The organism is Haliscomenobacter sp., assembly GCF_040403615.1.
In the GTDB taxonomy this organism is placed as follows: Bacteria; Bacteroidota; Bacteroidia; order Chitinophagales; family Saprospiraceae; genus Haliscomenobacter.
This window is the reverse complement of the sequence record NZ_JBBAKG010000003.1, coordinates 51248-135321: the sequence shown is the minus strand read 5'-3', so window position 1 is coordinate 135321 and position 84074 is coordinate 51248. Positions and strand designations below refer to the sequence as shown.

Genomic DNA, 84074 nt, shown 5'->3' with positions numbered 1-84074 from the left:
TTGAGTTCTCCCCAAATTTCACTGGCTATTGTTTCACTCATCTGCTGTTTCCTCCGGATTACTTACCTCTGCCTTCTGATTTCCAAAGTCTTTCATTACTGTATCAAGGCAGCCATCAGTATTGGCTTCCCAGGCCTTACGGAACTTCTTGATAATTTCACCTTCGCTTGTGGTAAACACCAAGCTGTTACCTTCACGCTTGAGCAAGCCTTTCTTTTCGATCAAGTCTGTTAGGCCACTGTACGGACTCATACCTGTTGTGTAAGGAATCTTGACCTGAACCCCTTCGAAAGGTTTAGCATAACGTGTTTTCATAACTTTGCAACCTGCGCGGATACCATTGACTTCGCTTACTTTGTTACCGTCTTCGTCTTCTTTCAACTTCATCTTTTTCATGGCAACCACAATACTACTTGCGTAGATAAAACCCTGACCGCCGGAAATCTTGTCATCAGGATCAAACATATCTTGACTTGCGTATGTGTGATTTGTACAAACTAATCCAACACCGTATGCACCAAACATGTTTACACAATTGCGCACAAGTGAAGTAAGAGCTTTGGGCTTGCGACCCATGTCGCCTTTCATGTCGCCTGCATCAAACTGATTGACGTCTGTTGGTGTTAGCAACATGCCCAGACTGTCAATAACAAACAACACCTTGGGGCGATCACCGTCTGGTAGTGCTTTGTAGTCACTCATGAATGTTGAAATTGTTTTAGCCACATCATCAATCATGGCCATACTCAACTTGAGTAACTTGCTATCGCTAGTGTCGACACCGAGTGCTTTGAGCCAATTCTCGTCAAGAGCGTTTTCACTGTCGATTAGCACAACAAAGATACCTTGCTCTTGTGCGTTTTTCACAATGTTGCCTGAGCAGATGTAACTTTTGCCTGCGCCAGAGTCTCCAGCAAATACTGTGACCTTGCCCAGTGGAATACCACGATTCCAGTCCCCGGAGATCAAGTAGTTCAAGGCAAAGTTGCCTGTTGATATCCAATCTGTAGGATCGTTAAATCCAATACTAAGGCCATCAATGCTCTTAGTGATTTCCTTGCGGAACTTGCTTACGTCAAATGGTTTTCCCATGTGTTACTCCAATTTTATAGTTACTATTTTACCACTTTGTTTGATTTTGTCAAACGAAGTTTTGTCTGCAATTTTACCAAGTTGTATATGTCCCACTGCTGATGGTGGTATGTTAGTTATATTGTAGTCACAAAGCCATTTCTCGAACCCAGTGGGTTTGAGTTTGTTCATTTCTCCAAATTTCAAAACAAAGTTAGCACCATAATGGTGCTGTATCTTTAGCCCTGCATAGTCTGGGGGTAACCCATCTTCATAACATTCATACAACGATTTCCCAAGAGTAGAATAATCTAATAATACAACATGATCATTTTTTGTTCTGCTGAATAAGTTGTAATCTTCTTCGTGTAGGCATTCTCTCAAGTGAGTGTTGAACTCAATTCTCATTTCTGGTTCAACAGTGTAAGGTCGTTTTTCCAATCTGTGACAATAACGATTTATGTGTCTTATTGCTAATTTTACTACGTCGGGTGCAACAAGCATCAATCTAGTAGGCTGATCCCAATCTGAGCCTGCCAACTTTTCAAAATGTTGATGCAATCGATTATAGAAGTCAGGATTATCATAGTCTGAAGATCGGGGCATGGAAATGAATTCACGTCGCAAAAATTTATTGACAGTATCAATAGACTGCTCTAGACGTTGCCTTGCCAAAGATTCTGGAATGAAGTTCGAAAACGTGTCTTCTTGTAATAACGTGCCACGTTCTAATTCTTGACTTAATAGTCTACACCAGCGTTTGACAAAATCATTGTCAATCAAATCAACGGTCAGTTCATACCCTGTATCAAAAACTATTTTAATCTGCATAAGAAAAAACTGCCGCATTATACGGCAGTTTATACTGATTACTTCTGTTGACGTGCGCGGATCATGGCCAAAATGTCTTCGGCCTTTTGTCCACTACCAGCAGGTTTTGCCACTGGAGCAGTTGGTGCTGGTGCGTCGTCTTCATCAAAGTCACTGACCGGAGCTGCTACTTTGAGTGCTGGCTTTGCTACCGGAGCAGGGGTTTCTGCATCTGCTGAGGCTGCTGCTGGTGTTGTCGAGCCAGCAGGTGCTTGTACACCAGCAGGACGGAAGTATTGACCCCAACGCTCAGTGTCGTATGGCTGACCATCAACTGATGCTTCAAACATCTCTTTGATAACCTTCAACTCAACATCAGAGGGCTTCTTGGGCAAGAATGTGCTCAAGTCAAATAGGCCATGTGTGTCAACTGCGGCTTGTTCTGCCTCGGTCAGGGCTGACTCTTTACGGGCCCACTTTGATCCGTTGTAGTCAGCAAAACCGCCCTTGCTACCTTTGCTGATACGGAAGTCCAGGCCACGCAAGTAGTCTGTTGGCATTTCTTCCAGTTCGGGATCCATCAAGGCTCCTTTGATGGTTGTGAAGATTTGTGGACCAATGATGAATCGGCGAATTGGATTCTCTGGTGTCTTGTCATCGTTCAAGGGGTTCTCACGCACAAAGCCTTGAAAGATATAACTGCGTTTCTTCCAGTACTTACGACCCATGTCTTCAAGGCTCTTGTCCTTGAACCATGTGCGAACTTCTGCCAGGATTGGGCAGGCTTCGTTCCACATTTCCACGCAGGGTACCTGTACCATAACTTGCTTGGAGTCCATCTCTCCTTTGACGCCGTTGAAGGGCAAACGAATCATTGCTCGTTCTTGCCAGAAGAATGTGTTTTTTGTGTTACCGTCTGGGAGGAAGCGTAATGTGGCAGAACTGCCTTCTTCCATGTTCCAATGTGGGTAAATCGAATTGTCCCCACCGGTGGATTGTCCACCTTGTTTTGATTCTGCCGCTTGTAAACGTGCGCGAATATCTGCTAATGATGCCATATTGTGTTGCCTTTCTTGTGCGTTAATATGATTTTAAAATTTAAGTCTTGCTTAAATGCTGCCTACAAGGTTATTTTAACACAGCCTGTCTGTGTTTCCTACCAGTACGGTAGAGAATTTTGCCTAACTAGTTGTTTACGGAAGTGTGCGCTACTACGCACACTTCTTTTGCATGTTTATTTATGTTATTTGATCAAAGCCAGGGATTTTATTCTTGCCAGCACAGCATCACCTTCGCCGATGACAGGGGCCATACCGCCTGCCACTGTGCCCATTTCATACATGCCGCCGCATTCGGCTAGGCCGTGTTCCGGGCAGTATTCGCCTTCCATTGTGCTGTTGCAAGATCCTTCATGGACCGCAGGGGCGTCAAATCCGCTCATGACTTTAAATGTGTTGAGCACGTCGGCTTCGGGCATGATCATGCCGCTGTTGCTTTCCGTAACGCCAAGTTCATTTGCCAGGCGGTCGTTGATCCAGTTGTAAGGATCGCCAGTACGTGCTTTCATTGTGCCATAAGGCATTTCACCATTGTCACTGTAGTAGTCATACAAGGCATGATACAGGTCATCATCAAGGTCGCCGTTGGCTTCAAAGTTTTTGACTTCGTGTTTGAAACGACCCAGAATGTGTTGTAATGTTTCGCCAGATTCGTCAAGGATGGCCTCAGCAAGTCCTGCTGATCTGCGCATGGCGTTGAGTGATTCTCTTACCTGGGCGTCTGGAGCAGGATTAGGTGCTACTGATGCCGCCACAGGTGCTATTGCGCCTGTTTGTGGTTCAGCAGGATTACCCGGTGCCGAGGGTTCAGGCATCTCGATCCCCAGTTCGGCCATGCGTTGCATAACTTCCGTGTCATTGAAAGCATTGGCTCTGGGATCTTGATCTGCAAGAGCATGTAGTCTATCAAACAAGATGTCATCGCCTACCAAGTCATACAGTTGTTCTGTGGCATTGGTTGCATCAGGACCCACAATCAGTTCTTTGGTCATGAGTGTTTTGAGTTTATCCAGTTGCTCAGGAGTTTCTGGCAGGGTCCATGTGCCTTCTGCTAGATTGTTGATCCAGTTTTCAAAAATATCTGCTTCTTTCATATCTTGTCCTCTTTGCTGAATCTTGGCCAGCAGTGGTAATGCCGCTTCGATACGGCTGTCTATACTCTGTTCGATAAACAGAGTCTTGATGTTGTCAACAACACCTTCTTGTTCGTTAATGGTGGCTGGATGCCACGATTCGAAATACTTTGCGTAGCCGCGGCCCGTGGCCATGTGCTTGAGATTTTCACGTAAGGTTTGATAGTACTGTTGTGCTTCTGTTACCAACTCTTGTGTAACGCCTTCTAGGATGCGATTTGCTGACGCACGATTGAAACGGCTCAACACAGCAATTTCGTTTACTGTTTCTGAGATATGGCATCCACGAATGTCGTAGGGCTTGCCGCCTTGGCGCACATGTTCCAACATGGCTCTGGCACCTGACAGACTCTTGAAGCCCAGCTTGAACTTTTCACCTTCGGCAGTTTCGATAAACATCCGATCAATGTGGCGATAACGTGCATCACCTTCGCCTAGTGGCTGACTATGTACAATTTGCAGTCTTGCTTGAGTAGGCTCACCTGCGTAACTGACTTTCCGAGTACCGTAGTAGCCTTCGAACAGGCCCTCTTGTATGGCTGCCATGCCTTGCATGGTGTGTTTGAGTTGGCTGATGTCTTGTATGCTGTGTGTGTAACGGTTAGATCGGGCTTTCTGATTTAGGTGCTGCAAGAAGTCAAAAAACTCTGACTTGTCGTCACCCTCCATTGTACGTCCTAGATTGTCCCCGTACATGATCTTCATTTCGTTATCACTGTCTAACACAATAACCATTGTGCCGTAGTTCTTGCCTGCACCAGAAATGTAATCAAATGTAAATGTTTTGGCATCTTCTGCATTGGAAGGCTTGCCCATTCGGTCCAGCATTTCAGGATGAAAATTGCGTGTGGCCAGCAAATCCAGCAGTTGTTGTGATATAGTGTTTGTTGTTGCCATGGTAGTATATTTAGCGCATCATTGCAATGAATGGAAATGGCTCAATTATGTTGTCTGTATGGTCTTTCAGATATGCATTTAGGTCTGCATGATAGGTTTGTAGCAACATCAGCATGCGTGTGGCAAGTAGTCCAGCCATCACAAGATCGTCTGTTTCCCCGGGTTTGGCCGCATAACTAGAGCCTGCTGCCACAAAAGTTTTTAATTCAGATATTAAAGGTTTTGAATATACTTTCATACGCCCAGACTCCACTAACACTTTAAACTTGTTGCAGGCCACAATCTTGCTCTTGTTGGTAGTGGTAAATCCCTTGCGGATTCTGCGTCCGTTTGAACTTTGTACTGAATTGTCGCTGAGGAAATAGCCCGGGATATTTTCTTCTCCGTATTCTGCAATGGAGATCAATGCGGCTTCGCCCAGGGTATTGTTTTCCACTGAGTAGTAGATCTTCTTTTCATCTTTGACCACTGAGTGTATTTCTTTAATAATGTCTGCTAGAATTCGGATCTGTGTGGGCACATCAGTTTTGTTGTGGCGCCATTCGGCCACTTGCTCTGTGGTCTCTGCTTCGAACACTTGTATGGCTGCAGGATCACCACCTGTGCCTAAACTAGGATCCAAGGCCACAATATACATTTTGTCTCGGTCAATGGGGCGATACCAACGTACTTGTCCAGTCTTGTGTGTGGGTTCCGAACCTTCCAGTTCCAGTAGTTTGATAGGGGAGATCAACGTTTCGTCATTGATTACAAAGTCACAGTCCATCTCTCGACGGAAACGTTCGTCGCCCAGTTGACTACGCTGTTCATCTGCCCACTTGTCGTCACGATCTGGGTGCTCGCGCCAAAATGCACGAAATGCTCGAAAGCCGTTAATGCCCAGGCCGTCTGGTCGTGGGTTGCCAAACTCATCTTCAACTTTGTTGGCACCTTTCCAGATGTAAGCAAACTGATCTTCGTCTGAGTTAGGTGTACTTGTAATAATTGCTTTACCACCTGTTGACAGTGTGGGTGTGATTGAAGTCCAGAACTCTTTGGCAATTGTGGGTCTCACGAATGCAAACTCGTCTAGATACAACAAGGTAATACTCATACCACGACCGGTATTTTCAGTTGTTGTTTGACTTACAATACGACTACCGTTATCAAATTCCAAACTTCCTTTGTTGTAGCTGGTAGCGCCTGCTCTAATATGGTTAGGGCACAGTTCGTAAGCATAGCGAATACGTTGCATGATCTCTTGTGCGCCCAGATACTTGTGTGCGGCAATAAGAATAGTAGCATCGGGAATAAACATTGCATACCACAACAGGTATCCTGCGGCTGATGTTGACTTGCCTGTCTGTCGAGGCATTAATGAGATTGAGAAACGATTGTTATGATAGTTTGCAATCAGTCTCTTTTGATATTCAAAAGCATGATACAACATCTTGCCACGAACAGGATGTTGAATATGGAAAAAGTTGTCCATGAAGTACATGGGACCGGTCACAGGATCAGCGCACCGGGCAAAGTCTTCAAGTTCCGATTCAGTGAATGTTTCTTTGCGGTGTGGCGCTTTGACCAAGACCGTATCAAGAGTGTTTTTTGCACCTATCATATAACCAACTCCGGCCACAGTCTTGCAAACTCACCAGCCTTGTCTGGATGGAATACAGTTTCGTTGTCATGAATATGCTGGCGAAATTTTTGTTGTATCCCTGGATTGGACTGTGATTGGCTGTATTTTGTTAACACCAGGTCAAAGAATTGTCGCTCTGCTGGCGTTGTTACCATGTCCATGGAAGAGAAGCGTTCAATTTCTTGAGTGGCTAGGTCAGCCACTTCAGGTCCATGTTGAAACGGATCAAGATAGTCAGGATAGAACAAGTTTTGCCATAACACTGTGGTGTTGGTATCTTGAGCAAACTGTCTAAACTCACAAAGTCGTGTGGCACTATAAATGTTGTACACTGCGTGTATGCCTCCCCAATGGCCGTTGTTGTGCATGAGATATTTAACTGTTTGTAAATTGTCTTGCAACAACCGCCAGTCTGCGCCATGCCGCACATATTCGAATCTATCGCCAACGTTGTCAAAACTCATCGACCAACCCACATTACGGCGTTGAGCAAGTTTTTGGAATATTTTGTTTTTCTCTAGATCCACACTCATGTTTGTGATCAATGTAATAATAGTAGACTCAGGTATGACATCTAACAAGCGATCATTTTCCGGCAACAACAAAGGCTCGCCGCCTACCAAGGCCACTTCATGTATGTGTTCACCGTGTTGCTCAAGAAATTCACATACTTGTTCGTAGTAGGGTCTTGTGCCTGACTTAAATGGTACTCCGTTGATGCTGGCCCATTTGCTAGAACAAGATGGTCCGCAATAGTTACAACTTAAATTACAAGTTATGTTCCACCGCACATCAAAGATCACAGGATAATGATAACGGTCACCTGCGGCAGCATAATCAAAGTTGGGATTCACACGATTATGCCATTGACGTTCAGAGTCTGCCCCAAATCGTTCTGCTTGTACACAGTTGCTACAATACTCATGTGGCCGGCCTTGTGCCAAACTGGCACGTATCTTGGTCATGAGATCAGTATTTAAAATTTCCTCAATGGTGTTGGCATTGAGGTTGCCCAGCATGTTGGGGTTGCCGGCACAACAAGTTTTGACATTGCCTTGTGGATTGATATGTAGGCCACGCCATGGGGCCGCACAGTAAAAATTGCTCATGCAGTATTTACATGCCTAATTTTAACATACTACATTTACACAGGACTGTAGGGATTACGATATCGATCGTAGCCGTCGTCTTCGGGCAACACAGGATATGGGTTATTCCGCATTACGACCACATTTGGCACGTTTGGCATTTGTAAGTGCGCCAAAGTCCACTTTCCATTCTGTACCAGGTGTTAGTTCACGTGCACCTGGGGGTAGTGCGTATCTAACACCAGCATACTCTTGAATTTGAGCAACGGGCGCACGAAACTTGGTTAGATCGTTGCCCAGGTTAACATAGGGCTTGGTATGCGGAAACAACCAACCTGCTGTTTCGTTTGTGGCTTGATTCACAACAATTTTGTAGTAGCCACGTGGCACAATTACACCGTTGCCAATTGTGGGATCACCTGCACCGTAAATAGCACCCACGTAGATTGTGTAGGCTTGATTGCGTTGTACTGCCCAACCACGCACACTTGTTTCTAACAATTTCCAAATACCACGATTGAGTGATCCGTGTTGCGGATACATGTTGGTCATCAAGAATGATTCATACTCTACTTGCTGACTCCAGGATAGATCTCCATCCGGTGCCGCATGTCCTTTGTCGTAGCCTGTGCCTGCATAGTCATCGGGTCTAGCACCTGTGCCACCCAGGCTTTGATCAGCAACAAAGGCATTGGTACGGGGGAAACAGCCTAGGGCGTTCGGTGGCAACAAAGTATAGGCCACGTACACAGGAATCTTTACAGGTACGTCATAGGCCACAAAGTATGCTTCACGGCAAATTGGAACAGCTGGTCTGACAGTTTGTGCCCAACCCCAAGGTGAGTGTACTGCGCAGGCCTGTGGAGGCAGTGGGGCTCGTTGGTCCCATGCGTGTGCTAAGTTGACGGCTGTGATCAACAGCACAAAGATGAGTTTTTTCATATTGTTATTTGATATGTGCCAGAAAGATCAAAGTGTGCTCCAGACTGCCAATTACCGTTCCCCGGAGTGTTGAATTTCCAATTTAGATCGGTGACGGTACCTGAATAATACAAGGGCAGTAGAACGTTACTAACTGCAATATCGCAAATACCAGCAATGTGATACAAGGCCGGAGCACCAGCACCGGCTGTTTGATGCAGACTGCCACCGGCAAGTCTAAAAGTATTCACTGCTGGGACCGGCAGGGTAACTTGATACTGAGTGTTGCCAAAATTGGTGGCTCCGTTAAAATCAACATATACATGTATAAAGCACAGTGGACCCTGTATTATATAACTGGCTGTGGCCGTGCCGCCAGCAAAGGTGTTTGCAACGTCGCGAAACTGTGGGTCAAATGATACGGAATTAGTAACTCCAGCCCCGTATGCTACCAAAGTCAAATTGCCGTTGGTGTTGCCCACATAGATGTCTTGTGTGAGTTGATCAACCACAAGTTCGCTGGGTCTAGCAACGCCATTGTAATCACCAATGGTCTCTTGTGCGTTATCTTTCATCACAGCACGGCTTATGCCTGTGATGTTGTCGTATGGTGGGGGTGGATTGGCCATGATCTAATTATTCTTCGTCGATATTTAGTTGTTTAGTAACCTTTAAAGGGCTTTACAGGACTTTGACGGTTTACTAGACTAGGCTCTATGCTGTTGGGAGTGCTTATCTGTACTTTTTTAACAGGCAAACCGGCCATTTTTAATGCATGGTCAATGGCTGGTTCGACACCAGCGTTGAATCCAGCAATCACAGCATCTTCGCCGAATGCCGCGGCAGCCGACCACTCGGGCATGTTGGGTATGGGATCTTGTGTGCCAGCATCGCTTCGGGCACGGGCTATGGCAACACCTAAACGATATATTTGGTAAGGATCGCTGGACTTTACACCGGGCAAAGTAAACACATGATTCATGGGATCTGCTTGCTCGGGAGGCAAAGTTTTTTCTTCAGTGATGAATTCTCGGGCTCTCATCTGTAGCCTTTAAATGCTTCAATGGGACTGGTGGTGTTTACCGCAGGATGTTCTTCGCTGTCGAAATCGCCTTTGTTTAGATCTTCATAATCTGCCCCAGCTGCCTTGAATGCTTGTATGAGCATTTTCTGCTCAATTTCTGTGTACGGGCTTGCTGTGCGTTTTTTTCCTACCCAGCTTTTGCCATCCATGTCAATAGGTTTGCCGGATCCGTCAGCCATGGCCGCTGCCATCATCACACGGTTAAGAGTATAGTCACTGTTGGCTTTTTCACTGTCGCTAAACACATTCAAGCCCACCGTGGCACTTTGATTACGGGTGCTTAATTTTCCCTGACGCATTTCAGTAACAAACTCTTGTGCTCGCACGATCAACTCGAAGTTGAGCCGTACACACCACTTGTGCCGGATGTGGCAGTACCTAGTGCTGTGGCTGTGAACGCATTACCTGTAACAATGTTAAGGTAGTTGCCGGCTCCAATATAATACTGTTGCACAGTATTACCTGGTACCACAATGGCATTGGCATACAAGTTGCCTGTGGGCATGGCGGTGTTCACAGGAACACCATTGGCCTGTATATATTGAGTTTGTGTCTGACTTACCTGGAATGTAACATTAGACAATGTGGTAGCAATTTCTACTTTGTCCGTAGTCCAGGCCACATTAGATACAGCATTAACAACTTGAACAGCGGGCATTATTTTGCGTCCTTGGGTGGTTCACTCACAACTGGTTGAAACAAGTTGCGTGACTGATCCAACACACCGGGAATGTACACAGGTTGTTGTTTGTAACCACCAGTGGCTGGACTGTGTGGGTTGATAACAGGGGGTGTTGTCAATGCTGTGGTAAAAGGTTGTGTTGTCATATTATACTCCGTATTGTCCTTTGTATTGTTTCCATAGACTGGCAGTAGAAGCAAGGATACCTTCGTCAATATCTTTTTTCTTGACAGCATTTGTACCTGGAATTTTTTCTCCAACTTTGATGTCATCATCCGCAAGGCCTTTTGTAAACAAGTTGCCTTCTTCAGTTTTTTCTTCGTCAACTTCTTTTTTCTTGACGCCGGCCATTTCCATCATTCTACGAAGTTCTTGATCATCTTCGTATGTGTGTTGGCGGTCTTCTTGACTGGCCAATACTGGCACAGTTGATTGACCAGTTGATTTAGGACCGTTTAATCCACCCGAATATTCAAAATTATCTTGTGCAGTTTCGGTGTTGGTAGGATAGTCAGGTGAGTTTTGGCTCACAACGTCATCGCCGTAGGCTTCATCAACTGTTTCGCAGCCGCATTCTTGCTGACCACATGCATCGCACACTTCGTCGTCGTGACCATGATCGCCATCAACGGCTTGACGGATTTGATCAGCAATGCCTTCTGCACCGTGTACTTCTATTTCAGCACCAGGGACTTGGCCGCCCATGGCATGATCGCCGCCTAGGCCGGCATTTTTCAATAACACGCCTAGTTTCATTGCGTCATCGTCAGTGGCAGTAACAGTCACACTCTGACTTGGGCCGCCATTAGCATCTGTGTTCATGCTCATGCTGATGTTCATGCTTTCCGATAATTTCTTTTTGCAATCAGCTACCATTTTCTTTAGTTCTGCTTGGTCGCAATCAGGATGCATCTTGCAAATTTCTGCTGAACTCTTACCATCTTTACACATCTTTTTAACATGTGACATTGGTGGACATGGCTTTTTGTTTTCTTCATCAACAGCCTCAGAAATCATGCTTTCTAGTTCACGATTCATGGAGTCATAAATGCCTTGTCCAAAACCGAAGCCACTTGATGCTGTGGGAGTGTCAGTTCCGCCTTGCTCTTTGACTTTCTTTTTCTTTTCGTCGTGCTCAATGTCTTTGGCTACTTTTTTGCCGGCTTTTTCTGCCCGGTCATCTTCCGAGCCACGTTTCTTGCCGTGAATGCCATCTTTCTTTTTCTCATCATACTCAATGTCCTTGGCCACCTTGCGACCTGCACGTTCAGCACGGTTGTCACGAGTGGAAGTTTTTTCTTCGCCCATGGCCATTTCTTCGTCCTCTTGATTCTGCATGTAGTCATCCACCGCAGTCATCATGCCTTCAATCTTGGCCAACTTGGATTGTACCCATTCTGGTAGGTTGTCATTGTCGCCCAGGATCTTTTCCAAGGCTTGTGCATGACGTACCACAGTCTTGATGCTGTCTTTAGCCATGTCACCTTCTTGGTCGTACTCGCCACGATCTGTAATGTCAAGATCATTTTCGTTGGTTTTGCGGCCGCCTTTGTGTTTGGTAGCCCGGCCGGTCACACGCTCTGGACCTTTGTCAGCGCCTTTTGGACGACCACGTCCGCGCTTTTCACCATCAGCCGATGCGTCACTGTCGGCACCTACTGAATAACCTGTGTTGGGGTCAACACGGCGTGTTACTCTTCGACCACCTGGAATTTCTTGTGTGTCATGCTTGTCACCGTGTGTGACATCACCAACACGGCGAGCACTCATACGACTCTTGACATCTTTTTCCATGTCATCAAAACCTTCGTCGGCCACTTGCTTGTTGCCACCTTTGCGCAACATGGCAAAGTCGTTGGCATCTAGTTTGCCATTCTTGTTCATGTCAATTTTCTTTTGCTTGGGACTAAGTGCGCTTTTGATGGCTTCTGCGGCCACGTCACCCAACATCTCTTCAACTTCTTGTTTGGCGCCGGCAATCTTGTCAGCAAATGTTTTTTTCTTGGCAAGGTCATTGGCACCGCGACCATCAGCCGCAAATTTTGGAACTTTTTTGCCGTTGACTGTGGTCATGGGCAGGCCTGCTTCGTTTTTGAGTCCCAATGGATCTTTGGCATGCTTGACAAATGTTTTGGCCGCATATTTTAATGCACCGTCGGGCTTGTCACCAGTTGGAGTCATGCCCATCTTGCGTTGCAAGTCTTTGCGCATGTCTTTATCTGAACCATGACCTAATTTGTTTAATACAGCGCCGCCTGCTTTCTTAACTGCACTGCCAACTCGCTTGGCCACATCACCCATGCCCTCGTCCACAGGCTTGTCGTCATACTTGTCATACTTGGCACGAACTGGGTCAAGTGCTTTGCCGTCACGTCCGGCCTTGGCCAAGGCTTCCATGCCCTCTTTGCCATATTTTTCATAGCCCTTGGCTGCACGGCTCATGCCTTCTTCTTCTAGTTTACCAGATTTTTTCATTTTCTGGAACTGAGCACCTGCCACACGCTCACCAGCGGCCTTTGAACCATACTCTTTGCCGGCTTTCTTTGCCAAGGCATCAAACCCAGTGGTCTTGTTGTTGTGCTTACCCATGTCACGTTCATTTAACTGACCGTGTGTGGTTTCTGGCTTCTCGCGAATTGCGTTTAGTTTGTCGTTGAGATTGTAAAAAAATGTCATTGTATTATCCTCTTGGGTTTGCGCCAGTGGCTGGCTTGGGTTGACGCTTGATATTGGTCATGGGGCTCTTGTTACCCATTGGCAATTCATTTGTGGTTTTGGCAGGAGGTGTTTTGCCCCCGGCCACGGTAAAGTTACTGCGGTATGCATTTTTCAAGACTTCGTGATCGTAAGGACCAGTTGCATAGTCTTTGCATAAGGCTCGTTGTTCTGCATCAGGAGCAGGATAAGGTGAGTCCAACAAATCTTTATTTTGATCTGCAATCTTTTCACTTTCAATGTCGAGACTTTCTTCATACGGAGTGGCCATCATCACAATGCGATTGGGATCCAATCCAAGGATCTGCGCCAGTTGTTTGATCTGTGGCTCAATGGCTGGATACCGGAATTCCACATCCACAATCTTCATTGGCTGATTGGGAAACGCTGGAAAATCAGGGATCACCTTACGAACCGGTGTGCTCTTGGCATTTGACATATTGACAATGTCAAATTGAGCACATTTATCTCGGAGTTCTCGAAAAAAGCCATCGGGTACATCACCAACTACTTTGATACGGTAGTTGTATGTACGTTCGCTTTCGGCTAGGTATTTGGCAAATGGTTTCATATTCAGTATCCTGTTGTATATTTATTCTTTTTGTGCGTTTTGGCCTTTGCCAATAATACGTTCCAGCAAATCATTGCGGCTTAGAACCACCCCGTGTGCTGTTTGTGCGGCGGCCGTACCTTCGTTTTCTTTCGAATCTAGCACTTGTTGCTGTTGATCCAGGCGCATTTTCTTCATCTGCAGATCAATCATCTTGAGCTTTTTGTCTAGTTTGGCTGTTTTTGCTGTGATAGCATGCCCCAGCATGTTTGATGCTACTGAGAATATTTCACTGGCAAATCTTGAATCAACTTGCATACCTAGATCTGTCAGATCTTTATATCCAGCAACCGCAAGTGAGGCCAACTCATCCATTTCTTGATCGCTAGATTCTAATCCTCTAACCTGTGGTAATGCCGCTTCAACTTTATCAATTGCTTCGTCTAACGCTTGCATTTGCTCTCTGTTTTCTAATAGCGACGGAACTGATGTGTTAATATCATCTTCGGTAGGAGGTAGGTCAAACAATTCCGCTAATTTTTTTGTCATATCATATTTAGTGAGCAGTTTTGGTTGTGCCAACGTTCTAGGTTCGATTTACCGCCTACTATTTTACCGCATTATAACAAGTGAACTTTGGTTTAGATATTCCAATTTGTGCTTCGCTCTTCTTTTGATTCCACTCGGGCTTTTGTTCAACTCCAAAATTAGGATTTTTTGATCCTTGTTTAACTAACGATTGCTTTTGTATTGTATTTTCCGTGTGCTTCTTTCCTAACCAATGCTTAGTTACCTTGGGAATGCCTTTATAAGATTCTGATAATTGTTTTCGCAAAAACGCATAGGTGTGGGAACAAGGAGCATGTCTAGGACGTCCGTCAATATGAGTCATTTGCCAGGCAGCAAAGGCCATACTTCTTCGGTGTAGTCCCGTAGTCATCTTTGTTAATAACAAGTGACATACAAAATGTTCTCGTGCAGTCAACCGTACAATATTAGTCATTGAATTATCACCACCGAGAGATTGAGGAGTAATGTGATGTTTTTCTGTGTAGATATCTTGTGGCAAGATTCTCGATTGTGCTCGTTGTACAATATTATAATACCAACGAGTGTATTTGTTTTGTAAATACATTGCTGATGCTCCTTCAAAGCGTTAGAGTCAGTGGATGGTGGTACATCGCGACTGGCACCTTTATTTATGCTCGACCGTTGTGAAACATGTCCTGTTCAGTGATAACTCTAAAAACAAGCCCGTTACGTCGGGCCCATTTGGTTGCGGCGTCCCATTTGGCATAGTTGATAGCCACTATAGCCCGGTCCTTATTACTCATTTTCGACTCAATCACGCTTTGTTTTTTAGGTTTGATTTCGATTAATTCGGCTCGCATTTGATTGTTTCTAGTGCGATATGTCATAAGAAAGTCCGGAATGTACTGTGACATCTTGCCTGTCAAGGGATGACGATACGGAATCGCCACGCTTTCACTTGCCCATTGTAGTACACTATCGTTTGAGTCTAGGAATCGCATAAATGACAATTCCCAACCAGATCTGTAGCGGGGCTCACCGTTGCCCACATACTTGGCACGGTTGACCACAGTGTATGTGCCTTGTGCCCAGTGTGCCATTATTGCACTACGTTTCTAGCCGCGTAGTAGTTGGGTGCTACAGGTATGCCCACGCCCAACAAGGTAGCACGGCTTCTGATACTGTTGAGATAGTAGGCCATGTTGATGTTGAGATCCAATTGCTCACCGCTGGCCTGGAATGTTTGCAACAGGGTCAATGGTGGTATGTTGGTGTCTTGTGCTACTCTAAACAAACTAGCAGTAAAGTTATCTGCGGCTTGTTTTGTGGTCATCACACTCTTGAAGTAACTGTTGACTATGTCATAGTCACCCACAGGGATGTCAACATCATAGTCATAGAATGCATCAAACACTCGTACTGTTTGATCGATGTTGTAATTGGTATAGTTAATGCTGTCCATAATTAGTAATTACCTAAAAATTACTTTGGCGTGGGATAATACATACCACTGGCTCTTCCAGGAATCTGTCGCATGGCAGCAGGCACTGCTCCTTTGACTACATTTGTTCCCAGAGCCACTGCTTCGTTGACAGCAATACTCTTGAGATTTTTATTTTTAAATGTGTTGTAGGTTGTGCCGGCTTTTTGCACAGCACCAATAATGCCCAATGGTCCACCGCTTTGTAAATCTTCTATGATACCTCCAGCGGCATCCAACAGGCCACCTTGGCCCATGAAGTTGGCACGACTACCAGGTCTTGAAATTGGACTCAGTGTTTGATCATAGTGAGAGGGATCAGCAAAACCTTTGATGTTCTGGTCTGGTCTGCCCCGACCCACAGCACCTGCATAGTATTTCACAGTTTCATAAGCAATGGTCATGGTGTTCTGCATGGTGCCTGCGCCTTCTGCATAAGAATACTGATCATGTGAGTAATTGGTGATTAGTGGATTGACCAGCACATAAGTTGCTGTCTTGTGTTGATCCATGCCGGTAATCTGAATGTCGAGAAAGAACGGAGCCTTGCCCGAAGGACCAGAAGTTCCGTCATTGTATGCTTCACCAATGTATCCCCAATCATTCACGTTGCCCACACGTTGGTTGGCATAGATGTCGCGAATATTGTATCCAAATCCTGTGACCTTGTTGGCGCTCTCACCAAGGCTGCCGTTGTTGCCATTCTCTAACACTTCATTGTAACTTTGAGATGCATCTTTGTAGTAGTAGTTGTAGTAGGCATACCACATCTTACGCACATTGTCTCCGGCATCATCGTGAAATACCACAGTAACAGGATCATAGTTGATCTTGGTCTGTATCACACGCTTGCGATTGTATTGATTGAGAGTTTCGTTATTGATTGTGAACTTGGGTAGGTCCACAGTCTTGACCACATAACTCAATGATGCATTGCCGTTTACTCCAAGATAACTGGCCAAGCCAGGAACACCTGCAAAGTTAAGAGTGAAACTAACGTGAAAAAGGAACTTGTACCGAGGTTTAAGTTCAAATGAGTTGGGAGTAAAGACTTTGCTTGCGTGAGTATAATCACGCAAGGCGTTGACGTTTGTGAACCCTTGGTAGAATTGTTGACCAAATGTTGGCATTGCCCTGCCCTTAGGCGCCTAGGCCAACACCTGTTACTGAACCGCCGATGGTACGTCCAAGTCCTGTAGCAATACTACCGACACCACCTTCGTTAACCGATGTGGCTGTTTGTGCGGCATTGTCATAAGCAATAGTCAAGGCAATTGTGACACCTTCGTTGGTACCATAATTGAGTTCGCCGTAGTCGGCGCCCTTCAAGTAGCAACCATACAGTTCCCATTGTTCAAGCACAGTGGGTGTGTCTGCACCGTTACCGCCGTCAAGAATTTGAATTGTGGTCATGAACTTGTAGTCAATACCAGCCGCGGCTGATGCTTGTTCCAAGAAGTCCAGTTGTTTCTGCATTTGCTCGCCAACTAGAGTCATAACGCTGCCTGATGCGTCATCACGTACTGAGCATGCAATGTCAGCCCAGGTGTGACGTCCGGCCAACTTTAGCGTTGAGTTGTAAATTGGTAATGCGATTTCTTCAAATGTTAGATTGGGTCTTGCCACGCTGACAACTTGTTTGGTCATTTCTGTGGTTTCGTTAGTTACCCCAAAGTTTTGAAACAATACTCTAAATCTGTATTTGAGTTTGGGCATCAACAGGCCCTGTGCGCTTGCGGATTGATCGCTTGCTAGTGGTACTGTCATTCTGTTTAGTGATGCGCTTGCCATTTGTTATCTCCTATATGTTTATTTACCTGAAACGAGGCCTGAAAAATCAGGCCCCTATTTCAATTAACCTCCGGCAGCAATTGCACCAGTGTTCTTGATACGCAATGGAATGTAGATGAATTCCACCGCTTTCACTGGCTCAATAGCAACGTCTACCCACAATTCATTGCGGTCAATACGTGCAGGAGTGTTGTTGCTCAAGTCACAAACAACCAGGTAATCATACAAGGCACGCTTGGCAACCAAGTCAATCATCAGGCTGTTGACACTGTTGGTGATTTGATTGCGTGTGATTGTGTCATTGGGTTCGAACAGGTACAGTTTACCAATCTCTTCCAGGCGTCCACGCAAGAAAGCAACCAGACGTGCAACGTTGATGCGATCCAGTGCTGTGGTAGTGGTAGTGCTGGTCTTGTTACCAAAGTTAGTGATACCAATTCCAGGAATGAACGTGATTGGGTTGATATTGCGCTCATACAGGATGTCACGCACACTTTGGCTCACGCCAATTTGTGTAAACTCACCTGTGGTGGCTTCAATATAACCAATTGCCAATGCATTGTCCACAACACCACGACGTGTGCCTGCTGGCGCCAACCATGGATAACTTGCGGCATCACTGCGCAAGATAGTGCGTACCATCATGTGACTTGGTGGTTGAACAACTGTGTTTCCGCCAAGATCTGTGGTCTGGCAACTTGGATAGAACACACCGCAATAGTTGCTGGTCAAGATATTGCCATCGCCATTGGGTTGTCCCAGACCATTGTTGTTGGTGGCAAATGCCACCAGGCTATTGCCATCCGGACCCAGGCGCATTGGTGTATCGCCTACCACAAACAGGGTGTTGTTACGCTCGTTGCTGAGTGCAATCATGTTTGGTGTCAGCTCTGGGTAAGCAGGTGTGGCAATGATGTTGTATTGATTTTGTTCTTCACGTGCTGCCACGCTGGTGTCAATACCTGACTTCATTGCTTCAACAATGATTTGACGTTGTGCCAAGCGACCTGACCACATGCTTCCGTTGGATTTGTTGCCACTTGCTGTGAGCCATGTGCTGAGATCTATTAGATCCCAGTAAGCAGTATTGCTTGGAGCAATACCGGCTGTGGTAGCCACAGCACAAACGTAGATGCCATTGCTGTAACTCACAAAGTCATTTACAGCATAGGCTGTGGTTGTTGAATAAGCATCAATTGCATAGTCAGTGGCTGTGGTTGTAAAGTAGTCTTGTTGCCAAGTTTTGACATTGTAGCCAGAACGGCGTGTGTTGAACAACAGGGTACCTTGTGGATACAGTGCAGGATTAGGTGCATCTGGATCCAGGTAATTGCTAGTCAATAGACTCACAATGCTTGGCAATGGATCTGCTGAAGGGTCTGTGGTGCCGTTTGTGCTCCAACGTGCATCTGCAAACAGGATACCATTTTGTGTGGTTTGATCTGTGGTGTCAATTTCTACCCACTGTTGTACACCGCTGACTGCTTGCCAACGATACAGTTTAGGATAGTTTTCCAGATCACTAGTATCAATCCACAAATCTCCATTTACCAATGGGCTCAGTGATGTGTTGGTTTGTGTGGTAGGTGCTGTGGCGCTGATGATAGGACCAGTTGCATTACATTCAGTCAGGTCGTAACCACGAACATCGTTGGTCACATTTTGATAGCCCTGCCAGGCGCCATCATCTTGAATCATGATATCAGCCGCATCAACTGCACTGTAATACCACAACCGACCATCTGCTGGATATGAGTCTGGAGCAGTAGAACTGGCTGTGTATTCAAACAATGGTGTTGACACAAAGTTACTGAGCCTCAATGCCGATCCGCTGGCTGCATGACCCACTTGATCCGGGGCGCCAATAGCAAAACCAGCAGTAGTAACTGGTGTACCAGTTATATTTTGTAGGTATATAGTGCCGCCGGCACTGTGAGTAAACACAATGTTGCCTGCTGAGTTGACGCTGGCAGTCACATAAGGATTTCCAACTGCTGATACCGCAGTAATGAAATCACTTACAGTACCAGTTCCGCCAATGGTTGCTACACCTTGTGTGACAGTTGCAGTTCCTGGTGCGGTGGCATTTACACTAAAATTATTGCCAACTGTAAAAGGTGTAGTATCGCTGGCAGCAGGCACAGTGGTGCCAGTTATTATTGTTGCGCCTGCCGCATAGCGTTCATTAATTGTAAATGCCGCTGTGGGAATTACCGTATCATAATTAAACGAAGTATATTCCACGTAAGTTGTGCCAGCCGGAATGTTCTTTCCGCCGCCTGTGGGATCAATCCCATAAAGAGCGGCGCTGTCAGTGTCGTACGCTGGGCAAGATTGTGTAATAAAAGTTCCAAGGGCGGCACTGTATTGCTTGATTATCAACTGCAATCCGTTGTTGGCACTACTCATGTTTTGCCACACAGAACCCGTGGGTCTTGCATTTAATGGATCAATTCCTGCGCCTGAGATCCATTTTGGTTGTTGATAACTGTAACCTGCGAAATACTGCGGAGCAGGATACTGGCTTGCGGTAATACCTAATTGTGTCAACAATGCAGTTCCCAAGTTAGGACCAGCCAGGACTTCAATAAAACCATCACTGTTCAATGTGGAACCGTCTGTGCCCGCGGCGCTGGTAGCATACAGATACAGTTGATTGCTCACTGCCTGAGCAGTAACACCTGTGATAGAGGTGGCGTTAATAACCGCGGCAAAACCTGCCACAGTGTTTGTTGCGCCAACAGTGACAGTGACACCGTTGATAATCATATTTGCGCCCACAGTCAATGTGGTTGTAACTGCATTGGTTCCTGCCACTGTAGGCCAGGCCGTTTTCCAACCATCTGAACCAACTTGTACCCAGTCGGTTGTTGCAGGTATAGTAGGATAAGATCTTTTGTAATACACAAAAGCGTGTTCATTCACTGCTGACACAGCATATTCACCAATACTGCCAATGGTTGTTAGTGGGGTAGAATCTGCAATTTGATCTGAGCCGTCGCCGCCCACTGTGTCTGTTGTGTCTGTGATTATGATAGGAGTTTGTAGATCAAATGTTTCTGTAGTAGCGTTCCATTCAAACATACCCCATGTAGAAAGACCTGTGTCTAACCAGTAAGTTCCATTGGCTGGTGTGCCCAATGGACGAGTCAAACTTGCTGTAAGTGCGGTCAAATCAACATCGGCACGTTGGATATAAGCGCGGTTTGTCACACCCAAGGCAGAGTAAGCGGCAAGCAAGCCGTATTCGTTGAGTTCGTATCCGTTGATAGGAGTGCCAGTTGTGGTGTTGTAGAAGAACGGTACACCGAATGTCTGTGCCAAATCGCGCTGGCTGGTGATCAAATATGTTTTGTTTGCATTAGCGGCAAGAGTACCGGCTGCTACAGTGATGCCGTCACTGGATACTTTGTTTTGCGCTGTGGCAAACACAAAGTAAGGTACTGTGTTAACGGCTGAGGGTACGTATTGACTCTCGTCAATTACTGTTACTTCTACGCCTGGTGATGTTAAAGCCATAATGGTTTCCTTTTCAAGTTGTAGATATTTATTGGCAAATGCCAAAAACACCCAGTTTGAACAACCTACATGTAGGTTCGTGTGCTAAATACCCCATGAGACCGTTTTGTAAAGTATGCGGAGTGTTGCCTCGTGCGGTGGCCTACCACAAATATGACCGTGTGTACTACAGATCAATGTGTACTGCTTGTCAACGTCGAGGACGCAAACAAAAGGCGCCTGTACCTCGTTGGCAGTTGGATGGCTATAAGAAAAAACCCGCATGTGACAAATGCGGGTTCAAAGCACGATATCCCAGTCAGTTATTTGTTTTTCATATCGATGGTGATCTAAACAACAGCAATCAACGCAATCTACGAACTGTGTGCTTGAATTGTAGTGTGGAAGTAAAACGCAGTGATGTTACTTGGCGTCGGGGCGATCTTGAGCCGGACTTGTGACCAATGATTTGACTTGCTGGTAGAGATCGTCTAGGGTGCCGTTGTTGTCTAATACCACATCGAAGTCCGTGCCAACCCAGGCAGTTTCACTGGCATGGATACCAAATTTTTCTAATTTTCTGTGGCTAATTGACCAGGTTGAGTTGCCGTTGGCACCACGGTTTACGCTCAGTGCGGCATTGTACCACTCAGGTTCAGGACCACGAGTCACTCTAATAACCCGACCACCTGCGTTTTTAATAGCCAGGATTTCATTGGGAAAACGACAGTCTGAAATTACCACATCATCTTGGCTGTGGCGTAGTTTGTTTTCTAAACTGGCAATCCAGATATCATCGTGGAATCCTGCTCTGCAAACTTCTGTACCCCAGTATTGCAGGATCCAACGTGGTGTTAGTGTGGGCATGTGCAGGCGTTCGGCCCACCACGGATCCACTTGTTCGCGCCATTCACGGGCCTGTTTAGTACGCCCTTCCAGCATGGTTCGGTCCCAACCAAATACCTGTGCCACAGCATCTTTCAACGTGCTTGCAAAACTCTCTCTACGAAAATGATGTAAATTAACAAGATAGTCGGCAATGGTATCTTTGCCTGAACCAATAAATCCGCAAATGCCAATGATCATATTAATCCTTTTTAAAAATGTCTAAATGAGTTTTATCTGTACGCAGTCCCATGATATTGACACTGTATCTAGGATAGTGACTTGCGTTTGCTGTTGAGTGTGGAGTGTTTGCCCAGTCAAACCAATGCACATCTCCGGCTTGCCAATGTGTATGTGTACACGTTCCATAAATGTAAAATTGTCCAGGGCGCCAATCTTCCAGCATTACAACCAACTTCACAATGTCAGCAGGATCACTGTCGGGATATACCATGTCCAACTTGTCAATATGTTGATTAAACACCTGTCCGGTACGCTGTACATGCACTCGTGTTTTTTCTTGATCCAGGGCAAACTGTGCAGACAAACATTTGATGTTGGGCACACTATCCAGATCATCAAATATGTCTGTTAATTCCATTTCTGGATTGCCGCCACCTTGCACAATATCATATTCTTCTTGTTCTATGTGTGGGCTCAGGCTTGCAGGTCTTGGCGTTGCCACAGTACTTTTCCTGTTGCGCCAGGTCATGGGTCGAGTATGTGATTTGATATACTCAAGTTCTTGTGCCCAGGTATTTGGTAAGCGGCCCAGAGGCTTGAACCATTCACCAGGCATGTCGTACCTGGTGTCGTCAAAATGATATCTACTCCGACTTTTTGTATAGTCCCAATTGCTTTTCATTTGAGTTCCTTAACGTTGAGGTGTTGAAGTGTTGTTTGTAGCATGCCTATTTGTCTGCGGCAGTCTTCCAGAGCATGGTGGCTGGTGGGAGGAATAGGCAACTCGGGCCATAAACTAAACACAGTTCTTGAGTCTCGCACTTGGTAGTATTTCCACGGCAGGGCTTTGCCATAACTCTTGTAGGCATGTTCAAGAATATTCATATCATAAGTTGGACCTTGGGCCCAGATTAGTTTGGCATGCCAAATCAACCGACCTAGTTCGTCCAATGCCTGATCCAATGGGATTCGATCTTGTTCCCCAAATGCTTCTTCTCTGGCGTGAGCAGGTTGAGTTGCCCACCAGGCTATTGTGCCATCGTCAATAGAACGATTTTCCTGGCTTTCTAGTGTTACCCTGGCATAGTAATGTCGGTCGTAATGCCCTGATCCAAACGGATCAAATGCTTGAGCGGCTATGGTAAGGATAGTGGTGTCGGGGCCTGTTGCCAGGCCCTCAAGATCAATCATCAAGTGCATTCGATAATTGTAACACAACTGCAACAGTTTGTCTAGTGCGTGTTAACCAATTACCCAGGTAAGTGGCTGACTTGCATCCACATACATTTTGAGTTCTTCAATTTTGGCATCCATCATGGCTTGCCCTTCTGCCTTCATTGCGGCACCGTTCAGTTGGCCGCCACCTTGTGGTCCGGCGATGGTTGAAAACTTTTCACGTGCTTCACCAATGATCATTTTGCAAGCACCAACCATGTAGTCCCGAATCCACTGTTGGATTTGATAGTCGCTTAGTAATTGGATTTCTGGTTTGGTTTGATAAACCCAAAGCAAGACATTTTCACCAGTGCCTTTTGGATCACGAATTAACTGTAGTTTCTTTGTGACAGGATTCCAGGTATAGTTCATGTATGCACCGAACATACGTCCGGCCAGTTCCACATACTGACTGTAGAAATCGTAGGTGGCAAGACCGCCTGCCACGTTGAAGTTCATAAGGTAAACGTTGATACTTGCCTGTGCAAACGGATCAAAGTTTGATGCAAAGGGTCCTGTTGAGTCGCCAAATGTTCTGCGGAATATTTGTCGTACACTTTGCACTTCTTGTGGCAAAGTATAAATGTTGAGATCTCGAATCAACTCCATGAAGATGTAGGCTTCTTCATAGGCATTTTGAGCACGTTGGCGATACACGCCTAGAGTACGCTGATATGCCGCTTCGTAGTGTGCAGGGTCTAATTCAAGATCAATAATTTGATCACCCATGGTCAATTTGCAATACTCAATAAGGTTTTGCTTCAACTCGGGTAAGGTATTTTGTTCAGCCATTGGGGAACTCCGTTCCCCCTTATTTACCAGGACTTTAGTACTAACAAGTTCTCAGTGCCCCGAGCATTCCAAGGCGTTTCAGTAGTGGTCAGATCCTTGTAGATCTTTCTAGCGGCTGGCTTGCCTGCGGCCTGTATAGCCTTGATAACATCTGCTGGCTTACGCACAGTTTTTTGTAGTGTTTCTACAGTACTGTATCCAATTATGCTGTTGTTCTTGATGGTAAATGCCTGTGTATGGCTATCTGCTACCACATGGATCAACTTGCGTTTCTTGGTATCGTACAACCATGCTTCGGCCTTGTCTACTAGACTTGCGGCTGGTAATCCTTTGAGTTTGAGTTCCACAAACTCTGCTGTGTGTTTGAACTTGGCCGCACGTTTTTCTGGGGGTACTGTCTTGACCTTGCGTGGTTTGCGTTCCACTTTCTTGATCTGTACATAAGCACCGCAGTCGTTGATCACTGCTTCGCAAAACTTTACACAGTTACGTAATTGGATCTTGGTCAGGTAAGAGTATGCTTCAACCAACAACGCATCCTTGCCTTCTACCGCCTCTTCAAACTCTGCTAGTTTGCGTTTCCAACGATTGGAAATTTCACTGATCATCTGCGGTACCACATTCATACCACGGATCACCATGATGGGTTTGTAGTCTGCTGACATTTTGGCACCGGCCATCATGAACTCATCAAACATGCCGTCTAATTCAGCCGCACACTCGCCAACTTTCTCTCTCAAGCGATCTTGTATGTTGGGCCGGGCCGGGCCTTCTGCAACTGGCTCAGCATCCACTTGCTCTGTTTGTTTACTGGATAAAATTTCTTTCAGCAAGTTGTCCAGTTTGATCTGTTCTGTTTCGCTCAGTTCCAGGCCTACCATCTTCATGCGACACAACCAGCCTGTGGTCAGGCGTATGGCAGAATCTGGGATACTTTTTAGTACTCGCACATCTGCCTTGCGGTCTTGTGACTCCAAATAGTTCACAATCATGTCACGAGCATCTTTTTTGCCGTAAAAATAGTTGTACCAGGAGAATGCCTTGCTCAGGGCACTGATGCGATTTTCTGTGGGTTGTGTTCGCCACGGAGGCTCTCCACCCATAACATTGGTATCAGAACTACGGGGGTTCAGCAGTTTAACGGGTTTCATCAGGGCTCCTTTAGTGGTAATACAGTAATTATAGCACTTTGGGATTTATTGGTCAACCGCCCATAAATACTGCATGATCTTCAATGATAGCAAATATACACGCTGGTACAATCAAATCATCGAGCAAGCAAAGGTTCGAATTTTGCCACGAGATGTTTATACAGAGAAACATCATATTGTTCCCCAAAGCCTCGGAGGAAACAATAGCAAAGTCAATCTGGTTAGGCTTACTGCCCGCGAGCATTTTGTTTGCCATTGGTTGCTTACCAAGATGGTTACCGGAGTAAATCAAAAAAAAATGGCCTATGCTTGTAAGCGAATGATGCATAGCAAAAATTCTAGCCAACCCAGATATCAAATTACATCAAGAATATACGAGAACCTTAAGATTCAATTAAATGTAATGCTTAAAAATAGGCAGTTCAGTGAGTCTTGGAAAGAAAAATTAAAACAAGCGGCTAGAAAACGTGCTGACAATGAAAGTATCGATGCCAAAGAAATTAGAAGAAAAACTATGATTAGTGTCAATAAATCGCGCAAAGGTGAGAAACGATTAGCCACCACAGGTGACAAAAATCACATGTTTGGAGTAAGACTAACTGGAGAGAGCAATCACTTTTTTGGAAAGAAACACACAGAAGAAACTCTTGCAAAACTTAAAGTCCCAAAACCTAAATTTCAATGTCAACATTGTAAGACAGTTGTAGGTGGCCAATCAAATTTAATACGCTGGCACAACGACAATTGTAAATTAATTTTAGGAGAATTAAAATTCCACGCCTGAGCATGTACCGGCCTAACCGGACTCGAGATTATCAATTCCTTGACCGCATCATAAGTGAGCAATACACTGTGGGTGGCCTCGACATTTTCCTGCACAAATACATGGGTCCGCAAACTGGCGGCGAAGACTCTGTGTTATCCAGCAATTATGATGCCACACAACCCATCTACGACACACTGGATCCGTTAAACATCCAGGACTTGCTGTTGCTAGAAAACCGTGACAGAATTTACGATCAAGATGTGTATTGTATGCGTGGTGTTTATAATCATCAAGATATTGACTTTGACCTAACACAATTTGGCCTGTTCCTAAACAACGATACGCTGTTTATCACATTCCACTTCAACGACATGATCGACGGTCTGGGACGCAAGATCATGAACGGTGATGTGCTGGAAGTGCCCAACTTAAAAGATTATTATCCGTTAAACCAATCTATTCCCCAGCCGTTACCTCGCTACTATGTGGTGCAAGATGCTGACTATGCCACAGAAGGCATGAGCCAAACTTGGCTGCCACACACCTGGCGTGTGAAGGCCACACCAATGACCAACAATCAAGAGTTCAAAGACATACTCAAGAAACCAGTTGTGTCAGAGAACATTTGGGACAATGGCAACTTCTATCCCACTGGATGGGTCACAAACTATGGTGATGTGTATTATCAAGCCAAACAAAACGTTCCGGCTGGCACTGACATCAACAATACTACATACTGGACAATATATAACCCAGCCACACAAAGCGAAGTATTCTCAACCCGTCCCAAAGACAACCAAATCAATGACGCTATTCTCACACAAGCAGATGTGGAGGTACCAGCATCGGGCTATGATGTTAAACCTCTATACGTTGTGGCCACTGTAGATGACGGACAACCAGCCAATCCCACTTCACTAACCACTCTTGATGGTGTTAGCGTAGATGGCACACAAGGTGGCATGAATGTCACACCCAAGGCCGATGGGTATACTGTGGGCTACTTGACCGGTGATGGGGTGCCGCCAAATGGCCTGCCAGTTACTTCAGGTGTTCAATTCCCGCTGGGTGCTGTGGCCGGAGACTACTGCTTGCGAGTGGATTACTTTCCTAACCGACTGTTCCGTTACGACAGCCGGCGTTGGGTCAAAATTGAGGACAAGGTGCGAACCAATCTCAACAACGGACCTGCCAATGATACTTTACGGTCAGGCTTTGTCAACAATACATACACTACGTCCACAACAGATCTTGGTAATATTCCACAACGTCAGAGTCTTAGCCAGATACTTAGACCACGTGCCGACAATGGAGACCAGAAAGGTTTCCAGGACCCTAATCCGCCACCTGATACACAACCGGGCCAGAAATCGAGTTAAACAATGCAACAATTTTTTTATGATGACGCATAAATAAAGGTATGCATATATACAAAATAACCAATCTGGTAACTAACAAAATTTACATTGGACAAACCATACAGAAAAATCCAAAAATGCGATGGTATAGTCATCAAGCCGATACCCGCGAAGGCAAGAACACTCATCTTTATAATAGTATGAGAAAATATGGTGTTGATAAATTTTTATGGGAAGTGATTGATTCTGCAGACAGTCTCAACGAATTAAATCTCAAAGAACAACATTGGTTAGATGAGTATAGAAAAACTACAGAAGTTTACAATCTCAGAGAAGCAGGAAATAATAAAACTCACAGTGAGCAGTCCAAAGAAAAAATGAAAGAGTCTCAGAAACAGGCCCATGCTCGTAGGCGAGCAAGTGGTACCGACACTTGGGTTCGTCGAGATGGTGGTGCTATGAAAGGGAAAGCACACCCAAGAAAAGGCACCAAAGGACTTTGGCATTACAGCGAAGAGCAAAAAAAAGCACAAAGTGAGCGAATGAATGTCTTGAATGGTACACGGGGTAAAACATGGACAATCATTGAAGGCAAAAGAATATATACTGAGAAAAAACTATGAGCATGTCCCAATTTTTTTACGACGCACAAATCCGACGTTTCCTTTTACAGTTTACGCGGATTGTCAGCAACTTTCAAATTGAATATGGCAACGAAACAGATGGCGTGAACAACGCTGCCTTGATACGTGTGCCTGTTCGTTACGGAGATGCCAGTCGCAATGCACAGGTTATCATTCAAGAGAACAGTCGCAACTCAATGCCGGCCTCACCACTCATGACTTTTTACGTGAGCAGTTTAGATTATGATCGTCCTAGAATGCAAGAGCCGTATCATGTGAGCAAACTCAATGTGCGTCAACGTACCTATGACACCGAAACTGAATCGTTTGAGACCACACAAGGCAATGCGTTCACAGTGGAAAGACTCATGCCTGTGCCTTACAAATTGGGCATTACTTTGGATATCTGGACAAGCAATACCAATCAAAAAATGCAGTTGTTGGAACAGATACTGACTTTGTTTAACCCCAGCCTGGAAGTACAAAGCACAGACAATTTTATTGATTGGACCAGTTTGAGCGTGGTTGACTTAGAATCGGTGACCTGGACTTCTAGGACTGTGCCCATAGGTACAGAGAATCCTATTGATATGGCCACTATCAAGTTTAGTTTGCCAATTTGGATCAGTTCACCAGCCAAAGTCAAGAAACTGGGCGTGGTAGAACGTGTGATCATGAGCATGTATGATGCGCAAGGTGATCTAAGCAACGCTGTCACAGACAATGACTTGTTGTTGGGCACCAGAGTCATTGTGACTCCCTGGAACTACGAAATTGTGGTGATTGGCAATCAGATACAATGCTTGCAAGGTCGTACTATTGTGCCTAATGGTGCCAATGATGATTTGACCCCCACAGCAATTGTGGCAGGCAGTAGCCTGTTATGGCCGGCAGTGATCAGTGCTTACGGTGTACTTCGTCCGGGCATTAGTCAAATACGTCTAGATCAAGAAGATGGTACCACTATTGTAGGTACTATTGTGATCAATCCCAACGATGATCGACTGTTGATTTACAACATTGACCAAGACACAGCACCACAAAACACCCTGGCACCTATCACTGCCATTATTGATCCACTGATCTCAGGACCTGGTTATGGTTTACCTGCACCGGCTGTGGGTCAACGCTATTTGTTAACTGATGCCACTGGTTCAAGAATCAACACCTATCCCCCAGAAGCATGGCAAGGGGCTGTGGGCCAACAACTGGTGGCAAGTGCTAACGATGTGATTGAATGGACTGGTATTTACTGGCGAATTGTTTTTAATAGTGTTGCCCAAGCGGCAACTGTACAATATGTCACAAACATTACTACAGGTATTCAATACGAGTGGACTGGAGTTGAGTGGGTCAAAAGTTATCAAGGTGTGTACGTGGGAGCAACATGGAGTCTAGTGCTTTGAAGGCAGTGGGTGTGTGGTTCCGCAGTCGGGACACCAAACGCTATCTTTATCTACTACGCAACGACATCAAGCACCCGGGAGCCTGGGGACTACCTGGTGGCAAGATTGAAACAGGCGAAACGTTGTTGGGTGGCATGGAACGTGAATGCATTGAAGAACTGGGATTCTTTCCCACTTACTTGAGATTAATACCCTTGGAAAAGTTTACATCAGCAGATTTGGCTTTTGAATATCACACCTGGATTTGTGTTGTGGATACTGAATTTGTTCCTAGACTCAACTATGAGCACTTGGGATATGCCTGGATTGATGCTGGTACTTGGCCCAAGCCCATGCATCCTGGACTATGGAATACCATGAATATCGATGCTGTGCAACAAAAAATTCAGCAGATAGAACAAACGTTATAGTCTACCAACCACAATCTCAATTGTGCCAGAAACTCCATCAAAGTCTTGCAAGGCCTTGCCAATAACTGTGCCCATGGCAGGTGCAGCACTGGCGTGAGATTGGCCGTTGCCTGCACTGACCATCATGTCACCTTTGCGCACTGTGCCTGTTACCTGAGTTGGCACACGACCTTGAAGGGCTAGAGCCACAGTGTGTTCTGCATCGAGTGTGCTGTTCATCAAATGGGCAGGATTTGTAGATACTACTCCGGCCACTCTTGAATCTGATGACACTGTGGAAATGGTTACTTCATTGTTGCCGCCAAATTTCAGCACAGTGCCCGGTGCATACTTGGCATCTGCTGAATAAAGTTCTGCCAAGTCAGCATACTGTGCTGTGGTTGATTTCAAAAAACCTGTATTGAACGATGCTGTGGCGCTGCCAATGTTGGCTGTGGCGTTGGCACTGATTGGCATGATGTTGCTTGAGATATTGACATTACCTGTGCCGTTTGGCGTCAACACAATGTTGGCATTGGCAGCGGATGTTTGTATGTCTAACTGAGCCGAATCGGTAATAGCGCCACTCAATATCAGGTTACCACCTGTGATGTTACCAGTTGATACTGTCAAGTTACCGTGTATGGCATTACCAGTTGAACTCATTATGCCAGCAGTCAAGATGTTACCACCGGTCACGTTACCAGCGGTTGCAAGTGATGCCGGGGCAAAAGAGCCCACAATCAAAGAGCCGCTGGCAATAACATTACCGCCTGTAATGTTGCCTGTTGCTGATATGCCTGTTGTTCCGTCTAGTGATAGTGCCATTCGAATAAGTCCTTGCTGTATTTATGGTGTGTAAACATATAGTGTAGAAGCATCAGGTATGTCAATATGATACCCATTTCCGATGGTTACTGGCCCTATTAACAATGCATTCACTGCATTTGCCACAGTTACGTTGGCTTCCAGAGTCTTTGGTCCTGCAAATGTGCCGTACATGGTCAGACTGCCCAGGTTAATAACCACAGTATTTGATGCCCCGCCCACGCTCATGGCTATGTTGCCCGATGCTACAGGTATACTGATATTGGTAGCACCGTTAGCAATCTTGTCAGCAGTACCAGCACTGAGTCCAGTTAGGAATGCACCATTTCCAACATAATAATTAGCAGTGACGTTACCTGTTGCTGAGATTTGTCCTACCGTTCTTAAGTTGCCACCTTGAATGTTGCCAGTCACACTCAAAATACCAGTAGGTATGTTGGTTTGTCCGGTGCCATTTACGTTGATGTTGATGTTGCCGTTGGCCGTGGTATTGATCCACAACTCACCTGCATCAACAATATTACCTGTTAGGCTCAAGTTGCCTGCTGATGTGATGGTTCCTGTTGCTGATATTATACCAGCAGTAAGTAGGTTACCGCCTGTAATGTTAGCAGTGGCCGAAATTAATCCACCAGTTAATAAGTTGCCACCGGTGGTGTTGCCACTAACAGTGACCGAAGTCAGCGTACCAACACTGGTAATATTTGATTGTGCGGCAGTGGTCACTGTGCCTGCTGTGGTTGCACTGCCCACAGTCAACGATGCCGCGGTGCCTGTCAATCCAGTACCTGCACCACTAAATGATGATCCGGTTACAGTGCCTGTGGCTGATATCAATCCTGCTGTTCTTAAATTACCACCTTGAATATTACCAGTCACACTCAAATTGGCACCGGTGTTGACATTGCCCGTGCCATTTGGACTTAATACAATATTGGCATTGGCAGCAGATGTTTGTATGTCTAACTGAGCCGGAGCAATAATGGCACCACTGATTATCAGGTTACCAGCTATAACGTTGCCTGTGGCACTTACTAATCCACCTGTCAACAAATTGCCGCCGGTTACGTTACCGGTAACACTTAAACTTGTACCAGTTGCGGCTCCAATATTTGGTGTTGTAAGGTTAGCCGATGCCTTGACGCTGATATTTCCTGAACCATCAAATGCTGTGGTGACGCCATCAACTTTGGCGTTGATAACTGTTCCAACCAATGAGATACCGGCTGAGGTGTTTGCTGTGTATGTTTGACTTGAACTGAACTGAGCAAAAGCAATATTGCTTGTGCCAAATGTGATTGTGCCTGTGGGTGCATCTACAATATAAGCCGCGCCAGCATTGACGTTACCACTTGTGACAAAGAAGTAGTCGTTGATACTGAACTGAGTTGCACTATTTGCTCCATATTCATCAGCGTCAGTGGCACGAATAATGGCTGTGGCATTGGACCAGGTGTATATTCCATTAAGCACTGCATTGGCTTCATTCTTGACAAGAATACGTGTGCCAAGTGTTTGTACGTTGGCAGTGTCAATCAGGTTGAATGTGCCAGTTGTTTGTAGCAACGCACCCACACCATTGGCCACGCCATTTGGCTGTGTGTATGTGATTGTGCCACCTGTGGTAGTGGCCAATGTTGTGGTAGTGGCCACATTCACCGCCTGATGATAACTGATAGCAGTTGTGGCAAAGTTATCAACATATGCTTTGGTAGCAACGTCTTGATCTTGAACTGGATTTAGAACGCCATTGATATATGTGCTGTTGACAACAATGTTGCCTGTGGTTGGGCTTAAATTGAGGTTGCCTGCAACTGTGCTGATTGTCAATGCACCGCTCAGTGGTCGTAATACGCTGGTATTGACGTTACCACCAATCACGTTGCCAGTTGCTGATACTTGCCCGGCAGTTAGGATGTTACCACCGGTAATGTTGGACACTGCTGATACAATAGCGCCGGACAGCAAATTACCACCAGTTATGTTAGCAGTGGCACTTACAAGTCCTGCTGTGCGTAAATTGCCACCTTGTATGTTACCTGTGACACTGAGGATGCCAGTGGGTATGTTGGTTTGGCCTGTGCCATTCACATTGAGGTTGATGTTGCCATTGGCTAAGGTATTGATCCAAAGTTCGGCTGCATCAACGATGTTGCCAGTGAGGCTTAGATTGCCTGCTGTGGTGATAGTTCCTGTGGCACTTATTATGCCAGCAGTGAGTAAGTTACCACCTGTTATGTTGGCAGTTGCACTAACCAGCCCACCTGTTAAGATGTTGCCACCTGTGACGTTGGCTGTGACTGCCAGACTACCTAATGTACCAACGCTTGTGATATTGGTTTGACTGGCTGTGGTCAATGTACCTGCAATGCTTGTGCCACTCAGATTGCCACCAGTTATGTTGCCAGTAGCACTTATCAATCCGGCAGTTAAGATGTTACCACCAGTGATGTTACCTGTTACAGACACCACTGCACCCAGGTGGCTTGTGCCAGTAATTGTACTTGCGGCACTTATTACACCACCGGTCAAAATGTTACCACCTGTGATGTTGGCGGTGGCGCTGATCAATCCACTAGTATTTAGACTGCCTGCCGATATGTTGCCAGCACTGACGTTGGCCACTGTGGTATTGCCGGTCACACTGAGTGTTCCTGTGGCACTGATTGCACCACCTGTCAATACATTACCACCCCTAATGTTGGCCGCTGATATTATGTCGCCACTGGCACTTATGATACCGGTTACATATTCACCTGTTGTAGCAAACACTACCACATTGGCAGTACCACCAATGCCAACAGTGACGTTGCCACCCGAACTTACTACTGTGACGTTTGATGTGCCGTTGGTAATGTTTGAACTGCTACCTGTAGCAATTCCTGTGAGCAAAGACCCGTTGCCCAGAATGTAGTTGCCAGTGACGTTGCCAGCCGCACTGATATATCCGTTTGATACCAGTGTGTTGGCAGTTATGATGTTGGCAGTGGACAGTATGCGTGTCCACGTGTTGCCGACATTGGAAAACTGATATGTTATGTTGTTAACAACAGCAGTTTGGCCGTTTGTCGGCGCTACTGGGAAGGCCATTTTCTATCCTTTATTGCATACAAATCACGATTTCGATAGTGCCTTCACCGCCGCTAAAGTTCTCCAATGCTTTACCAATAACAGTACCGATTGCAGGATTGGCTTCGGCTCGCGCACGTCCATTTCCAGCAGATACCATCAAATCGCCTTTGGCGATAGTACCAGTCACTTGAGTTGGCACACGACCAACCAAAGCCACAGCAACCACGTGAGCCCCATCTAATGTAGAGTTCATCAAGTGAGCAGGGTTAGTAGACACTACGCCTGCAACACGTCTGCTGGAATCACGAGTACTTAGTGTGACTTCCTGCGCACCGTCAAAATCCAACACAGTTCCGGGTACATACACCGCATCAGCCAAGTAATTTTCAGCCAAGTCAGCATATTGTGCTGTGGTTGCCTTACCAAACATGGTGTTAAAGTAAGCAGTTGCACTACCAATGTTGGCAGTGGCATTGGCACTGGTTGGCATGATATTGCTTGAGAAATTAACGTTACCTGTACCATTTGGTGTCAACACAATATTGCCGTTGCTACCTGTGGTTGTGATGTCCAGTTGTCCTGAATCGGTAATAGCGCCACTGATTATCAGGTTACCACCTATGATGTTGCCAGTTACTGATACCACTGCACCCAAATGACTTGTGCCGGTTATGGTGCCAGTTGCAGAAATCAATCCACCTGTCAACAAATTGCCGCCGGTTACGTTGCCACTTGCACTGACTGTTGCGCCAGTTACCGCGGTTGCACCACTTGCACCGGCCAACACTGTTGTACCGCCTGCTGGGTTGGTAATTGTGACCGCAGTAGCGTTGGCAGTGATTGTTGAATTACCTAGGTAAATTGTGCTATTGGCCAAGTAAATATCTTTCCAACGCTGAGTTGTTGTACCCAAGTCGTATGTGATATTAGCACTTGGATTGATGTTACCAGTCATTACCAAGTTACCTGGAGCAAACACTGCCAAGTTGCCTGTGCCGCCAATATTGACGTTGGCATTGCCGCCGGCTGTTTGAATATCAATTGAAGTTGTGCCGTTTTGTACTCTGTCGCCTAGAATGTTGCCGCTCAGGGTAGCGTTACCAGTCACTGTCAAGTCACCAGTAATGCTCAAACCGCCGTTGTAGAATACACCAACGTTGGCGGTTCCACCAACTGATGTTGTGACGTTACCACCTGAACCGTTTACAGTAACGTTTGATGTACCATTGTTGATGTTGCTTACTGAGGTAATAATACCAGTCAGTGTGGCACCGTTACCATAGTAGTTTTGAGCATATACATCACGGAATGTTTGGCTTGAACTACCAATGTCATATGCGGCATTGGCATTGACCAACATACTGCCTGCAATTGATACATTGGCTACCACACCGCCTGCAAATGCCGGGCTTGATATGTCGACCCAATAGTCATCAGTACCATCAAAGATATATTCATACAACACATCTGTTGAAGTGTTGTACCACTGCCATCCAGCTGTTGGGCTGGCAGGAGGTGTTCCGGACGCTGTGTAGTTAACAATTGCTATACCGTTGGCATAGTAGTAGTTTGTAGCAGTAACGTTACCACCGGTGATGTTGCCAGTGGCACTTATCAGGCCAGCAGTCAACAAGTTGCCACCGGTTACGTTGGCTGTTGCCGAAATTAATCCACCAGTTGTTAGGTTGCCACCAGTGATGTTGGCTGTTGCTGATATCAATCCACCTGTCAATACATTACCACCAGTGATGTTGGCTGCACTAGTGATTGTTGATGTTGCCGAAATTAACCCGCCTGTAAGTACGTTGCCACCGGTTACATTACCACTTGCACTCAACACACCAGTGATGTGGCCACCTGTTGTGGCAAACACTGCCACGTTTGCAGTACCGTTTACACTGACTGTTACGTTGGCATTGGCTGCGGCAATGTTTACATTTGATGTGCCGTTGTTGATATTGGCCACACTTGTGATAATACCTGTTAAGAAATAACCATTACCATTAATAAAGTTACCAGAAACGTTGCCAGTTGCACTGATTAGTCCACCTGTTAGGATGTTACCACCAGTAACGTTTGCTGTGGCACTAACTAATCCACCTGTTAGTACATTGCCACCAGTGATGTTGGCCGCCGAAGTGATTGTTGAAGTCGCACTAATCAATCCACCTGTCAACAAGTTACCGCCTGTAACATTGGCTGTTGCTGAAATTAATCCACCTGTTAGCACATTGCCACCGGTAATGTTGGCAGCACTGGTTATTGTTGATGTTGCCGATATCAATCCACTTGTCAACAAGTTACCACCAGTGACGTTGGCAGCACTGGTTATTGTTGATGTTGCTGAAATTAATCCAGCAGTTAATACATTGCCGCCAGTTACGTTGGCAGTGGCCGATATCAATCCGCCTGTTAATACATTACCACCAGTGATGTTGGCTGTAGCACTTATCAAACCAGCAGTCAACAAGTTACCACCTGTGATGTTGGCAGCACTGGTGATAGTTGATGTAGCACTTATCAAACCAGCAGTTAATACATTACCACCTGTGATGTTGGCAGCACTTGTTATGGTTGATGTTGCTGATATCAAACCAGCAGTCAACAAGTTGCCGCCGGTTACATTGGCAGTTGCTGACACCAAGCCGGCAGTCAATACATTACCACCTGTGATGTTGGCTGCTGAAGTGATTGTTGATGTTGCTGAAATTAAACCAGCAGTTAGTACATTACCACCTGTGATGTTGCCTGTTGCAGTTACCAAACCAGAAGTGGTCAAGTTGCCACCCGTCACGTTGGCAGCACTTGTTATAGAACCAGTTGAAGAAATTAAACCACCTGTCAATACATTGCCACCGGTTACGTTGCCGTTTGCACTCAATTCACCAGTGATGTATTCACCTGTTGTGGCAAACACTGCCACATTGGCTGTTCCGCCTACTGTGACTGCAATATTGCTGTTAAGTGCGGCAGCGATGTTTGAGTTACCTGCTGTGATTGGGAAGCCAGCATTGGAGGCCGAAACTCCGGTCAATTGTGAACCGTTACCGATAAAGTAATTGCCAGCAATGTTGCCAGTAGCACTCACAATACCACCAGTTAATACGTTACCACCAGTGATGTTGGCAGCACTAGTGATTGTTGATGTAGCACTTATCAAACCACCTGTCAGCAGGTTGCCACCAGTTACATTACCAGTTGTGTTCAAACTTGTGCCGGTTGCCGCACCAATGTTTGGTGTTGTCAAGTTTGCACTGGCTTTGACAATGATATTACCACCACCGTCAAATGCTGTGGTGATGCCGTCTGTCTTGGCGTTGATCACAGTGCCATTCAAACTGATACCAGCCGCAGTATTGGCTGTGTAAACTTGGCTTGAACTGAACTGAGCGAAACCAATGTTTGAAGTACCAAATACAATTGCACCTGCGGGTGCATCACAGATGTAAGCACTACCAGCGTTGACGTTACCACCAGTGACAAAGAAGTAGTCATTGATACTGAGTTCTTCTACGCTGTTGGCACCATATTGATCAGTGTCAGTTGAACGTACAATAACAGTGGCGTTAGACCATGTGTACACACCGTTGAATACAGCATTGCCTTCGTTCTTGACCAAGATACGTGTGCCCACTGTTTGTACATTGCCTGTGTCGATTAAGTTGAATGAGCCTGTTGTGGTCAGTTTGGCACCAATGCCGTTGGCCACGCCATTGGGTTGTGAGTATGTGATTGTACCGCCTGTGGCAGTGGCCAAGTTAGAGATAGTGGCCACCGATACCTCTTGGTGATATGTAATTCCTGTTGTGGCAAGGTTATCAACGTATTCTTTGGTTGCCGCATCTGAGGAAGCAAAAGGATAATTGAGGTTGTTGATCCAGGTATTTGCACTCAATACAATGTTACCAGCGGGTTGTATCAACAAATTACCAGCAGTGACACCAATGGTCAGGTTGCCACTTACGTTGCGAATTTGGTTGGTGTTTACATTGCCACCTTGGATATTGCCAGTTGCTGAAATTAAACCAGCAGTTAGTACATTACCACCTGTGATGTTGGCAGTTGCAGTTATTGCACCACCGGTGATCAAATTGCCACCTGTTACGTTGGCTGTGGCACTTACTAATCCACCTGTCAGCACATTGCCACCAGTTATATTGGCAGCACTGGTGATAGTTGATGTTGCTGATATCAAACCAGCAGTTGTTACATTGCCACCTATTACGTTACCTGTTGCTGAAACATATCCAGCAGTCAATACGTTACCACCAATCACGTTGGCAGCACTTGTAATAGTTGATGTGGCAGATATAATGCCAGCAGTTAAAATGTTGCCGTGTATGGCGTTACCGGTACTGCTCATTATGCCAGCAGTCAAAATGTTGCCACCTGTGATGTTAGCTGCCGAAGTGATTGTACCGGTAGCAGTAACAAGTCCTGCTGTGGTCAAGTTGCCACCCGTCACGTTGGCTGCTGAAGTGATTGTTGATGTTGCTGAAATTAAACCAGCAGTTAGTACATTACCACCTGTGATGTTGCCTGTTGCAGTTACCAAACCAGCAGTGGTCAAGTTGCCACCCGTCACGTTGGCTGCTGAAGTGATTGTTGATGTTGCTGAAATTAAACCAGCAGTCAGGAAGTTACCACCAACAGTGTTGCCCACAACACTCAGACTAGTCAAGTTACCAACTGATGTTAGACTTGAGTTTATTACACCTGGATTTAGAGTATTACCCGTCAGAGCATTGGCATTTACACTACTCGCTGTGACACCTGTTAATTGTGAACCGTTACCAATAAAGAAACTACCAGTCACGTTGCCAGTTGCTGTGATTTGTCCTGCTGTGGTTATGTTACCGCCAACTACGTTGCCCGAAGCACTGAGTGTTGTTCCAGAAATTACGTTGGCGCCTGAAATGTTGCCGCCTGATCCTGAAGTACTGATATTTCCAAATATGGCATTGCCCGTGGCACTGACCAGGCCACCTGTTAAAATATTGCCACCGGTTACGTTGGCAGTTGCTGATATCAACCCACCTGTAATCAAGTTGCCACCTGTAACGTTGGCTGTGGCACTGACAAGACCGCCTGTCAACACGTTGCCACCAGTGATGTTGGCTGCTGAAGTGATTGTGCTTGTGGCACTGATTAGGCCACCAGTCAATACATTACCACCTGTGATGTTGCCAGTTGCAGTTACTAGTCCACCTGTAGCTAAATTGCCACCGATTACGTTGGCAGCCGAAGTGATAGTTGATGTTGCTGAGATTAGTCCACCTGTTAGGATATTGCCACCGGTTACGTTGCCGTTTGCACTCAATTCACCAGTGATGTATTCACCTGTTGTGGCAAAAACTGCCACGTTTGATGTGCCATTAACGCTCACAGTAATGTTGGCATTGGCTGCGGCAATATTCACATTTGATGTGCCATTATTGATGTTGGCTACTGATGTAATAATACCTGTTAAGAAATAACCGTTGCCGTTGATAAAGTTACCATCAACGTTGCCAGTTGCTGAAATCAATCCACCTGTTAACACATTGCCACCAGTGATGTTGGCTGCTGAAGTGATCGTACTGGTAGCACTGATCAGGCCACCTGTTAGTACATTGCCACCTGTAACGTTTGCAGTTACAGAAACCACTGCACCCAGGTGACTTGTGCCAGTTATGGTACCTGTGGCACTTATCCGTCCGCCAGTCAAAATGTTGCCGCCAGTTATGTTACCTGTAGCACTTGCTGTACCAGCAGTTGCCAAGTTGCCACCAGTAATTGTTCCACTTGCACTGAGTACACCAGTGATGTATTCGCCTGTTGTAGCAAACACCGCCACGTTGGCAGTTCCGCCAACAGAGATAGCAATGTTAGAGTTGGGACTTGCCGCAATATTGCTGTTTCCAGCACTAACCGGGAAGCCAGCACTAGAAGCCGCAACACCGGTCAGTTGGCTACCATTACCAATAAAGAAATTGCCGGCTGCTACACTGATGTTGCCAGTGGCCGAGATTGTGGTTCCTACTGTAAGCGCACCGTTCACAGCAATTGTGTTGGCTGTGATGACGTTGGCTGTAGAAAGAATTCTAGTCCATGAATTGGTTGCGCTAGAGTATTGGTAAGATACTTGGTTTACTACCGTTACTTGTCCGTTTGTGGGTGATACTGGAAAGGCCATAATTCCTCCTGTTTGGTCTTATACTCTACTTATGCCGGAACAAAAAATTCCTATTCCTAGCATTCTTATACTAATTTCCTACGTTTGCTTGCTCTGCAAGCCATTCTTCACGGGTCAATTTTCGAGGTTGATCCTGAGTTTTTTGTTGTTCTAACCACTGTTCTCGTGTCATCGTTTGACTATTTAACATGGATGCTTGCTCCCTCAACCACTCTTCTGTGGTCATGGTACGAGTCACCGTGACCATGTTTGTAGGTGTTGCGCTGTGCACCGTTTTGACTTCAACCTGCGAAGCCAGCCACTGTTCTCGAGTCATAGGCGCGGCCGATTGTTGCTGTTGTGCCAGCCACTGGTCAGGGGTCATTTTTGTTTGTTCTGCCAACCATTCTTGTGTGGTCATGGTGCGGACCACAGTGGCATCACCAATTGATGTGGAATTATTTTCAGTTGCTATTGCGGTTTGTGACGCCAGCCACTCTTCTCGAGTCATGGGCGCGGCTGATCGTTGTTGTTGTGCTAACAACTGATCGGCAGTTGTTTTTGTTGCTTCTTGGGCCAGCCATGCTTCAACTGACATAGTTGGTGCGGTTTGTTCTACGGGGTGTGTGTGATCAGGCAAAGAGCGCGGATATTTTGTTTTTACTGCTCGTATTCTAGCTGCCATTTCTTCAGGAAACACGCCAGCATGATACAAGGCATCCAGTTGTTCTTGGATAGTGGGATATTCTCTAGCGCGATTTCTTTGATACTCGTTCCAGTCATAGGCCTGTTGTAAACGCTGTTGTTCTTGTTTTATTTGTTCCACAGTCACTGGGGCAGTCGCAGGCTGGTGCCAGGTTATGGCCTGATCGTATATGCTCACACTGACTTCTGCGCCTGGCACTAGACTTTGAATAGCATGAAATACAGTTATCATGATGCGGCAATCTCCTGTGCTATCAACCAAATATTTGTGCTGGTTAATGTGCTACTGGCTGTAGATACTTTTTGCTGTAACTTATAAGTCACAGCACTGGTAGTTCCCGGTGCATCCATATAACTATAGGAAATAGCACCTATTATACCAGCATCAACACCACCTGCACCTGATGTTCCAGTATTTTGAACTTGTAAACTTGTACTGGCGCCTCGTACTAATTGAGTAAAGGAGGTAACACCAAACCCCGATACAGCACTAAACTCACTAGTACCAGTGGCCATGATTAAAATTTTGCTGGTTGCGCTAGATGGTGTGATGGTTACATTTGCATAGGTGACATCAACATAAGATGTGCTGTTTGTGATACTGCCGCCCAGGCTCGAACTCATCACTGTTTGTACCACAGCACCCAAGGGCATGTTGTATGCTGGTAATCTGTTGTTGGTATAGAGATTTTGTGTGTAGGTGTTGCGGAAATACCCACTGCTGGTACCAATGTCATAGGTGACATTTGCAATTGGTATAAGAGTACCAGAAATTGCCACATTGGCAACTACTCCGCCAGCAAACGCAGGTGACGTAGTGTCAACCCAATAGTCGCTGGTTCCATCAAAGATATATTCATACAATACGTCACTGGCAGTATCGTACCACTGATCTGTTACTTTGGATGAGACCGGCGGCGATGTTGCGGCGGTATACGTGACCCCAGGTGGTACTGGTGTTCCGTTGGCATAGTAATAGTTGTTGGACAGTATTGCGTTGCCGTAAACATTACCTGTTGCAGACACTAGGCCAACTGTTAATATGTTACCGCCGGTGATATTGGCCGCACTGGTAATTGTTGATGTTGCGGATATCAATCCACCAGTCAGGACATTTCCGCCGACAACATTGCCAGAAATTGATACATTAGACAACGTACCAACTTGAGTCAGGCTCGAATATAAAACATTTGAACTTAATGTATCGCCAATTAACGCATTGGCATTGACACTAGAGGCAGCAACGCCGGTTAACTGACTACCATTACCAATAAAGTAGTTGCCAGTTACGTTACCTGTGGCACTTACAAATCCAGATGCAGTTATATTACCTGTGACTGACGTATTTGCAAGTATTCTAACATTGCCACTACCATCAGGATCAAAAACCAAGTCACCATTGGCATTTAGTGTTGCAATGGTGTTACCGGTGATCTGAATATTACCAATGTTGGCACTTGGTAAATTTGTAACTCCCAGCAGTCCTACATATCTATAACCTGTAATAAAAATGCTTTTGCCGGCAGTAAGTGTACTTGGTATGGTTTCACCAATGAAGTTTAGTACACCGGCTTGTGTGTCAAAGAAGAATTCACCCACACCTCCAATGCCTGGGGCAAAGATTTGTGTGCCTGTCGATGTAGGATCTGCAGCGCCGGTGTTGTCTACCCAGACCTTTACAGGCCAAGTTGACCCAAATTCTTGGGGAATCCAATATTGTAAGTTGGTCAACCAAGTGGGATAGATACCACCAATTGTGGGCACAGTGGTATCTGCGGTGCATTCAATTCTGCTGGTGGTAAGATAACCTTGAGTTACTCCAGATACTACCTGTGCTGTACCAGGAATTTGCCCTGACTGGGTCCAAACAATGTCGCCACGCAACAAGGCAGGGCTGGCAATGCTTTCGTTACTGGCACTCTTTTGTGTAGCGGTGGCTGTTTTGGCCACACCTTGTAACTTTTTAAATAGCAGGTCTATGTATTGTGCTGTGGATATTGCCATTTAGTTGCTCGCAGTCTGTAATGTCAATGCAGTCACACTTTGTCCAGAAGACAATGCTATTCTCACATAAATTTCGTTTGTTGCGGTACTACTACTGCTGACTGTACCAAAGGTACAAGTTTTACTACTGTTGGATACAGATGTATTCAAACTCACTATGCCTCCCAGTGCGCATCCATCGCTACCATTACCCGGAGCGTTGACTCCTGGATAACCTGCACCACCATACGCCACTGCCATGTTGATCCAGCCATTGGCGCCGGAACTAGAATCTATTACCGAACCAGGTAACGCTACCCATATACCTGCAACGTTACCGGTGTATCTAATATCAAATTTTGATACTGCGGTTCGCACAAATTTAAATGTAAAATATTGTGTGCCCGAACGACCGGCACTTAGATTTGGACCTGCTGGCAAATAACCGGTTGCATAATTGGTTTGGTCGTGTTTTAGTATGCCTTGACTTCCTGATCCGACTACCACCGCATCATAAGTTTGTAGCGGGCCGTTTTGACTGTCGAATGCGGCTTCTGATCCAGAGTAGGCAGGCGTGCTTCCTGAACCTGGATTTGCAATTCTATACGCATTGCCAGACCCTGTACCAATAGTGGATCCAATTACCACATTGGCCTCATCAACTGCCACAGCACTACCTGATTTGTATAATACAGTATTTGCCAAAGCAGAGGTCAACGTGAGTGTACCAGTTGCGTAACTGTTGTTCACACTCATACTTGGACCAGTTGAACTACCACCAAAGCCTGTTGTGATGCTGGCCGTGGTGTTTGCGGTGGCACTGGCAAAGGAATTCAACACATTACTACCAATGTTTGATCCGTTGTAGTTAATAGTTGATGGTGCCGCAAATGCACCGCCACTTGATCCTGAAGCCAACGTGTTAGCAGTAGGATAAGTGTTACCACTGATGTTGGCCACTGTAAACGCAATGGTAAAATTGTTGTTGTTGGTGTAGTGAGGTATGGTACTGCTGTACAACACGTTTGCCGAACCTGGTGGCGTCATTGTGGTTGAACTAAATGCCGGAGTCGACGGACTTGAATTGTCGTAGTACCAAACTGTGGTATTGGTATTGCCTGTACTGGAATCAGCAATGTATACTTCGTTCCAGCCTGGAGGTGCGGATGCACCACTCACTCTGGCAGAAAATACATACCAGAAACCTGCTGTGATATTGGCGTTGGCTGAATTGTAATCAAAGTTGTTGCTGATCACAAGGTTACTGCCATAGGTACCGTTACCCGATGGGCTTGCACCTGCATTGAGAGTTACATTACCTACGTTTGCACCATTGCGAACTGCGGTAATAGTTCCTGCATCACCAGGACCCACGTTGGCCACGGTGTTGGTTGCATAGGTTGCTACTCTAAGCACGTTGGCTACTGATGTTCCTGCGGCCACTGCTCGATTGGCACCAGTTGTGTTGTCTACCTGTGTGATATTGGCCATGCGGTATGTTGCAATACCCGACAATGTGATGGTGTTACCACCTGGAAAGTTAGGGGGTGCTGGTGGAACTAATTTTCCTAAAACCTGATTGAGCAAGGCAATTCCGTTTGTTACTGTGGTCGAGGTAGTCAATGTCACCGCGTTGCTAACCAACTGACCTGAGGTGTTAGAACCCATGTCAATTGTGTTGCCAAGAAGACCAGTTACTGCACCAATATTACCTATAATATAATCAGCAGTGATATTGCCAGTGACACTTAGGCTTGTACCAGTTGCAGCTCCAATATTTGGTGTTGTGAGATTAGCACCGGCCTTGACAATGATATTTCCACTACCGTCAAACGCTGTGGTATTTTGATCTACCTTGGCATTAAACACTGTGCCTGATAAACTCAGACCAGCACTGGTATTGGCTGTGTAAGTTTGTGAACTACTGAACTGAGCAAACGCAATATTTGATGTGCCAAAAGTGATTGTACCTGCAGGTGCATCAACCACATAAGCACTACCTTTATTGACATTGCCACCTGACACAAAGAAGTAGTCGTTGATACTCAACTCTTCTGTACTGCTTGCGCCATATTGATCAGCATCAGTTGAACGTACAATTGCTGTGGCATTGGACCAAGTATACACACCATTGAATACAGAATTGGCTTCGTTCTTGACCAAGATTCGTGTGCCAACGGTCTGTACATTGGCAGTGTCAATCAAGTTGAATGAGCCAGTTGTTTGTAGCAACGCACCAATGCCATTGGCCACACCATTGGGTTGAGTATATGTGATTGAACCACCAGTGGTGGTGGCCAATGTGGTCGTGGTGGCCGCTGCCACTGCTTGGTGATAAGTGATGCCAGTTGTGGCAAGGTTATCAACATATATCTTGCTGGCAGCATCTGTGTCTTGTTGTGGATATGCAACACCAGTAATAATGGTATTGGCCAAAACAATATTGCCAGCCGGCTGTAGATTCAAATTACCCGAGGCTGTGGAGATTGTTAATGCACCGCTGGCAGGTTGAATAGCACTGGTATACACATTGCCACCAATGATATTACCAGTGGCGCTGATCAGACCACCTGTTAGGATATTACCACCAGTTATGTTTGCCGCACTTGTGATTGTGCTGGTTACTGATAATAACCCAGCAGTCAACAAATTGCCACCTGTGACATTGGCTGTGACGCTTAGGTTGGCCAGTGTACCAACACTTGTGAGACTTGAGAATAGAACATTTGAACTCAATGTATTGCCAACCAGTGCATCAGCATTCACACTTGACGCCGCAACACCAGTCAGTAACGAACCATTACCAAGGATATAATTACCACTGACATTGCCTGTAGCACTAACAACACCACCTGTCAATACATTGCCGCCTGTGATGTTGGCTGCTGAGGTAATTGTAGAGGTTGCAGATATTGATCCACTTGTCAGGACATTGCCACCAGTGACATTTCCACTTAGAGATGCCACTGAACCTAATAAACTAGAACCAGTTATAGTTCCACCGGAACTAATCAATCCACCGGTTGTTAAATTGCCACCCGTAACATTGCCACTGGCACTCAATTTGCCTGTGATGTATTCGCCTGTTGCGGCAAACACCGCTACATTTGATGTACTGTTGACTCCAATAGTGACATTACCACCCGAACTGACCACGGTCACATTACTTGTGCCGTTGTTGATGTTGGCTACACTTGTGATAACACCAGTCAGTAACGCACCGTTACCAAGAATATAATTACCACTGACATTGCCCACAGCACTTATCAACCCACCTGTTAATACATTGCCACTTGTGATATTTGCTGTGGTTGTTACCGGTCCTGTAAGACTGACCAGGTTGCCAGAATATGTTGGCAAGTAGTTGGCTACATCAGCATTTGAGTATCCTGCAGGTAATCCAGTTATAAACGCACCGTTGCCCAGCAAGTAATTGCCAGTGATGTTGCCAGTGGCTGATACTAGGCCATTAACATAAACGCCAGTATTGGCAAATACTGCAACATTGCTAGTACCGACTACCCCAACAGTGACATTACCGTTTGCATTGACTGTGACGTTGCTGTTGCCGTTTGTGATTGCGGCGCCCGCAGAGGCTATGATACCTGTTAGTTGTGAACCGTTACCAATGAAGTAATTGCCAGAAACGTTACCGGTGGTCCTGATATTGCCAACTGCACTTATTGTACCACCGGTGAGTAGATTGCCGGTTTGAGTATTACCGGTCACACTTAGATTGGCTAGTACACCAACTTCACTTGCTTGAATTCCAGTCAGTTGACGACCGTTACCAATAAAGTAATTTGTGGTTGTAATGTTACCGGTGGCACTTACCACTCCAGCAGTTAAGAAATTGCCACCGGTGGCATTACCAACCACGCTTAAGTTGTTTAGATTGCCAACTGATACCAGTGTTGAATTTAATACATTGGCACTGAGTGTGCTACCCGTCAACGCATTGGCACTAACACTTGACGCATTTATACCAGTTAGTTGTGAGCCGTTACCAATGAAGTAGTTGCCTGTAATATTTCCAGTTGCGGTTAACGAAGTTAGTGTACCAACACTGGTAATGTTTGGTTGTGCGGCTGCGGTTACGGTTCCTGCTGTCACAGCGCCAGTGGCACTAGGTACTGTACCAGTTATGTTAGCCCCGGGTATGTTTGTTAACCCAGTACCTGATCCAACGAACTGTCCAGTGGTTGTGATATTACCAACCACATCTAGGTATAATAAATCATCTACAACTTTTAGACTTGAATACAGTACATTTGAACTTAAAACATCACCAATCAATGCATTGGCATTTACGCCCGAAGTTGATATACCAGTTAGTAATGCACCATTACCAATAAAGTAATTGCCGGCAATATTACCAGTTGCGGTTAACGAAGTTAGTGTACCAACACTGGTAATGTTTGGTTGGGCATTGGTATAAACTGTGCCTGCTACTGCGGCATTGGCAACTTGTCCAGTTACATTGGCTCCTGGTATATTTGTTAATCCGGCACCCGATCCAATGAATCTACCCTGAGTTGTTACATTACCAACCACATCAAGATACAGTAAATCATCTACAACTTGTAGACTTGAGTATAATACATTTGAACTTAGGTTTGTCCCAGTTAATGCCGCGGCTGCAATATTTGTTGCTGTGATACCTGTTAGGAAAGCACCATTGCCAATGAAATAATTGCCAGCAACATTGGCGGTGGTGGTTATGTTACCAACAGCAGAAACGCGGCCTGTACTGATTAAGTTGTTGCCGGTGATATTGGCCACACTTGTGATGTTACCAGTCACTCCCAAGAAGCCTCCGGTAATAATATTACCGGCTATGACGTTGGCTGTGGTTATAACTGGGCCTGTTAGGCTGACCAAATTACCTGTGTACGTGGGCAAAAAGGCTGCTACATTGGCATTGTTGTAACTGGAGTTGGCCACAATTCCAGTAATTAATGCACCGTTACCCACAAGGTAATCGCCATAGATGTACTGGAATGGTCGATCATAAGAGCCAAGATCATAAACACCTGCTGTGCCAGGAACAATAGTACTATTGGCCTGTATGTTACCAATGCCGTTGCCGGCCAGGGTCAGCCCTAGGTTGGTAACTGAGGTTGAGATCACATTGCCAGTTATCAGCACCTGACTGCCAACTGGTCCAATATTCCAAATTTGAGTAAAATTGTCGTTTACTGCTGTGAAAGCATTGCGTAATGACTCTCCTGTGCCGTCATTTGCAACTTCTCCAACAATGATTATTTGTTGAGCCATTGGTAATTCATATCCTCTTAAGATATTTACCTAAACTATAGGATCTAAGTTTTGGCTATATTTCTTTTGTTACAACGCGATTTTGAAAGTCTGCCATGGTCATGTGTGCTAGATTTGCCACACCCAGTAGGTCACGTATTTCAGCAGTTGTGTCACCAGTTATTCTAAAGAAACTGGTCGTTGGAAAATCCCGCGCAATGGTTTTTAATTGATTTGTCCAGTTACCGGCAAAAGTAGGATTAGCCGAACTTTTTTTATAAAATTCTGTGTCGGCATAGCAGTTGTTGAATCTACCGTTGCGTGTGGGGCCCATGTCAAATCCCACAAGATAGATAGCAACAGCGCCATCCAGTGCGGCTTGTGCCACTGCCACCGGTCCTGAACTGAATCCAAAATACTTTTGTGCTATTCGTCTTGAGCCCGAGTCTGGCAAGGGGTTTCTGGTGTAGTGAACATGCTGTTGGCTGTAGCCTTCAGATTGAATACGCTCACTAATTGGAGTGTCTGTGCTGATCAACACGTCAGGAACAAACTCACGATAGATGGCATTGCATCCATAGGTGGTACCCAATGGTTTTAATTGATTTAAATCTACTGATTGACGGCTCACACCGTTACCCAACACAAATGCCGCGGCCATAAAAAATCCTCCCAGTATATAGCCAGGAGGATTGTTGGGGATTACAAATTAACTTGTAACGCTGGCAATCTGTGCCAATTGAATTGTTGGATTGTCAACAGATGTGGTGCCAGACAATTCACCGCCAGAAACAGTCACGTTGCCTTCGTCTGTGAAGAAGTTGGCCACATACTGATTTTCATTGCTTTGAATATTCTGACCAAAGTTGCTGTTGCTATAGTTGCCATAAGTCATACCGTTCCAGTCACGCACCCACTTGTTGGTGATGTAACTGGCAAACACCGCGGCTGAGTCACCTGTGGAATACTGAATACTCATGTTACCGGCTGTTGGAGTGGCTGTGTTTGATAACACACACTGACCAACTGCGAAAACTGTGCCTGTGCCTGCGCCAGCATCTGCTGTGCATGTGAATATGTCACCGACTGCAACATTAGTACCAGCACCAACTGCTTGCCAATTTGTTGAGCCGAGAGAGGCAATTTGGTATGCTTGTCCGACCAACATATCTTCATCAGCAATAGTTGCACCAGTTGCAGCTACCAGGAACTTGTGTGAACCTTTTTGGCGTATGAGACGACCTGTGTATGAACTTGTGGCTGTTTGCGAATCTGTTCCGTCAACAAGTAAAATGTTTACCAATGCGGCAACTTCTGGAAATGTAGCACTTGCAGTACTAGTAGCAGGTGAACCACCAACCACACCCAAGAATTGAGTTCTATCTAGTGTTTGAACTGGCGTGTTGAATGCTGGATTAGTCAGCGATCCAAAGTTAGGAAATCCAGCGTCTGCTAAAACAGTTTGATTATAAGTTGTTACTACTGGATTTGATCCAGAAACAGTGGTACCGGCACCAACGTTGTTTTTTTGAATTTTAAGAGCTCTTCCCATTTGATTTCTCCTTATAGAAGCCCAATGCGGGTTCTAGCCGCTACGCAGGGGAAACCTGCATAAAACACCGTATTGTGTTGACAAGTATTTAGCGAAAATGTAAAATACAGTGTCACCACGGCGTAAATATCCCTATGAATCAACAACAAGTAGACTTAATTGAACAAGGCAATCAGTATCGTGCCAATCACGAACCTGAAAAATCACTCAAATGCTATGCACAGGTCCTGGTGGAAGATCCAGACAATGCTCCAGCGTTTTGCAACTATGGCAACGTCATGCGTGAACTGGGTCATCCTCGACGTGCTATACCATTTTTACAACATTCTATTCTACTGGATCCTTCCAATATCACTGCACAGTTTAATTTAGCAGTGGCATATTTGCTCACCGGAGATTACACTCGTGGTTGGGCACAATACGAAACTCGCTGGCAGTTTGAACACCTGCAAGGCACTGAGCCAAAGTTCTCACAACTTCGTTGGCGTGGTGAAGATATTCGAGACAAAACTATCTTGGTTGTGGGCGAGCAAGGGCATGGGGACTGTATTCAGTTTTCAAGATTTATTTTTAATTTACATGCCATGGGGGCTCGAGTCAAACTACAAGTGACTGACGGATTGATCCCGTTGCTGAGTCAGAGCAACATTATAGAACACACTGGTAGATACAACGAAGACATGGGTGAGTTTGATTACTGGGTTCCCATCATGAGTATCCCCGGCATTCTAGGTATAACACTAGATAACTTGCCAAAAATGCAAAATTATCTTACTGCTAACCCGGAATTGACAAAAGCATGGCAGGATAGACTAGGTCCCAAAAAACGCATGCGTGTGGGTGTGAGTTGGAGTGGTCGAAAGGATTCTTGGATACATCAACACAAGAGTGTGCCGTTTCCAGTGATACTAGAAATGATTCAATCCAATCCTCAATACGAATGGGTTAACCTACAAGTTGATGTGTTACCCGAAGAAGAAGCGCAATTGACCGCAGCTGGAGTCACTGGGTATCCAGGATCAATTGTTAGTTTTGCTGACACAGCGGCCTTGATCATGCACATGGATGTTGTGATATCTGTAGATACGGCTATTAGTCATCTTGCCGGGGCACTAGGTAGACCCACCTGGGTTATGTTGAATCAATACGGTCAAGACTGGCGTTGGTTGTTGGATCGCAACAATAGTCCTTGGTACAGCACAGCCACTCTGTTTAGACAACCCACACGCGGTGACTGGGCCAGTGTTACCAAGAAGATTGCTCAATACCTGTCATGGTACAAAGTTTAATGTTTGAACAACAATTTAAAATGTGACCAGTAAGGTGCATTAAAAATATGCATGGACTTGACAGTCTTACGATCAGGATGCATATTAGGAGTTAATGTGTGCAACTTGGTCCAGTGTATGCCCGGTTTGTTGTGATGTTCTTGGTGATATCCTGCACCAAATCCAATCCAGTTGTACCATGTTGAATAAATTCCAACACTGTCTTGCGTGGTATCACCTCTGCGATCTAGCACTCCCCAATGTTCGCCGTAACTGGTAGCATAGTTAAGAAAATGTGCTAAAAAGTATACCACCATCATCCACATTCCAAAATTAAAATCTACTGCAAAGATCGCTATACAATACACCATATAGGACAAGACTTCTATAGTGTTTTGTTTGTGATTGTATACTGCTGAGGGTTTTCCTGAATGAACTGTCCCTGCAAACATGGCAGCCATGTTTGCTGTAAACATGGAGTCGACTGTTCCTCGAAAACAAAATTTCCAAAAGTTTTCTACTTTGCCATTTTTGCCGTTTTTAAACACTGACACTGGGTCTTTTGTTTTGCCATCTACTGGATGATCGTTTACATGAACATGATGTGTAAGATGATTCCATTTCCAGGTTTGGTGTGCTACCCCACTTATCATGCTCAACATTAATTCATAGATTGCATTTGCTTTTTTATTATTAAATGTAGACCAATGTGAGTGATGATGCAATGGTGCATTTTGCAAATTACAAATCAACCATGCTTGGAATGGCAGTATTACTAGCCACCAAACAAAGTCAAGATCAGCGGAAATTATTGCAAAAGGTAATAGTCCTAATGTCACAGTATACAATACCATCCAGGTGTCTTTGGGAGAATTTCGAAATATTTTCATGTTAGAGTATTTATTTGAAAAGTCAGCAAGGATTGAAATTCCCGGCTGTAAAAGTGTTGTTTGTATATATCATGATTGATATAAAATTTATGTGCGTATTTTAAAATATTATACGGCCAACAAAAAACCTGCCGAAGCAGGTTTCTTGCCTTCCCATCCCTGGGAGTTTCTCTGATTAGGAGAATGAAAGGTTAGACACAGCGATCTCGCCAACATAGTCACCAGCATTGCCGAAAGACGATGCAGTGTTTGTCAACTCAATGTAACCATAACGTGTCATGAATGACACGACTGGCTCGAATGTGCTTGGATCCAACACAACGCCTGAACTCATCAATGGAATGTATGGGCAGTAGAATGCTGGAGCGTCTGCTTCTGAAGAACCTTTGTAACCAACCAACACTGGTGTTGTATCAGCTGCATAAGAGTCAACGAACACACGCATGGCGCCGTTCAATGTACCAACAAACTTGGTGTTTGTAGGTGCTTCGAATGTGCCTTCTGTGGTACGTGCAAAAGCACTAGTAGTTGCAGACTGCAACACTGTGAGTGCGGCAGAACTCACAACAGCATAGTTACCAGCGCCACGACGTGTGCGTTGGGCGATCAAGTTAGCAACACGGTTGATCAAAACAGCCAATGCGGCGTGTTCGTCACCAACGAATGTAGCAGTACCTGAAACGGTTGCTTGGTTGTATGTGAACTCAGTTGCTGCCAATGAACGCAGGCTCAAGAGGATCTCTTGGTCGATTTCAGCAGTAATTTCTTGAGCCAAAGCAGCCATAATTTCTGCTTCAACATCAATACCGTGCATGGCTTGTGCATCTTGTGCAGATTCAAAAGTCCAACGTGCTTGCAACTTACGTGTGCGAGCTTCAACGGCTTGCTTCAAGATTTGCACAGAAATTTGCTTACCGCCTGTGCCTTCCATGGTCGCTGTGTTGTTACCAGTATAGTTGGTAGCAGTAGCAGTATCGCGTGGAACTGTGGAGTATGCTTGTGCAATCGTGAATGGTGACAATGCTTCTTGACCAGCGGACACGCTTGTGGCGGCTGCTGATGTGTCAGTCAATGACTGTGCGTAACGAACACGCAGAGTGTGGATTTGACCAACCGGGCCTGTCATTGGCTGAACGCCTACCAATTCGTTAGCAATAACGGTTGGCATAACACGACGGATCACTGGCAGAATCACACGGTTAAGTGTGGCAATGTTGCCAGATGCTGTGGAACCAGCACTTGCGTTTTCTTTCAAATACTTGCGTGTATTCTCAAGGATAACGCCCATGCTGTTGCGCTTGGAGCCGTTTAAACCTTCGAGCAATGCTTCTTTGGTCTCGCCCCAGCGGCTTTCTAATAGTTCTTGTGACATTTAAGTCTCCTTATTTAATTATAACCCTGCCAGGCGCTTTAAGTCGATCACATTACTACGATCTTCCTGCTGACCACTTGGAACAGATTTATCCCCAGTTGCTACTGAAACGTTTTCTGTAATCACTTTTGAGGCTTTTACAGAGCGGTCTTCCAATACTGCTGGCAGATACTTTTCGAATGCGTTTTTCAAACGGGTTGTTTGTACGCTTTCAAGCAAATTACGCATAACATCTTGCTTCTCTCGGTTGAGAGGTGCAAGCAACATTTCCATGGTGCTTTCGCGCTCATTGGATTCTTTGATTATACGTATTTCACGTTCTTTTGACTCCACAACAACTTTGGCTCGTTGTGCAAGTCGGATGGCTTCCGCCAATTGCTTGTCACGGATTGACAATGCACTATACAACTTGCGAACTTCTGCTTTCTCATTTAGGTGAGTAGCACCAAATTCACTTGCGTATGCTTCAAAGATACGACGACCAAAATTGTTCTCGCGAGCAATTTTGATGTCTTCTTGCAATTGTGAAAGTTCTGTCTTTAGATGACGGCTCACAGCCTGACTCATTTTCTCAGCACTTTCTTTTACGAAACGTACCTTGAGTGTTTCAAGTTTTGCGCGGGCTTCACGTACCAGGCGGACTTTTGTTTCCACCACGTCACGTTTGTCTGCGGCAAACTCTTGAATTTCACGAGCCAATGCATGCACCATGAAGTTTTCTAGTTTTGCTAGTCCTTCTGTGTGCATCTTACGGTCTTTGCGCAATTCGCCAATTTCCTCTGCAAGTTTTGTCACCAAGAAGCCGTTAAACTTCTGTGCTGACTCTTTTATCTTGTGTTGGAACTTGACACGGTCTTCGCTCAAGTTGCGCTTTTCAGCGGCTACCTGGGCAATTTCTGCGGCCAAACCTTCTGTTACCATTTTATCCAAAGCCTCTACCATCACTGTCTTGTCATGCTCATAGCGTTGTGCGAACTCTTCACGTAGTTCTGCACGAGCCTGTTCACGAGCCTCACTTAACTTGGCTTCCCAAGCTTCTGTGATCTCTGTACGAGTTTCCTCGGTGATCAGGTCGCTATCTAACAATGGTTTGATTGCATCTAACATTAGTAGATTCTCCTTAGATCTTGAGTTCTCTAATGAGTTTTACAACTTCATTTTTGAGATACTTCTGCACTTTGTTGTCTTCGCCCGCTTCCTTGGCTACCTCTAACAGTCTATGACCGTACTTCATATTCATGAGACTTTCATATATTGCTTTAGGGTATGCATTGGGTGCGCTGGGTTGAGCAACTACATCTATAGTGACTATTTCAAAGTCACTTACATGTCCTGTTCTGTCGTCAACGTTGCCGCTGCCACGACTTGATACTCCAAGTTTTATACCTGATGTCAACAAAGTCTTGATCAACTCACCCATTGGGGTTGGTAAAATCTTTAACTTTCCACATCCAGTATCGCCATCCATCCACATACCTTCAACGCTGTGACACACACGGTCTAGATTAATTTTCAAATCATCCGGATGATCCACTTCACCTAACACTGAGTTACCACTTTTGATTTGCTCATTAATTGTGTTGACTGCCTTGCTGATTTCGTGCATGGGGTAGACGCGGTCATTTGCATTGCGCTTGTTGCCTTCAATACAGATGCCTTTTAAATAGAGATTTTTACCGTGACCATCCGGTCCAGATTCTTCTAGAACCTGAATGTTGGCCTGATTAAAGGTAAGTTGTTCTCTTAGTGTTTTCATGTATTAACTGCGAGCGACTGGGCTCTTTGTGTTAACACCTGTTGCTTGAGCCAAGTGTGGCTTGGTAGCAGGCTTTTGACCTTTCATGCTGGCGCCAGCTTTGTTCTGGAAATCGCCTATCAAGTCTTTAGTCTGGTTGCTGTAGGCACCGGCCGCATCGTGCTTGCCACCGCCTTCACCACCTGCGTGTACTGGCTTGACTGTGCTGCCAATTGGACCTTTAGCACCTGAGTTTGCAGATACTGTAGATCTCTTGTTAACGCCGCCTTCTTCACTGGTGACTGGCTTTGGTGCAGCCTTTAATGAAATTGCTTCCATCATGCCTGGTTGCATTTCGCCTGAGTCGTCCATTTCAATTGCGTCGCCGCCTTCTTCAGGACCAAAACCGTCACCGTCGCCCATGTCGTCACCGCCCATCAGGTCTTCAAATTCGGCCATCAACTGGTCCAATTTGTCTTCTAAGTTGAGAATGTCGTCTTTGCTGGCTGGTTCAGAACTGCCCATGTCATCATCGCCCATGTCGTCAGCCATGTCGCCATCGTCCATGTCGTCCATGTCGTCCATGTCTTCGCCTTCCATGTTCATGTCTTGCTCTTCATCGGCTTCGATGTTGTCGATCAAGTCATTACTGGCGTCGCCGCCCATGGCGCCTTCTTCAAGGTCTTCTTCATCGGACTCGTCAAGTTCTTCCTCAGCAGACTCATCGAGGTCTTCTTCGGCTTCTTCTTGCATCAAGTTTTCGTAAATCTCACGGCTCTTGGCCACAACGATGTCATGGAAAAGTTCGCGAGCTTTTGCGTCTTCATCATTGATCACGTATTCGATCAATTGTTCAAATCTGTTCATAAGGAAACTCCTATTAAGTAAAGTGTAATGCTATTTACACACTAGGAGAAAAAGTAGCGGTTTATGGGGCCAAAATGGCGATAAATTACATCGCCGGTGCTTCAGGAGCTGGTGCATACTGCTGACGCACCAATTTGAGTTTTTCCTTGTATTCAACTGTGCGCACATCATTCATCCGGCGCAGTTTGTTTAACTGACGCAAGGTTAGATGCGTTTTACGCAGATCGCCCAGTTGTGTTTGGCTGTTGTCTTGTGCTAGATCCTGATAGGCTTCAGGATCTTTGTGCCAAAATTCATGTAGTATCATATGAATATTTATGCTGCCGGGGCGCCTGCGCCACCCACGCCTCCAGGTACTACTGGACCTGCTGGTGCTGACCCAACCTCAGGTGTGCCCACACCTGCTGGCTCCATTTGAGCAATTTCTTCGCCAGTTTCAATGTCTGTTTGTATGGCACCCGGGCTAATGCCCACTGCACGTAGATCACTGCCGGCAACTTTGAGTTCAGGATCTTCACGTTCTTCGCGCCACATGTCTTCGTTTTCTTTGATTTCGCCTTCGGTCAGGCCCAGGAAGCGTTCAAGCAAAAAGCGTTTGCTCATGTAGGGCAGGGGTTCTAGTTGTAAAAATGCTTGTATACGTGTGTTGTCCAGTTCACTTTGACGGTAACTTGCAAAGTTTTGAGGTGCATTAAAGCCCAGGCTAAACAGGCCCGAGTCTATGTTAAACCCACGCCATTTCAAGAACATCTTGAATTCATCGTCTAGTTTCTGGGCAATCAAGGCTTGTAAACGTTCACAATACTGGTTGAATCTGTACTCTTGTATCAGTGCTGTGCCTACTTTTCCATCGTTCATTGCACGGTCTGAATCGTCTGGACCAGTGGGCAAGTAACTGCTGGGCACACGCAAACCACGGGCCATTTTGTTGTTGAAGTACTTTAAATCGTCAATTTCGCCTAGGTTTGCACCACCTTGTAACACATCTACTGAACTTCCACGTCCGTCTTGACCTTGGGGAAAGAAGTAATCTTCGTTGATTGAAAGTGGATTGTAACTGCTATCCATCATGTTTTGTCCGCCACCTGTCATGGTAGGAATTCTGCGTTGATGCATTTCGTTCTTCACACGTTCCACAAACTGCATGGCCAAGTGGCTGGGCATGTTGCCTACGTCAATTTTAAACACTCTGCGCTCAGGAGCACGGCTCACACGATAGATAAGAATAGCGTCTTCCAGCAGTTCTTTCTGTTTGTAAACCTTGTAAATTTGTTCTAGTATACTGCGACCAAAAGGCCAGAACACATCCAAGCCTTCGTTCAAACTGCAATGCACCACGTGCTTGGCATCAATTGTGGCTTCGTTCATGGCCTGCATGAATCTGCTGTTGCCCACTCCGCCTCCGGCACCGCCGTTGGGCATAGTATAGTTTGATGATCCTGATATGGTACCTGTCACAGGATTGGTCATGTAGTCTGTGGTGGTCTTGGCTGCCACAGTCATGTTCTGGAAGTTGGGATTGATGTCACGAATCACATACTGCTCAGGACGCTTGCCTTCCGATTCGTTCACAATAATACGCATGATCTTGCTCATGTCCACCCAGTACATTTCAAATGTTTCTGGATCACGCACAAACACTTGATCACCATACTTGATGGTGTTGCGGAACAGTTTAAAGATGCGCTGGTCTAGTTTGTTTAGTTTGACCCACTGTTGCATTTGCTTTTTGATAATTTCAATTTCGTGATCAGTGGGCTTGTCGTTGTACTTGACATCAAACGGTGTGCCGTTGGTTTCACTCAGTTGTGTGGAGAACTCAGCAATGATATCCAAACAGGCATTGACTTCTGAATCCATGTCCATGTTTTCGTACTGGTTGTAGCGTTCCACACGGTTGGGGTGACCTGAGTAAACTTCTGGCAGTCGAGACGCATAGTTGCGAAACACAAAGTCTGCCTGTGCCGAACCACCGTTGCCGTCGTTCCGGGGATAGTTTGGTAAACCAAATTGGTTTGATCCTGATATAGGACTTTGCACTCCAGAGTTGTCTGCAACCTTGAAGTATTTGCGCCAGCCTTGTTGTTTATCTGCCATAGTAGTTTATTTACCGTGATTACTGTTGCACACGCAGGATCTTAGTTTGTATGTCGTTACCGTTCTTGGCAATTCTGATCAATTCGTCAATTGCACCCACCTGTTGTCCCATCATCATGGCCATGTTGTTGAACACTCCCATTATGTCTCCCATTGGGGTAATAGTAGCAGGTCCTTCAACAAACTCAGGACCTGCTTCACCAGCAATGCCCAGTTTGCCTGCGGCCAAATTGCCACCCTCAGCAAACGTAGGAATTTCCACGTGGATATGCCCACCTGTGGCTTTGGCAGTAGGGCTGTTGTATTCATCAATGGCTAAACTAGCACCTTGTTTGTTCAACCAGGTAACAAGTTCTTGACCTTGTTCAGGGCTAGGCTTTTTATCCAATGTAAAGTCTGCTGCCAGGCCTTTGGTATGTTTACTTGTAGATGCTTTTTCTTGATGAAAATTATCATTGAATCCACTAAAATATCCAAACCCTTTAATATTTTCCTGTATATTCTTGGCCAGTTCAATTATGTTGGGGCTAAGTTCAGCCCCTTGGGCTTGAACATCACCTTGTTTGAGTTTGAGACCTTGCTGTTCAAGACTCTCTCTGGTTGAACCTTGTGGCGCAGTTGCATCTCGTGGCTTGGTAGGGGTGAAACCTGAACTTTTAAGTGACTCAATTGCAGCCTGCCGTTTGCTACCTGACCCGCTAGATCGTCTGATCTCACGCTCTTCGCCAACTGCGGCCAGATATTCTTGTTTGGCTTTTTTTTGATCTTCATCCATACCAATGCCCATTTTTTGTTTGAAAGTGGCAGTGGCAAAGGCTTTATCAAATGCGGCTTTTTTAATTTTTGTTTCATCGTCAGCACGTTTTAGTACTTCTTTTTCATAGGCTGCATTTTTTCCATCTTCAGATATGGTTTCTTTTTCTTTCTTGAGTAACTCAAGTTTTTCGTTGTAATATTTTACTTCTCGATCAGCGGCGGCTTTTTGCTCAGGAGTTTTTGCTATCTGTTGATTGGCCTGCGCTGTTTTTAATTCTTTTTCGACCCCCGATATCTCAGTTTGTTTGGTAGCGACTTTGTCTTCTTTTTCCCCTAGGCCAATTATTCTCAACAACTTGTTAATACCATTAGTAAGATGAGTAAACCCATCGGCTAATTTGTCTGTTACCCCAGTTAGTTTCTGCATGTTGGCTAGAGCATTGGGTATGCCTTTGAAAACATCTTGTTCTAATTTTTTATTAATGTCTTGTTGAGTCTTTATTAAACTGCCATATTGATTAGCAACAGCATCGCCTAAACCTTGTTGTTGCTTCAGTTGGTCTGCGGCAATTTTCTTTTCTATTGCAGCCTGATCCATTTGATCAAGCAGGGCCAATTTTTGCATCTGACTTGTTTTAAGTTGACTGTCTGTGCCTGAATCTAGCATACTACGCTGTATGCCAATTGTTTTTTCATAGTTAGCACCTGCAGAAGTAACTCTTTTGAATCCCCCTACGGCTTGTACAGTTCCTGCTTCTAGGTCTCTAGCATAACGACCCAGTTCGCCAAAAGTACTAATGTTGGCTTTTTGTGCTTCTGCACTACGTAAGTTGCCGTTGACTGAGGCCATAAAAGCTTCTTCAATGCCAGCCTGAGAAGCTATTACTAGGCCTTGTTTCAATCGTTCAGCGGCTGCCAAACTTTCTTTATCACCTTTGATTTCAAGACTACGAAGTTTAGCATTGAACTGTTCGTTTTCTCTAGCCTTGTCTAGTAGAGCCTGTTGCTTTTGTGCGCTCATACCAGTGAGTTTGGTCAGTTTGTCTTGTTCATAAATGTATGCTCTAGCGCCATCGGCCATCTCTTTGCTGGTCATGTTCTGAGCACGACCTGCCAAAGTTTGATTCTTTGTATAACGCATTAAGGCTTCGTTTTGCTGTTCCTGAGTGATACCCATCTTGAAGAAACCGACTCTACTGGATTCTAATGCTTCTCCTACCTTGGCAAATTCTTTGCGTCCTTGTGCTACTGACCCAGACATCAAGGCAAGTTCTTGACTGTTGGCCGCTACCAGTGACACATAACTGTCCAACTGGTTCATGCTCAAGCCCAGTTTCTTGGCGTCGTTGAATACTCCGGTCATGCCGTCGCTGGCTGCCGCACCTGATTCTTGTAGTTTGCTGTATCCTTGATACAGTTTGTCAGCCATGTCATTGGCAGCTTTGGTATAGGCTATGGCAGCAGTAGCGGCCATGGTCAGTCCACCAATCACTGCCTTCATCACAATGCCGCCTGGCAACAACAAGGTCAGTGCTTTTCCTGCTAACACAGCCGCTTTGCCCATTTCGTCAAGGCTAGAATTAAAAGCGGCAGCACCTTTTTTGCCTTCGTACATGGCCTTGGTGCTTTCGATACCAGCGCCTGCCAATGCACCTAGAGCCTGTGCGGCTGTGTTAGCACCTTTGGTAAAACTTTCAGACCCATACTTGGCCTTCATCTGAGCATCTTTTAACTGATCAGCAGATTGTTGCGTCACTCGTCCAAATTGAGCCAGGTCATTCTGAACCTGAAGCATCGCGGCGCTTAACTGTCGCTGTACATCTGTGATATTTTCATCTGCCATGATTTCTGCCTATAAGTAGAAGTATATTTATAGGCAATATATGTCCCAATCTGCGAACCCGTTAAAACAATATTTTCGACAGCCGTCAGTTTACCTGCGCCTGCCTTCTGAAGGTAAATTTTGGCCTGCTGGCACTATCAGCATGCCCCCAAACAAAGAATTGCCAGTTTTACCCATGACTGCCATCGACGAAATCACATATCGTACACCTGATGCGCTGTTCAACGGATCGGCTGTGGTCAATGTAATTCAAAGTTGTATCCCCGATATCAAGGATGCATGGTCTGCGCCCGGAGCCGATCTTAACTCCATCCTGGTGGCCATCAGAATTGCCAGTTACGGTCACGAAATGGAAATCAACAGTGAATGCCCAGAGTGCAAGAACACTGATGAATACACCATTGATTTACGAATAGTGCTAGATGGGTTAACAATGCCTGACTATGTGACTCCGCTCCGAGAAGGTGACTTGGAAATAGCATTTCAACCCATGACCTATCGTGATCAAAACGATGTAAACTTAAAACAGTTTGAAGAACAACGGGTGTTACAATCAGTGCCTGAAAGCAATTTACCCGATGAACAAAAACTTGAAATGCTAAATCAAGCCTTGCAAAAAATTACAGAACTAACCGTGAGTGCATTGAAATGGAACATTGCCAGTGTCAGAACACCACAGGTGCTGGTAACAGATCCTGCACACATTGAAGAATTTTTACGCAACACCGATAGAAAATTGTTTGTTAAAATTCGAGATCTAATTATTGAAAAACGCAACACCAGCGAGTTTAAACCTGTACAAATGAAGTGTGCGGCTTGTGAACACGAATACAAACAAACAGTAACCTTAGATCAAACAAGTTTTTTCGATCAAGCCTCCTAAACCTATCGGCTGAAGAAATTTCCACCACAGTGGACCGCATGGAAAAGGAGGCAAACGATTTGAAGGCTCAATGTCTTAAAATGTCATGGCACATGCGCGGTGGCGGCACATACGAAGATGTGCTCAACATGAGTTTCAGCGAACGCAATATGATTGCAGAACTTATCAAAAGCAATCTCGAAACCACACAAAAATCCAAACTACCTTTCTTCTAATGAACATAGAACAAGTAAAAAAAGATATAGAATCCTGGATCGAAAACTTTGTGGAAGTTCCACATCCGGCCTTGGGCGGATTTCCGCCTTGTCCATTTGCACGGCAAGCCAGGCTAAAACGCACATTTGAAGTATACCTGGGAAGCGATCCTTATTATGATCTCAAAAATCGAGCACGTTGGGGCATGGGCAACTGGGAAGTTATTATCTATGCCTACGATCCTGTGGAATGGAGTTGTGAACTTTTTTCTGCCAGCATTGAATCTGCCAACACCGAACACCTATTACGAGCTGACCTCCTGGCCCTGGAAGATCATCCTGCAAATGTTGAAAATGTCAACGGTGTCATAATGAATCAAGGCAAGTATGCACTTGCATTAGTACAATGTCTAAGTGATCTGAACATCAAGGCTAAGCAAATGGCCAACAAAGGATTTTATCATGGGTGGCCAGAAGAATACTTGCAAGGTCTGTTCCATCATAGACAGGATCCAAGATGACTTATCAGTTTGCTAGAATTGATCTGAGTCAAACTGACTACAAAGAATCAGTCAAGTGGCAGTACTTGCACGAGCCAGACATTGCCAAGCTGAATACCATCTATAGAGACTACTGCAAGTACAAACACTTTGCTAGTGTCATGCCCATCTTTGACAGTCGTTATACTGACTCAATGACTGATGTAATTGGTTACTATGACGGAGACAAACTGGTTGCGTTCAGTTTAATTCGACGCTACGACGATCACAATGCTCTATGCGATCAATTTGCATGGAACTACAACAACCCCCGATTACGGTTGGGAATAGAAACAATGAAAACAGAGTGTGCTATCTACAAGTCATGTGGTTTCAAGTACCTGTATCTTGAGCAAGCACACCTGTACAAATCTGAAATACAAGGATTTGAAATACTAGGACCACTGGAGTAACTATGGATTTATATACAATTTGGGCAGACAAAGAAGGCGACATCACAGACCTTGACTGGGTCAACGGAATGAAAAGTTTCTTTGATCATTTGATCTCAGAAGGCAAGATGGAGTCGTACAGAATCACCCGATGCAAGATGGGATTCCGTTCAATTGCAGACATGCCAGAATGGATGATTATCATGGAGTTTAACGACATGGGTCAAATGGACAGTGCTTTCAAACGAGTAGCACCACTTGAAGGAGAACTCGAAGTCAAACACAAAAGCTTCAATCAATTCGTATCAGGCAACATACAACATGCCTTGTTTAGAGATTGGCCAGATACTAATCTATGAGTTTAGAGACTTGCGTAGCAAGTCTGTTGTTTCGCTTGCGCTCAACAACTGATTGCTTCTCTAACTATTTGTTTTAAGTATCATCTAGATTAATTGGTCATAATTCACCGTATGCACGGTGAATATGAAAGAGCATCATCTGAGTAGCACAGTCATCTAATAGTAATGAGATTGTAGTTTCCTACGCGGAGGCGGTTGACCGGTACCCCCTACTCAAGCTTCACATATCAACGGAACCCTAGTAACCCGATATTAGATCCAAGTTCTATGAGCATGGGGTGTATCTTCTTCACAGAGCCCAAACCATTTGTTGCCTTAAGTTAGCAATTGCCTTTGACGCCCAAGTCTAGACCGGGTATTGCACCGTTCCTCAATGGGGGTGAGCCAATACACTCACCACGTTGTCGTGATCGCTGCCTGTTAAATTTTGTTTATAATGTGTGAGCCATGTACTCTAACTTGTATATGGCCGTTGTAATAATCTCGTGATTCCAATACTCGTCGGGCAAATTGTTCTCTTGCTTCAACATAACTACATTCAGATTTTGATCCGCAGTAGTAAAGTATTTCTCTGGTGAAGTTTTCGGTGCCTAGTTTGATTACGTCTGCGGTTAATTCTGGGCTTGACCCATAGTACTCTCTCCAATCACTGTCGATCTTGGAGCGTATCTTCTTCCGCTTCTTTGTGCCGTTTTTTTGTGTTACAGTCTTATGTGTTGTTTTACTAAATTTTGCTAATTTTTTGCCTATGTACTTGCGTCCAGTGAGATTACATGTGATCAAGTAAACAAATCCAACACACTCTTCGGGCAACGTCTCAATTGGGGTATTTTGATATAGCCATGTCATGTGTTTTTTTGGTAGATTTATTCTTGCTGTATAGTTATCTCTTTCACCAGGAAGTTGCGTAATTTTTGTCTACCAGCGAACTTGAGCATTTGGTCTGGCATTCCTGCCAATTAAATGCTTGAAATTCGTCGTTCCAAAAAGTGTCTGCCAGTACAGTTGTTAAAGTTTTTGTGTGTAGATTAAAGTTTTCTGCCAGTTGTTGCCATTGTGAATTGTGATTGTATCTATTGGCCACCCAACAGCAAGGAAACAACCTGCCGCGAGCATCAATGTACAAACCTTTGTTGCCTATTTCGCATAACGGAGTTACACCGTTACGACTTGGAGTTTGATTGTATAGTTCAATATTTTTACGGTGTACAGGAGTCCATGATCCGCGATAAGTTAATTCTGAAACTTCTCTTTCGAATCTGTGACTCGTGCTGACAAATTTTATACTGGGTTGTAGAGGATCGTCTATGCCATAACTGGGATAGACACTGCCAAATTTAGTGCTTTTGGTCAATTGAAAAACATCAACATCCAGTTGCTTTGCTAAGTCTCGCATGTGATCTAGTCGATCCTCGTTGAATCGGAATGCAATAGTAGCCCATATAATTTGACAATCGCTTGCATTACGTAATGCGGTGATACCATTTGTGATACTTGTGAAGTCACTGTTCACCCGATACAGATTGTTGCTGGCGTTGTCCCATCCGTCTATGCTGAAATGCACAGTATCACTGCTGTCCAAAACAGATCCCAGTTGTGTCCACCACTCGGTCTTTTTGTGCGATCCGTTTGTAATAATAACAATTTCCACAGGCTTGATACTTTTAATGTATTGTATTACAGCAATCAAGTCGTGAGCATAGATAGGATCACCATCATCGCCACAAAATGTAATCTTTTCAACATTGTTCAACACAAACTCTGGAGTGAAATTACGTTGGAAGAATTCTAAATCTAGTTCTGTATTCACAAGGCCGTTGGGAACTTCCTGTCTAGCACAGCGAGGACACCGCAAAGTACACTTGCTGGATACTTCAATATGAAAATGCCAAGTGGCTAGCATAATGCTACCTCTCGTTGCCACTGTTGATCAAATGCTGTGCCCTGGGCAGTTTGTCCACACGTAGACCAGCACACAGGATCCTGTGTTGGAATAGCATCTACGTCTGCAACAAAATCTCGTTGTCTTGAGCCCAACCAACAGCAAGGGCCAATACGGCCTTGTGCATCTATGTAAACACTTTTCTCTTTTAATGCATAACAACTGATACCAGTAGCCTGCTGTTCTATTGGTTGCCATCCTGTGGGAAACTGTAGTGATTCAGTAAATCCACGTTTTGAAACTTTGGCTCTGAACCAAGAAAATCCCAAATCTCTGGCCAGTTGTTCACAAGTATCAACCTCGTGCTGATTGTGACGATATACTAACATGTCCCAGTGTGCTGAACCGCCTGCTTCTATAAAAGAACGAGCATTGCTCATCACCTTGTTCCATACAACATTTTGTCGATAGGTAGCATTGGTTGATTCTAAACCGTCAATTGAAAATACCACATAGTCTTGTGGCTGATTTAATATTTTTGCTAGTTCGTACCACCAAAATGTAGTTTGAATACCGCCATTGGTATTCATACCTAGTACAATGTTGGGATTAATCTTTCTAAATTCTCGAAAGATATCTAGAGTATTTTTACCAGCGGCCGGATCACCGTAGTTGCCACACATGAACATTTTGTCTAGTTGTTGAATTTTTTCTTTGTCAAACACCTGCAGTATCTGACTCATATCGAGATGATGCTGACGATCTTTCTTAAAGTTTGGGTCAGTTTCTCTAGCACACAAAGCACATGCCGCCTGGCATACGTCCGTGGGCTCTAGGTGTAAAACTTTTATATCACGCAAGTTCAACATCCGTGTTGTAACTGGTAAAGCCGTTCTCTTTGATCACTTTGAGAATGTTCTCCACACGCCCAGCCAGTTCATCTCTATGTGATACAAGCCAGATTGATTTGTGACGTTCACGACTCATCTTTTTCAGCAAGGCCAGTGCATTCTCCACACCTTGTGTGTCTAGGCCGTTGTCAATCAGTTCATCAATGAACAACAAGTTGATGGGTGAATATAAACTTTCCCAGACATCACGGAATGCCCAACTCATACTCAAGATCAAACGATTACGTTCACCACGCGATAAGTTGTCAAAGTCCAGTTCACGTCCCAGTTCCTCAATGCTTACAGTTAGATCGTTTTGAAACTTCACAGTATGTGGCAAGCCAATGCGATCCAGGTAGTGTGTGAGACGGGCGTTTAGATAACTCAAGTTTTGATCAATGATCTTCTTGCGTACAAAACTGTCTTTTGATGTCAACAGTTTGAGCAAGAAGTCCTGGTGATCTTGCACTCGAGTAAGTTCGTTAAGTGCGTCGTATGATACAACCTGTAACGCCTGTCCTTGCATGTCAGTAATTTGTTCTTCGTAGGTATCTGTGTCTGCTTCACGTGAGGTCAAATCTTTGCGTAGTGTTTCCACAGTATTACGATGATTCAATGCTTGTTCTAGCGAATCATAAAACACAGTGGGTGCTGTGCCTAATGTACCAATCTGGGTGATGGTATCCTCGTGTTCTTGACGTTGTGTGTCATTGGCCAAGAGTTGTAGTGCTGTTTCTTGAACCAAGGCCTGTTTGGCCTGCTTCAATTCATCCTGTTTGTCATCATGCAAGTCTTGACCACATGAGTGACACCTGTGAGCATCTAATGCCTCAATTTCTGTCTTGAGTTTATCCAACAGGCGGTTTAGTTTGACATCCTCTGTGTCAATTTGACGAATGTAACGTGCGGCATCATCTAGGGCTTTTTTCTTCACATGGAATTCTTCTAGGTCTCTATGTGCTTGTACTTCAGCATCAATGTCGATGTGTTCAAGATCCGCAATAGCCTGCGCCAGTTTGCCCACATCTTCGTCACGCTTGGCTGTCCATAGCCGCTGACGTTTACGCAGACTTTCGATCTGTTCTTCAATGCGCTTGTTGGCTTCTTGCACAGCACGTATGCGGAACTCTTCTGCTTGAATGGCATCTTTGGTCTGACGATTGAGTTCTTTGATTGCGTCAGCACGTTCACTCAGCAAGGTAATGCCCAGCAACTGCTCAATGATGGTGCGTTGGTCGTTAGCCTTCAAACTCAAGAACGGTTCTGTGTAGGTGTTCAAGGCCAGCACATGTTTGAACATGTCATGGCTCATGTTCATCACACGCTCAATAGCATCTTGTGTTTCACGACTGTCGCCTTGTGCTTCATCCTCAGCAGCCTTGTGTTCGTTGTTGATATAAAAACGTAGAACATTTGGCTTGCGTCCACGTTCGATTCTGTAATCTTGACTGTTGACTGAGAAGTCCAGGCTTACCAACATGTTCTTGCCATTGGTCTTGTTTACCAGATTGTCTTTGCGGATGTTACTCAGTGCTTGTCCATACAAGGCATAACTCAGTGCATTGATAATTGTGGTCTTGCCTGTACCGTTGCGTGAGCCGTCTCCACCTAAGTCCAAGTTTTCGCCCAGTACTAGTGTAAGGTCGTTGCGGTCAAAGTCGATGCCTTGAGTGGCCGCGCCCACACTCATAAAGTTTTTAACAGTTAAGTTTTTAATTTGTATCATTGGTTAGTATATAATCCGCTATTGCTTGATGACCTTGCTCTAGTAAATGTCCAGTTTCTCCCACAGGATACTGATTAGTTAAGTCGGAGATCCACCAGGTGTTCCAACCTAAAAAATGTTGTTGATCTATTTGTTCGATCAACAGTTGAATCTCATTGTGCTCGGCGTACAGTTGATCATCGTTCATCAAATCAAAACACAACAAAGATTGTACCATGGCATTGAAGTTGGACCAAGAAGCACTCCACCTGTTGATATAATTATTGTCCGCATTGATCATCACATATGATTTTTTAATGCTTTCAAAGTATCGCTGTAACAAAATAATATTTTGTAACCAAAGTTTGAACGCATATAATTCGTTGTGCCACACTGCGTAGTGTAATTTTCCGTAATCTTTGAATTCAGAAGAATTGCCATATATCGAGTGAGTTAGATGAGGATTAAAATTCACAATGTGATTGTTGTCAGTACGGAATCTTGTAAAGCCTGATGTACAGGTCCATGCTATGTAAAATTTGTCAAAGTCGGGTGCATTTTTAATAGTTCGGTACATAATTCGATCATTAGTACCACCGTAAACACTATCGTTAATAAACTCGCAATTTAAATTTTTTGAAATCAGGGCTGGCCAAGCCTGTGAATCCGGATCAACCAAATCGTCTCCCCAAGTGTGGCTGCATCCGTTGAAATAAAGTTTCATAGTCTCAGATCATTTAGTTTTGTGTGTTGCGCTATACAATTATTTTATTACCATAGAGCAAGTGATATTGTACCCAATCACCGGCAAAGAAGTCAATGACTACTTTGCCATCTTGCCACCAGTTTGTAGTTACTATCGGGTCAGATGCGCCCAATGGTGTAAAATTACAAATTTGATTCAACATGGATGTAACAATCTCAAGACCCCCTAGTGAACATTTTTTTAATATCACTGGATTAGAACCTGAGTGTTCTATCACAAATGTTAATTGATTGGGAACCAAAACTTTAAAGTTTAATTCGGTTTCTATTTGGCTTATATTGCTGACTGTAGCTAATATACTAGTACGGTCATGTATTGTTATTTGCAACTCCTCCGGAGGAGTTACACATTCTAAAATAAGTTTAAAGTTAGTATGCATCTAAGTTAAATTTCAATTTGTTTTTACAAAGATCAACAAGACTTTGATGATGTTCAAGTCTGGCGCTTCTGCTTATTTCAGCAGTTTGCCAAACACGTCGATTTTCTTCAGAAACAATAATTCCGTACTTGCTAATGTTTCTTTCTAGTCCAGTACCTGGAAGAATTGTCAGAGGGGTAAGGAACAATCTACGGATTGTGTTGTTGTACTGCACCCGATCTTTAAACCATTGCTTTGTATATTCGTAATCTTCTAGAGTCTCAGTGGGATACCCGGTGATGATCATCAATATTATATTGATATTATATTTTTTGGCCATCCCAAGATGATAGTCAATGTCGTCGTTTTCAAAATACTTGCCAAGTTTTTTTCTAACATGTGGAATCACACTTTCGATACCTAACGATAATGTAGCATTTGTTGTTGCCATCTGTTGCCACATGCTTTCAGGATGTTGACTATTGGGTCTTACAATAAAAGAAGCATTCCAACTAATTTGTTCTGCACGGTACTTTCCTTGATTGTATTCATCCATAAGACGTAGTAATCGTTTAAATTCTTTGAGGTTACCATTGGTAATGCTACTTCTAAAGTCAAAGTTTCGCATATTATAACGCTTCATTTGAGATAACATCTCCTCAAATATGTTTTCAGCACTTCTTGACTGAAACTTTTCCCAGTACTCAATAACATCGCAAAACTCACAATTTCTTACACACCCTTTAGCATCTACAACAGGAATAAACGATTGTGTGTATAGGTAAAAATTGTAATCAGACCAGTCTGGATGCGGCAAAGAGTCAAGATCTGCTGCCGGAATCCATGCATCAGAGTTTATTCCTGGATAGGTATAGTTGCCGTTGACGTACTCAACCAGCGATTGATCGCCATCGCCGGCAATCCAATCGTCAACTAAACCTTTGTTTCTAATACCAGTTCGAAAGTGATCCAGTGGGTTAGCAACATGATATTTAATACCCGGCCCTCCGATTACTATTCTTGCTGTTGGACATAGTTGTCTCAAAATTAAACATAACCACAATGTAAAATTTTGACATTCGAACGTTAGCAAACTCAGTGCAATAATAGTTGGATTCTTATCAGCTATGCGGTTAGCACAATAAAACAATATTTTAGATATTTCTTGTACTACCCAATCTTCTGCCATCTGTGAGTCAAAGAATTTTTTTAAATTATTATATTCGGGGTGAGATTTAAGTTTTACTAACACCTCAATATTTAGATCCATTGCAGTTGACTGGATCCCGGCCTTGTTTAACGATGCTTTTAACACTGCTGGTGCAGCCATTGGAGCATGCATGCTATCAACCAACGGCATGCTGGCAATTACAACATGATGATCAATGTTGCTGTTTATATCTGCCATAACAATTATTTTCCTTTAGTAAATTAATAATTTTTAGTTCTACTAAAAATCAGCCAAGATGTTGTGTGACATTTTGAACTTGCAGTGATAAAATATTCAACACATCACCAAGATACCAGATCATAGAGTCTGGTAAATCTTCAACAGCAACTTGTTGTCGTAGAATTCGGATTCAATGTTGGTAATTTGATCAGTTACAATTTGATCTACTGATTCAAATTTGACCTCACCGGGAGCCATGTCAGTGTCTACCGAACTATTTTTGTTGGGAATCAGGGCCATCTCTCTCAGCCCATATTTTTGGATATAAGTTTCTTTGACAAAGTTGGCCTCCTCATACGAAATCTCAATGTCCAACTGCACCCGAACGTGCATGTCTTTTGCAAGCAAAGTAGGTGCGTTATCAATGATACTAGCCAAACCTAACACACGATATCTTGGTTGATCTGGCCAAGCATGAAACTCTGGCTCCTGCCCCCACTCTAGTATCATCATACCGCGATCGTCATCTCCGGCATCAGCATAGTTGTGCGGAAAGCAATTGCCAATGTAGGTAATGTTCTTTTTGGTCTGGCGTTTGTGAAAGTGTCCAGTAAACACATGCTCAAAGTTCGTGAAGTCTTCTCTGCGTACTTCGCCGTGATCCGGCATCTCTACCATGGCATTCATCAGATATCCGGGCAGTTCAAAGTGCCCGAACATGTATTTGCCCTTTAGTTTGGGTATGCGTTTATGATCGTCTCCACATAGCCAAGGGGCAATAACGACATCACCATGGCTAAACCAATCATTGCAGATTTGCACACGAGGGAGGTGCTTTGCCCACTCCACGCTTTGAATGTCACGTTTATCGCGATAATATAAATCGTGGTTACCAGGAATAAAATACACATGTTCAAAGTTGTCATTCATATGCTCCAGTGCTTGTAGGCTGTAGTTCAGTGTGACAATGTTTAGACTGGCACGGTTATTGTGCCAGTCGCCCAGGAACATGCAGGTTTCGCAACCTTCGGCCTTTGCTTTGGCAGTTGCCCACTTTACAAAATTCAAGCAGTCCTCGTTGTGTTGAGTGCTGTTGCTTTTTAAGCCAAAGTGAATGTCTGTGAAGACCGCAGCCTTCCGGAATAGATTTGTCATCTAACTAGTATACTACTCATCCAAGCTAGATACAACCGGTCCGGACATGGCAGCCATACTGTGTTTGCCAGAGTTCTGACGTGTCCATGAAGGATTGAGTCCGTTCATTTCTAGTATGTCATCGCGAATGTTTTGGTTCTTCTTCTCAATATTCAGGATACGAGTGAAACTATTAGTGATAGCGGCAGTATAATACGCAAAAGGGTTCTGCGATTTTGACTCGTCAAATTGCAGCCCAATTTGACTGAGTTGTAGCAAGGCTTGTCCTCGCATTTCTTCGTTGTATGTGTATCCACGCCAGTTACTCCTTGTAGCATATCTTTCGCATAATTTCATAAACATCAGGGCCAGTTTCTTGGTCATGTCACCGTGGTCCTTGGAAAACTCTCCTGAGACCAAGTCGCCTTTCCAGTGACTACGGCCAACAATAAACGGCTTCTTGTCTTCATCTAATCGAAAATGTTCAAATGGTGGGAAGTTCACACGCACATGATTCATGTCCAGCACAGGAACGTCCACGATATCTGCCAATGGATCTTCTTCTACCACATCATCCAGATCTAAAATTTCTTCTAGTTTTCGCTTTTTGGCTTCAGCCTTGGTAATTTTTTTGGGTGCCTTGGGTATGTGATCCCAGCAGGTGATACGGAACACAATTTCTGTGTTGGGTATCTTTTTAGGGTCTACAATAGTGCCTTCTCGCTTGAGTCGATCCGCTTTGTTACGTCTTGCTTCGGCAATAGTACGCTGATTGATCTTGTCTATTGACGGCAAAATAATATCAAATTGGTGATCCATTGCTCTGTCTTGATACCAGCAGTAGTTGTTTTTACTGAGATGAATTTCTTTTAAGATATCTCTGTTGTTGAGATAATTGACACGAGGTGCCGCTTTGGGTAATAAAGTCATGTGTGACCAGTCTCCTAATATGTACTTATTGTAGCACATTTACAACAGTTGTCAACCTGTTTCTTAAAAGACGCCGTTTTAGAAATGGGTAAATAACACATAGGAACACTAACATGGCAAACCCAACAGGATCAGACAGCAACGGTGGTACAACCACAGTGGTATCAAATCCACCTAATGCCCCCACGACCAACACAGTACCTAATACAACAACAGATACAAAAATCACAGAATTTCAAGCATCAACGCCACAGTCATCGACCACTACTAGTCCTCCTATCTCTGTGTCTTACCCTGATGGAACATACTTGTTCAACAGCCAAGCCGAACTTGATGCATACTCACAAAACCCCAATGACTACGCCAGTTCCTTTGTGGGTAGTGGCTATACTGTAACCAAAATAGCATTGCCACAAACAAAAGCCGCAGTCGATGCAAACAACAGTGGCGAAGGATTTGGCAATGTATTTCCCGACGGCTTTGGCGGTTTTGTCAACGGAGATGGGCAACCTGTTGATGCCAATGGATCATTGATCCCCACCGGTGATAATGTAACTGAATCAGCCGCACTGGTTGATCCAGGCACCGGCGGTGAAGGATTTGGTAATGTATTTCCAGATGGTTTTGGTGGATTTGTCAACGGTGATGGTCAGCCTGTTGATGCCAATGGATCATTGATACCCACTGGTGATAATCTAACCCAATCGGCCGCACTGGTTGATCCAGGCACTGGTGGTGAAGGGTTTGATGTAAATCCTGATCCAGAAGGCTCGGGAGGCTTTGTTGACAGCAGTGGCAATCCAGTTGATCAATTTGGTATGCCTATTGAGGCTGTACAACCCACAACCTACCCACCAGCAGAGGTTGCAATTGACGGAGTTGGTGTACAGGAAAACGGTGCAACTGTAGATCTTTTTCAAGGCGCCAACGATGCTGTGGCTGATGAGGTAGCGCAATCTGCCGCAATGGTACAACGAGCAAAACAACAAGCCACAGTACAAGCACGTTACAAACAACCAGGCAACACTGACTGGCGTGTGAGACTGAGTCTTGGACCAGGCGCACAGTATTTGTACAATGCTACACCGGCTGGTGTGTTGGCGCCACTGGCTGCCAGCGGCGGAACTAATGGCGTGATATTTCCATACACTCCGACCGTTACTACAACTTACAGTGCCAACTATGAGCAGTATGATTTGACGCATTCAAACTATCGCGGACTATTCTACAAGAACTCACGAGTGGGCGACATACAGATACGTGGTACGTTCACAGCACAAAATACCACAGAAGCCAACTACCTATTGGCAGTGATACATTTCTTCAGATCAGCAACCAAAATGTTCTATGGCCAGGATCCACAACGTGGCACACCGCCTCCTATATGTTTATTAAACGGATTTGGTGGCTATCAGTTTTCAGACCACCCAGTGGTCATAAGTTCATTTAATTACACCTTGCCCAACGATGTGGACTACATAAGAACAACCAATCCCAACAACTTTGGCCTGAATTTAAACAATCGCTACAATCCAGCAGGTGCCAGTTTGCCAGCAGGCGGATCACTAGCCGGATTGAGCAGATTGGTAAATGCCTTGCTACCAAAAGGTGCTCAAGCGCCAACTCCGTCGCCCAACACAGTAGCAGGCAGTGTCACAAACAATGTGCCGGCCAGTTATGTACCAACCAAAATGGAAATAGACATCACATTGATACCTGTACAGTCACGCAGTCAAGTTAGTCAACAGTTCAGTCTCAAAGGCTTTGCCAATGGCGACCTACTCAAAGGAGGATTCTGGTAATGGCACAATACGACGCAACCAGTCCATATTTTGAGACTACCTACAGTCAGTTTTTTCTTGATACCATGGTCAACCGACCCATACCCAAAGAAAGTGATGACCTAACATTTACTATTAATATTACCTATCAGTATAGACCAGATCTGTTGGCATTTGACTTGTATGGCATTGCAGGTCTATGGTGGGTGTTTTATCAACGCAACCCTAACACACTACAAGCACCACCCATGGACTTCAAAGTAGGAACCTTGATTTATTTGCCAAAATTGTCAACGCTGAAATCAGCCCTGGGGTTCTAATCCATGGCCACAGCCGTAGAACTTCAAGCAGAAATTCGTCGTTTGCAAGAACGATATCGCATTGCTCAAAACGGGCTGGCCTCACTCAATAGAAATTTACAAGGTAATCAGGCAATACTAGCAAGGTATACCAGTGAAGTAGCAACCATACCAGGGCAAGTTGCCGGTCTCGAAGCGCAAATAAATGCCATTCAAACTCCACCTCCGGCCACAGCCAGTCAGGCAGCTAGAGATGACGCATCTCGAGGACCCAACGCACCAACACCAGCAAAAGTCAGCGCCAACGGTCGTATAGTGGCACCTGACACTATCACACCCACCAACGCAGACACAACCACAACGTCTGAATACAGTGGTGATCAGGGACTTGATGGTCAAACAAGAACCACGGAACAAACACAAGCCACCAACGGGTATGATCAAGGCATCAATGTCAGAGCCGAGGACGGCACACTATCTAATCTTAGAAAAAATCCTGAGACGGGAGAGTTATATAATCCAGGAGGTATACCTGGCGGTGTTGATTTAACTACAGAACCAGGTGTTGCGGCACCTCCTGATGATGCCAAGAATAACAGTACAAAAACTGTGCAAGCCAATGCCAATGCTGCCAGCAACGCATTAAAAATTCAATCGCGTCCCAACCCCTTGGATCAATTTGCCAGTTACACTTATTCTATATCAGTGTACCTGTTGAGTGCGTCACAGTATGAAAGATTATTGCGTAGCAAAACAAAAAAGATTGATGGTTACTTTTTGCTGTTCCAAGATGGCGGCGCACCTGTCAATCGTGGAGGTGAAAAACAAGGCATGGGTACTGCCAATATTTCGGCCAGTGACAGTGGACGCAATCCATTCTTTCCGTACGACTACTACATTGACTCACTCACTCTAGATACTAGTCCATTGGGCAAGGCCACTGGTGCCAGCCACATGACCGCCACAATGAAACTGGTAGTAAATGAAGCCAATGGTATCACACTGATTGACAATCTATATTCCGCTGTGGCCAACTTGCAACAAAAAGACGGCAGTGGCAAAGTCAACTACACCGCGGCTGACTACTTGGCAGTGATAAGATTTTATGGCCAGGGTGCCGACGGCAATCCAGTACAGGTTCGTGCCAGTGGTGGAGCCGCAATAGAAAAATTCATCCCATTCAAGTTGGCCGCCATTAACTGGAGCATTGGCAGCAAAATGGTCACTTATGAATGGGATTGTGTGCCGCAAGGACAATTGATCGCAGGGTACACCGCTCGTGGATCTGTCCCACATGACATGCAGATTACCAGCACTTCGGTAGGAAAACTACTAGGTGGTGATGTAATATATACAGGGACCGAAACTGCTGCCTCCACTCCGGGTAAATCAACTACCTCAACCACAAACAGTTCTGTAGGGTATGTAAGCGATTCTGAACAAATTGCGGCCGCCAATCGTGCGCCACCAAAAGCAATTGCCGCACCCACCACAAAAAAATCTGTTACCCAAGGACTAATGGGTGCTCTTACCGAGTTCCAAGAAGAACTAACTAGACCACAAAAAGGCCAATCAACTTCTATTTTTGACATAGCCGATAGATATTTTATCAAATTTGTAGATGGTATAGGATACGATGGCAAAGTTATACCTGCGTCAGCAATTGAAAATGCCAAAATCACCATACCACAAAACAAGGAAGATAAAGCTCGAACAGCATCTGGGGCTCCCCTAGCTGGAAAAAACGGAGACACACAAGGATTAGATCAGTCCAAACAAGCACAGGACAACATGTCACGTAGTTTTAGTATCACCGCTGGACAAATGATCACACAAGCAATTGAACTTGCTATTCGTAACAGCACCTATATCCTGGACCAGGCCTTGGTAAAACAAAACAGCGATGGTTATCAAGTACCAAACACGGATAAACAAAATTCACCCATGACATGGTTCAATATCATAATGAATGCAGTTCCCCGTCCCGGCGGTATTGATCCCAAACGCAATGATCATGCGTTTGATATCACCTACACCATCAAGCCTTATAGATTGCAAAATTTTAACAGCAAGTATTTTCCACCCAGTAGATTTGCTGGAGTACACAAAAGTTATCCTTATTGGTTCACGGGACAAAACACTGCGGTGTTAGAATATCAAGAAACCATGAACGCCTTGTACAGTATCACTGTGAGCGGTAGCGATCCTAAAAATAGTGCGGCAGCAAAAATACGTGAGGCCGCAACATCAAGCCTGCGTGATATTGCCAAGTACAACTATGCAGTGACCAGTGGACAAAGCACACAAGGTTCGTCAGACACTAGACTCAACGAAACTGCTGCCAATGCGGCTGATTATTTGTTCAGTCCCGGTGACTTGGCCAATGCCAAGGTAAAGATTCTTGGCGATCCTGATTGGATACAACAAGGTAGTCTGTTCAAAGAAATTAAACCAGGCGCAAATCAAATAGAAGACATCACTGGATTTGGCGAAGACGGCAGTATCAGTTTTGAAACTGGCGATGTGCTGTTTGAAATTGTGTGGCAACGGCCAGAAGATTATGACCTCAACACCGGAGTGGCGGATCCTTATGGCGGCGGCTACAGTGGTCGTGCCAACAAAGCAAGAGAACCCATACAGAGCAGAGTATATCAGGCTGTTAAAATTATTAGTGAATTTAGACAAGGTGCGTTCTATCAAACCATTGAAGGCACACTGTATCAGTTTCCGTTGCCTAGCAAAAAGAACACTGTGAATGCTGGCGCTGGTGCTGTGACCAGCGATTCACTAGATCAAGGACGTGCGGCCAGCAGTCAAGGCAAACTAACCCAGGCACAATTGGCCGCGGCGCAACGAGCGCCTGGCAGTGGATCGTCCATTACATCAAGGCTGGGAAATCAAACAGATACCAATCAAACTGACGCCGAAACCGCAAGACTCAATAGACAAAGTGCCTCATCGGCCGGCGCACTAGGCGCACAGCAGGCATCTGGAAAACAACCTATCACTCGGCTTTCGTCGAGTAATGCCGGAGTCGACGCTGATACATTGTCACAAAATGTAGGTATCAACATAAGACCAGCCGGGCCACCAGGTGCCGCTACCGACGGTGACGGAAATCCAATTACTGTGTCTACAGAGTTCAACATCGGGCCACCCAAGTTACCGGGTGTGAGTGCAGGACAAGACACACTGACTGATACTCAATTGGCACAACTAGAAGACGGTATACCAGCCGGAGGTGATGATCCCACTAGTTCAACAAATCCCAGCAATCAAGACATTGCTACAGACGGAGGTTAATCGATGGCAGAAAGTGTACAACGCAGTAAAGGACGTTCCAGTAATTACAAATTAGATCGTGGGGGCGTGCCTGCAGAATTTGGGCCCTTCTCTGGAGTGGTCATGAGCACAGTAGATCCCACACGTGCCGGTCGCTTGCGTGTGTATATTGATGCATTTGCAGCCGGCACTGAACAGAACATGCAAGATGACAGCACATGGACCACGGTGAGTTATATGCCGCCTTTTTATGGATCCACTCCACTGCAAGGCACATCCAACTCTAACAACTACGGAAAATATCCAGGCAATCAAAACAGTTATGGCATGTGGTTCACTCCCCCTGACGTGGGTGTTACTGTGATGTGCATTTTTGTGAACGGTGACCGCAGTCAAGGGTATTACATTGGTACGATTCCGGATCAAGGCTTGGGTAGCATGGTACCGGCCCTTGCTTCGGTTGCAGTGTCACAAGCGGACGTGCAAAACAAAAATCAAAAAACATATTTTGATGGTGCCACACGGTTGCCTGTGACAGAAATCAACACAAATAATACAGATCTTTTCAACAGCCCAAGATTTTTTGATGGAATAAAACCAGTACAAGGGGTAGTAGCACAAGCATTGCTACAACAAGGATTAATCAAAGACAACGAGCGTGGTACAATTAATTCCAGTAGCCAACGTGAAAGCCCCAGTGCAGTATTTGGTATCAGCACACCAGGAATTCCTATCTATCAAGGCGGAATGAAGCCCACTGACATCAGAACTAAATTAAATGCAGGCACACTCAAGCCCAGTGATGCCCAGGTAATTGGTCGAGTTGGGGGGCATAGTCTTGTGATGGATGATGGCGACCTTGAAGGCAACAACGCATTAGTTAGACTACGCACCAGCAAAGGCCATCAAATTACCATGAGCGATAGTGGAAACTTTTTCTATATTGTTCATGCCAATGGACAGGCCTGGCTGGAGTTTGGCGTAGAAGGCACAGTAGATGTGTATGCCACAAACAGTGTAAATGTGCGCACCAAAGGAGACATTAATTTACATGCTGATCGGGACATCAATATGTTTGCTGGTCGTAACTTCAAAGTCAAGAGCAAAGAAGATATGCAGTTGGAGACCAATACATTCTTGAGTATTCAAGCACAAGAAGACATTACTTTGTATAGCAAAAGCACAGTTGGAGTCAAGGCCGATGGTACACTTGTGCTGAACAGTGCATCGGGATCTTGGGGTGCAGGTTCTGCACTGGCATTGCAAGCAGGCGGAATTGATCTTAACGGCCCTGCTGCGGGCACAGTAACCAAACCACAACCGTTGACCACAACATTGTTGGATGATACCAAATGGGATACCAGTCGGGGATGGATAGTCAAACCCGAAGGATTAAAAAGCACAGTAAGTCGTGCGCCCACACATGAACCTTATCCATACCATAACAAAGGTGTGGATGTTGAGGTTGCGTTTGAAGAGGGCAAACCCAGTCCACCACCGGGTGCAGAACCAGTGCCGCCAGGCATAGAAATACAGGCAAAATAACATGGCTGAATTCTCATTTACCAGTAGCGATGGAAAACCATTTAGCATAAAAGGGCCCGATGGCCTCACAAGAGATCAAGCCGAAGAAATCTTTAAGAAACAAGATTCAACTGGTTCACTAGTGGGATTCAAACCAGGCGACAGCCTCTCTGCGGCCTCGCAAGCAGTCAGTGGCCTTGCAGGTGCTCAAGGTGCCTTGCAACAGGCACAAGGCGGTATTGCAGGCGCTCTCGGTAGTGTAGGCAGTGTTGCACCATTGGGATCAATCAGCCGAGCCCTTGGTGCCGCTGGTGGTGCTGGTAGCGGATCATTAGCCGCAACGGCCGCTGGGTTAACCGCGGCCATAGGTCCCGCAGTCTCGGCAGCCTCGGGCGCCATTTCTTCAACTATTGCTGGGGCTGTAGATGCAGGCAAGGCCCTGGTCAATGCCGCGGTCATACAAGGATCCACAGCAGTCTCGTCTATACAGACTATAAACAAAACCATTACCGGTTTTCCTGTCACCAATCCTATTAATATCGCTAACTTCTCAAAAGTTGCCAGTGGTATCACCGGTGACACCGGTGCTGTAAATAGTATTGGTCCCATGAGTGTGCCAGAAGTAAATGGTGTGTTGGCACAAGCAAAGAATTTAACAGGGCAGGCTTCTAGTACCATCAGCAATACCAAGGGTCTTGGATCATTTGGGTTTGATCTAAAACAATTGGAAACAGCAGGATTTATCAAACCTGGTGTGGCAGCCCTGGCATCTCAAGGTGCAAGTTTATTCTCTAGTGTGGCAAAAAGTCCTGCGGCCTGGACCGGCAAAGATGGAATCAAGAGTGCCGGTGATTTGTTGGGCAATGCTGGCAAACAGAGTTTGATACAACAGGATCTCATGACCAAAGGTGTGGCAGGGCTAGGTGCAGTGGGGGTTCCTGTGCAAAATTTATCCAGTCAAGGCATTGCTGGTATGGCTTTAAATGCCGCGAAGAGTTTGCCCAACGCAGAAGCATTTGTTAAAGGCCTGCCTATTCCTGGAGATGCAACAGGTGCAACACAAGCTGCCTTTTCAAGTGCTGTTCGTGATGGCGCATTTGCTGTGAACTTGGTCAACACAAAAATACCCACAGCATTCAAACAACAAGATATTCCTGTACCCAAGACAGACACAGTAAATCGTGCCACACTGGATGCAGCCAGCACTAGAGTTGTTGGCGATCCAAAAATACCTACACCAAGTTACACAGCCCGGGCCAACACAGGTACAGCAAGCAATTACACAGCCAAGGCAACTGCATTCCTCACCGATTGGTTACTTCCGGCCGAACAAAAATTCGCAGCCTTGGATCCAAAATTTGCAGCCTTAGAAAATCAACAGACTATCACACAAGCACAATACAATGCACTCAACTCTGAACGTGATACGATTCGTAACAACTACAACATCAACAGTGTGCCAAAAGCAGTAGAGGTATCTGAAATTTATAATTCCTTGACAGTTGACGAAAAAACTGCAATCAAAGGAACAGATCTAGATCTAAACTCTATTCTTTCAAAGATTCGAGCCATTGCGGCAATATCAACACAACAAAAAGAAAGATTGTACATATTGAGTCAGAAGATTGAGGGACGCGGGGAGGGTGAATAAGCACCCATAAATACCATATGGCACAAACATTTATTGGATTCAACACACAAAAACAATACAAAAAGTTCACTCTCACGGACTTTGCGTTGGTCAAACGCGACCTCTTGAACGCATTTAATATACGACAAGGCCAACTACCTGGCCGTCCTGCATATGGTACGGTGCTATGGGACTTTTTGTTTGAAAACCAATTGGAAGAATTACAAAATAGTATAGTTGCTGAAGTACAACGGGTAGCCGGAGGAGATCCAAGAATCTACATCAGCGACACACAGGTATATCCACAAGAGAATGGCATATTGCTTGAAATTGAACTACAGGTAATACCCAGCGACAATGCCCAACGACTGAGTATCTTCTTTGATCTGCAACAACGTTCAGCAAGTTACGTATAAACTGAGCGGTTTTTAACTTCCATAAATAAAAGAAGAGGCTCAGTATAATGGCAAAAACAACTAGACAAACAGCGATATTTGGCGTAGAAGATTGGAAACAAATCTACCAAACCTATCGCGAAGCCGACTTTCAAAGTTATGATTTTGAAACTCTGCGCAAAAGTTTTGTTGATTACCTGCGTTTGTACTATCCAGAAACATTCAATGACTATATTGAATCGTCAGAATACATTGCCTTGTTGGATGTTATTGCGTTCATGGGGCAGGCACTGGCCTTCCGTACAGATCTAAACACTAGAGAAAACTACATAGACACAGCCGAGCGTCGTGACTCAGTGGTACAACTGGCAAACCTTGTGAGTTATACCGCCAAGCGAAGCATTGCCGCACAAGGCTTGCTTAAAGTATTCTCAGTTCAAACCACAGAAAATGTTGTGGATTACCAGGGTGTAAATCTTTCTAACCTTATTGTCAATTGGGCAGACCAGACCAATCCAGATTGGCAAGAACAATTTACTGCAATTATAAATGCCAGCCTAGTTGACACACAAAAAGTCGGGCAGCCGGGCAACAAACAAACTTTGTTGGGAGTAGTCACCAGCGAATTTGGTATCAACTTGGTTCGGGGTTATTTGCCAGTGGTACCGTACACAGCCACAGTGGATGGAGTAAGCATGCCATTTGAAGCCATGACATCCACATCAGTAGGCGAAACTTATCTGTACGAGCCTCCCCCACAAGCCAATGTGCCATTTAATGTGTTGTTTCGTAACGACAGCCTGGGCTTTCAATCAGCCAACACAGGCTACTTCTTCATGTTCAAGCAAGGTGTGCTCCAGAATCAAGATTTCAACCTGGCAGAAAAAGTCAGCAATCGTACTGTAAACATCAACATTGAAGGTGTCAACAATGAAGATCGTTGGTTGTTTCAATTAGACAACGTTGGTAATATCAATCGCGAGTGGGCATATACAGAAAATATCTACTCAGCCGGTGCTGAACAGACAGCCACAGATCTACGTCCCATCTACTCGGTCACTTCCAGAACAAACGATCAAATTACCATGGTATTTGGTGATGGCGTGTTCAGCGAAATCCCAGTAGGTACATTCCGTGCTTATGTCCGTGCAAGCAATGGTCTACAATATATCATCAATCCTGAAGAGATGCAAAGTGTAACCATTCCAATCAGTTACATTAGCCGGTTAGGTAATCTCGAAACTCTAACATTCACTTGCGGTATCACTCAACCTGTTTCAAACAGTCAAGCACGTGAGACTATTGATGCTATCAAACAACGTGCTCCTGCTCGATATTACACACAAAACCGCATGGTCAACGGAGAAGACTACAACCTCTTTCCTTACACACAATACAACTCAATTGTGAAAAGCAAGGCATTAAATCGTGCGTCAATCGGTACTAGTCGTTATCTTGACCTTGTGGACAACACAGGCAAGTATTCCAGCACCAACACATTTGGCAGCGACGGCGGCCTATGGGAACAAAATATTCTTCCCACTATCTTGTTCTCCTGGACCAATCGCAATGAAATTGCTGATTTTACTACCAATCAAGTTCAGCCGGCCATTGGTGCAAACACCATGCGCCAGTTTTATTATGAAAACTTTCCTAGAGTCACAGCCACTTTGTTGCCCACATATGGCGGCACAACCTGGGTACCAGATGCAAGTTGGACGCAAAGCACTACGTTGGCCAACGAAACCACAGGCTACTTTAAAAATGCAGTTTATTCAACTGCCTTCCCTACAGGCTCGCCTATTCCAGTGGGACCGACTACAACCACAGCATTCAAATATGTGGCTGTGGGCAGCCTGATCAAGTTTGTACCACCTGACGGTCAATATTTTGACAAGAATAATAAATTACAAACAGGTGTCCCAACTTCCGCAGATCAGAAGTTAGAAATCTGGGCCAGCCCAATCAGCATCGAAGGGTCGGGCTACAACAACGGTCTCGGTAACTTGCCTTCTGGCGCAGGCCCTGTTGCACTCAACAACTTTGTGCCCACAGGTGCGCTGGTTGATACTATTATTCCTTTGTTTGTTACTGATCTACCAGTGAGTATAGAACAAAGCATTACTGAACAAATTTTGTTGAATCGTAATTTTGGCCTAGGGTACGACAACGATGGCGACATTACTGGAACGCCTAGTACCTGGTATCTAATTACCAGCACCAACCTAGCACCGGATGCCGCCTGGAGCCAAACCTATGCTGGCAACACGTCAGGTACCAATTTAGATGCATCATGGTTGATACAATTTGTTGTGCAAAATCAAAACTATACTACCACCTTTCGCGGCCTGGCATATGCATTTGGATCTGTGTTACAAACACGTTTCTTCTACTATGACGGCGGACAAATTTATGACAGCCGCACAGGCACAGTGATCAAGGACTTTATCAATGTGCTGGCAGTGAACACTCAACCAGACTCAACAGATCATTTGTCAGGCGATATCTACATGACCATTATTGGACAACCTGTAGAAAGCGATGGCTATGTTGATGACTTCCAGGTACTGGTAGGATATCGAGACAGTGACAATGATGGTGTACCAGACAATCCTGATTTCTTTAGTGAAATTGTTGCACCAACTGTAAACTCTACACAAAAATATATCTATCTCCAAAAGACCGTGGACTTTGACAACCTGCAACGCTACCTGTTGGTAGAGCCAGATGTGGTGACTAGTGACTATGGCACCTACGACGAGATTGAATTGCAAAAAAGTGCATGGACTCCGGGCCAGGTATTTTATGCCTATGAACAAGAGGATTTCTATCAGTTGTCAGTGAGTTACATAGGAACAAGAACCTTGGTTGATGTCACTGACGAATGGATTGCCAGAATTGGACGTCAAAGTTTGTATTTCCAATATCGGCACAATGCGCCACTCACATCTAGAATTGATCCAGGCACAACCAATATCATTGACCTGTATGTTGTGACCTTGAATTACTACACTGCTTATCAAAATTGGATACGTGATACTACAGGAACTATTATTGAGCCTGCGGTACCCACCATTGATGAATTATCAACTGAATATCAAGGCCTACAAAATTACAAAATGTTGAGTGATAATATTATTTTGAATTCGGTGATATTCAAACCCCTGTTTGGAGCCAAAGCAGATGCCAATCTGCGTGGTACCATCAAGGTCATCAGAGCCAGCGGTTCAACTGCCAGTTCGAGCGAAATCAAAAGTAGTGTGGTTGCGGCTATGAACACCTACTTTAGTATTGACAAATGGAATTTTGGAGATACATTTTATTTCTCAGAACTAGCCGCGTACCTACATCGGGAGCTTGGCACAATTATAAGTTCAGTAGTTTTGGTTCCATTGGACACACAAAAATTCTTTGGTGATTTGTATGAAATACGTTCTACGCCCACCGAGATATTCACAAATGGTGCCACTATCAACAATGTTGAAGTTATTGAAGCATTGACCAGCAACAATCTTCGCACTGCCTCTGGCAGTGGAGTGACCTTTGCCGCAGGCGGCGGTGGCAGTGGCGGAGGTACAAGTACCAGTTCAAATGGTAATGGTGGCAGCAATGGTGGTGGTGGCTACAGTGGTGGTGGTGGCTACAGTGGTGGAGGATCATATTGA

69 protein-coding genes are annotated in these 84074 nt (G+C 45.0%); 18 read left to right on the top strand and 51 right to left on the bottom strand.

The genetic code is table 11. From position 1 onward, the window contains the following. Positions 1 to 33: 33 nt before the first annotated feature. The 26 genes from ABW391_RS02190 to ABW391_RS02065 form a co-directional block, all read right to left on the bottom strand. Complete coding sequence (locus ABW391_RS02190; protein WP_353480179.1) at positions 34 to 1092, bottom strand: P-loop NTPase family protein; 1059 nt, start codon at positions 1090 to 1092, stop codon at positions 34 to 36. Positions 1093 to 1095: 3 nt separating this feature from the next. Continuing rightward, positions 1096 to 1920: a hypothetical protein gene (locus tag ABW391_RS02185; protein ID WP_353480178.1), complete on the bottom strand. Its 825-nt coding sequence runs from the start codon at positions 1918 to 1920 to the stop codon at positions 1096 to 1098. Between the two features lie 20 nt (positions 1921 to 1940). Then, on the bottom strand, positions 1941 to 2939 hold the full coding sequence (locus ABW391_RS02180) for a hypothetical protein (RefSeq protein WP_353480177.1): 999 nt from the start codon (positions 2937 to 2939) through the stop codon (positions 1941 to 1943). Between the two features lie 185 nt (positions 2940 to 3124). Continuing rightward, positions 3125 to 4969, bottom strand: coding sequence for a hypothetical protein (locus ABW391_RS02175; RefSeq protein WP_353480176.1), 1845 nt, complete (start codon positions 4967 to 4969; stop codon positions 3125 to 3127). 10 nt (positions 4970 to 4979) lie between these two features. Further along, a complete protein-coding gene (locus ABW391_RS02170) occupies positions 4980 to 6323 on the bottom strand; it encodes a terminase large subunit domain-containing protein (RefSeq protein WP_353480175.1) in 1344 nt (447 codons plus the stop codon). Between the two features lie 242 nt (positions 6324 to 6565). Then, positions 6566 to 7699 (bottom strand): twitch domain-containing radical SAM protein, encoded by a 1134-nt coding sequence (locus ABW391_RS02165; RefSeq protein WP_353480174.1) that lies wholly within the window; start codon positions 7697 to 7699, stop codon positions 6566 to 6568. Between the two features lie 102 nt (positions 7700 to 7801). After that, complete coding sequence (locus tag ABW391_RS02160) at positions 7802 to 8620, bottom strand: DNA/RNA non-specific endonuclease (RefSeq protein ID WP_353480173.1); 819 nt, start codon at positions 8618 to 8620, stop codon at positions 7802 to 7804. Beyond that, the gene (locus ABW391_RS02155) at positions 8617 to 9228 is read right to left on the bottom strand and encodes a hypothetical protein (protein WP_353480172.1); all 612 of its coding nucleotides are present in this window, start codon (positions 9226 to 9228) and stop codon (positions 8617 to 8619) included. Before ABW391_RS02155 ends, ABW391_RS02160 begins: the two co-directional genes overlap by 4 nt. A gap of 32 nt (positions 9229 to 9260) precedes the next feature. Beyond that, on the bottom strand, positions 9261 to 9641 hold the full coding sequence (locus tag ABW391_RS02150) for a hypothetical protein (protein ID WP_353480171.1): 381 nt from the start codon (positions 9639 to 9641) through the stop codon (positions 9261 to 9263). Beyond that, positions 9638 to 10009 (bottom strand): hypothetical protein, encoded by a 372-nt coding sequence (locus tag ABW391_RS02145; RefSeq protein ID WP_353480170.1) that lies wholly within the window; start codon positions 10007 to 10009, stop codon positions 9638 to 9640. Before ABW391_RS02145 ends, ABW391_RS02150 begins: the two co-directional genes overlap by 4 nt. Before the next feature lie 2 nt (positions 10010 to 10011). Then, complete coding sequence (locus ABW391_RS02140; protein WP_353480169.1) at positions 10012 to 10341, bottom strand: hypothetical protein; 330 nt, start codon at positions 10339 to 10341, stop codon at positions 10012 to 10014. After that, the gene (locus tag ABW391_RS02135) at positions 10341 to 10511 is read right to left on the bottom strand and encodes a hypothetical protein (RefSeq protein WP_353480168.1); all 171 of its coding nucleotides are present in this window, start codon (positions 10509 to 10511) and stop codon (positions 10341 to 10343) included. Before ABW391_RS02135 ends, ABW391_RS02140 begins: the two co-directional genes overlap by 1 nt. Position 10512: 1 nt before the next feature. Next, a complete protein-coding gene (locus ABW391_RS02130; protein ID WP_353480167.1) occupies positions 10513 to 13041 on the bottom strand; it encodes a hypothetical protein in 2529 nt (842 codons plus the stop codon). A 4-nt stretch (positions 13042 to 13045) separates the two neighbouring features. Further along, on the bottom strand, positions 13046 to 13651 hold the full coding sequence (locus ABW391_RS02125) for a hypothetical protein (RefSeq protein WP_353480166.1): 606 nt from the start codon (positions 13649 to 13651) through the stop codon (positions 13046 to 13048). A 21-nt stretch (positions 13652 to 13672) separates the two neighbouring features. Beyond that, the gene (locus tag ABW391_RS02120) at positions 13673 to 14179 is read right to left on the bottom strand and encodes a hypothetical protein (RefSeq protein WP_353480165.1); all 507 of its coding nucleotides are present in this window, start codon (positions 14177 to 14179) and stop codon (positions 13673 to 13675) included. Positions 14180 to 14237: 58 nt separating this feature from the next. Next, positions 14238 to 14699, bottom strand: a complete 462-nt coding sequence (locus tag ABW391_RS02115) for an NUMOD3 domain-containing DNA-binding protein (protein WP_353480164.1) — start codon at positions 14697 to 14699, stop codon at positions 14238 to 14240. 130 nt (positions 14700 to 14829) lie between these two features. Continuing rightward, on the bottom strand, positions 14830 to 15162 hold the full coding sequence (locus tag ABW391_RS02110; RefSeq protein WP_353480199.1) for a TnsA endonuclease N-terminal domain-containing protein: 333 nt from the start codon (positions 15160 to 15162) through the stop codon (positions 14830 to 14832). A gap of 98 nt (positions 15163 to 15260) precedes the next feature. Then, positions 15261 to 15623, bottom strand: a complete 363-nt coding sequence (locus ABW391_RS02105) for a hypothetical protein (protein WP_353480163.1) — start codon at positions 15621 to 15623, stop codon at positions 15261 to 15263. A gap of 20 nt (positions 15624 to 15643) precedes the next feature. Continuing rightward, positions 15644 to 16720: a hypothetical protein gene (locus ABW391_RS02100; protein WP_353480162.1), complete on the bottom strand. Its 1077-nt coding sequence runs from the start codon at positions 16718 to 16720 to the stop codon at positions 15644 to 15646. A 61-nt stretch (positions 16721 to 16781) separates the two neighbouring features. Next, on the bottom strand, positions 16782 to 17408 hold the full coding sequence (locus tag ABW391_RS02095) for a hypothetical protein (protein ID WP_353480161.1): 627 nt from the start codon (positions 17406 to 17408) through the stop codon (positions 16782 to 16784). 87 nt (positions 17409 to 17495) lie between these two features. Further along, positions 17496 to 20951: a phage tail sheath C-terminal domain-containing protein gene (locus ABW391_RS02090; RefSeq protein WP_353480160.1), complete on the bottom strand. Its 3456-nt coding sequence runs from the start codon at positions 20949 to 20951 to the stop codon at positions 17496 to 17498. 402 nt (positions 20952 to 21353) lie between these two features. Then, a complete protein-coding gene (locus ABW391_RS02085) occupies positions 21354 to 22016 on the bottom strand; it encodes a nucleoside/nucleotide kinase family protein (protein WP_353480159.1) in 663 nt (220 codons plus the stop codon). Position 22017: 1 nt separating this feature from the next. Continuing rightward, positions 22018 to 22680 carry a hypothetical protein gene (locus tag ABW391_RS02080; protein WP_353480158.1) on the bottom strand — a complete coding sequence of 221 codons (663 nt, stop codon included), beginning with the start codon at positions 22678 to 22680 and terminating at the stop codon, positions 22018 to 22020. Further along, positions 22677 to 23189 (bottom strand): 3'-5' exonuclease, encoded by a 513-nt coding sequence (locus ABW391_RS02075; RefSeq protein ID WP_353480157.1) that lies wholly within the window; start codon positions 23187 to 23189, stop codon positions 22677 to 22679. The genes ABW391_RS02080 and ABW391_RS02075 overlap by 4 nt, the downstream gene beginning before the upstream one ends. Positions 23190 to 23240: 51 nt before the next feature. Continuing rightward, on the bottom strand, positions 23241 to 24005 hold the full coding sequence (locus ABW391_RS02070; protein WP_353480156.1) for a hypothetical protein: 765 nt from the start codon (positions 24003 to 24005) through the stop codon (positions 23241 to 23243). Between the two features lie 23 nt (positions 24006 to 24028). Next, positions 24029 to 25156 (bottom strand): hypothetical protein, encoded by a 1128-nt coding sequence (locus tag ABW391_RS02065; protein WP_353480155.1) that lies wholly within the window; start codon positions 25154 to 25156, stop codon positions 24029 to 24031. A 73-nt stretch (positions 25157 to 25229) separates the two neighbouring features. On the opposite strand from ABW391_RS02065, the gene ABW391_RS02060 reads away from it, so the two are divergent. Genes ABW391_RS02060 through ABW391_RS02040 form a run of 5 tightly spaced genes read left to right on the top strand, consistent with a single transcriptional unit; the run spans position 25230 to position 29719 of the window. Then, on the top strand, positions 25230 to 25940 hold the full coding sequence (locus ABW391_RS02060; protein WP_353480154.1) for an HNH endonuclease signature motif containing protein: 711 nt from the start codon (positions 25230 to 25232) through the stop codon (positions 25938 to 25940). 2 nt (positions 25941 to 25942) lie between these two features. Continuing rightward, a complete protein-coding gene (locus ABW391_RS02055) occupies positions 25943 to 27301 on the top strand; it encodes a hypothetical protein (protein ID WP_353480153.1) in 1359 nt (452 codons plus the stop codon). A gap of 41 nt (positions 27302 to 27342) precedes the next feature. After that, positions 27343 to 27903 (top strand): GIY-YIG nuclease family protein, encoded by a 561-nt coding sequence (locus ABW391_RS02050; RefSeq protein WP_353480152.1) that lies wholly within the window; start codon positions 27343 to 27345, stop codon positions 27901 to 27903. A 2-nt stretch (positions 27904 to 27905) separates the two neighbouring features. Then, complete coding sequence (locus ABW391_RS02045; protein WP_353480151.1) at positions 27906 to 29309, top strand: tail sheath stabilizer and completion protein; 1404 nt, start codon at positions 27906 to 27908, stop codon at positions 29307 to 29309. Then, positions 29291 to 29719: an NUDIX hydrolase gene (locus ABW391_RS02040; protein WP_353480150.1), complete on the top strand. Its 429-nt coding sequence runs from the start codon at positions 29291 to 29293 to the stop codon at positions 29717 to 29719. The genes ABW391_RS02045 and ABW391_RS02040 overlap by 19 nt, the downstream gene beginning before the upstream one ends. On the opposite strand, the gene ABW391_RS02035 is transcribed toward ABW391_RS02040, so the two are convergent. From ABW391_RS02035 to ABW391_RS02000, 8 genes are all read right to left on the bottom strand, one after another. After that, positions 29714 to 30526: a hypothetical protein gene (locus ABW391_RS02035; RefSeq protein ID WP_353480149.1), complete on the bottom strand. Its 813-nt coding sequence runs from the start codon at positions 30524 to 30526 to the stop codon at positions 29714 to 29716. The genes ABW391_RS02040 and ABW391_RS02035 overlap by 6 nt on opposite strands. Positions 30527 to 30547: 21 nt before the next feature. Continuing rightward, a complete protein-coding gene (locus tag ABW391_RS02030) occupies positions 30548 to 33616 on the bottom strand; it encodes a beta strand repeat-containing protein (RefSeq protein ID WP_353480148.1) in 3069 nt (1022 codons plus the stop codon). A 10-nt stretch (positions 33617 to 33626) separates the two neighbouring features. Beyond that, positions 33627 to 39773 (bottom strand): hypothetical protein, encoded by a 6147-nt coding sequence (locus ABW391_RS02025; RefSeq protein ID WP_353480147.1) that lies wholly within the window; start codon positions 39771 to 39773, stop codon positions 33627 to 33629. Positions 39774 to 39843: 70 nt separating this feature from the next. Next, positions 39844 to 40689: a hypothetical protein gene (locus ABW391_RS02020; RefSeq protein ID WP_353480146.1), complete on the bottom strand. Its 846-nt coding sequence runs from the start codon at positions 40687 to 40689 to the stop codon at positions 39844 to 39846. Further along, positions 40686 to 42461: a hypothetical protein gene (locus ABW391_RS02015; RefSeq protein WP_353480145.1), complete on the bottom strand. Its 1776-nt coding sequence runs from the start codon at positions 42459 to 42461 to the stop codon at positions 40686 to 40688. The genes ABW391_RS02020 and ABW391_RS02015 overlap by 4 nt, the downstream gene beginning before the upstream one ends. Continuing rightward, complete coding sequence (locus tag ABW391_RS02010; protein ID WP_353480144.1) at positions 42462 to 47717, bottom strand: beta strand repeat-containing protein; 5256 nt, start codon at positions 47715 to 47717, stop codon at positions 42462 to 42464. 55 nt (positions 47718 to 47772) lie between these two features. Continuing rightward, positions 47773 to 48357, bottom strand: a complete 585-nt coding sequence (locus ABW391_RS02005; protein WP_353480143.1) for a hypothetical protein — start codon at positions 48355 to 48357, stop codon at positions 47773 to 47775. Between the two features lie 48 nt (positions 48358 to 48405). Beyond that, positions 48406 to 49248: a hypothetical protein gene (locus ABW391_RS02000; RefSeq protein ID WP_353480142.1), complete on the bottom strand. Its 843-nt coding sequence runs from the start codon at positions 49246 to 49248 to the stop codon at positions 48406 to 48408. Positions 49249 to 49382: 134 nt separating this feature from the next. Here ABW391_RS02000 and ABW391_RS01995 point away from each other — a divergent pair, with 134 nt between their 5' ends. Next, complete coding sequence (locus ABW391_RS01995; protein ID WP_353480141.1) at positions 49383 to 50537, top strand: glycosyltransferase family 9 protein; 1155 nt, start codon at positions 49383 to 49385, stop codon at positions 50535 to 50537. On the opposite strand, the gene ABW391_RS01990 is transcribed toward ABW391_RS01995, so the two are convergent. The 8 genes from ABW391_RS01990 to ABW391_RS01955 all read right to left on the bottom strand — a co-directional run bounded on the left by ABW391_RS01990 (position 50534) and on the right by ABW391_RS01955 (position 59734). Then, the gene (locus tag ABW391_RS01990) at positions 50534 to 51406 is read right to left on the bottom strand and encodes a fatty acid desaturase family protein (RefSeq protein ID WP_353480140.1); all 873 of its coding nucleotides are present in this window, start codon (positions 51404 to 51406) and stop codon (positions 50534 to 50536) included. The genes ABW391_RS01995 and ABW391_RS01990 overlap by 4 nt on opposite strands. Positions 51407 to 51581: 175 nt before the next feature. Continuing rightward, positions 51582 to 52778, bottom strand: a complete 1197-nt coding sequence (locus tag ABW391_RS01985; RefSeq protein WP_353480139.1) for a hypothetical protein — start codon at positions 52776 to 52778, stop codon at positions 51582 to 51584. Between the two features lie 18 nt (positions 52779 to 52796). Continuing rightward, a complete protein-coding gene (locus tag ABW391_RS01980) occupies positions 52797 to 53885 on the bottom strand; it encodes a coiled-coil domain-containing protein (RefSeq protein ID WP_353480138.1) in 1089 nt (362 codons plus the stop codon). Positions 53886 to 53898: 13 nt separating this feature from the next. Then, positions 53899 to 54534, bottom strand: a complete 636-nt coding sequence (locus tag ABW391_RS01975) for a hypothetical protein (RefSeq protein WP_353480137.1) — start codon at positions 54532 to 54534, stop codon at positions 53899 to 53901. A gap of 3 nt (positions 54535 to 54537) precedes the next feature. Further along, the gene (locus tag ABW391_RS01970) at positions 54538 to 55380 is read right to left on the bottom strand and encodes a hypothetical protein (RefSeq protein WP_353480136.1); all 843 of its coding nucleotides are present in this window, start codon (positions 55378 to 55380) and stop codon (positions 54538 to 54540) included. Between the two features lie 85 nt (positions 55381 to 55465). Continuing rightward, positions 55466 to 55687: a hypothetical protein gene (locus ABW391_RS01965; protein ID WP_353480135.1), complete on the bottom strand. Its 222-nt coding sequence runs from the start codon at positions 55685 to 55687 to the stop codon at positions 55466 to 55468. Positions 55688 to 55695: 8 nt separating this feature from the next. Next, a complete protein-coding gene (locus ABW391_RS01960) occupies positions 55696 to 57477 on the bottom strand; it encodes a portal protein (RefSeq protein ID WP_353480134.1) in 1782 nt (593 codons plus the stop codon). Between the two features lie 19 nt (positions 57478 to 57496). Further along, positions 57497 to 59734 (bottom strand): hypothetical protein, encoded by a 2238-nt coding sequence (locus ABW391_RS01955; RefSeq protein ID WP_353480133.1) that lies wholly within the window; start codon positions 59732 to 59734, stop codon positions 57497 to 57499. Positions 59735 to 60116: 382 nt separating this feature from the next. On the opposite strand from ABW391_RS01955, the gene ABW391_RS01950 reads away from it, so the two are divergent. The 5 genes from ABW391_RS01950 to ABW391_RS01930 all read left to right on the top strand — a co-directional run bounded on the left by ABW391_RS01950 (position 60117) and on the right by ABW391_RS01930 (position 62443). Beyond that, positions 60117 to 60959 (top strand): T4 family baseplate hub assembly chaperone, encoded by an 843-nt coding sequence (locus ABW391_RS01950; protein ID WP_353480132.1) that lies wholly within the window; start codon positions 60117 to 60119, stop codon positions 60957 to 60959. An 80-nt stretch (positions 60960 to 61039) separates the two neighbouring features. Continuing rightward, positions 61040 to 61174 (top strand): hypothetical protein, encoded by a 135-nt coding sequence (locus ABW391_RS01945; RefSeq protein ID WP_353480131.1) that lies wholly within the window; start codon positions 61040 to 61042, stop codon positions 61172 to 61174. Continuing rightward, positions 61174 to 61674, top strand: coding sequence for a hypothetical protein (locus ABW391_RS01940; protein ID WP_353480130.1), 501 nt, complete (start codon positions 61174 to 61176; stop codon positions 61672 to 61674). The genes ABW391_RS01945 and ABW391_RS01940 overlap by 1 nt, the downstream gene beginning before the upstream one ends. Further along, the gene (locus ABW391_RS01935) at positions 61671 to 62105 is read left to right on the top strand and encodes a hypothetical protein (RefSeq protein WP_353480129.1); all 435 of its coding nucleotides are present in this window, start codon (positions 61671 to 61673) and stop codon (positions 62103 to 62105) included. The genes ABW391_RS01940 and ABW391_RS01935 overlap by 4 nt, the downstream gene beginning before the upstream one ends. A gap of 2 nt (positions 62106 to 62107) precedes the next feature. Next, entirely contained in the window at positions 62108 to 62443 is a 336-nt protein-coding gene (locus ABW391_RS01930) for a DUF6614 family protein (RefSeq protein WP_353480128.1), read from the top strand. Positions 62444 to 62863: 420 nt separating this feature from the next. On the opposite strand, the gene ABW391_RS01925 is transcribed toward ABW391_RS01930, so the two are convergent. The 9 genes from ABW391_RS01925 to ABW391_RS01885 form a co-directional block, all read right to left on the bottom strand. After that, positions 62864 to 63292, bottom strand: a complete 429-nt coding sequence (locus ABW391_RS01925; protein WP_353480127.1) for a hypothetical protein — start codon at positions 63290 to 63292, stop codon at positions 62864 to 62866. Positions 63293 to 63335: 43 nt separating this feature from the next. Further along, a complete protein-coding gene (locus ABW391_RS01920) occupies positions 63336 to 64253 on the bottom strand; it encodes a hypothetical protein (RefSeq protein ID WP_353480126.1) in 918 nt (305 codons plus the stop codon). A gap of 86 nt (positions 64254 to 64339) precedes the next feature. Then, on the bottom strand, positions 64340 to 65194 hold the full coding sequence (locus ABW391_RS01915; protein WP_353480125.1) for a radical SAM protein: 855 nt from the start codon (positions 65192 to 65194) through the stop codon (positions 64340 to 64342). Then, on the bottom strand, positions 65178 to 66941 hold the full coding sequence (locus tag ABW391_RS01910; RefSeq protein ID WP_353480124.1) for an AAA family ATPase: 1764 nt from the start codon (positions 66939 to 66941) through the stop codon (positions 65178 to 65180). Before ABW391_RS01910 ends, ABW391_RS01915 begins: the two co-directional genes overlap by 17 nt. Beyond that, positions 66928 to 67644 (bottom strand): DUF6071 family protein, encoded by a 717-nt coding sequence (locus ABW391_RS01905; RefSeq protein WP_353480123.1) that lies wholly within the window; start codon positions 67642 to 67644, stop codon positions 66928 to 66930. Before ABW391_RS01905 ends, ABW391_RS01910 begins: the two co-directional genes overlap by 14 nt. Positions 67645 to 67675: 31 nt before the next feature. After that, positions 67676 to 68065 carry a hypothetical protein gene (locus tag ABW391_RS01900; RefSeq protein WP_353480122.1) on the bottom strand — a complete coding sequence of 130 codons (390 nt, stop codon included), beginning with the start codon at positions 68063 to 68065 and terminating at the stop codon, positions 67676 to 67678. After that, positions 68055 to 69452: a B12-binding domain-containing radical SAM protein gene (locus ABW391_RS01895; protein WP_353480121.1), complete on the bottom strand. Its 1398-nt coding sequence runs from the start codon at positions 69450 to 69452 to the stop codon at positions 68055 to 68057. Before ABW391_RS01895 ends, ABW391_RS01900 begins: the two co-directional genes overlap by 11 nt. A gap of 120 nt (positions 69453 to 69572) precedes the next feature. After that, positions 69573 to 70589, bottom strand: a complete 1017-nt coding sequence (locus ABW391_RS01890; RefSeq protein ID WP_353480120.1) for a metallophosphoesterase — start codon at positions 70587 to 70589, stop codon at positions 69573 to 69575. A 12-nt stretch (positions 70590 to 70601) separates the two neighbouring features. Beyond that, positions 70602 to 71498, bottom strand: coding sequence for a hypothetical protein (locus ABW391_RS01885; RefSeq protein ID WP_353480119.1), 897 nt, complete (start codon positions 71496 to 71498; stop codon positions 70602 to 70604). A 113-nt stretch (positions 71499 to 71611) separates the two neighbouring features. Between ABW391_RS01885 and ABW391_RS01880 the strand changes: the two genes are divergently transcribed. The 7 genes from ABW391_RS01880 (at position 71612) to ABW391_RS01850 (ending at position 84074) form a co-directional block, all read left to right on the top strand. Further along, on the top strand, positions 71612 to 73300 hold the full coding sequence (locus ABW391_RS01880) for a hypothetical protein (protein WP_353480118.1): 1689 nt from the start codon (positions 71612 to 71614) through the stop codon (positions 73298 to 73300). Continuing rightward, positions 73300 to 73599, top strand: a complete 300-nt coding sequence (locus tag ABW391_RS01875; protein ID WP_353480117.1) for a hypothetical protein — start codon at positions 73300 to 73302, stop codon at positions 73597 to 73599. Before ABW391_RS01880 ends, ABW391_RS01875 begins: the two co-directional genes overlap by 1 nt. Before the next feature lie 3 nt (positions 73600 to 73602). Then, complete coding sequence (locus ABW391_RS01870) at positions 73603 to 76881, top strand: hypothetical protein (protein ID WP_353480116.1); 3279 nt, start codon at positions 73603 to 73605, stop codon at positions 76879 to 76881. Between the two features lie 3 nt (positions 76882 to 76884). Beyond that, positions 76885 to 78405, top strand: a complete 1521-nt coding sequence (locus ABW391_RS01865; RefSeq protein ID WP_353480115.1) for a hypothetical protein — start codon at positions 76885 to 76887, stop codon at positions 78403 to 78405. A gap of 196 nt (positions 78406 to 78601) precedes the next feature. After that, complete coding sequence (locus ABW391_RS01860) at positions 78602 to 80035, top strand: hypothetical protein (RefSeq protein WP_353480114.1); 1434 nt, start codon at positions 78602 to 78604, stop codon at positions 80033 to 80035. 17 nt (positions 80036 to 80052) lie between these two features. After that, positions 80053 to 80430 (top strand): hypothetical protein, encoded by a 378-nt coding sequence (locus tag ABW391_RS01855; RefSeq protein ID WP_353480113.1) that lies wholly within the window; start codon positions 80053 to 80055, stop codon positions 80428 to 80430. Positions 80431 to 80477: 47 nt separating this feature from the next. Next, entirely contained in the window at positions 80478 to 84074 is a 3597-nt protein-coding gene (locus ABW391_RS01850; RefSeq protein ID WP_353480112.1) for a hypothetical protein, read from the top strand.

Bases quoted from the DNA above. Each gene is read 5' to 3' on its own strand.
- ABW391_RS02000 (WP_353480142.1), bottom strand. From the start codon at position 49,248: ATGGGAAGAGCTCTTAAAATTCAAAAAAACAACGTTGGTGCCGGTACC.
- ABW391_RS01975 (WP_353480137.1), bottom strand. From the start codon at position 54,534: ATGAAAACACTAAGAGAACAACTTACCTTTAATCAGGCCAACATTCAG.
- ABW391_RS01940 (WP_353480130.1), top strand. From the start codon at position 61,174: ATGAACATAGAACAAGTAAAAAAAGATATAGAATCCTGGATCGAAAAC.
- ABW391_RS02080 (WP_353480158.1), bottom strand. From the start codon at position 22,680: ATGAAAAGCAATTGGGACTATACAAAAAGTCGGAGTAGATATCATTTT.
- ABW391_RS02040 (WP_353480150.1), top strand. From the start codon at position 29,291: ATGGAGTCTAGTGCTTTGAAGGCAGTGGGTGTGTGGTTCCGCAGTCGG.
- ABW391_RS02050 (WP_353480152.1), top strand. From the start codon at position 27,343: ATGCATATATACAAAATAACCAATCTGGTAACTAACAAAATTTACATT.
- ABW391_RS02180 (WP_353480177.1), bottom strand. From the start codon at position 2,939: ATGGCATCATTAGCAGATATTCGCGCACGTTTACAAGCGGCAGAATCA.
- ABW391_RS01900 (WP_353480122.1), bottom strand. From the start codon at position 68,065: ATGCATACTAACTTTAAACTTATTTTAGAATGTGTAACTCCTCCGGAG.
- ABW391_RS01905 (WP_353480123.1), bottom strand. From the start codon at position 67,644: ATGAAACTTTATTTCAACGGATGCAGCCACACTTGGGGAGACGATTTG.
- ABW391_RS02165 (WP_353480174.1), bottom strand. From the start codon at position 7,699: ATGAGCAATTTTTACTGTGCGGCCCCATGGCGTGGCCTACATATCAAT.
- ABW391_RS02155 (WP_353480172.1), bottom strand. From the start codon at position 9,228: ATGGCCAATCCACCCCCACCATACGACAACATCACAGGCATAAGCCGT.
- ABW391_RS02030 (WP_353480148.1), bottom strand. From the start codon at position 33,616: ATGGCCTTCCCAGTAGCGCCGACAAACGGCCAAACTGCTGTTGTTAAC.
- ABW391_RS02055 (WP_353480153.1), top strand. From the start codon at position 25,943: ATGTACCGGCCTAACCGGACTCGAGATTATCAATTCCTTGACCGCATC.
- ABW391_RS02085 (WP_353480159.1), bottom strand. From the start codon at position 22,016: ATGATCATTGGCATTTGCGGATTTATTGGTTCAGGCAAAGATACCATT.
- ABW391_RS01955 (WP_353480133.1), bottom strand. From the start codon at position 59,734: ATGAAGGCAGTGATTGGTGGACTGACCATGGCCGCTACTGCTGCCATA.
- ABW391_RS02005 (WP_353480143.1), bottom strand. From the start codon at position 48,357: ATGGCCGCGGCATTTGTGTTGGGTAACGGTGTGAGCCGTCAATCAGTA.
- ABW391_RS01925 (WP_353480127.1), bottom strand. From the start codon at position 63,292: ATGACATGGCTATATCAAAATACCCCAATTGAGACGTTGCCCGAAGAG.
- ABW391_RS02070 (WP_353480156.1), bottom strand. From the start codon at position 24,005: ATGGCTGAACAAAATACCTTACCCGAGTTGAAGCAAAACCTTATTGAG.
- ABW391_RS02060 (WP_353480154.1), top strand. From the start codon at position 25,230: ATGATCTTCAATGATAGCAAATATACACGCTGGTACAATCAAATCATC.
- ABW391_RS02150 (WP_353480171.1), bottom strand. From the start codon at position 9,641: ATGAGAGCCCGAGAATTCATCACTGAAGAAAAAACTTTGCCTCCCGAG.
- ABW391_RS02045 (WP_353480151.1), top strand. From the start codon at position 27,906: ATGTCCCAATTTTTTTACGACGCACAAATCCGACGTTTCCTTTTACAG.
- ABW391_RS02020 (WP_353480146.1), bottom strand. From the start codon at position 40,689: ATGATAACTGTATTTCATGCTATTCAAAGTCTAGTGCCAGGCGCAGAA.
- ABW391_RS01855 (WP_353480113.1), top strand. From the start codon at position 80,053: ATGGCACAAACATTTATTGGATTCAACACACAAAAACAATACAAAAAG.
- ABW391_RS01910 (WP_353480124.1), bottom strand. From the start codon at position 66,941: ATGATACAAATTAAAAACTTAACTGTTAAAAACTTTATGAGTGTGGGC.
- ABW391_RS02105 (WP_353480163.1), bottom strand. From the start codon at position 15,623: ATGGACAGCATTAACTATACCAATTACAACATCGATCAAACAGTACGA.
- ABW391_RS01890 (WP_353480120.1), bottom strand. From the start codon at position 70,589: ATGACAAATCTATTCCGGAAGGCTGCGGTCTTCACAGACATTCACTTT.
- ABW391_RS01850 (WP_353480112.1), top strand. From the start codon at position 80,478: ATGGCAAAAACAACTAGACAAACAGCGATATTTGGCGTAGAAGATTGG.
- ABW391_RS02185 (WP_353480178.1), bottom strand. From the start codon at position 1,920: ATGCGGCAGTTTTTTCTTATGCAGATTAAAATAGTTTTTGATACAGGG.
- ABW391_RS02160 (WP_353480173.1), bottom strand. From the start codon at position 8,620: ATGAAAAAACTCATCTTTGTGCTGTTGATCACAGCCGTCAACTTAGCA.
- ABW391_RS02120 (WP_353480165.1), bottom strand. From the start codon at position 14,179: ATGACAAAAAAATTAGCGGAATTGTTTGACCTACCTCCTACCGAAGAT.
- ABW391_RS02035 (WP_353480149.1), bottom strand. From the start codon at position 30,526: ATGGCACTATCACTAGACGGAACAACAGGCATATCAGCAACAGGCAAC.
- ABW391_RS02110 (WP_353480199.1), bottom strand. From the start codon at position 15,162: ATGCGATTCCTAGACTCAAACGATAGTGTACTACAATGGGCAAGTGAA.
- ABW391_RS02075 (WP_353480157.1), bottom strand. From the start codon at position 23,189: ATGATTGATCTTGAGGGCCTGGCAACAGGCCCCGACACCACTATCCTT.
- ABW391_RS01915 (WP_353480125.1), bottom strand. From the start codon at position 65,194: ATGTTGAACTTGCGTGATATAAAAGTTTTACACCTAGAGCCCACGGAC.
- ABW391_RS02175 (WP_353480176.1), bottom strand. From the start codon at position 4,969: ATGGCAACAACAAACACTATATCACAACAACTGCTGGATTTGCTGGCC.
- ABW391_RS01995 (WP_353480141.1), top strand. From the start codon at position 49,383: ATGAATCAACAACAAGTAGACTTAATTGAACAAGGCAATCAGTATCGT.
- ABW391_RS02130 (WP_353480167.1), bottom strand. From the start codon at position 13,041: ATGACATTTTTTTACAATCTCAACGACAAACTAAACGCAATTCGCGAG.
- ABW391_RS02010 (WP_353480144.1), bottom strand. From the start codon at position 47,717: ATGGCTCAACAAATAATCATTGTTGGAGAAGTTGCAAATGACGGCACA.
- ABW391_RS01980 (WP_353480138.1), bottom strand. From the start codon at position 53,885: ATGTTAGATGCAATCAAACCATTGTTAGATAGCGACCTGATCACCGAG.
- ABW391_RS01945 (WP_353480131.1), top strand. From the start codon at position 61,040: ATGTCATGGCACATGCGCGGTGGCGGCACATACGAAGATGTGCTCAAC.
- ABW391_RS01960 (WP_353480134.1), bottom strand. From the start codon at position 57,477: ATGGCAGATAAACAACAAGGCTGGCGCAAATACTTCAAGGTTGCAGAC.
- ABW391_RS01865 (WP_353480115.1), top strand. From the start codon at position 76,885: ATGGCAGAAAGTGTACAACGCAGTAAAGGACGTTCCAGTAATTACAAA.
- ABW391_RS02135 (WP_353480168.1), bottom strand. From the start codon at position 10,511: ATGACAACACAACCTTTTACCACAGCATTGACAACACCCCCTGTTATC.
- ABW391_RS01935 (WP_353480129.1), top strand. From the start codon at position 61,671: ATGACTTATCAGTTTGCTAGAATTGATCTGAGTCAAACTGACTACAAA.
- ABW391_RS02125 (WP_353480166.1), bottom strand. From the start codon at position 13,651: ATGAAACCATTTGCCAAATACCTAGCCGAAAGCGAACGTACATACAAC.
- ABW391_RS02140 (WP_353480169.1), bottom strand. From the start codon at position 10,341: ATGCCCGCTGTTCAAGTTGTTAATGCTGTATCTAATGTGGCCTGGACT.
- ABW391_RS02025 (WP_353480147.1), bottom strand. From the start codon at position 39,773: ATGGCCTTTCCAGTATCACCCACAAACGGACAAGTAACGGTAGTAAAC.
- ABW391_RS01880 (WP_353480118.1), top strand. From the start codon at position 71,612: ATGGCAAACCCAACAGGATCAGACAGCAACGGTGGTACAACCACAGTG.
- ABW391_RS01885 (WP_353480119.1), bottom strand. From the start codon at position 71,498: ATGACTTTATTACCCAAAGCGGCACCTCGTGTCAATTATCTCAACAAC.
- ABW391_RS01985 (WP_353480139.1), bottom strand. From the start codon at position 52,778: ATGTCACAAGAACTATTAGAAAGCCGCTGGGGCGAGACCAAAGAAGCA.
- ABW391_RS01990 (WP_353480140.1), bottom strand. From the start codon at position 51,406: ATGAAAATATTTCGAAATTCTCCCAAAGACACCTGGATGGTATTGTAT.
- ABW391_RS01870 (WP_353480116.1), top strand. From the start codon at position 73,603: ATGGCCACAGCCGTAGAACTTCAAGCAGAAATTCGTCGTTTGCAAGAA.
- ABW391_RS01950 (WP_353480132.1), top strand. From the start codon at position 60,117: ATGTCCCAATCTGCGAACCCGTTAAAACAATATTTTCGACAGCCGTCA.
- ABW391_RS02170 (WP_353480175.1), bottom strand. From the start codon at position 6,323: ATGCCTCGACAGACAGGCAAGTCAACATCAGCCGCAGGATACCTGTTG.
- ABW391_RS02095 (WP_353480161.1), bottom strand. From the start codon at position 17,408: ATGACAGTACCACTAGCAAGCGATCAATCCGCAAGCGCACAGGGCCTG.
- ABW391_RS02190 (WP_353480179.1), bottom strand. From the start codon at position 1,092: ATGGGAAAACCATTTGACGTAAGCAAGTTCCGCAAGGAAATCACTAAG.
- ABW391_RS01875 (WP_353480117.1), top strand. From the start codon at position 73,300: ATGGCACAATACGACGCAACCAGTCCATATTTTGAGACTACCTACAGT.
- ABW391_RS01970 (WP_353480136.1), bottom strand. From the start codon at position 55,380: ATGAACAGATTTGAACAATTGATCGAATACGTGATCAATGATGAAGAC.
- ABW391_RS01895 (WP_353480121.1), bottom strand. From the start codon at position 69,452: ATGGCAGATATAAACAGCAACATTGATCATCATGTTGTAATTGCCAGC.
- ABW391_RS01930 (WP_353480128.1), top strand. From the start codon at position 62,108: ATGGATTTATATACAATTTGGGCAGACAAAGAAGGCGACATCACAGAC.
- ABW391_RS01965 (WP_353480135.1), bottom strand. From the start codon at position 55,687: ATGATACTACATGAATTTTGGCACAAAGATCCTGAAGCCTATCAGGAT.
- ABW391_RS02015 (WP_353480145.1), bottom strand. From the start codon at position 42,461: ATGGCAATATCCACAGCACAATACATAGACCTGCTATTTAAAAAGTTA.
- ABW391_RS02065 (WP_353480155.1), bottom strand. From the start codon at position 25,156: ATGAAACCCGTTAAACTGCTGAACCCCCGTAGTTCTGATACCAATGTT.
- ABW391_RS02090 (WP_353480160.1), bottom strand. From the start codon at position 20,951: ATGGCTTTAACATCACCAGGCGTAGAAGTAACAGTAATTGACGAGAGT.